Annotated in this window: 98 protein-coding genes and 7 pseudogenes (1 of these 105 running past the window's edge); 55 read left to right on the top strand and 50 right to left on the bottom strand. The window is 64.1% G+C overall.

From position 1 onward, the window contains the following. Positions 1-272: 272 nt before the first annotated feature. The gene (locus OCUBac02_RS07800) at positions 273-1,241 is read right to left on the bottom strand and encodes a sensor histidine kinase (protein WP_173044697.1); all 969 of its coding nucleotides are present in this window, start codon (positions 1,239-1,241) and stop codon (positions 273-275) included. A gap of 286 nt (positions 1,242-1,527) precedes the next feature. Here OCUBac02_RS07800 and OCUBac02_RS07795 point away from each other — a divergent pair, with 286 nt between their 5' ends. Next, a complete protein-coding gene (locus OCUBac02_RS07795) occupies positions 1,528-2,961 on the top strand; it encodes a PAS domain-containing protein (protein WP_210256120.1) in 1,434 nt (477 codons plus the stop codon). Here the strand turns inward: OCUBac02_RS07795 and OCUBac02_RS07790 are convergent. Continuing rightward, positions 2,958-3,314 carry a response regulator gene (locus tag OCUBac02_RS07790; RefSeq protein WP_173044695.1) on the bottom strand — a complete coding sequence of 119 codons (357 nt, stop codon included), beginning with the start codon at positions 3,312-3,314 and terminating at the stop codon, positions 2,958-2,960. The two genes, OCUBac02_RS07795 and OCUBac02_RS07790, sit on opposite strands and share 4 nt — an antisense overlap. Continuing rightward, the gene (locus OCUBac02_RS07785; protein WP_173044693.1) at positions 3,311-3,592 is read right to left on the bottom strand and encodes a DUF6894 family protein; all 282 of its coding nucleotides are present in this window, start codon (positions 3,590-3,592) and stop codon (positions 3,311-3,313) included. Before OCUBac02_RS07785 ends, OCUBac02_RS07790 begins: the two co-directional genes overlap by 4 nt. A gap of 395 nt (positions 3,593-3,987) precedes the next feature. Here OCUBac02_RS07785 and OCUBac02_RS07780 point away from each other — a divergent pair, with 395 nt between their 5' ends. Further along, positions 3,988-4,179, top strand: a complete 192-nt coding sequence (locus OCUBac02_RS07780) for a CsbD family protein (protein WP_173044691.1) — start codon at positions 3,988-3,990, stop codon at positions 4,177-4,179. Between the two features lie 87 nt (positions 4,180-4,266). Here OCUBac02_RS07780 and OCUBac02_RS07775 read toward each other — a convergent pair whose 3' ends face one another. The 6 genes and pseudogenes from OCUBac02_RS07775 to OCUBac02_RS07750 all read right to left on the bottom strand — a co-directional run bounded on the left by OCUBac02_RS07775 (position 4,267) and on the right by OCUBac02_RS07750 (position 11,429). Then, positions 4,267-7,374, bottom strand: coding sequence for a hybrid sensor histidine kinase/response regulator (locus tag OCUBac02_RS07775; RefSeq protein ID WP_173044689.1), 3,108 nt, complete (start codon positions 7,372-7,374; stop codon positions 4,267-4,269). 108 nt (positions 7,375-7,482) lie between these two features. Further along, positions 7,483-8,250 (bottom strand): transglutaminase-like domain-containing protein, encoded by a 768-nt coding sequence (locus tag OCUBac02_RS07770; protein WP_348521650.1) that lies wholly within the window; start codon positions 8,248-8,250, stop codon positions 7,483-7,485. 124 nt (positions 8,251-8,374) lie between these two features. Then, positions 8,375-8,719, bottom strand: coding sequence for a hypothetical protein (locus tag OCUBac02_RS07765; protein WP_173044685.1), 345 nt, complete (start codon positions 8,717-8,719; stop codon positions 8,375-8,377). A gap of 41 nt (positions 8,720-8,760) precedes the next feature. Continuing rightward, positions 8,761-8,913 (bottom strand): annotated as a pseudogene (locus tag OCUBac02_RS07760) (cold-shock protein); the annotation flags it as partial. Between the two features lie 422 nt (positions 8,914-9,335). Then, on the bottom strand, positions 9,336-10,550 hold the full coding sequence (locus tag OCUBac02_RS07755; protein WP_173043472.1) for an IS91 family transposase: 1,215 nt from the start codon (positions 10,548-10,550) through the stop codon (positions 9,336-9,338). A gap of 15 nt (positions 10,551-10,565) precedes the next feature. Continuing rightward, a complete protein-coding gene (locus tag OCUBac02_RS07750) occupies positions 10,566-11,429 on the bottom strand; it encodes a tyrosine-type recombinase/integrase (RefSeq protein WP_173044681.1) in 864 nt (287 codons plus the stop codon). Positions 11,430-11,912: 483 nt separating this feature from the next. Here OCUBac02_RS07750 and OCUBac02_RS07745 point away from each other — a divergent pair, with 483 nt between their 5' ends. Then, entirely contained in the window at positions 11,913-12,218 is a 306-nt protein-coding gene (locus OCUBac02_RS07745) for a YciI-like protein (protein WP_173044679.1), read from the top strand. Between the two features lie 41 nt (positions 12,219-12,259). Here OCUBac02_RS07745 and OCUBac02_RS07740 read toward each other — a convergent pair whose 3' ends face one another. Next, a complete protein-coding gene (locus tag OCUBac02_RS07740) occupies positions 12,260-13,153 on the bottom strand; it encodes a LysR family transcriptional regulator (protein WP_173044677.1) in 894 nt (297 codons plus the stop codon). A 141-nt stretch (positions 13,154-13,294) separates the two neighbouring features. Between OCUBac02_RS07740 and OCUBac02_RS07735 the strand changes: the two genes are divergently transcribed. The 9 genes from OCUBac02_RS07735 to OCUBac02_RS07695 all read left to right on the top strand — a co-directional run bounded on the left by OCUBac02_RS07735 (position 13,295) and on the right by OCUBac02_RS07695 (position 23,301). After that, positions 13,295-14,284 (top strand): aldo/keto reductase, encoded by a 990-nt coding sequence (locus tag OCUBac02_RS07735; RefSeq protein WP_173044675.1) that lies wholly within the window; start codon positions 13,295-13,297, stop codon positions 14,282-14,284. Positions 14,285-14,407: 123 nt separating this feature from the next. Beyond that, positions 14,408-15,322: a LysR family transcriptional regulator gene (locus OCUBac02_RS07730; protein ID WP_173044673.1), complete on the top strand. Its 915-nt coding sequence runs from the start codon at positions 14,408-14,410 to the stop codon at positions 15,320-15,322. A 104-nt stretch (positions 15,323-15,426) separates the two neighbouring features. Further along, positions 15,427-15,933, top strand: coding sequence for a nuclear transport factor 2 family protein (locus OCUBac02_RS07725; RefSeq protein WP_173044671.1), 507 nt, complete (start codon positions 15,427-15,429; stop codon positions 15,931-15,933). Positions 15,934-15,981: 48 nt separating this feature from the next. Continuing rightward, complete coding sequence (locus OCUBac02_RS07720; RefSeq protein WP_465247764.1) at positions 15,982-16,524, top strand: 2Fe-2S iron-sulfur cluster-binding protein; 543 nt, start codon at positions 15,982-15,984, stop codon at positions 16,522-16,524. Next, positions 16,521-17,510 (top strand): FAD binding domain-containing protein, encoded by a 990-nt coding sequence (locus OCUBac02_RS07715; RefSeq protein ID WP_173044669.1) that lies wholly within the window; start codon positions 16,521-16,523, stop codon positions 17,508-17,510. The genes OCUBac02_RS07720 and OCUBac02_RS07715 overlap by 4 nt, the downstream gene beginning before the upstream one ends. Further along, positions 17,507-19,738, top strand: coding sequence for a xanthine dehydrogenase family protein molybdopterin-binding subunit (locus tag OCUBac02_RS07710; protein ID WP_173044667.1), 2,232 nt, complete (start codon positions 17,507-17,509; stop codon positions 19,736-19,738). Before OCUBac02_RS07715 ends, OCUBac02_RS07710 begins: the two co-directional genes overlap by 4 nt. Positions 19,739-19,810: 72 nt before the next feature. Then, the gene (locus OCUBac02_RS07705) at positions 19,811-20,458 is read left to right on the top strand and encodes a DJ-1/PfpI family protein (protein ID WP_173044665.1); all 648 of its coding nucleotides are present in this window, start codon (positions 19,811-19,813) and stop codon (positions 20,456-20,458) included. Positions 20,459-20,527: 69 nt separating this feature from the next. Next, the gene (locus tag OCUBac02_RS07700; RefSeq protein WP_244639126.1) at positions 20,528-22,078 is read left to right on the top strand and encodes a cation:proton antiporter; all 1,551 of its coding nucleotides are present in this window, start codon (positions 20,528-20,530) and stop codon (positions 22,076-22,078) included. Next, a complete protein-coding gene (locus tag OCUBac02_RS07695; RefSeq protein ID WP_173044663.1) occupies positions 22,075-23,301 on the top strand; it encodes a flavin monoamine oxidase family protein in 1,227 nt (408 codons plus the stop codon). Before OCUBac02_RS07700 ends, OCUBac02_RS07695 begins: the two co-directional genes overlap by 4 nt. 216 nt (positions 23,302-23,517) lie before the next feature. On the opposite strand, the gene OCUBac02_RS07690 is transcribed toward OCUBac02_RS07695, so the two are convergent. After that, entirely contained in the window at positions 23,518-24,141 is a 624-nt protein-coding gene (locus OCUBac02_RS07690) for a TetR/AcrR family transcriptional regulator (RefSeq protein WP_173044661.1), read from the bottom strand. Between the two features lie 94 nt (positions 24,142-24,235). Here OCUBac02_RS07690 and OCUBac02_RS07685 point away from each other — a divergent pair, with 94 nt between their 5' ends. The 3 genes from OCUBac02_RS07685 to OCUBac02_RS07675 are packed head-to-tail and all read left to right on the top strand — an operon-like array spanning position 24,236 to position 27,026. Next, positions 24,236-24,892, top strand: coding sequence for an O-methyltransferase (locus OCUBac02_RS07685; RefSeq protein WP_173044659.1), 657 nt, complete (start codon positions 24,236-24,238; stop codon positions 24,890-24,892). A 17-nt stretch (positions 24,893-24,909) separates the two neighbouring features. Beyond that, positions 24,910-25,788: an SDR family oxidoreductase gene (locus OCUBac02_RS07680; RefSeq protein ID WP_173044657.1), complete on the top strand. Its 879-nt coding sequence runs from the start codon at positions 24,910-24,912 to the stop codon at positions 25,786-25,788. 41 nt (positions 25,789-25,829) lie between these two features. Next, complete coding sequence (locus OCUBac02_RS07675; protein ID WP_173044655.1) at positions 25,830-27,026, top strand: MFS transporter; 1,197 nt, start codon at positions 25,830-25,832, stop codon at positions 27,024-27,026. A gap of 364 nt (positions 27,027-27,390) precedes the next feature. Here OCUBac02_RS07675 and OCUBac02_RS07670 read toward each other — a convergent pair whose 3' ends face one another. Beyond that, entirely contained in the window at positions 27,391-28,407 is a 1,017-nt protein-coding gene (locus OCUBac02_RS07670) for a hypothetical protein (RefSeq protein WP_173044653.1), read from the bottom strand. Between the two features lie 980 nt (positions 28,408-29,387). Here OCUBac02_RS07670 and OCUBac02_RS07665 point away from each other — a divergent pair. Both OCUBac02_RS07665 and OCUBac02_RS07660 read left to right on the top strand, forming a co-directional pair. Continuing rightward, entirely contained in the window at positions 29,388-30,014 is a 627-nt protein-coding gene (locus OCUBac02_RS07665) for a hypothetical protein (protein ID WP_173044651.1), read from the top strand. A 4-nt stretch (positions 30,015-30,018) separates the two neighbouring features. Continuing rightward, positions 30,019-31,059, top strand: a complete 1,041-nt coding sequence (locus OCUBac02_RS07660; protein WP_173044649.1) for a hypothetical protein — start codon at positions 30,019-30,021, stop codon at positions 31,057-31,059. Positions 31,060-31,735: 676 nt separating this feature from the next. On the opposite strand, the gene OCUBac02_RS07655 is transcribed toward OCUBac02_RS07660, so the two are convergent. Together OCUBac02_RS07655 and OCUBac02_RS07650 are read right to left on the bottom strand one after the other, a co-directional pair. Continuing rightward, complete coding sequence (locus OCUBac02_RS07655) at positions 31,736-32,515, bottom strand: hypothetical protein (protein ID WP_173044647.1); 780 nt, start codon at positions 32,513-32,515, stop codon at positions 31,736-31,738. 56 nt (positions 32,516-32,571) lie between these two features. Continuing rightward, positions 32,572-33,327 (bottom strand): hypothetical protein, encoded by a 756-nt coding sequence (locus OCUBac02_RS07650; RefSeq protein ID WP_173044645.1) that lies wholly within the window; start codon positions 33,325-33,327, stop codon positions 32,572-32,574. Between the two features lie 267 nt (positions 33,328-33,594). Here OCUBac02_RS07650 and OCUBac02_RS07645 point away from each other — a divergent pair, with 267 nt between their 5' ends. Beyond that, entirely contained in the window at positions 33,595-34,527 is a 933-nt protein-coding gene (locus tag OCUBac02_RS07645; protein ID WP_173044643.1) for a hypothetical protein, read from the top strand. Here the strand turns inward: OCUBac02_RS07645 and OCUBac02_RS07640 are convergent. After that, positions 34,493-34,909: a hypothetical protein gene (locus OCUBac02_RS07640; protein WP_173044641.1), complete on the bottom strand. Its 417-nt coding sequence runs from the start codon at positions 34,907-34,909 to the stop codon at positions 34,493-34,495. The two genes, OCUBac02_RS07645 and OCUBac02_RS07640, sit on opposite strands and share 35 nt — an antisense overlap. Before the next feature lie 79 nt (positions 34,910-34,988). After that, positions 34,989-35,618 (bottom strand): hypothetical protein, encoded by a 630-nt coding sequence (locus OCUBac02_RS07635; RefSeq protein ID WP_173044639.1) that lies wholly within the window; start codon positions 35,616-35,618, stop codon positions 34,989-34,991. 521 nt (positions 35,619-36,139) lie between these two features. Between OCUBac02_RS07635 and OCUBac02_RS27305 the strand changes: the two are divergent. Next, positions 36,140-36,334 (top strand): annotated as a pseudogene (locus OCUBac02_RS27305) (amino acid ABC transporter substrate-binding protein); the annotation flags it as partial. 62 nt (positions 36,335-36,396) lie between these two features. Beyond that, positions 36,397-37,482 (top strand): annotated as a pseudogene (locus OCUBac02_RS07630) (IS3 family transposase). On the opposite strand, the gene OCUBac02_RS07625 reads toward OCUBac02_RS07630, so the two are convergent. Together OCUBac02_RS07625 and OCUBac02_RS07620 are read right to left on the bottom strand one after the other, a co-directional pair. Continuing rightward, positions 37,479-38,120, bottom strand: coding sequence for a Plug domain-containing protein (locus OCUBac02_RS07625; RefSeq protein WP_173044638.1), 642 nt, complete (start codon positions 38,118-38,120; stop codon positions 37,479-37,481). The pseudogene OCUBac02_RS07630 and the gene OCUBac02_RS07625 overlap by 4 nt on opposite strands. Positions 38,121-38,182: 62 nt before the next feature. Beyond that, the gene (locus OCUBac02_RS07620; RefSeq protein WP_173044636.1) at positions 38,183-38,371 is read right to left on the bottom strand and encodes a hypothetical protein; all 189 of its coding nucleotides are present in this window, start codon (positions 38,369-38,371) and stop codon (positions 38,183-38,185) included. A 149-nt stretch (positions 38,372-38,520) separates the two neighbouring features. On the opposite strand from OCUBac02_RS07620, the gene OCUBac02_RS07615 reads away from it, so the two are divergent. Next, positions 38,521-38,925, top strand: coding sequence for a hypothetical protein (locus OCUBac02_RS07615; protein WP_173044635.1), 405 nt, complete (start codon positions 38,521-38,523; stop codon positions 38,923-38,925). 343 nt (positions 38,926-39,268) lie between these two features. Here the strand turns inward: OCUBac02_RS07615 and OCUBac02_RS07610 are convergent, their stop codons facing one another. Then, a complete protein-coding gene (locus tag OCUBac02_RS07610) occupies positions 39,269-39,562 on the bottom strand; it encodes a DUF982 domain-containing protein (RefSeq protein WP_173049411.1) in 294 nt (97 codons plus the stop codon). A gap of 173 nt (positions 39,563-39,735) precedes the next feature. Further along, the gene (locus OCUBac02_RS07605) at positions 39,736-40,005 is read right to left on the bottom strand and encodes an usg protein (protein ID WP_173044633.1); all 270 of its coding nucleotides are present in this window, start codon (positions 40,003-40,005) and stop codon (positions 39,736-39,738) included. Between the two features lie 261 nt (positions 40,006-40,266). On the opposite strand from OCUBac02_RS07605, the gene groES reads away from it, so the two are divergent. From groES to OCUBac02_RS07580, 5 genes are all read left to right on the top strand, one after another. Next, on the top strand, positions 40,267-40,581 hold the full coding sequence (gene groES, locus OCUBac02_RS07600) for a co-chaperone GroES (RefSeq protein WP_112765056.1): 315 nt from the start codon (positions 40,267-40,269) through the stop codon (positions 40,579-40,581). 56 nt (positions 40,582-40,637) lie between these two features. Next, positions 40,638-42,263, top strand: a complete 1,626-nt coding sequence (gene groL / locus OCUBac02_RS07595; RefSeq protein ID WP_173044631.1) for a chaperonin GroEL — start codon at positions 40,638-40,640, stop codon at positions 42,261-42,263. Between the two features lie 91 nt (positions 42,264-42,354). Further along, positions 42,355-42,555, top strand: coding sequence for a hypothetical protein (locus OCUBac02_RS07590; RefSeq protein ID WP_173044629.1), 201 nt, complete (start codon positions 42,355-42,357; stop codon positions 42,553-42,555). A 431-nt stretch (positions 42,556-42,986) separates the two neighbouring features. Beyond that, positions 42,987-44,870 carry a molecular chaperone HtpG gene (gene htpG, locus OCUBac02_RS07585; RefSeq protein ID WP_173044627.1) on the top strand — a complete coding sequence of 628 codons (1,884 nt, stop codon included), beginning with the start codon at positions 42,987-42,989 and terminating at the stop codon, positions 44,868-44,870. A gap of 179 nt (positions 44,871-45,049) precedes the next feature. Next, positions 45,050-45,436 (top strand): response regulator, encoded by a 387-nt coding sequence (locus OCUBac02_RS07580; protein WP_173044625.1) that lies wholly within the window; start codon positions 45,050-45,052, stop codon positions 45,434-45,436. Positions 45,437-45,442: 6 nt separating this feature from the next. On the opposite strand, the gene OCUBac02_RS27480 is transcribed toward OCUBac02_RS07580, so the two are convergent. Next, positions 45,443-46,456, bottom strand: a complete 1,014-nt coding sequence (locus tag OCUBac02_RS27480) for a sensor histidine kinase (protein WP_348521649.1) — start codon at positions 46,454-46,456, stop codon at positions 45,443-45,445. 333 nt (positions 46,457-46,789) lie between these two features. On the opposite strand from OCUBac02_RS27480, the gene OCUBac02_RS07570 reads away from it, so the two are divergent. Further along, positions 46,790-47,892 (top strand): IS3 family transposase gene (locus tag OCUBac02_RS07570; RefSeq protein WP_173044623.1). Its coding sequence is split into 2 segments (ribosomal slippage): positions 46,790-47,051 and positions 47,051-47,892, totalling 1,104 coding nucleotides; the frame shifts between segments, so codons are not numbered across the junction. A gap of 575 nt (positions 47,893-48,467) precedes the next feature. Here OCUBac02_RS07570 and OCUBac02_RS07565 read toward each other — a convergent pair. The 5 genes from OCUBac02_RS07565 to OCUBac02_RS07545 all read right to left on the bottom strand — a co-directional run bounded on the left by OCUBac02_RS07565 (position 48,468) and on the right by OCUBac02_RS07545 (position 56,978). Next, positions 48,468-49,214, bottom strand: a complete 747-nt coding sequence (locus OCUBac02_RS07565; protein WP_173044621.1) for a 3'-5' exonuclease — start codon at positions 49,212-49,214, stop codon at positions 48,468-48,470. A 69-nt stretch (positions 49,215-49,283) separates the two neighbouring features. Beyond that, positions 49,284-52,544 (bottom strand): error-prone DNA polymerase, encoded by a 3,261-nt coding sequence (locus tag OCUBac02_RS07560; RefSeq protein WP_173044619.1) that lies wholly within the window; start codon positions 52,542-52,544, stop codon positions 49,284-49,286. Then, positions 52,541-54,064 (bottom strand): Y-family DNA polymerase, encoded by a 1,524-nt coding sequence (locus OCUBac02_RS07555; RefSeq protein WP_173044617.1) that lies wholly within the window; start codon positions 54,062-54,064, stop codon positions 52,541-52,543. Before OCUBac02_RS07555 ends, OCUBac02_RS07560 begins: the two co-directional genes overlap by 4 nt. Beyond that, complete coding sequence (locus OCUBac02_RS07550) at positions 53,979-54,731, bottom strand: ImuA family protein (RefSeq protein ID WP_173044615.1); 753 nt, start codon at positions 54,729-54,731, stop codon at positions 53,979-53,981. The genes OCUBac02_RS07555 and OCUBac02_RS07550 overlap by 86 nt, the downstream gene beginning before the upstream one ends. Before the next feature lie 165 nt (positions 54,732-54,896). After that, positions 54,897-56,978 (bottom strand): ATP-dependent helicase, encoded by a 2,082-nt coding sequence (locus tag OCUBac02_RS07545; protein ID WP_173044613.1) that lies wholly within the window; start codon positions 56,976-56,978, stop codon positions 54,897-54,899. 129 nt (positions 56,979-57,107) lie between these two features. Between OCUBac02_RS07545 and OCUBac02_RS07540 the strand changes: the two genes are divergently transcribed. From OCUBac02_RS07540 to ku (OCUBac02_RS07530), 3 genes are all read left to right on the top strand, one after another. After that, a complete protein-coding gene (locus tag OCUBac02_RS07540) occupies positions 57,108-57,335 on the top strand; it encodes a hypothetical protein (RefSeq protein ID WP_173044611.1) in 228 nt (75 codons plus the stop codon). A gap of 55 nt (positions 57,336-57,390) precedes the next feature. Next, the gene (gene ligD / locus OCUBac02_RS07535; RefSeq protein ID WP_173044609.1) at positions 57,391-60,009 is read left to right on the top strand and encodes a DNA ligase D; all 2,619 of its coding nucleotides are present in this window, start codon (positions 57,391-57,393) and stop codon (positions 60,007-60,009) included. A gap of 75 nt (positions 60,010-60,084) precedes the next feature. Further along, on the top strand, positions 60,085-60,873 hold the full coding sequence (gene ku / locus OCUBac02_RS07530; RefSeq protein ID WP_173044607.1) for a non-homologous end joining protein Ku: 789 nt from the start codon (positions 60,085-60,087) through the stop codon (positions 60,871-60,873). Here ku (OCUBac02_RS07530) and ku (OCUBac02_RS07525) read toward each other — a convergent pair whose 3' ends face one another. After that, the gene (ku, locus tag OCUBac02_RS07525) at positions 60,874-61,728 is read right to left on the bottom strand and encodes a non-homologous end joining protein Ku (RefSeq protein WP_173044605.1); all 855 of its coding nucleotides are present in this window, start codon (positions 61,726-61,728) and stop codon (positions 60,874-60,876) included. It lies immediately after the preceding gene. Between the two features lie 104 nt (positions 61,729-61,832). Here ku (OCUBac02_RS07525) and OCUBac02_RS07520 point away from each other — a divergent pair, with 104 nt between their 5' ends. Beyond that, positions 61,833-62,201: a hypothetical protein gene (locus tag OCUBac02_RS07520; RefSeq protein ID WP_173044603.1), complete on the top strand. Its 369-nt coding sequence runs from the start codon at positions 61,833-61,835 to the stop codon at positions 62,199-62,201. Positions 62,202-62,312: 111 nt separating this feature from the next. Here OCUBac02_RS07520 and OCUBac02_RS07515 read toward each other — a convergent pair whose 3' ends face one another. Beyond that, entirely contained in the window at positions 62,313-63,884 is a 1,572-nt protein-coding gene (locus tag OCUBac02_RS07515; protein WP_173044601.1) for an MFS transporter, read from the bottom strand. Positions 63,885-63,970: 86 nt separating this feature from the next. Between OCUBac02_RS07515 and OCUBac02_RS07510 the strand changes: the two genes are divergently transcribed. Continuing rightward, complete coding sequence (locus OCUBac02_RS07510; RefSeq protein WP_173044599.1) at positions 63,971-64,762, top strand: helix-turn-helix transcriptional regulator; 792 nt, start codon at positions 63,971-63,973, stop codon at positions 64,760-64,762. A 469-nt stretch (positions 64,763-65,231) separates the two neighbouring features. Here the strand turns inward: OCUBac02_RS07510 and OCUBac02_RS07505 are convergent, their stop codons facing one another. Together OCUBac02_RS07505 and OCUBac02_RS07500 are read right to left on the bottom strand one after the other, a co-directional pair. Continuing rightward, positions 65,232-65,798, bottom strand: a complete 567-nt coding sequence (locus OCUBac02_RS07505) for a hypothetical protein (RefSeq protein ID WP_047577867.1) — start codon at positions 65,796-65,798, stop codon at positions 65,232-65,234. 36 nt (positions 65,799-65,834) lie between these two features. Beyond that, the gene (locus OCUBac02_RS07500; protein ID WP_244639125.1) at positions 65,835-66,146 is read right to left on the bottom strand and encodes a PepSY domain-containing protein; all 312 of its coding nucleotides are present in this window, start codon (positions 66,144-66,146) and stop codon (positions 65,835-65,837) included. Positions 66,147-66,292: 146 nt separating this feature from the next. Between OCUBac02_RS07500 and OCUBac02_RS07495 the strand changes: the two genes are divergently transcribed. Next, the gene (locus tag OCUBac02_RS07495; protein ID WP_173044597.1) at positions 66,293-66,796 is read left to right on the top strand and encodes a YciE/YciF ferroxidase family protein; all 504 of its coding nucleotides are present in this window, start codon (positions 66,293-66,295) and stop codon (positions 66,794-66,796) included. Positions 66,797-66,891: 95 nt separating this feature from the next. Here the strand turns inward: OCUBac02_RS07495 and OCUBac02_RS07490 are convergent, their stop codons facing one another. Both OCUBac02_RS07490 and OCUBac02_RS07485 read right to left on the bottom strand, forming a co-directional pair. Beyond that, on the bottom strand, positions 66,892-67,083 hold the full coding sequence (locus OCUBac02_RS07490; protein WP_173044595.1) for a CsbD family protein: 192 nt from the start codon (positions 67,081-67,083) through the stop codon (positions 66,892-66,894). A 75-nt stretch (positions 67,084-67,158) separates the two neighbouring features. Next, a complete protein-coding gene (locus OCUBac02_RS07485; protein ID WP_173044593.1) occupies positions 67,159-67,992 on the bottom strand; it encodes a transglutaminase-like domain-containing protein in 834 nt (277 codons plus the stop codon). A 508-nt stretch (positions 67,993-68,500) separates the two neighbouring features. On the opposite strand from OCUBac02_RS07485, the gene OCUBac02_RS07480 reads away from it, so the two are divergent. Continuing rightward, positions 68,501-68,908, top strand: a complete 408-nt coding sequence (locus tag OCUBac02_RS07480; protein WP_173044591.1) for a GFA family protein — start codon at positions 68,501-68,503, stop codon at positions 68,906-68,908. On the opposite strand, the gene OCUBac02_RS27615 is transcribed toward OCUBac02_RS07480, so the two are convergent. The 3 genes from OCUBac02_RS27615 to OCUBac02_RS07465 all read right to left on the bottom strand — a co-directional run bounded on the left by OCUBac02_RS27615 (position 68,905) and on the right by OCUBac02_RS07465 (position 70,481). Continuing rightward, complete coding sequence (locus OCUBac02_RS27615) at positions 68,905-69,495, bottom strand: CinA family protein (protein ID WP_374679281.1); 591 nt, start codon at positions 69,493-69,495, stop codon at positions 68,905-68,907. The two genes, OCUBac02_RS07480 and OCUBac02_RS27615, sit on opposite strands and share 4 nt — an antisense overlap. A 264-nt stretch (positions 69,496-69,759) precedes the next feature. Further along, positions 69,760-70,287: a hypothetical protein gene (locus OCUBac02_RS07470; protein ID WP_173044587.1), complete on the bottom strand. Its 528-nt coding sequence runs from the start codon at positions 70,285-70,287 to the stop codon at positions 69,760-69,762. Next, positions 70,284-70,481, bottom strand: coding sequence for a DUF3606 domain-containing protein (locus OCUBac02_RS07465; protein WP_173044585.1), 198 nt, complete (start codon positions 70,479-70,481; stop codon positions 70,284-70,286). Before OCUBac02_RS07465 ends, OCUBac02_RS07470 begins: the two co-directional genes overlap by 4 nt. A 587-nt stretch (positions 70,482-71,068) precedes the next feature. Here OCUBac02_RS07465 and OCUBac02_RS07460 point away from each other — a divergent pair. The 3 genes from OCUBac02_RS07460 to OCUBac02_RS07450 all read left to right on the top strand — a co-directional run bounded on the left by OCUBac02_RS07460 (position 71,069) and on the right by OCUBac02_RS07450 (position 74,228). Further along, a protein-coding gene (locus tag OCUBac02_RS07460; RefSeq protein ID WP_465247763.1) for an IS3 family transposase occupies positions 71,069-72,216 on the top strand; the annotation gives its coding sequence in 2 pieces (ribosomal slippage) (positions 71,069-71,317 and positions 71,320-72,216; 1,146 coding nt in all). 352 nt (positions 72,217-72,568) lie between these two features. Further along, complete coding sequence (locus OCUBac02_RS07455; RefSeq protein ID WP_173044583.1) at positions 72,569-73,918, top strand: sensor histidine kinase; 1,350 nt, start codon at positions 72,569-72,571, stop codon at positions 73,916-73,918. 55 nt (positions 73,919-73,973) lie between these two features. Continuing rightward, a complete protein-coding gene (locus OCUBac02_RS07450) occupies positions 73,974-74,228 on the top strand; it encodes a hypothetical protein (RefSeq protein ID WP_173044581.1) in 255 nt (84 codons plus the stop codon). 268 nt (positions 74,229-74,496) lie between these two features. Here OCUBac02_RS07450 and OCUBac02_RS07445 read toward each other — a convergent pair whose 3' ends face one another. Further along, positions 74,497-74,787, bottom strand: coding sequence for a phosphopantetheine-binding protein (locus OCUBac02_RS07445; protein ID WP_173044579.1), 291 nt, complete (start codon positions 74,785-74,787; stop codon positions 74,497-74,499). 35 nt (positions 74,788-74,822) lie between these two features. Then, complete coding sequence (locus OCUBac02_RS07440; protein WP_173044577.1) at positions 74,823-75,206, bottom strand: DUF3833 family protein; 384 nt, start codon at positions 75,204-75,206, stop codon at positions 74,823-74,825. 1,037 nt (positions 75,207-76,243) lie between these two features. Here OCUBac02_RS07440 and OCUBac02_RS07435 point away from each other — a divergent pair. Further along, entirely contained in the window at positions 76,244-78,715 is a 2,472-nt protein-coding gene (locus OCUBac02_RS07435) for a glycogen/starch/alpha-glucan phosphorylase (protein WP_173044575.1), read from the top strand. A 49-nt stretch (positions 78,716-78,764) separates the two neighbouring features. Beyond that, positions 78,765-80,693 (top strand): glycogen debranching protein GlgX, encoded by a 1,929-nt coding sequence (gene glgX / locus OCUBac02_RS07430; RefSeq protein WP_173044573.1) that lies wholly within the window; start codon positions 78,765-78,767, stop codon positions 80,691-80,693. On the opposite strand, the gene glgX (OCUBac02_RS07425) is transcribed toward glgX (OCUBac02_RS07430), so the two are convergent. Then, positions 80,694-82,766, bottom strand: coding sequence for a glycogen debranching protein GlgX (glgX, locus tag OCUBac02_RS07425; RefSeq protein WP_173044571.1), 2,073 nt, complete (start codon positions 82,764-82,766; stop codon positions 80,694-80,696). It abuts the gene before it with no gap. A gap of 254 nt (positions 82,767-83,020) precedes the next feature. On the opposite strand from glgX (OCUBac02_RS07425), the gene istA reads away from it, so the two are divergent. From istA to OCUBac02_RS07410, 3 genes and pseudogenes are all read left to right on the top strand, one after another. Further along, a complete protein-coding gene (gene istA, locus OCUBac02_RS07420) occupies positions 83,021-84,547 on the top strand; it encodes an IS21 family transposase (RefSeq protein ID WP_173043570.1) in 1,527 nt (508 codons plus the stop codon). Next, on the top strand, positions 84,529-85,257 hold the full coding sequence (istB, locus tag OCUBac02_RS07415; RefSeq protein WP_173043572.1) for an IS21-like element helper ATPase IstB: 729 nt from the start codon (positions 84,529-84,531) through the stop codon (positions 85,255-85,257). Before istA ends, istB begins: the two co-directional genes overlap by 19 nt. A 155-nt stretch (positions 85,258-85,412) precedes the next feature. Further along, positions 85,413-85,910 (top strand): annotated as a pseudogene (locus OCUBac02_RS07410) (DDE-type integrase/transposase/recombinase); the annotation flags it as partial. Between the two features lie 246 nt (positions 85,911-86,156). Here OCUBac02_RS07410 and OCUBac02_RS07405 read toward each other — a convergent pair. Next, a pseudogene (locus tag OCUBac02_RS07405) lies at positions 86,157-87,420 on the bottom strand (IS110 family RNA-guided transposase); the annotation flags it as partial. 143 nt (positions 87,421-87,563) lie between these two features. Here OCUBac02_RS07405 and OCUBac02_RS07400 point away from each other — a divergent pair. Together OCUBac02_RS07400 and OCUBac02_RS07395 are read left to right on the top strand one after the other, a co-directional pair. Next, a pseudogene (locus tag OCUBac02_RS07400) lies at positions 87,564-87,854 on the top strand (integrase core domain-containing protein); the annotation flags it as partial. A 102-nt stretch (positions 87,855-87,956) separates the two neighbouring features. After that, a pseudogene (locus OCUBac02_RS07395) lies at positions 87,957-89,415 on the top strand (NAD-dependent succinate-semialdehyde dehydrogenase). A gap of 827 nt (positions 89,416-90,242) precedes the next feature. Here OCUBac02_RS07395 and OCUBac02_RS07390 read toward each other — a convergent pair. From OCUBac02_RS07390 to OCUBac02_RS07365, 6 genes are all read right to left on the bottom strand, one after another. Continuing rightward, positions 90,243-91,853, bottom strand: a complete 1,611-nt coding sequence (locus OCUBac02_RS07390; protein ID WP_173044566.1) for a recombinase family protein — start codon at positions 91,851-91,853, stop codon at positions 90,243-90,245. A 252-nt stretch (positions 91,854-92,105) separates the two neighbouring features. Then, entirely contained in the window at positions 92,106-93,269 is a 1,164-nt protein-coding gene (locus OCUBac02_RS07385; RefSeq protein WP_173044564.1) for an AAA family ATPase, read from the bottom strand. Between the two features lie 135 nt (positions 93,270-93,404). Next, positions 93,405-94,163 (bottom strand): hypothetical protein, encoded by a 759-nt coding sequence (locus OCUBac02_RS07380; protein ID WP_173044562.1) that lies wholly within the window; start codon positions 94,161-94,163, stop codon positions 93,405-93,407. Positions 94,164-94,594: 431 nt separating this feature from the next. Continuing rightward, on the bottom strand, positions 94,595-96,016 hold the full coding sequence (locus tag OCUBac02_RS07375; protein ID WP_173044560.1) for an exonuclease domain-containing protein: 1,422 nt from the start codon (positions 96,014-96,016) through the stop codon (positions 94,595-94,597). Further along, complete coding sequence (locus OCUBac02_RS07370) at positions 96,013-96,513, bottom strand: hypothetical protein (protein WP_173044559.1); 501 nt, start codon at positions 96,511-96,513, stop codon at positions 96,013-96,015. Before OCUBac02_RS07370 ends, OCUBac02_RS07375 begins: the two co-directional genes overlap by 4 nt. A gap of 161 nt (positions 96,514-96,674) precedes the next feature. Beyond that, positions 96,675-98,639, bottom strand: a complete 1,965-nt coding sequence (locus OCUBac02_RS07365; protein ID WP_173044557.1) for a MobA/MobL family protein — start codon at positions 98,637-98,639, stop codon at positions 96,675-96,677. Positions 98,640-99,049: 410 nt separating this feature from the next. On the opposite strand from OCUBac02_RS07365, the gene OCUBac02_RS07360 reads away from it, so the two are divergent. Beyond that, positions 99,050-100,432 carry a hypothetical protein gene (locus tag OCUBac02_RS07360; RefSeq protein WP_173044555.1) on the top strand — a complete coding sequence of 461 codons (1,383 nt, stop codon included), beginning with the start codon at positions 99,050-99,052 and terminating at the stop codon, positions 100,430-100,432. A 43-nt stretch (positions 100,433-100,475) separates the two neighbouring features. Here OCUBac02_RS07360 and OCUBac02_RS07355 read toward each other — a convergent pair whose 3' ends face one another. Next, positions 100,476-101,291 carry an aspartate dehydrogenase domain-containing protein gene (locus tag OCUBac02_RS07355; RefSeq protein WP_244639123.1) on the bottom strand — a complete coding sequence of 272 codons (816 nt, stop codon included), beginning with the start codon at positions 101,289-101,291 and terminating at the stop codon, positions 100,476-100,478. 81 nt (positions 101,292-101,372) lie between these two features. Then, positions 101,373-102,032 (bottom strand): GntR family transcriptional regulator, encoded by a 660-nt coding sequence (locus OCUBac02_RS07350; protein ID WP_173049403.1) that lies wholly within the window; start codon positions 102,030-102,032, stop codon positions 101,373-101,375. A 210-nt stretch (positions 102,033-102,242) separates the two neighbouring features. Here OCUBac02_RS07350 and OCUBac02_RS07345 point away from each other — a divergent pair, with 210 nt between their 5' ends. From OCUBac02_RS07345 to OCUBac02_RS07310, 8 genes are all read left to right on the top strand, one after another. Continuing rightward, on the top strand, positions 102,243-102,947 hold the full coding sequence (locus OCUBac02_RS07345) for an HAD family hydrolase (protein ID WP_173044553.1): 705 nt from the start codon (positions 102,243-102,245) through the stop codon (positions 102,945-102,947). Positions 102,948-102,986: 39 nt separating this feature from the next. After that, on the top strand, positions 102,987-103,862 hold the full coding sequence (locus OCUBac02_RS07340) for an amino acid ABC transporter substrate-binding protein (RefSeq protein WP_173044551.1): 876 nt from the start codon (positions 102,987-102,989) through the stop codon (positions 103,860-103,862). 43 nt (positions 103,863-103,905) lie between these two features. After that, entirely contained in the window at positions 103,906-104,622 is a 717-nt protein-coding gene (locus OCUBac02_RS07335) for an amino acid ABC transporter permease (protein WP_173044549.1), read from the top strand. A 3-nt stretch (positions 104,623-104,625) separates the two neighbouring features. Continuing rightward, the gene (locus OCUBac02_RS07330) at positions 104,626-105,285 is read left to right on the top strand and encodes an amino acid ABC transporter permease (RefSeq protein WP_173044547.1); all 660 of its coding nucleotides are present in this window, start codon (positions 104,626-104,628) and stop codon (positions 105,283-105,285) included. A 56-nt stretch (positions 105,286-105,341) separates the two neighbouring features. Then, a complete protein-coding gene (locus OCUBac02_RS07325) occupies positions 105,342-106,070 on the top strand; it encodes an amino acid ABC transporter ATP-binding protein (protein ID WP_173049401.1) in 729 nt (242 codons plus the stop codon). A gap of 1 nt (position 106,071) precedes the next feature. Next, positions 106,072-107,049, top strand: a complete 978-nt coding sequence (locus OCUBac02_RS07320) for a threonine/serine dehydratase (protein ID WP_173044545.1) — start codon at positions 106,072-106,074, stop codon at positions 107,047-107,049. Between the two features lie 53 nt (positions 107,050-107,102). Continuing rightward, complete coding sequence (locus OCUBac02_RS07315) at positions 107,103-108,320, top strand: pyridoxal phosphate-dependent aminotransferase (RefSeq protein ID WP_173044543.1); 1,218 nt, start codon at positions 107,103-107,105, stop codon at positions 108,318-108,320. A 735-nt stretch (positions 108,321-109,055) separates the two neighbouring features. After that, positions 109,056-109,799, top strand: a complete 744-nt coding sequence (locus OCUBac02_RS07310) for a creatininase family protein (RefSeq protein WP_173044541.1) — start codon at positions 109,056-109,058, stop codon at positions 109,797-109,799. A 25-nt stretch (positions 109,800-109,824) separates the two neighbouring features. On the opposite strand, the gene OCUBac02_RS27475 is transcribed toward OCUBac02_RS07310, so the two are convergent. The 3 genes from OCUBac02_RS27475 to OCUBac02_RS07295 all read right to left on the bottom strand — a co-directional run bounded on the left by OCUBac02_RS27475 (position 109,825) and on the right by OCUBac02_RS07295 (position 112,182). Next, positions 109,825-110,340, bottom strand: a complete 516-nt coding sequence (locus OCUBac02_RS27475) for a CocE/NonD family hydrolase (protein WP_173044539.1) — start codon at positions 110,338-110,340, stop codon at positions 109,825-109,827. Then, positions 110,331-110,939, bottom strand: coding sequence for a CocE/NonD family hydrolase (locus tag OCUBac02_RS27470; RefSeq protein ID WP_173044537.1), 609 nt, complete (start codon positions 110,937-110,939; stop codon positions 110,331-110,333). The genes OCUBac02_RS27475 and OCUBac02_RS27470 overlap by 10 nt, the downstream gene beginning before the upstream one ends. Before the next feature lie 490 nt (positions 110,940-111,429). Then, a complete protein-coding gene (locus OCUBac02_RS07295) occupies positions 111,430-112,182 on the bottom strand; it encodes an IclR family transcriptional regulator (protein ID WP_173044535.1) in 753 nt (250 codons plus the stop codon). Between the two features lie 195 nt (positions 112,183-112,377). Between OCUBac02_RS07295 and OCUBac02_RS07290 the strand changes: the two genes are divergently transcribed. Both OCUBac02_RS07290 and OCUBac02_RS07285 read left to right on the top strand, forming a co-directional pair. Then, positions 112,378-113,319: an ABC transporter permease gene (locus tag OCUBac02_RS07290; protein WP_173044533.1), complete on the top strand. Its 942-nt coding sequence runs from the start codon at positions 112,378-112,380 to the stop codon at positions 113,317-113,319. Beyond that, positions 113,316-114,131, top strand: partial view of an ABC transporter permease gene (locus OCUBac02_RS07285; RefSeq protein WP_173044531.1) — the 5' portion only. 66 nt of this gene lie beyond the right edge of the window; only the first 816 of its 882 coding nucleotides appear in the window; its start codon is at positions 113,316-113,318; its stop codon lies beyond the right edge, outside the window. Before OCUBac02_RS07290 ends, OCUBac02_RS07285 begins: the two co-directional genes overlap by 4 nt.

Genomic DNA, 114,131 nt, shown 5'->3' with positions numbered 1-114,131 from the left:
AAACATCGCATGAAGCAGCTTCGCCCAAGGCGCAAATCTGGCCCCTAGCCGACTTCTAGAACTTCTGCTTTCGGGCAATTCAATGTGCGCCGCGCCGCAACGAAAAAGGCCGGCCAAAAACGGACGTCCGAAGCTTCTGGTTTTAGATCACTTCAGTTTTGAGATTAGCTGCGCAGCCGCATAAGCGCCGCGTCGTCCGTCGCGCCTCCAAGCCTGTCCGGCCCCGTGGCATCGCTTAGAGCGCGCGTATCGCCTCGATGCTGGGGGCATTTTTATGCTCCGCTCTCGTCGTCTAGGGCGTCGATTGGAGCAACCAGTGTGAACACCAGGCCTTCCGGCCTGTACTCAACGCTGCCCGTGCCACGGAAATAGCTCGCCAACACTCGCTCGATCATGCGTGAGCCGAAGCCCTTCCGGGTCGGTTCTTCGACCTTCGGTCCGCCGGCTTCCGTCCAAGTGAAGCGAAATTCGTCGTCAACCGACCATTCCACGCGGACGCGGCCGTCTGCGCGGAGCGCGCCATACTTGACCGAATTCGTCGCCATCTCATGCAGGGCCAGGGCTAAAGCGACGGCGCATTTCGAAGAGATATCTCGCGGCGGCCCGACGATATCAAACCTGTCCAGACCGTGTGGCGCGACTGCGCGTTCGACGACGCCGCGGATCGGACCGCGCGCCCAGGCTGACGGCATCAGCAGATCCTGGGCTTCGGCAAGAACGCGGAGCCGGTCGTTGAAGGCCTCGCGGGCGGCTAAAGGGATGTCATCACCGCGCAGCGTCTGGCCGGCGATCGCCTGGATCATCGCGATCGTGTTCTTCATCCGGTGCTTCAGTTCCTGCGCGAGCAGCAGCAAGCGATCTTCGGCGGCCTTCAACTCGGTGATATCGCGGGACACGGAGAGGATCCGCTCAGGATTGCCATCGGGGCCGATAATCGGAGAGACCTTCACATCCCAATATCGGGGATTGCCGGCCGCGGTGTTCGCTGCACCCTGGAAGCGATAGCTTCGACCGGCCTGAGCCTCAGCGATCGCGTGCCTGGCTTCGGCGTTCCCGGCATCGGCCCAGAAGTCCGGCCACGGGCAACCCGAAAGCGCGTTGAAGTCGCTGACCTCCATCACGCGCTGGCCGCCCTCGCTCATGAAGGTCAGCTTGCCGTCAAGATCGAGGACCTTGATGCAATCGTCGGACGCAGCAAGGAGACTGCGCAGGAAAGGGGCTTCGCGTTCGGCGGAGTTCATTCTGCTCTGTAATCTGAGTTAGCGTCGCATCCATAAGGATGTACGGCCTGTTTGACGAATCAGCGATTGAACTCGGCGAGGCCGAGAGAGTTGCCATCTCGCTACAGCAATATGCTGCTGCGTCACGCAGCAAATGACATGCCCACCGCAATTGCCTTGCGCTATGAGGCACGTAAGGAGATCAACGACACATGTCCGCCGAGACCGAGCACGACCGGATCGAGAGTGAGATCGAGAAGGTGGGCAAGTCGCGGACCCCTTCGCATCTGCGGTTCGCGCGACGCGGATGCCGATGCTGATCACGGACCCTAACCAGCCCGACAATCCGATCGTATTCGCCAACGATTCCTTCACGCGTTTGACCGGCTACACGCGCGAGGAAGTTTTAGGCCGGAACTGTCGGTTCCTCCAAGGACCGGAGACTGATCCAGAGGACGTCGCCAAGCTGCGGGACGCCATTGCACGCCGTTCGCAGATTGAGATGGACATTATCAATCATCGGAAGGATGGCTCGCGCTTCTACAATCGCGTGCTGATCTCGCCAGTCTTCGACGACGACGGTCACCTGACGTATTTCTTCGCTTCGCAGTTCGACGTCACGCTGGAGCGCGACCGCTTGGTGCGGCTTCAGCGCGAGCATGACAAGCTGGAGAAGGAGGTCGAACGCCGCACCCGGGAGCTCAGGCTTTCCGAGGAACGCCTGAAGTTCACGATCCAGGCCGCCCGCCTCGGCTCATGGACGCTCGACCTCACCGATATGCGGCTGACCTGCTCGGACATCTGCAAGCGCAATTTCGGGCGCGAGCCTAATGAGCCTTTCACCTATCAGGACCTCATTGCGACGATCCTGCCGGGAGAGCGTCCGCGCATGCAGCAATCGGTCAAGGACGCGATTGAGAACCATCACGACTACGAGCACGAGTACAGGATCGAGACGCCCTCCGGCGAGACCCGCTGGATCATGGCACGCGCACGGCCCTATTACTCCGCGGAGGGCAAGCCGCTCAGCATGGCCGGTGTCACCCTCGACATCACCGAAAGTCGCCGCAACGAGGAGCAGCGGCTGCTGCTCACCGCCGAGTTGAAGCATCGCGTCAAGAACTCGATGGCGACCATTCAGTCCATCGCGACGCAGACTTTGCGTAACGCGGGCTCGCTCAAGGAGGCGACGGAGGTCCTCACAGCCCGCATGCAGTCGCTGGCATCGGCTCACGATCTGCTCACCCGTGAGGAATGGCAGAGCGCGACCATTGCAGAGGTCGTCGCGAGTGCTACGGAATCCTTCGACGTCCCTGGCGCTAGGCCCTTCCGGGTCGGCGGTCCAGCTATCAGCCTGCCGCCGCGCGCCGCCATGGCGATGGTGCTGGCCTTGCACGAACTGTCGACCAACGCGGCGAAGTACGGCGCGTTGTCGGTGCCAGACGGGCATGTCGTCATCGATTGGCACGTCGCTGATCACGCCGGCTCGAAGGTGATCGAGTTCCGCTGGCAAGAGGTTGGCGGGCCTGTGGTCGCGAGCAAGCCCAGCCGCCGCGGCTTCGGCACCCGGCTCATCGAGAAGGTGCTGACGGCTGAACTGAAGGGCAAGGGCGCGCTACGCTACCTGCCTTCAGGCGTCGTCTTCACTCTCGAAGCGCCGCTCCCTGATCAGGACAAGATCAGCGGCACGCCGGACGACGAGGAGCTCTTCCGGCGCAATATCAGCACATCCTTCGACTAACCGATGCGCGACAGCGCCTGGTGCATCTGGCGCTCGGAATATGGCTTGGTCAGGAAAGTTACATCGTCTGGCAACTCACCCGGTTGCAACTTGTGGTGACCCGACACGACGATAATCAGGATCGGCGGCCATCGATCGCGCACAGCATTGGCCAGCTTGACCCCATCCATGCTGCCGGGCATCTGGACGTCGGTGATGACGACACGGATATCTTCGCGGCCCTCCAAGATGGCGACCGCCTCGTCCGCGTTGGCCGCCTCCAGAACCTCGAACCCCGCGCTTTCGACGATATCCACCGCGTGGATCATCAGCAAAGGCTCGTCTTCTACGGTCAACGCGATTGGTTTGCTCACTCACGTGGTCCGTTCGGAAGCTGCTGCTCTGGGTCCGTCTCCGGCTCTTCGCCGTCGTAACCGCTGAATTCGAGTTTCGCCCGATAGATCGCGGCGCCTCTGTCGTCGTCTATCTCGACGGCTAAATGAGCCTTGCGTTTTCCAGGGATATGATCACGGGCCATCTCAGTCATTGCGATCTGTGCATCACGGCGGGCGGCCGATGCGTCGGAGAATTCCATCGGCTCTCCCCCGTCGGGCCCTTCGCCGACATCCATGCGTACATTATAGGTAGGCATCGTGTTCCTCTCCGACCCCATGATGCCGAACGGCAGGAGAGGTGGACTGTTCCCGGAATATCCCTTTCTTTTTTGAGATGAAGGACCTGCTGGCTGTCGCGCAGCGAATCTCTCTCTTCATCTCGAACCGGCCAGACTGCAGCGCGGCTTCTGAAGCAGGGACTGATGAGCCTGATCATGCGCTTCCCGCTGCTGCCTCGGCATCGGCTAAGGCCCTGTATCACCTTCGCATCGCCGAGCATGAAGCATAGCAACGGGGACCGTAAGCAGACGCTGATACGACGAGATAACGCGGGCGCGATGCCCCAAAGGCAATGGAACCTGTTCCAAACCTAGTCGTTATGCCCGTCGACGCCGTCATGGAGCGGCTAGCTCAGTCGACAGGGAATATTCCGATGGGCAGCACCATGGACAAGATCAAGGGTTTGGCCAATGAGGCCGCCGGCAATGTCAAGCAGGCTGCCGGCAAGGCGCTGGACAAGCCGAGCCTTCAGGCCGAGGGCATCGCTCAGGAGCGCAGGGGCGAGGCACAGCAGGCTCTCGGCAAAGGCAAGGAAGCGGTGAAGAAGGTCGTCGACAAGGCTTGATCATCAGCGATTGGACGCAAAGCGAGCTACCGAAAGGTAGCTCGCTTTTTTGTGTCGCCACTGCGCACGACAGGCGGCCGATGGCCGCTACGCTTGATCGGCGTCCGTCTTGTTGACCCGCGGGTCAGGTGCTGAGGACGAAGCTGTACCCAGCAGCGACAGCAACGTGTGCTCGGCATAGGGTTTGACAAGAATTGACGCCTGATCATCCTTGCCGACCGTCGAGGCGTCACCGGTCGCGAAGACAACGACGACCTGCGGCCGCAGCTCTCGCGCTCTCGCCGCGAGCTCCGTTCCCGACGCTCCCGGGAGGTTGATGTCGGTCACGAGGATGTCGACCGGAGCAGTCTGGAGCGCCGCCATCGCTTCTTCCGCGCTCCCTGCATCGACGACGATAAACCCACCATCCTCCAGTATTTCAGCGGTGTTCATCCGAATCAGCGCGTCGTCCTCGACCAGCAGCACGGTACGTCGTGCATCGGCAACGGTCGGCGCCGGCACCGCAGCGCTCTCCTGAGGGCGTTGGTGCGCCGCGGCGGCGTTACGTTGCTGCTGGTTTGCAAGCACATGCCTGAACTTCCGCGCCAGCGCTTCGCGCGTGTACGGCTTCGAAAGCAGCTCGACGCCCGTATCGAGCTTTCCCCCATGGACGATCGAGTTCTCGGTGTAGCCCGAGGTGAACAGCACCGCGATGTTCGGAAGGCGCTCGCGCGCCTTTCGCGCCAGCTCGGGGCTCTTCAACGAGCCGGGCATCACCACATCCGTGAAGAGTATGTCGATGGGAATGCCGCTCTCGATCACATTCAGCGCGCTCGCGGCATCGACGGCCTTGAGGACGCGGTAGCCCAGATCGGCCAGCAGCTCGACGACAGTCGCGCGGACCTCCTCGTCGTCCTCGACCACCAGCACCGTCTCGGTTCCGCCCGCCACGGGTCCAGTATCGACCGCGACCTCTACATCCTCGCTCTCCAACGCGCGGGGTAGATAGAGTTTGATCGTCGTGCCATGCCCAACCTCGGAATAGATCTTCACATGGCCGCCCGACTGTTTGACGAAGCCATAGACCATGGAGAGGCCGAGGCCCGAACCCTTGCCCTCGCCCTTCGTCGAGAAGAACGGCTCGAACACCTTGTCGATGATCTCGGGCGCCATGCCGCTGCCCGTGTCGGAGACGGCGAGCATGACATACTGCCCTGCCGTGACCTCGTCGTGGGCGCGGACATAGGCATCGTCCAGCATGGTGTTGGCGAGTTCGATGGTTAGCTTGCCCTGGCCCTCCATCGCGTCACGGGCATTGATTGCGAGATTGAGCAAGGCGTTCTCGATCTGGGCGGGGTCGATGAACGTGTTCCACAAGCCGCCGCCGACCACGGTCTCGATCTCGATCGCCTCGCCGAGCGCGCGGCGCAGCATATCGTCCATGCCGCGCACGAAGCGGCTGACATTGACGACCTTGGGTTCGAGCGCCTGGCGGCGGCCGAAGGCGAGAAGCTGCGAGGCGAGCTTGGAACCGCGGGAAACGCCGGCCATCGCGTTGGTGACGCGTCGCTCGGCGCGCTCGTTGCCGGCGATGTCCTTGGCGAGAAGCTGCAGGTTGCCAGCCACGACCTGAAGCAAGTTGTTGAAGTCGTGCGCGACGCCACCTGTCAGTTTGCCGACCGTCTCCATCTTCTGAGCTTGCGCGAGCTTTGCCTCAGCCTGCCGCCGCTCGTCGATCTCTGCGATGACGCGCGCCTCCAGCGTATCGTAGAGCTGTCGCAGCTGCGCCTCGGCCCGCTCGCGATGCCGGACCTGCCGGGAGAGATCCTCGGCCTGCGCGCGAAGGGCTGCTTCGGCGGCCCGCTGGTGCGTGATGTCGGTATGGACGCCGACCCATTCGACGATCTCGCCGGTCGTATCGAGCATGGGCAAGGCCCGGATGGTGAAGTTGCGCCAGCTGCCATTTCTGTGGCGCACGCGGTGCTCGTGAACGTACATGCTCTTCGCCGCGACCGCTGCGTTCCAGCTTTCGACGGATCCGGACCGGTCATCTGGGTGCACTGCCTCCGCCCAACCGAAGCCCTGGTACTCCTCATAGGCCTGACCGGTGAGCGCGGCCCAGCCCGGCTGCTCGCCCTCCATCCGGCCATCGGGACTGTTGGTCCACAATACCCCGTGCACGGCATCCATCGCCGTCCGAAACCGGCTGTTTCTCCGGGCGAGCGCAGCTTCGCGCAGGGCGCGCTCCTGCACATCGATTCCTAGTACGTATACGCCAGGGATCGAACCGTTCGGCTCGACGCGCGGCACATAGCGAACCTCGAGCCTCCGGGTTACGCCGTCGCGGTGCGGCATCGTCGTTTCAGCGGTGAAGCGCTCACCCGCAAGCCCACGGTCGAGATCAGCTCGGCGATCCTGATAAGGGGTATCGCCGATGACGTCCCTGACGTGCCGCCCGATCATGCCCGCCGGCGACATCCCAAACCAGGTTTCATAGGCGATGTTCGCGAAGCGATAGACATGCTCCCGGTCGACATAGGAGACCAGCATCGGCAGCGCGTCCGTGACTCTAAGCAGTTCTGTTTCGCTGACGGCGACGCGCCGTTCTGCCTCGACCCGTGCGCTGTTGTCGACGATCGTGCACATGACGCCGCCGACGCCGCCATCGGCTTCGTAGACCGGCGTATAGAAGAGGTCGAGATAGAGCGTTTTGGCGCCGTCCGGCCTGTCGAATTCGATGGGCTGGTCGCGATAGGACATGGTTTCGCCGCGCAGGCCGGCTTCCAGAATTGGGCGGTTCCAATCCCAGACCTCAGGAAACGCCGTCGCAACCGGGCTGCCGAGAGCCGAAGGATGACGTTGCCCGGCAATCGTCCTGTAGGCATCGTTGTAGAGCATGATGTGATCGGGCCCCCACATCAGCACCTTCGCCACCGGGGAGTTCACGATATTGGCGATTGTGGCTCGCATTTCGACAGGCCAGGTGTCGACGGCGCCGAGGCTGGTCGTCGCCCAGTCCCGCTCGCGGATCAACGCACCACATTCTCCCCCCGCCACCGGCCACGCCGAGCGTTCCTTCGACGTCCAAGGGCGAGGCTTATCCCGGAGGGCTTTCAAGGCTGCGCGGACGACCGCGCTTGTATCGGCATAATCGCCTGAGGCCACTTGCTCGGATATGAAATCGTCGAGCTCGGGCGTAAGGGAAATGTCGCGCATTTTGACCGGTCATCATGGGGCGGGCATCGGCTGCCGGTTGGCTCATGTCAACAGTTTCTCATTCGGCATCCGTGTGACTGGAACGGCCCTCTGGGTCGCGCGATCCGATCAGTCCACAGCCACCTCTTCAGTGATGACCTCGAAACGGTTCAGCACATGCGGGCCGAAGGTATGGACCATCGGGATGTCGGCTGCGTCGCGCCCTCGCGCCACGAGGATTCGACCGATGCGCGGCACGTTGTGGCGCGCATCGAAAGTCCACCACGTACCGCCGAGATAAGCCTCGAACCAGGCGTTGTAATCCATGGGCGCCGGATCCGGTGGAACCCCGATATCGCCGAGGAAGCCGTTGCAATAGCGCGCCGGAATGTTCATCGCCCGGCATAATGCGATGGCCAGATGCGTGAAGTCGCGGCAGACGCCGACGCGCTCGCTCATAGCCTGGGCGGCTGTTCTCGTGTTGCGCGCGCACTGATAGTCGAAGCGAATCTGCGCGTTCACGTAATTGCAGATCTGCTGAACCCTGTTCCAGCCCGGCGCGAAACTCCCGAACAGATTCCAGGCCGTGGCCGACAGCTCGTCGACCTCGCAATAGCGGCTCGGTAGCATGTATTCGATCACGTCAAAAGGCAGATCGGCGGGCCATATCTCCGCCGCCGCCTGATCGAACTGATCGGGCATGCCGGAATCGCGCACGACCATGTCGTTGGTGAGGATCGCGCCGCCTGCGGGAATGACGAGCCTGCGGCAGAGATTGCCGAAGCCGTCCGTGTATTCCTGCACGGGCACATCGCTTCCGTCGACGAGAGAGGCGGCCCGCGCGTGGGGGCCGGTCACGAAATCCGGCTGTCGGCTCGGATGCGGGTCGAGCAGCAAGATGCCCGGAGTAGCCTGGATCGTACCGATCTCGATCCGGTAGCCGACGCGAATGTCCATGGATGTCCTCTCACCTGAACGGGTGAGACCGCAACACAAGGCCACAGAGCCGAGTTCCGGGCGACTATGCGGAGATTTTAGACACCTTCGCGCGCTTGGCTTTGAGCGGCGGCAACGCGAGAGCCATGGCCTGGTCTTGTGCCTCCTTCGCAAGCCGAAGGCCCCTCAGACGGGCTGTGTTCTCGGCGCGCTGTTGGATGATGCTGTCCATCTCCGATGTCATCCGACCTCTCGTCAGCGACTCGGTCTGAAGTTTAAGGAATTGATTATCGGCCGTCATGCGCTGCTTGGAGTGTTGAAGCATGCCGCTTCTCCTTGCGTTGTCGTCGAGCACTGGATGTTCAGCGCGAGTAGGCTGAAAGCAAAAAAGGCCGAGCATCAGCCCGGCCTTTCCGATGGCTATGGTCAAAGCGCCAGTACATCCGTGGTCGCCGTTGACGCATCGCCTGATTACGCAGCCTGGAGCTGCTCCGCAGTCATCTTCCCGGACTTGTTGTCGCGAGCGACCTCAAACCCGATCTTCTGGCCTTCGCGGAGATCCCGCATGCCAGCCCGCTCGACGGCGGAGACATGGACGAACACGTCCTGACCGCCATCGTCGGGCTAAATGTCCGTACGGGCTGGCAGGTCGCTTGCTTGCGTCCCTATTTCGCTCAGCTTCGAACGTCCGGTTCTTGGCACAGTCTCAATGTCAGAAATTGTGAAGGGTCTCAGATGCGGGCCCTTGCGCAGCATTGATGGCGCGGCTCTTGGGCCCGCGTCTGAGAACCTCCAGTGGAGGAAGCTGCGGCCCGAGGCCGTGGGCTATGGGGATTTCGCTGAGCGGCGTGGTCTGCGGGAGCGCGCGAGGCGCGTAACGGCGGCGCGATGCTCCGACCTTGATGCCCGGGAGCCCGCGCTTGGCTGCCCATCGGACGTATCCGGGCCCACCGCGATCTCCATTTCCGCGACTGGGGCGAACAGGATCGCCCGCTCTCTGGCCGAGATCGGCGGCGCTTCCTCGGGGTGTCGTCCCGGCGCCATCGTCATGAGGTGTCGATTCTGACGGCGAGGATGGTGCGCGGCGCTGTGCCCGGTGCGAAGCGCTCGACGAGGATCATGCGGCCACCGCAGCACGGGCAAGGAGGCCTCCGCTCATCGACCGGATCGGATTGTTCGGCCGAGATCTCTGCTCCACGATCTGCCGTCATGGCGTCCGGTGTTGGCGCCGCGATGATCTGCCTGATGCGGGCGATGGTGCCGGCGCGCCGGCTCGAGGCGAGCAATCCATAATGCCGGATGCGGTGGAATCCGTCGGGCAGGACGTGGAGCAGGAAGCGGCGGATGAACTCGAAGGCCGTCAGCGTCATGGTCTTGCGCCAGGTCTCGCCGGCGGAGCGGGCGCGATAATCCTTCCAGCGGAACGTGACCCCGTGCCGATCCATGGCAATGATGCGGCTGTTGGCGATGGCGACGCGGTGGGTGTAGCGGGCGAGATAGGCCAGCACGGCCTCAGGTCCGCCGAAGGGGCGCTTGGCATAGACGACCCAGTCGGCTCGTCGCAGCGGCGCCAGCACGGTGGCGAAGGCCTCGGCTTCGGCCAGATGGGCGAGATCGCCATGGAAGGCGAGCCGCCCGGAAGCATTGAGAGCGGTGAGCCCTTCGAGGAAGAGCCTGCGGAACAGCCGCGAGAGCACGCGCACGGGCAGGAAGAAGCCAGGCCGGCACGGGATCCAGCGAGCGCTGTCAGGCGACAATCCGCCTCCGGGTGCGATGATGTGGAGATGGGGATGATGGGTCATCGCCGATCCCCAGGTGTGCAGCACCGAGGTGAAGCCGATGCGGGTACCGAGATGCCGGGGATCGCTCGCGATGGTGGCGAGCGTCTCGGCTGCTGCCTTGAACAGAAGGCCGTAGACGGCGGCCTTGTTTTGGAAGGCGATGGCCGCGACCGGTGCCGGCAGGGTGAAGACGAGATGATAGTAGGGCACGGGCAGCAGGTCGGCCTGCCGGTCCGCGAGCCAGTCCTTCGCCGCCGCGCCCTGGCATCGTGGGCAGTGCCGGTTGCGGCAGGAGTTATAGGCGATCGTCGCGTGATCGCAGTCGCCGCAGGCCATGACATGGCCGCCGAGCGCAGCCGTCCGGCAGGCCCGGATTGCACCGATCACCTTGAGCTGGCCACGGCTGAGCCGATGGCGCGCGAGGAAGGCGTCGCCATGTCGGTTCAGGATGTCCGCGACCTCCAGCGAAGGCCGCGCCATGATCGACGCGGAGCGTTACGGCGGCGGCGGCGGCGCCAGCAGCGCGAGCGGGCTGGTCACCTCGCGCAGCGTCTTCCGCGCGACGCGGGTGTAGACGGCGGTGGTGTCGAGCTTCCTGTGGCCGAGCAGGACCTGGATCACCCGGATATCGGTCTTCCGCTCCAGCAGATGCGTGGCGAAGCTGTGCCGCAGCGTGTGCATGGACACCCGCTTGTCGAGCTTGGCCGCAACGGCTGCGGCATGACAGGCCCGATTGAGCTGGCGCGTCGTGATCGGCTGGCCCGGCTGCTGGCCGGGGAAGAGCCAGCCACGCGGGCGCTTCACCCGCCACCATTGCCGCAGGAGGTCGAGCAGGTCGGGCGCGAGCATGACATAGCGGTCCTTGCGGCCCTTGCCCTGCTCGACCCGGATCAGCATGCGCGCGCTGTCGACGTCGGCGACCTTGAGGTTGGCGATCTCCGACACGCGCAGGCCGCAGCCATAGGCGATACTCAGCGCGGCCCGGTCCTTCAGGCTCCGCGCATGGGCCAGCAGCAACGCCACCTCTTGCGTGTCCAGCACGACTGGCAACCGCTCCGGCGTCGGGATCCGCGCCATGCGGTCACCGAAGCCGGTCCGTCCCAGCGTGACATGGAAGAAGAAGCGCAGTGCGGTGCAGGCCAGGTTCATCCGCGCGTAGCTGGCACCGAGCGAGGCCAGGTGGAGCTGGTAGCGCCGCAGATCCTCAGGCTCGGCCCGGTCCGGCGGCAGGCCGAGGAAGGCGGTGAACTCACGGACCTGCCGCACATAATCGCGCTGCGTATGCTCGCCAAACCGGCGGATGGTCATGTCCTCGATCATCCGCTGACGCAGCGGACTGACGGTGACGGCATCGGTCATGGAGGCCTCCAGGGATCAGGGGAAACGACCCCGAAATCCTCGGATGCAGCGCCTCACAGGCGAAATCTCAGCAATGACCGCGCCGCAGCGCCCTGCCGCGAGAGCGGCTTAGTCCGTTGGCGCACGTCCACCGTTTCCTAACGGGGTCAAAAACACGACAACCTCAACGCCTTAAGGGGATGCAAAGCGCCAGCCTTGCTTGGAAAGCTGCGTACTTTCGCTCGGCAAATGAGAGCCGATCAACGGATTTCGGCGCCGTCGCCACGTCTTTATGGTCCCCACTGCACCGACAAATCGGCGTCTGACGCGGGGTTGTGGCCCGTGTCATATTCCAGCGCGCGTTTCCAGCGGGACTTCGGACGAACCTGATCTAACTTGGCTATTTAGAGGCGCGCTGAGGTCCCTTTCAGTCGGGGCGGCAAGCGCTTTCGCGTCCTGAATGCCTCCGCTCAGACTAGACACTGCATAAGGAGCAACAAGGCCGTGAAACACTATGTTCTCTTCCTTGAATTCTCGGTTAGCTACGAGGCCCGCCGGCCGGAGTTTCGGAACGACCATCTGAAGAAGGCTTGGGCCGCCGCTGCGCGCGGAGAGCTGGTGTTGGCAGGAGCGCTGACCGATCCCCTGGATACGGGTGTCATTCTCTTCAAGGGAAATAGCCCGGAGATTGTCGAGCGGTTCGTGAAGGACGATCCCTATATCAACAACGGCCTTGTTCGGGAGTGGCGCATCCGCGAGTGGGCCACCGTGGTGGGTGAGGATGCCTCCTCGAAGATGCGGCCGGACTGACGGACCAATAGGTCGTGCCGGGCGGCCCGCCGTCGTCCGGGCTACGACATATCGGGCAAGCGAAGCTCGCGATTGCGTTGCAGCACCTCATCGCACAGGAAGTCCGCCAGCGCCCGAATGCGCGCTGACGCGGCAAGGTCGGCGTGGGTGACCAGCCAGACCTCCGCACTGAACAATCGCTCCGGCGGGATCACGCGGACGAAGTCGTCCTTCACCGTCAGAAAATCGGGAATGACGGCGAGGCCGAGCCCGGCTCGCACGGCGGCGATTTGCGTCGCCAGACTGCTGGTGATCATGGCGATCCTGCAGCCGGGATGCTCGCGCGCCAACCACGTCGCGGCCGGCAGGTGGGCGTGGGCATCGTCCCAGGTGATGGCATGGCGGCCGCCGAGCGGATCGCCGTCCCGAGCCGGGTGACGCTCGACATACTCTCTGCTGCCATAGACCGAATAGGTCATATGGCCGACCCGCCTGATCTTCAGATTGCCTCGTACGGGCCTGACGACGCGAAGGGCGATATCAGCCTCTCGCCGCTCGAGCTCTGCCGTCGCCGTGCCGGTCAGGATTTCGAGGCGGATGCCCGGGTATCGCTCCCTGAAGGCGGGCATAGCGGGGATGACGAGGTCGACGGCCAGGTTCTCGGAGGTGGCCAACCGCACTGTTCCCACCGGGTTTCGGTCGAGCCCCGCGGCGCCGGTCTCCAGCGCCATGACGCTGTCTTCGACCAACTCGGCACGACGCAGAACCTCTTTCCCCTCATCAGTCAGGAAGTAGCCGGTCTGATGCCTTCGGAAGAGGCTGATGCCGATGCTCTTCTCTAGCTCGCCAATGCGACGGCCGACCGTCGACTGGCTGGCACCGAGGTTGGACGAAGCCAGCGTTAGGCTGCCTGTTCTCGCGACGGCGAGGAAATATCTGAGATCGTTCCAGTCCATGCGTTTTCCAAAAGCGGCGGACCATCTTCCATAATCGCCCGTTGTTTTCCAAGCAGGACGGAACGAGCTTTTGTGCAGTACGGCGCGGGTGCATCGCACTCGGCCCGCCGCGAACCTTCACAGCGAAGATGGGAGAACGTCATGCTGACACGGCGTAAACTCGGCCGACAGGGACTGGAGGTCTCGGCCCTCGGTTTGGGATGCATGGGGATGAGCCATGCCTATGGCCAACCGGACGATGCGGAGTCGATCGCAACCATTCATCGCGCGATCGAACTCGGCTGCACCTTTTTCGACACCGCGGAGGTCTACGGCCCATTCACCAACGAGGAGCTGCTCGGCCGAGCGCTCAAGGGGCGGAGGCAGCAGGTCCAGATCGCGACGAAGTTCGGATTCGTCATCGGCAAGGGTCTGTTCGCGGGAGCCGACAGCAGGCCAGAGCATATCCGCGAGGTTGTCGAAGCCTCGCTGAAGAGGCTCCAGACCGACCGGATCGATCTGCTCTATCAGCACCGTGTCGACCCGGCCACGCCGATCGAAGACGTCGCGGGAACCGTCAAGGACCTGATCGCAGAAGGGAAGGTCCTTCATTTCGGCCTGTCCGAGGCGGGCGCCGACACGATCCGCCGCGCCCATGCGGTGCAGCCGGTCTCGGCTCTGCAGAGCGAGTACTCGATCTGGGAACGCAATCTCGACGATGAGATCATGCCGGTTCTCGAAGAGCTCGGGATCGGCCTCGTTCCCTTCAGCCCACTCGGCCGAGGCTTTCTCACCGGTACGGCCAAGCGGGCCGAAGACTATCCTGCCGAGGATTTTCGCGCCAAGGGCGATCCGCGCCTGCAGGGCGAGAACTTCGACGCCAATATGAGGATTGCCCATCTGGTGCGCGAGATCGCCGCGCCTCATGGCGCCACCGCAGGCCAGGTGGCGCTGGCCTGGTTGCTTCAGAAGCGAAACGACATCGTTCCGATCCCCGGAACGAAGCGGCGAAGCTATCTCGAAGAAAACCTCCGCGCGGACAGCCTCAAGCTCTCCGCCGAGGATGTGGAGCGGCTCGACGGGGCGCTCTCCGCCTTCGCCGTATCCGGAGAGCGCTACGGCGCGGCCGCCCTCGCCATGGTTGACCGCTAGCGATCTGCCGGCCTCGGCGTCGGCATTGCACAGCAAGAAATTGCAATCCTGCAGGCAATGCTGCTGTTTATTCGACTTCCAAACTGCAGCATGCGTCAATGAGAGGCTTTGGGGGCCAAGCCAATGTTGTTCGACGGCAGGATCATTGCCGGCATCACCGTCTTCGTGGCGGTTGCCAACACCGGAAGCTATGCGCGTGCGGCGGACCAGGTGGGGCTGTCGCGCTCCGGGGTGGGGAAGTCGATTGCCCGGCTGGAAGACCGAACCGGCATGCGCCTGTTCGATCGGACCAGCCGGGCGCTCAAGCTGACCGATCAGGGACGGGGCTTCCTCGAAGAGGTCACGCCCCTGCTGGAGCGGCTTGGCGTTATTGCGGCACCGACCTCTCCGGCCGAGATCCGGGGCCGGCTCCGCGTCTCGACAGACGCCGCATTCGGACCGGCTCTGCTGATGCCGGCCTTGCCGGCTCTGCTCGCCGCTCATCCCCGCTTGCGGATCGACCTTCTGGTCCGGGACCGGATCGACAATCTCCTCGTCGAAGGCGTCGATGTGGCCATCCGCTTCGGTGAGCCCGAATCCCATGGGCTGGAGAAGCGGGCTGTCCTGCAGAGCCGCATCGTCACCTGTGCCTCCCCTGCCTATCTCGCCGAGCATGGCGTCCCCGAGACGCCCGGCGATGTGGCGGACGGCCACAACTGCGTGCGCCTTCTGGATGATGTCACGGGCAAGCCTTATCGCTGGCTTTTCCGGAACGATGCCGGCGAGAGCCGGCTGGTCGAGCCTGCCTGCGGGCTCGTCGTCAACGACGCGCCGCTTCTGGTGACGGCTGCGCTCAACCATGTCGGGATTGTCCGGATGCTGGACTTCCTGGTCGTCGACCATCTGCGCGCCGGGCGGCTGGTCGAGGTGCTGCCGGACTGGAACCATCATCTTTGGCCGGCCTTTCTCTATTCGCCAAGGACGGCCCGGCCGACGCCGGCGGTCCAGGCCTTCAAGCGCTTCATTTTCGAGCAGGATTTCGGGCGCCTCTCGGCCTGAGACGTCGATCGCGCGTCCTCGCTGACACGACGTTTAGGAGACGAACCTGGGCAATAGCTCAGGCATTATCGCCCGTATCCGCAGCGACCATGGAGACGGCAGCGATGGCTTTTCGCAGGGCAATGGTTCTTGCCGGCACACTGCTGCTTGCCGCGCCCGAGCACGGCGGAGCCCACGGCACCGGCAGCACGGCATCGCCGGTCGAGGAGAGAAACCGAAAGGTGATCGCAGCAGCCTTCGAGCGTTGGGCCGGCGGGGACGGCGACGTCTTCAGCCTGCTGACGGACGATGCACGTTGGGAGATCATCGGCTCCGACCCAGAGATCGCGCGGACCTATCAAAGCCGGGAAGCGCTACTGGCCGGCGCGGCCCGCCCGCTCGCCGAGAGGCTGACGACGCCGCTGAAGCCCAGCGTCCGCAGGATCTGGGCCGATGGCGCGGATGTGCTGGTCCACTGGGACGGCAGCGCCGAGCTCGTCAACGGCTCGACTTACAAAAACAGCTATCTCTGGATCATGACCGTGAGGGACGACCGGGTGGTCGCGGTCACGGCCTTTCTCGACATTCCGAGCTTCAAGGCGGCGCTGGCGCTGCCCGTACCGGCGCGCTGAGCGCCGACCCGCAAGACCCTTTTCCATCGTCTGCAGAGGAGGCACCTCTTGTCCTGGATCGAAGCGGATTCCGGCGCCGCCCTGACGCTCAGCGTCAACGGCACGCGGCACAATCTAGAACTCGATGCGCGCGTGACGTTGCTCGACGCGCTGCGCGAGCATCTGCAACTCACGGGCACGAAGAAGGGCTGCGACCACGGCCAGTGCGGCGCCTGCACCGTTCTGGTGAATGGCCGGCGCATCAACAGCTGCCTGTCGCTCGCCGTCATGCACCAGGCCGACGAGATCACGACGATCGAGGGGCTGGGGACGCCCGAAAACCTCCATCCGCTTCAGGCGGCCTTCGTGGCGAAGGACGGCTTCCAGTGTGGCTATTGCACCTCGGGCCAGATCTGCTCCGCCATCGGGATGCTGGAAGAGTGGCGTGAAGGGTGGCCGAGCCATCTTGGGGATCGTGCCGAGGTTGCATCCGCGATCGGCGCCGCCGAGATCCGCGAGCGGATGAGTGGCAATCTCTGCCGCTGTGCCGCCTACCCGCGCATCGTCGAAGCGATCGAGCATTACGCCACACATGAAGGAGCGGACACGTGATCGCCTTCGATTATATCCGTCCCTCCGACGAGACGGCGGCACTTCACGCTGCGACCGAGCGGCCAGGAGCGCGCTTTATCGCCGGCGGCACCAACCTGCTGGATCTGATGAAACTCGGCATCGAGCGGCCGCGGCACCTCGTCGATATCGGGGGTCTGGATCTGCGAGAGGTGACGGAGACACCCGAGGGCGGGCTGCGGATCGGCGCGCTGGTCACGAATGCCGTGCTCGCGGCACATCCGCTGGTGCGGCAGCGTTATCCGGTTCTCTCCCAGGCGATCCTGGCGGGTGCATCGGGGCAGTTGCGCAACAAGGCGACGACCGGGGGCAACCTGCTCCAGCGGACGCGGTGCTACTTCTTCTACGACCCGGCCTCCCCCTGCAACAAACGCGAGCCCGGTGCGGGATGCAGCGCGATCGGCGGTTTCAACCGCATCATGGCGATTCTGGGCACCTCGTCGCATTGCATCGCCTCCCATCCCTCCGACATGGCGGTCGCCATGAGGGTCCTCGATGCCAGCCTCGAGACGAGGTTGCCGGATGGCCAAACGAGCTCGCACACGCTTGAAGCACTCTACCGGCTGCCGGGCGAGACACCGCATATCGACCATCGTCTTGCGCCGGACGAATTGATCACCGCGGTGGTGCTGCCGCCTCCCACTCCCGGTCGGCAAAGCTACCGCAAGGTGAGAGACCGCGCGTCCTATGCCTTTGCGCTCGTTTCGGTGGCTGCCGTCGTCTCCGTGCAGGAAGGACGGATCACCGAGGCCGCGCTCGCCTTCGGCGGCGTCGGCACCATGCCGTGGCGCAATCGCGATGCCGAGGCGCTGCTGATCGGTCGGGCGCCATCAGTCGCGGTGTTTGAACGTTGCGCGGATGCCGTGCTCGCCGAAGCGACCGGCCATGGCGGCAACGACTTCAAGATTCCCTTGCTGCGACAAACGCTGGTTTCCTGCCTTACCAAGCTGACCGGAGGCGAGTCATGACGGATGCGAGCGTGAAGATGGACTCGCCCTTCGAGAAGAGCCTGCTCGACCGGGCTGCCGCACCCACGATCGGCAGGGAGATCGCGAGGATCGACGGGCCTCGGAAGGTGTCGGGGGCTGCACGCTATGCTGCCGAGCATTTCCCGGACGAAGTCGTGCATGGTGTGCTGCTGCGTGCGCCGGTCGGGTGCGCACGCATCACCGCGGTCGATGCGACCGCGGCGCTTGCTATGCCGGGGGTTCTCGCGGTGATCCGCGACGAGCGGATGATCCGCAATGCCGGCGATTTCGGTGGCGACGCCGCGCCCGTGCAGGGCGTCGACGAGGTGGCCTATTTCGGCCAGCCGATCGGCCTCGTCGTGGCCGACAGTCTGGAACGAGCGCGTGCCGCGTCGCTATGCGTGCGCATCTCGTTCGAATCCAGGCCTGGCGTCTTCGACATGATGGCAGCCCGCGACAGCGCCATGCCTCCGACGGACGACATCTTCGGCCTGTTCCTGATCCATACCGAGCAGGGCGATGTGGAGCGGGCGGCCGGCGAAGCCGAGGACTTGATCGACACGGTCTGGGAGACGCCGAGCCAGAACCATGCGGCGATGGAGCCCCACGCCTCCGTCGCGATCTGGAAGGAGGGGCGGCTGACGCTCCACGGCTCCTATCAGTCACCGGTCGTCACGCGCGATCAGCTTGCGACGGTGATGGGGCTTGCGCCCTCGCAGGTCAGGGTGCTGTCGCCTTTCGTCGGCGGCGGCTTCGGCGGCAAGCTCGGGGTCATGCCGGAAGCGGTGGCGGCGGCCATCGCCGCGCAGCAGCTCGGCCGCCCGGTCAAGGTCGTGATGACCCGCCAGCAGGTCTTCGAGACCACCGGGCGACGCCCGATGACCCATCAGCGCGTCCGCCTCGGCGCGAAGCGCGACGGGCGGCTTACCCTCGTGCAGCATGAGACCATCACCGACCAGCTTGAAGGCGAGGTCTTCTTCGAGCCGGCGGGCCTCGCCACGCATCTGCTTTATGCGGGCGAGAACCGGGTGGTCGATCACAAGGTCGTCCGTACCAACAAGCAGCTCGCCGTGTCGATGCGGGCACCGGGCGAGGCTGTCGGACTGCTGACGCTCGAATGTGCGATGGACGAACTTGCCGAGAAGCTGGGGCTCGACCCCATCGAGCTGCGGCTGCGCAACGAGCCCGAGAGCCATCCCGAGATGGATGTGCCGTTTTCGAGCCGTGCGCTCGTCGACTGTTTTAGCCAGGGTGCGGCGCGGTTCGGTTGGAACAGGCGCAACACCCGCCCCGGCCACATGCGCGACGGGGATTGGCTCGTCGGCCACGGCGTCGCGGCAGCGGCACGCGGCAATCTGTTCGGCCCGAGCCGCGTTCGCGCGACGATCCAGGGCGACGGTCGGGTCGTGGTCGAAACCGAGATGACCGATATCGGCACCGGCACCTACACCATCCTCGCGCAGATCGCGGCGGACCTGCTGGGCGTGCCGCTGGAGCAGGTCGAGGTTCGTCTGGGGGACACCGACGATCCTCGCAGTGCCGGATCGGGCGGCAGCTGGGGCGCGACGACCAGCGGCTCTGCCCTTTATGCGGCTTGCGCCGAGCTGCGCGCCCACCTCGCGGCAGCCGCCGGCGCGTCTGTGGATGCCGTCACACTCGCCGATGGCATCCTCACGGCTCCCGGCATCAGCTGCCCAATCACGGAACTCGTCGGCAATGGGCTTTCGGTCGAAGGAGCGACCGAGCCCGGCGAGAGCAACCAGCGCTTCAACCAGACATCGTATGGCGCGCATTTCTGTGAGGTGCGAGTGCACGCGATTACGGGCGAGGTGCGTGTTTCGCGCTGGACGAGCGTCTTCGCAGCAGGTCGCATCCTCAATCTCCAAACCGCGATATCGCAGGCGATCGGCGGCGTGGTGTTCGGCATCGGGGGCGCGCTGACCGAGGAACTGGTCCACGATCCGCGAACCGGGAAGATCGTCAATCGCGATCTCGGCGAGTATCACGTGCCGGCCCATGCCGACATCCCGCCCATCGACATCCAGTTCCTGGAAGAACGCGACCTGGTGGCCAATCCGCTGCACGCCAAAGGGGTCGGGGAGCTCGGGGTGTGTGGGGCCGGCGCTGCAGTCGCCAACGCCGTCTACAACGCCACCGGCGTGCGGGTGCGGCAGTTTCCGATCACGCTGGACAAGCTCCTGTCCGGTCTTCCGCCAATCGCCGAGTGACGAGCGGAATGAGCATCGCCACCCTGTCGGATGCGGGTCGCATGTGACAGGGTGGGTCACCACGGAGGCGACATGACCAAGCCCGATATGACGACGACGGCTCCGCCCAAGGCGCGCAAAATCGGCATCGTGCTGTTCAAGCAGTTCGAGACACTCGACGTCTTCGGCCCTGTGCAGATGCTCGGCCGCCTTCCGGACTACCAACTCGTGGCACTCTCGGAGAGCGGAGCAAGCGTCACGTCATCCCAGGGCTTGTCGGCCGGCGTCCATCACAGCTTCGCTACGGCACCAAAACTCGATGGCTTGCTCGTGCCGGGCGGGCAAGGTACGCGCCGAGAGATCGACAACCCGGCCATGCTCGATTTCTTGCGCCTGCAATCAGAGGGTGCCGCCTGGATCGCATCTGTCTGCACGGGCGCCGCTTTACTCGCGAAAGCAGGAATCCTGGACGGCAAGCGAGCGACCACCAATAAGATTGCCTTCGATTGGGTCGCGAAGCAGTCGTCCGAGGTTGACTGGCTGCGCCGGGCGCGCTGGGTGGTCGACGGCAGGTTTTGGACCTCATCGGGCGTTTCGGCAGGCACCGACATGGCGCTCGCGTTAGTGGCGCATCTCTATGACCGACCTACGGCCCAAGAGACAGCCCGGCGGGCGGAGTACGTCTGGAGAGATGACCCTGACGATGACCCCTTCGGCATAGCTTCGGAAAAAGGCTCGTAAGTCGAGCAGTGCGAGCTCCGTTGAACGAGCGACCGATTCATCGACAGCTTGGCAATGAACGATAGAACCATGCCTATTGTATTGTTCGAGTCGATCCTCGCCATCATGTTTGGGGCGGTGATCCTCGCGGCGTGGTCACGACGAGCCGGCATCCCTTATCCGGTTGTTCTCGCCATCGGCGGTACGGCTTTGGCCCTGGTTCCCAATGCGCCTCGCATCGCGTTAGACCCGGAGTTGGTCCTTGCCTTGTTCGTCGCGCCAATCCTGCTTGACGCGGCCTTCGACAGCTCGCCGCGGGACCTGCGCCGAAGTTGGCTGCCAGTCTCCAGCCTAGTCTTCATCGCCATCGGCCTCACGACGGCTGCCGTCGCCATTGCGGCGCGATGGTTCGTGCCTGATATGTCCTGGGCTGCGGCGATTGCGCTTGGGGCGATCGTCGCGCCGCCCGATGCAGTCGCGGCCACGGCAATCCTGCGCAGGGTGCGGCCACCCCACCGCGTCGTCGTCATCCTGGAAGGCGAGAGCCTGCTAAACGATGCGACCGCGCTGTTGATCTACCGCCTGGCGGTCGGGGCGGTCGCGGCCGGCAGCTTCAGCCTGACGAGTGCACTGCCGGCCTTCGCGCTGGTCACTTTCGGCAGCATCGTTCTCGGCGCGCTCCTGGGCTGGGCCACCGTCCGCCAGCTAGCGCTGTTCAAGGACCCGCCCAGCGCCATCATCGTGCAGTTCATCACGACCTTCGGTGTCTGGATCCTGGCGGAAAGGCTGCATCTGTCGGGGATCATCACCGTCGTCGTCTATGGCATCACGCTTGCGCGCACGGCCCCGGCCGTGACCAGCGCGCGGCTGCGCATACCCTCCTATGCCGTCTGGGAAACCACCGTCTTCGTGCTCCAGGTGCTCGCCTTCGTTCTGGTCGGGTTGCAGTTGCGGCCGATCCTGGAAGGGTTGGATGCTGCGCAGCAGGTCAATTACCCCTGGATCGCGCTGGCCGTCCTCGCGACGGTCATTCTCGTGCGGCTGACCTGGATCGCGACCTATAGGGGCCTCGCTTCCGTGTTCTCCGGCCGGCCTTCCGGCCCCGGCGCGAAAGCCGCCTCGCTTGAGAACGCCAAGGGCAGCGTCGTCGTCGGCTGGTGCGGCATGCGTGGCATCGTGACCCTCGCGGCCGCCTTCGCTCTTCCCGCCGGTTTCCCCTATCGCGACCTGATCCTGCTCTGTGCCTTCACGGTCGTGGTCGGCACCTTGCTGATCCAGGGGCTGACGCTGGCGCCGCTGCTGCGTCATCTCGCGATCAGCGACGATAACCCTGTCGATCGCGAGTTCGCCTTCGCGCGAAGGGCGGCGCTGGAGGCCGCGATCGGCTCGCTGGAAGGGGCGGGGGCCTCGGCTGCGGCGGCGATCCGGCAGGAATATCGCGATATGCTGGAGCAGACCGGGCGTGCTGCGCAGCTCGACACGGACCATAACGCCCTACGGCGGACAGCGCTCGCGGTCGCGCGAAAGACCGCACTCGACCTGCGAGGCAGCGGGAACATCGGCGACGACGCCTTCCATCGGCTCGAGGAGGAGCTCGATTGGCTGGAACTCGGCGCCGCCCCGCGGGAGGGCAGCGCGTGAGGCCGCTCGATGTCGCGATCGTTGGAGCCGGAGCGGCCGGCGTCGCGGCCGGCCGGTACCTCGCCGCGTCCGGGCTCGACGTGCTTTTGATCGAAGCGACGGACAGGATCGGCGGGCGGGCGCAGACAGCTTTCCACGACGGCCTGCATTTCGACCTCGGCTGCGGCTGGCTCCATTCGGCGGATCGCAACGGCTGGGCCGCGCTTGCACCGCAGCTCGGCTTCCATATCGACCGCACGGCGCCGCCATGGGGCGTCCAGTTCCGCGATCTCGGTTTCCCTGCTGGCGATCAGCAGGCGGCCCGCACGGCCTTCGCCCGCTTCGAGCAACGCCTGCGCGAGGCGCCTTCCGCAAGCGACCGCGCCTCCGACCTGCTCGACCCCGGGGATCGCTGGACGCCTTATCTGGAAGCGCTCAGCACCTATATCAACGGCACGGAGCTGGAGCAGCTCTCGATCCGCGACTATCTCGCCTATGCCGATGCCGAGACCGGGGTGAACTGGCGCGTGAGCGAGGGCTATGGCAGCCTTGTTGCCGCAGCGGCGAAGGACGTGCCGGTCGCGTTGAATACGGCGATCACCGGCATCGACGCATCGGGGCACGGTTTGCGGCTGACCAGCGCGGGCGGCGGGATCGAGGCAAAGCGCGTCATTGTCACGGTCCCGACCGATGTGCTGGCCTCGGGCGCGATCCGCCTGCCGCCGCGTACCGCGGACCATATCCACGCGGCCGCCGCGCTGCCGCTAGGGCTGGCGGACAAGATCATCTTCAAGCTGTCCGATTGCGACGGCTTCGAGCCTGATACGCAGGTGCTGGGCAATCCTGCCTCGAAACGAACGGCGACCTATCATCTGCGGCCTTTCGGCCGGCCCCTGATCGAGTGCTTCGTCGGCGGCGAGGCCGCGCGCGAGTTGGAAGCCGACGGAGACGCCTTCACCGAATTTGCGAAGGACGAACTGGCCCGGCTGTTCGGCTCCGGGATCACGCGCCGGTTGGAGCCGATCGCGCAATCGCGTTGGGGCCGAGCCTCTTTTGTCCGAGGATCCTACAGCCATGCGCTGCCGGGCCATGCGGAGGCGCGGGCGGTGCTTACCCGGGCTGTCGACGGCCGGCTCTTTTTCGCTGGCGAGGCCTGCTCGATACAGGATTTCTCGACCGCGCATGGTGCTCTTCAAACTGGCCTTGCCGCGGCAAAGGCTGTCCTCAATTCGCTGGAAGAGTAATTATTAGCACATCTCGTTATTCGCAGTATAACGCAATTGTATTATTAGACAGGGGACGGATTTGGCCGGGAGCCGTCAGGAACACCCCTGCCTTAGCAATGTCCACTTCCTGCGAGGCTCGAACGTCCGCAATTGGCGCATTGCGCCCGGAGCGGCTCTAGTGGAAGAGAGGGATTGCTGTTCCGCTGTTCTTCGCTGAACTCTTCTTCTAGGCGTTTAGTTGGCGCCGAGATAGGCGCAGAACATATCGGCGAGGCCGTCAGCATACACCTGAATCTCGGCGTCGGTCCTCGGTAATTCCGAAAATTCCTTGCCGACCGCGCTCATGGTTGTGATGATCAGATTTCCAGCCAGTGCGCGCTCGCTGGCTGAGGCAACCGGCAATGCCTCCTCCATGAACCTCTTGAACAGGCGCGCGCCTGCGGCACGAGCCTCCTTCGCCTCGGGTGCGTCGCGGTAAAGTGGGGCTGCATCATCGAGCGCTCCTCGCACAGCGGCCTCTTCGCACTCGGAACGGATAAAGGCGTGAACCAGGTCGCGAAGCCTGGTGAGCGGAGGCTTCGCAGCATCGCCGAGAATGTTGGTGAGCATCTCGTGCGTCTGCCGCCACTCGTCGCTCTGCAGTCGGAAGAGGATCGCCGCCTTATTGGGGAAGTATTGATAAAGGGAGCCGACGCTGACGCCCGCCTTCTCCGCTACGCGGGCGGTTGTGAAGCGCTGCGCGCCCTCCTGCGCCAGAACGTGAACAGCAGCCTCCAGAATCGCTGAAACAAGCTCCGTCGAGCGGGCTTGCTTCGGCGCTTTTCGTGAGGAAATTCGGGATGTTGGCCGCTCGGCCATGACGCGCTCCGGCAATGCGAATAGAAAACGCGACGAATTATTCGTATTTTCGGCTCCGAGACAAGCAGCAACCCTTTTTCCCTCGGAGCCTTCCATGACGACCCTGACAGATGCGCCGCTGGCGCCTCTTCTCGACCATCTGTTCGCGCAGGCGGATGTAGCTCCGAGCTCGGCATTCGCCGGCTTCTCCCGCGATGAGCGCGAGCGCCTGATGCGCAGCAAGACCGAGTATCTCGATCTCTATGGTCGCCTGAAGGATCTCTGGCTTTCGGTCTCGCGGGAGACCGGCATGCTGCTCTACATGCTCGCCCGGAGCAGCCGGGCCCGGACGATCATCGAATTCGGCACGTCCTTCGGCATCTCGACCCTGCATCTCGCCGCCGCCCTGCGCGACAATGGCGGGGGACGCCTGATCACCACCGAGTTCGAGCCTTCCAAGGTGGCTCAGGCGCGCAAGCATCTTGAAGCCGGCGGCCTCGCCGACCTCGTCGAGATCCGGGAAGGCGATGCGTTGAAGACGCTCGCCGCCAATCTGCCCGAACAGGTCGACCTGCTGCTGCTCGACGGCGCCAAGTCGCTCTATCCCGAGATCCTCGATCTGATCGAAGGCAACCTTCGCCCCGGTTCGCTCATCGTCGCGGACAATGCCGATCACAGCCCGAACTACCTGCAGCGCATGCGAGCGTCAGGCAGAGGCTACCTGTCCGCCCCTTTCGCCGAGGACGTCGAATTGTCGATGCGCATCGGCTAAGCCGCAAGGAAACGACCATGAATGTTTTCGTAACGGGAGCGACCGGCTGGGTCGGCTCCGCCGTCGTCGCCGATCTTCTCGGGGCCGGACACCGCGTGACCGCGCTCGCGCGATCGATCGAGAAAGCGTCGGCGCTCTCTGCCAATGGCGTGGAGATCGTGCCGGGCACGCTCGACGACCTGGATGTTCTCCAGAGCGCGGCGTCACGAGCCGATGCGGTGGTCCATACCGCTTTCAACCATGACTTCCTGAAGGATTTTTCCCTGTTCCCCGTGAATGCCGCCCAGGACGAACGGGCCATCGAGGCGCTGGGACAGGCATTGCTCGGTTCTGATCGCCCGCTCCTGGTAAGTTCCGGTCTCTCGGGACTGCAGCAGGGTGCGACGGAGGCCGATCGCCCGACATCCGGCTCCCCGCGACGATCCGAGACCGCCGCTAGAGCACTTGCCGAGCGCGGCGCAAGAGCGGCGACGATCCGGCTGGCCCCGTCGGTTCATGGTCTCGGCGACTACGGCTTCGTCGCGATGCTCGCTCGTCTGGCGCGCGAAACCGGCGTCTCAGCCTATATCGGCGATAGCTCGAATTGCTGGTCGGGCGTGCATCGGTCCGATGCGGCCAGGGTCTATCGGCTCGCGCTCGAAAGGGGCGCGACCGAGCCCGTCTACCATGCCGTTGCCGACGAGGCCGTGCCGTTCCGGGATATTGCCGCGGCGATCGGTCGTCAGCTCGGGCTCCCGGTCGAAGCCCGGCAACGCGAGCATTTTGGCGGATTTGCCATGATGGTGGCGGCATCGATGGCCGCATCGAGTGAAGTCACCCGCTCACGGCTCGGCTGGGAGCCGTCCGGCCCCAGCCTCATCGCCGAGCTCGACCGTGCGGACTACTACGCCGCCTGAGCCCGGGAAGCGAAATCGACTTCCAAGCAGAGATCAAGAAAATGACCGACACGGATCGGCCCGATCTGGCCTATCGCCGCGTGCTTGCCCTGACGGGCCCACTGTTCCTCTCCTACCTGACCGTCGCGATGTCGCTGCCGGCCGTGCCCGTGCATGTCGTGCAGGGGCTGGGCTTCGACAATACCTATGGCGGCCTAGCGGTCGGCATCGCTTTCCTCTCGACGATCCTGACCCGTGGCCGGGCAGGCGCCTGGGCCGACCGGCTCGGCGGCAAGCAGTGCATGCAGCGCGGCCTGGTCATCTATGCTGCGGCGGGGGTGATCTGCCTGGCAGCCAGCTGGACAGGCTTCTCAACGACGGCAAGCTATGCCGTGCTGATCGCCGGGCGCCTGCTGCTCGGTGTCGGCGAAAGCGTTGCGATGGTCGGTATGATCGGCTGGGCCATCGGCGTGATGGGCCAGGCCCGTTCCGGCCTGGTGATCTCCCTCGTCGGAATGGGCATGTATGGCGCCTTCGCGGCCGGTGGGCCGCTCGGCCTAGCCTTGCTCGACCGTTTCGGCTTCGGCGGGCTGATGCTCGTCTGCTCGCTCCTGCCAATCGCTGGGTTGCTCGCCATTCATCGGCTACCGGCTGTGGGGCCGCACGTTGGGCAGCGGCAGTCGTTCTGGACGATCATCGGCCAGATCTGGCGCCCCGGCCTGGCGGTCGGACTGCAGGGTGTGGGCTTTGCGGCGCTGGGGGCCTTCTTCTCGCTCTATGTGTTGAGCAAGGGATGGGCGCATGCGAGCCTCGGCCTGACCTTCTTCGGCACCGGCTTCGTCGCCATGCGTCTGCTCTGCGGCCATCTCCCGGACCGGATCGGCGGACGGCCCGTCGCGATCGCGTCGCTTTGCGTGGAGGCCTGCGGCCAGTATCTCATCTGGCTCGCGCCCGGCCCTTACGCCGCGCTCGCGGGTGCCCTGCTGACGGGGATCGGCTGCTCGATGGTGTTCCCGGCCATGGGCTCGGAGGTGGTCAAGCGCGTTCAGCCTCATATGCGCGGAACCGCGGTCGGTGGGTTTGCAGCCTTCCAGGACCTCGCCTATGGCGCGACCGGGCCGCTTGCCGGTGCGCTCGCCGACCGAACGGGCTATGCGTCGATCTTCCTGATCGGTGGCTTGGCTGCGACGATGGGGCTGCTGCTGGTCTTGTCTGACCGACAGGCGCCAAAAGGATTAGAAGCACAGCTCGGCAAATAACGCGAGTTGGCTCGGCGAGGCACACGAGTTTGAGTCGGTCTCCGGACAAGCACCGATCGTCCGCTGATGGCGCGCAAGAGACCAAAAGAGCTGAGCGAGGTTAGCTTCAATGGCATTCTGGTTATCTAAGGCAGCGGCCGGCAATCGGCTTCCGCCTTAGGTTCTAGCAGTGCCATCGCGTAGCCAGCGGTGGACCTTCATCTCGGGGCCCGTGTCGCGGAGTTTGTTGGCCGCATGATCCTGCGAGCTCGTTTCGGGCACGACGGCTGTGCTGGCTATGACGGATTCGGTCATGGTGAGACCACGGATCCTGGGCGATCCTTGGGCGGCCCGTTTTCTGCGTGGCACGAGAGAAGGGCTCGTCCTAAGCGACTGGCCACTTCCTCTTCGCCTGCTGCTCGAGGCTTGCCGTCAGGAGGCCCGACATCTTTGCGACGGCTTCGGCGAGAGCGTCTACGCTGCCCGAAACCTGTGCCGAGGCGCTTTCCGTCCGGGTCGTCATGCTCTCGATCAGGCCGAAGGTCGTGGGCGTCGCCGCCAGCCGCGCGGCATCGGCCTCTCGGCTCTTGCGCCAGGCGATCTCCTGCTCGGTCTCGCCGGTCAGGAAAGCGTTGTACGCCTCGAAGGCCGCGATCACGGACTGCCAGTGGTGCTCGACGTCGAGGTCCAGACACAAGTGGTGGGCCTGGCCGAGCGTCAGGTAGATGGCCTCGTGGCAGCCCCCGTCCATCTGGGAGTACGGCAGCGGACCGTCCTCCTTTCTGGTGAGGATCGGCGCGAGCTTCGCAAGGGCGTCTCGGGCGTCCCTGAACGAAAGCCAGACGCTGCGCATGGGAATGTCGACGCGGCGGGCGAAGTGGTCGTAGCGGATGCGGAGCGCATTCCTTGTATCGACGAGGAAGGGCGTGGGATTGTGGATCCCTCTGGCGCGCCTGTCCTGGGCCTCGATCGTGTCGAACTCTGCTTCGTCAGACCATCTTGATTGGGCGGGGACGAAGCGGGCCGGAACGACGGCCGTGCCTGCGGACTTGGCGGGCTCGGAGGTCACGAGGCCGCCGTCGGCGTAGACGAGGCGGCCGTCGCGGATGGCATTCTTCAGGTCGACCATCTTGCGCCGCATGGCCTTGCCCGCCGGCGTGCGGGAGAGCATCAGAAGGATCATCATCTGGTCGGGATTGAGCCAGCATGCCTTCATCGGGATCTCGGCTCCGTTCCCGCCTATGGAGAACACGTCAACTACTAGTTTAAGTGTTCCATATCCTTCTAATTCAACGATATTTTCGTTGATCGTCTTGCCGATCATGTTCTCGACGCGACCGACGCTCCTTGCGTAGGAACGGTCGAAGAAATGGACGACGCCGTCGATCATCGTCGCGATCATGCCTAGGTGCTCGAAGGTCTGGTGACCCTTGATGACGATCTTCGTCGGCTCCTTGGGAGCGCGCTTCTTGCGCACCGGCTTGACGGTCGGTAGACGCTCGGTCTTGGGCTTGCGGGCCATGGTCATCCTCGGATCGCCCGTAGGCGCGAATCAGTGTGTCAAGCGCATTCTGCCTGCCGCGGCGGCCTCGGGCGAATCCTGTCGGGATCGTCCAGATGGCCCCTCGCGGCAGCCTTTTGGGCCTGAAAGGCCGGGAATGGCCCGGCTCCGAGGAGGTTTCGCCTCCGACCTGCCGGGGCATTCCCCTAAACTCTCGACAAACCTGCCACCGCCCTGTCAGGGTGGTGCGGCTCGGAACGAGACGCGCGGGATTGAGGTCCTTGGACCGTCTCGGGAGCCCTTGATCGGCGGCCGCGAAGCGCCCCGATCCGCCGTCTGCAGGACCCCTCGGAGAGCACGGGGAAGTAAGCGGGAGCGCAACTTCCGACGAAGTTGACGCGGTGGAGAAGCCAGTGCTGCAACTTTGTATGTCGTGCCCTCCTTTCCCCTCCTCTGACAGGCTATGAGCGTTGTAGCTCTCTGACTCCTAGCCTGTAATGTAAGTCCTTGAAAAAGCGCGTTGTAGAGCGATGGGCTTGCCCTTTTCAGGACGCACTGGAGGGTTTTTTTCTTAGGCTCGTGGTAGAGCCCCGGACAGCGTGAAACCGCAGTTCGTAGGCCTTTAACGGCCTGTAGTCGGCATACAGCCTGTCGTGGTAGGCAGGCTTTGATCCCCTGTATGCCGGAATCCTGTCATTTTCGACAGAGGTCCCCTTTGTAGGTCCGCTCCGATATTGTTTGCGGCCTACAAGCGCCTCCGAAGGCTGCACAGACTCAGGAGAGGCGATTTTATCCAAAAACGACAATTTTCTTTGTCGCCGGTCTACGGGCCCGTATAGGGCTGCTATACTCCGTGACGAGAATCAAAATCGGAGGCTTCCATGATCGCCGAATTCAAGCTCGTGAAGGATGCGCGCGATCGCCGGCGTGCTGCTTGCTTGGTCGCGCTCGAGCAGAAGTTCGGGAAGATCAAGCCCGACGTCTTCGACTATGCGGCCTCTGTCATGGGCGATCAGGCCGACAGGCGCAAGGCGCGTGAGACGGGCTTGGTCCCGAAGGGCCCCGAGGTGGATGTGATCGCCGACCAGGTGGCGGATGCGATCTGGGAGGTCTTCCTCCTTGTCGGCCGGACCGACGTCTTCCAGAGGCAGGTCGAGGAGACCTTGCGCAAGCGGGTCGCCCACTGGGGGGCGGGCGACGGCAAGGACGACGCCGGGGCCGAGTTGGACGATGAGGACGGCGAGGCCGAGGCCGCGAAGCCGAAGTCCGCGATCTCGGGCGCGGTGCTGGAGCGTCAGATCACCTCGTCGGCGAAGCTGATGGGAGCGATCATGAACCAGCAGTGCGCCTACATCGGGTTCAACCGGTTCCTGGAGCGTCTGCATCTGGCCTATGCCGAGCAGACGGAGCCGAGCCTGACGGCTCCGCTTCCCCTGAAGGTGACGGGGAAGCAGCGCGCCATGATCTTGGCGGCGGTCAAGTACGATCTGGCGCAGCAGGATTTCTGACGCCGTGTCCGCCAACGAGCTCTCGAAGGAAGGCCTGCGCCGTCGGGTGCTGAGGGCGAAGCTCGGCCTGCCGCCTCTTGCGGGGGCGAAGCCCGTGTCGGAGCAGGTCATCGCGATGTCCAGGCTCGAGCCCCATGAGGTGATCGAGTCCCTCGGGTTCGTCGACCCGACGGGGAAGGAGCCGCCGATCCCCCGGATGCTCCCCGTCGACATCGCGCTCGGCCGCCTCGGCATGCCCATCATCCGGGCCCGTCCCGACGGCACGGCCGAGCGTTTGACGAAGGACTTCCCCAAGGCCTGGGCTGCGCGCATCAAGTCCGACCGGGCGATCGCGACCTACGTCGCGAAGACGTACGCCGAGGTCCCGAAGGGCTGGTATCCCGATGCGGAGCGCCTGCAGATGTCGGATGCCGAGGCGGCCGGCGACGAGCTCTCGGCCCTCGGTCCGGCGGGGCGTGCGGCGGTCGCGACGGTCGCGCCCTACTTCCGGTTCGACCTCGTGCCGCGCGAGCTGCGCATCGCCGGTTATCAGATGTGGCAGCGCCGGCGCCTCGCCGGGATTGCGCCATTCGCGTGCGAGGGCTTGGTCCACGGCTTCTGGGACGACGTGATGTCGGGCTACGACGTCGCGGCGCTGTGCTGGCGCGGTCTCGATGCGACAATGCTCGCCGTGCGCCTGGCCGCCGCCCGGGACCTCTGCCTCGCGGCGGCCGCGGCCGGTGCCTCCGGCGCCGAGCCCTGGTCGGTCCAGTCCGGCCTCTATGGCGGGATCAACCTCCGGCTGGTGGACGTAGTGTCCCGGGATGATCCGGGGGAGCCCGATCCAGACAAGCGCGCCCTGGGGCCGGGGTTCGCCGAGCTCTACCGGCGCCTGAAGGCCGGTCCTGGGGCGGTCTGGTCGGATCGTCCCGTGAGGGAGCGGCCAGAGCGGACCATCGGCGTCACGTTCGGCATGAGGGTCCTGGAGAACCGGGATCGCGCCGATCCTGGGGATCTCGTCGTCGAGCAGGGCTTCGACTGGGTCCCCGCATTCGCCTCGGCTTGAGCGGCCGAGGGGCGCAGCATGGCGCCCGGGATGGATCGTCCCCTTGGACGGCCTCCCTCACGTTGACGCCTCCCTGGTGCCGGTCCCTCGTGGCCGGCATCTTCGTTTATGGGAGGCTGGCATCTTGGGCCGGCCCTCTTGGACGGCGCCCTCTGGCGAGCCCTCTGTCTTCCGAGCTTTGCGAGGTGGGCGAGCCGGGGACGGAGCTCCTCCGTTTCGTCTGACGCGAACAGTCGTCGCTGTCTTCTTGGGACGGTCTCCCGATGGGAAGGCGCGAGGGCAGGACGGCTTCCGGTCGGTCTGCCCAGTCCAACGCCATTCGCCGCCTAGCAGGCGATGCAGGCGATCCTCCTCCGGCCGGTGGTGGCAGAGGCCTACCCTGAGGCGGTCTCGGGGATCTGCGAGGCGATAACATTGGCGCGGTCGTGCACGCGCAAGGCCGAGGCTCTAAAAGTTGAGCTTGTCCATGGCCTCGACAACGTAGGCGATCCGCAGGAGGACGGCGCCGTAGCTGGCGGTGAGGATCATACGTCTGGCGGTTCCGGGATCGTCAGGGGCGGATGCCCGAGCAGCCACTAGATATCGGATGCCTCCGAGGTGAGGCGTCCGATATCCAGTGGCTGACCTGGTCTTGCTCAGGGTCACCGGCGTGGGCCGCCGGCCACCACGGAACCGCTTAGAGCCGATGAGCGACGGATGTGTAGCCTTCCTGGATCAGCCACTGGATCAACAGCTCGGGTGGCTGGGGCGGGTCCGTCAGGATGATCGCCCTGACGACCGCGCTGCCGGGCAGGACCACCTCGCAGGTGGGACCAGCAAAGGGATGATATTCCGGCAGCGCCGTCCCACCTGCGAACGGTATGCGGGTGCGCAGGCTAAGAAGACGCAGTGCGTCGCGGAGCGCGGCATTTTCGAACTGATGCCGGATTTCCCTGCCGTCCCGGTTGATCAGGAGGCATGCCCCAACATCATTGAGCCCCTTCCGCGCGTGGCAGAACCAGAAGCCGATCCGCATCGGGTGAAGAGCACGGGCGGCCTCCCTACAGACCGGGTCAATCAGCGCGCCGCTCGCCAGAAGGGCCCGCAGCTCAGAATGCTGAATCGGTAAGAGGCTAGCGCCTCGCTGATCCTTGATCCGCTCGGGCACATCGAAGCGAATGCGCCAGCCTTCCGGCGCCGAGGACTTTTGCACATCTGAGGCTGTGATAGTCAGACCAAGTGCACCGAGCGACGCGGATACCCCCTGAGCCTGGCAAAGCGCCCGCACGGCAAGTGAGTAGATGTCGAAGCAGAGCTGTTCGGCATTGGCGGCGGAAGTTGCTTTCCCGCTCCACTGGAAGAGCTGCGTGTTGTGATCTCCGTAGAGCGTGGCGCGGAAGCCGTGCAGCTTGAGCGCTTTCTCCGCATTCTTCTTGATAAGCGCGCGCCCATGCGTGGCAGACATCGTTGTCATCATCCGATCTTTCTATGGCTGAGGAGCCGGCAGGCGCCCTGCCCGCCGGCTGGTCGCTTTCAGGCCGCGTGCGGTGCGCGGTGCGCCGTGAACTGGCGCTGCGTCATCTGAATGCCGACGAGCATTGCGATCAGGCCTGCGTGCAGCGCGCGAGGCGACATCGTTTCGGAGAAGTCGAGGAGGTCTTCACCCTGCAGCGGCGCGAGAAGCTGGAAGCGCGCGATCGTGGCGTCGTGAAGCAGACCTTTCGCATCCGTGACCCGGGCGACCGGGGTTGCGATGGTGCGCCGGTACCAGCGGGCGATAGCCGGGAATTCCCGCTCGAAGGCCTTGCCGGTGATCGCGACGATCGCCTCGGCATCCTGACGGCTGCCAGTCACCGCGCAGTCGAAGTCGCGGTAGAGGTCGGCCGCCTGCATCTCGGGGAAGGTGATGGCGATCAGCGAGACGACCTTGTCCCTGGTTTCCTTGGACTGGTCGACCAGCGTCGCCGCGATCAGGTCTGCGCCGATGAGAAGCGTTGCCCCCTTCGTGGCCTCGCCGAATTCGTGACTCATCGGCCCACCGCGGCGCGCCTCCAGCGCTTCGGAGAGCGCCCCGAGCCGCTTCCAAGCCCGGCCGAGGTAGCGGCCGGCATTGGCCTTCGAGCCGAAGTTTCGCAGATAGAGGCGGCGCGCGATTGCGCCGGTAGGCGCGCGATCGATGAGATCGCTGAGCGCGTCGGCGACGCGGGGAGCGTCGTCGAAGCTGACGTGGCCGTAGCAGGTATTCACGGTATGCGAGAGCGTGATGTACATCGTGCAATCCTTATTCATCAGGGGTCTTCTGCAATTGCTTGCAAGAGCAATCTTCCCTTGAATTCTGAGGATCGCGCCGCGTAGCGGCGCGCAGGAAAATTAGGTAGTATTTTAACTACCTCCTCGCGCAAATCTGACTTCTCAGTGCTCCTTATCGGCATTACGCCATTGGCAAAGCTACGTTATTCGCCTGAAAAATATTGTCGTTCATCGGCTACATGCAGCTAAAGCTTATCCTAAGCGAAGAACACGGTCTTAAACTGTTGGCGGTAAAGCAGTTGGCTGATGAAGGACGTTGTCACCCCACCGCCGAAACGCAGCCAGGGCCGGCCTCGCATGGTACTGGCCGAGGCCTGCCCAGTGCGGCCGGCTCCGCGTGATCCAGAAGTCCACGCAACAATCCTAAAGTGGGCAGAGCGCGATTACCTCCAGCGCAAGGAGATCGAACTGCGCTTTACCAACCAGCACTACGAGATCATGCGCGAACAGCGGGCGCGCGCGAATCTCGGCGAGCTGGAGCCGTCAGTCGTGCAATACGAGCACATTCAGGCCTACAGGCGCATGGAGCTCTCGAAGCGCGGTCAGGCAGCTTTCGACCGGCTATGGCCATTGGCGCGCAGCCATTACTTCGTCCATCTCGTCTTGAACGTGAAATCGAGCCGCTGCCGCCTTCATCACGCCCAGAGGCTGCAAGGGGTGAGGCTTTACATGTGGCGGCGGCTTTCGAAGCTGGTGACCGGCTATGTCAGGTCCCTTCACGTCGACAAGCAGAAGTATCCGCACTGGGACTATGTCCTGGCCGTGCCTCGTGACCGGCAAGGTGAATTCGACTATGCGTTGAGGCAGCTCAATCGCGAGATCTACGGTGCCGGCGGACCGGAAGACGTTCGAATCTGGTCGAAGCCCATCCTCCCAATCCGACGCCACTTGGAGCGGACGATCGACTATTGCCTGCGGGTCCGGAGGTTCGACCCGGACCCGACGCATCCCTGGTTTGCAGAGAGCTTCAGATCCGACGCCTGCGGACTGCGGCTGGGCATAACGCGACGGCGGATCGTGCGTTGCCGCGAATACACGCCATCGGAGCCGTCGCTTGAAACGGTTCGGGCGCCCGGGAAACCCGGGCGCCCTCGCAAGTCGGATGGGAAGGCCTATCGTCAGCGAAGGCGCCGACATAGCGAACCTAGTCGTGACGCGGGTTCTTATGCGCCTGACTGAGGACGGCGCCAAAAAAGCTCATCGGCTGTAGCCCCATATCTTCCTCGGCCCGCTTGATCTGCCTGATGGCATCAAATCGCGCACGTCTCGCGACCGGTCCCCGGCATTCCAGCATAATGAAGAAGACATGCGCCTCGTTGAGCCAGTAGGTTTGGGCCCATCTGGCTTTCCCACGCCCCGTCGCCACGACCACATCGACGGAGCGCGGCACACCGAACGAGGCCATCTTGTCGGCGTGGCCGCCGATCCATCGGTGAAGGCGTTGCGGATCGCGGAAACCGATTTCGCGGGCGAGTTCCTTTGAGGTGACACAGAGTTCACCGCCCAGCGGACGAAAATCGAGGCGATCGAAAATCACCGGTCGATCAGGCTCCCGAACCATTAGTCACCTCCCTGCTCATTGGAGCAGTCTCTGCCGAGACCGTCGTCTCCGGAACGTCATGTCGGACACCCCGCATCGCTCAGCTCCCCTTCTTGAGCCAACGGCTCAAGAAGCCGGTGGAGACGCGCGCGGCGTGGGGAGCAGCCGACAGCTCGGCGATGTCCGCCAAGATCCGTTCGTGCAGCTGGTCATGGGTTTCGTTTCCGACATCGAAGTCCTCGGTGCACTGGGAGTGCCACCACGTCGCACGCACGGCGATGTCGTCCAACGTTTTGCCCGGCCGATTGGAGAGGATATCCTCCAGGATCAGCTCCCTAGCGCCGACGCCCTGGGACATCTCCCAGCCGCAGACCTGATACCGCGCCGCTCGGAGATCCTGCCAATCCTGATATTCCTGAAGCACGCCCCGCAGCTCGACCGGGATCGGATACGCAGCAGAAACCGCGTCGATGATGTGAGGCTTCAGGTCCGCGAAGCTGCCTGGATAGGTCTCGAGGCCGTGGTAGGTGATCAGGCGGATTTCCTCTTTTGTCCGAGGGTCGATGCGCTTGGTTACGCTCTTCCAGCGAGCCAGGGCCTGATCGATCAGCATCTCATGCTCGGTTTCCGCCTCGATGGCGGCCTTTGATCCGAACTGCTCGAGATAGTGCTCCTCCCAGTCGGTCTCGTGCGGGTCGAAATCATCACTCTGCTGGGGAGAGTCCGTCATCGCCGACCTCCCGACGAATTCGTGACAGAGCAATCCATCGAGACCGCATAGGCGATCCAGACGTGACAGTGACGCGCGGTGTTGCGCATGATGCGTTCTCCAGTCGGAAGGGCTGAGATCTCGGCCGAAGCCGTCGGACGTTCTTGCGCGGGTTAGCACCCATTAAGCGGCCTCAAGAGCCGCACGCTCACCGTAGGATCGACCCCGCCCCCGATCTCAACTGGGAACGTCGCTTCAAGCCGCGGCCCGGCCTGAACTGTCAGCATTGGGGGCGGCTGCCGGCCCCGAATCAACGCTACTTAAATGATGCCAATGCACAGGTTGCGCCGCAAGCGCGCTCAAACGGTGTCGCGAATAAGCCCAGCGGGACCTCCAGAACCCTCTCGCGCTGCTAAGGTCGATCATCTGGCCTGAGCAGAGCCATCGCGGAGAAGGTCACCGACAGAGGCCTGCCCCAGCTGCATCAGCGCGACGCAGCGCATCAAAAGGCCTAGTACCCCAGCACTCGCATCTGCACGCACGTATATACGACCGACGTCTCCGCGCTGTTGGCCAACCTTCTGAAGTTCAAGGCCCCTGGCGAGCATGTCGTGTTGCCCGAGGTCATTTCCAAGGAACCGCTCGGCCCCTGGGTGCGCAGCGGCGACACTACCTGGTTCAATCTCGTCCGTTGGACCCTGTTCGCGCTGATCAATGCCGAGGAGCTCGGGGTGACTGATCCACCCCCGTTGAATTGGTCCACCCTGAAGTATGTCTTTTGGCAGACAGGAGGACCGCCATGCCGAAGAAGCGCCACAAGCCCGAAGAGATCGTCGCGAAGCTGCGGCAGGGGTCGATGTGTTGGTCTCGCAGGGACAGTCCGTTGCCGACGCGATCCGCTCGATCGGCGTGACGGAGGTTAGCTATTACCGCTGGCGCCGGGAGTTCGGTGGGCTGAAGACGGATCAGGTCAGGCGGATGAAGGAGCACCAGGCCGAGAATGCCCGGCTCCGTCGCGCCGTCGCGGACCTGACGCTCGACAAGCTGATCCTGAAGGAAGCCGCGTCGGGAAACTGGTAAGCAGCGCCGGATCCCGCGCGGCCGCGACGATGAGGAGCAACTCATCGCCGACCTCGTCGAACTGGCCCGCTGCTACGGCCGCTACGGCTATCGCAAGATTGCCGCGCTGCTGCGTTCGACGGCAGGCTGGGTGATCAACGACAAGCGGGTCGAGCGGATCTGGCGACGCGAGGGGCTGAAGGTTCCAGCCCGACAACCCAAACGCGGCCGTCTCTGGCTCGCGGACGGATCCTGCATCCGCCTGCGCGCCGAGCGCCCGAACCATGTCTGGTCCTACGACTTTGTCGAGGACCGCACCCATGACGGGAGAAAATACCGGATGCTGAACATCATCGATGAGTTCACCCACGAATGCCTGGCGATCCGCATCGATCGCCGGCTGAAGGCGACTGACGTCATCGACGTGCTCTCGGACCTGTTCATCCTGCGCGGCGTGCCGGAGCATGTTCGTTCAGATAACGGACCTGAATTCGTCGCCAAGGCCGTGCAGGCCTGGATCGGCGCGGTTGGCGCGAAGACCGCCTACATCGCGCCCGGCAGCCCATGGGAGAACGGCTTCATCGAGCCGTTCAACGCCAGGCTCCGCGACGAGCTTCTCGACGGCGAGATCTTCTATACCCTCGCTGAAGCGAAGATCGTCATCGAAAGCTGGCGGCGCCACTTCAACACGGTGCGCCCGCACGGCTCGCTCGGCTACAAACCGCCGGCTCCGGAAGTCTTCGTGCCCGCCATGACCGCGCGGGCGGCTGCGCTATCCCGACCGGCTACGCCGCCCGCGCTGGCGCCGAGGCCAACAAGCCACTAACATTCAACCCGGACCTCTCGGCAGGGGCGGATCATGACGCCGGCGACGGCGCCTTGCGTCCTGAGCGCTCCGAAGCTGCCAGCATCGACACGGAGCTCCGCGCGCGGCGCGTCGTAGCCGGTCGGCATCACAAAGTTGATCGCGCTACCCAACGCATTGGCGCCGAAGCGCAGCGCATTTGAGCCCCTGAACACCTCGACATAGCGATAGAAGCTCGGTTCGATCTCCTGAAAATCGCCGTAACCATCGGCCGTGTTGAGCGGGATGATCCCGTCCATCAGCAGTTGGGTGCCGCGCAGGTGGAAATTGCGCGAGAGCCCCGAGCCACGGATCGATAGCCGCGTGTCATCACCCCATTTGGGCTGTGCGAAGACGCCGGGCACATAGTCGACGATGTCCTTGATGGTGGAAGCGGGCGAATCCTTGAAGGCACTCCCCGGCACCACCGCCACGGCTCCGGGCGTCCTCTGGATAATCTCCCGGGCGCCGTCGATCGTCGGAACGGTGAGCGAGCCCCCGCCCTGGACGTTGATCTCAGGAAGCGCGATCTGCGTCGGCTGAGCCAGTGCCGGGGCACCGAAGCCGGCGAGGAGCGCGAACAAGGAGACCGAGAGCGGTCGTGTGAAGGCGGTAGGCATGTCCTGTCCTGTTTTCGATGCAGTCGCGCGCAGGCACGTGCCCACGGCCTTGCGACGAGATTTCAGAAGCGCGCGATCGCCGGCAGTGCGAAGCCAAGCGCGACAGCGCCGTTGCCGCCGAGCCAGAGCCAGGCGACCTTCAGCGGGAAGGCGAGCGGGGCGGCCTGATCGAGGCCGATGAGTGCGACAGCGGCTGCGAGCGCGCCGGTCGCGAAGCAGCCCGCTAGGCGAACCAAGGGATGAGATGGCATTACACCGGATTCCGCACCGGCACGGTGTCGGATCGGGTCAGAATGCCCTCAGGACGACCGGCGGCAGGCTGAAGACAGCCGTCGCGGACGCCATGGCGCCGGACGGCGGCTCAGGCGAGGACGGGCGGTGCGCGCGGACTGCCGGGAGGATGGTCGGACAAGAATCCGACGGGCCGGTCGAGCCGGCGAACAAAAGCGACCTGATCGACCGGTCGTTGAACCAGGAGCTGGAATTGGGGCTGGACCGGATCGGCGCCGACGAGCATCGGGCAGCCGGCGGTGCAGCAGCTCATGCCGGCATGGTTCTGCGACTTGTCATGGTCGCTTCCGGCTTGGACGTCCCCGCTGGGGGCGCAGTGCGTCAGCGCGAGCGTCCTATCAAGAGACATCGCATTCGCATAAGTGCCCGCGGCGAAACCTGCGAACAGAGTCTGGACCACGAGCAGATAGGCCGCGAAAATTGCGACCCAGCTCCTGACCACAGATCCGTTGCGATGGCACACAGCATCGACCTCCGATTCCTCGATATCACTGTAGCCGTCGTTATCAAATAGCTTTGCTGCCGCACTTTTCAGGTGGCAGGCCGGTTTATCGCTTCCCCGGGGGCGAGACCAGCCACCAGATCGCTCCCCCTCTCAATAACGTTCGCGCATCACAGGCCCATCCGAGGGCCGTGGCATCACAGGCCCATCCGAGGGCCGTGGCAGCTCGACCGCTCCCGCTCGGAGAGTTCTGTGCGAGCGCCCGCACGAATCTCTTCTCGCATTTGCTGACCTCCAGGCGGATGCGAGGCAAGCGAAACAACGGCACTTTCTCGCTCCGGAACATTCATATCCTTTGAATGGCACCTTCGTCTCAAAGACGCCCGGCGCCGCTGGCGCGGCGCCGGGCTTTAGGTCAGGCGTGACCGCGCGAGCCCTCCTTGCGGCTGCTGGCGAACGCAGCAACGTCGGGCGCAAGGAGATCATGCTTTTCGGCCCATGACGCGAACAGGCCGCGCGCCGTGTCTGGCTCTATCTCGCCGCGGATCGCCGCCAGGCAGGCTTTCAGCGCAAAACCGTGGACCGGATCGCGCCTGCTCTCCGGCCAGTCGGCCAGGAACATGTAGGCCTCCATTGCGGACGCGATCGCCGCCGGATGCCCGAGCCCGGTGAGGATCACGACCGGCCTCTCGAAGTCGTCTGATGTCATCATGCAGTCCTCCCTTGGCGGGGAGCGATTGCCAACGTTGCCATAGCCATATCCTCCTGGAAGCAACATGGATCCGGTTTGGTTGATCGCCGCGTCGAGCGCGCTGTCGCTGTCGGCGGCTGCGATGATTTGGGATATGTTTTCCTCGGATCAAGCCCTCCGAAGCATCGACGTCACTGGAGCCGGAACTCGCCGCTGACCGCGCAGAGGTCAGCCGGGCCGATCAGGTCCTTGTGGGCCACGGTGATGCGAAACAGCTTGCCGTCGAGCTTGGCCTGCCAGAAGGCGAGGAACTTGTTGAGCTCGGGGAAGCGCGGGGCGAGGTCGTAGTCCTGCCAGACATATTCCTGGAGGATCGAAGGGTGGTCGGGCAGGCGGTAGAGGATGCCGGCAGTGGTCAATCCGTAGCCGGCGATCTGGCGGGCGATGTCCGTTGAAGCCATTCCTTTCAGCTCCCTAGTTCACTGTGCCGATGGCAGCGGATTTTCAACGCCCTGGCAAGCTGAAAGGTTGCGGTTGTGCCGCCTTTTCAGCCTGTTAGCACTCGATCAAAAAAAGTGCTGCCGGCCTCTTGAAGGCAAAAATCGGGCAACCCAAATCATCGCGCGGGCACGGCGCCTCAGGGGCGCGCGGAACGTCGCCGCGAACCCCGCGCAGGGCCGGCCCGCTTTGACATGTGACCGACATGGAAACTGGAGGAACTCATGAAGTTTCGGCCACTGCATGACCGCGTCGTCGTGAAGCGCATCGACGCCGAGGAGAAGACCAAGGGCGGGATCATCATTCCTGACACCGCCAAGGAAAAGCCGCAGGAGGGCGAGGTCGTCGCCGTCGGCGCCGGCGCGCGCGACGAGACCGGCAAGCTCGTGCCGCCGGACGTAAAGGTCGGCGACCGCGTGCTCTTCGGCAAATGGAGCGGCACCGAGGTCAAGATCGATGGCCAGGATCTCCTGATCATGAAGGAATCCGACATCATGGGCGTCGTCGAGACGACGGCTGCCCTCAAGAAGGCCGCCTGACGGGGCCTCATCCATATCTTCAACCTGAAACCTCAAGTCTGAAGGAGTGAGGAATCATGGCTGCGAAGGACGTGAAGTTTTCGCAGGACGCGCGCGAGCGGATGCTGCGCGGCGTCGACACGCTTGCCAACGCCGTGAAGGTCACGCTGGGTCCGAAGGGCCGCAACGTCGTGATCGAGAAGTCGTTCGGCGCTCCGCGCATCACCAAGGACGGCGTCACCGTCGCCAAGGAGATCGAACTTTCCGACAAGTTCGAGAACATGGGCGCCCAGATGGTTCGCGAGGTGGCGTCGAAGCAGAATGATGCCGCCGGCGACGGCACCACGACCGCGACCGTGCTCGCCCAGGCGATCGTCCGCGAGGGCGCCAAGGCAGTGGCTGCCGGCATCAATCCGATGGATCTCAAGCGCGGCATCGATCTCGCAGTCGAAGCGGTGACGAAGTCGCTCGGCGAGCATTCGAAGACCATCACCGGTTCGGAGGAGGTCGCGCAGGTCGGCACCATCTCCGCCAATGGCGACCGGACGATCGGCGAGATGATCGCCGAGGCGATGAAGAAGGTCGGCAACGAGGGCGTCATCACCGTCGAGGAAGCCAAGACGGCCGAGACCGAGCTCGACGTCGTCGAAGGCATGCAGTTCGATCGCGGCTATCTCTCGCCCTATTTCGTGACCAACACCGAGAAGATGGTTGCGGAGCTCGAAGACCCCTACATCCTGATCCACGAGAAGAAGCTTTCGGGTCTCCAGACGATGCTGCCGCTGCTGGAAGCGGTCGTCCAGACCGGCAAGCCGCTGCTGGTCGTGGCGGAGGATGTCGAGGGCGAGGCTCTCGCCACCCTCGTCGTCAACAAGCTCCGCGGCGGCCTCAAGATCGCCGCCGTCAAGGCTCCGGGCTTCGGCGACCGCCGCAAGGCGATGCTGGAGGATATCGCAATCCTGACCGGAGGGACCGCGATCAGCGAGGATCTCGGCATCAAGCTGGAGACCGTCACGCTCGACATGCTCGGCCGCGCCAAGAAGGTCCGCATCGAGAAGGAGAACACCACCATCGTCGATGGCGCTGGCGCGAAGGCCGAGATCGACGCCCGGGTCGCACAGATCAAGGCGCAGATCGAGGAAACCTCCTCGGACTACGACCGTGAGAAGCTGCAGGAACGCCTGGCCAAGCTCGCCGGCGGCGTCGCGGTGATCCGCGTCGGTGGGGCGACGGAGGTCGAGGTCAAGGAGAAGAAGGACCGCGTTGACGATGCCCTCAACGCCACCCGCGCTGCGGTCGAGGAGGGCATCCTGCCGGGCGGCGGCGTCGCCCTGCTGCGCGCGGTCAACGCGCTCGAAGGGCTCGTGCCCGGCAATGATGAGCAGCGTACTGGCATCGAGATCGTCCGCAAGGCGATCACGGCCCCGGCCCGCCAGATCGTCGAGAATGCCGGCGGCGATGGCGCGGTCGTGGTCGGCAAGCTGCTGGAGTCTTCCGATTACGCCTGGGGCTATGATGCCCAGACCGGCGAGTACGGCGATCTGGTCAAGGCCGGCATCATCGACCCGACCAAGGTCGTGCGCACGGCAATCCAGGACGCGGCGTCGGTCGCGGGCCTGCTGATCACCACCGAGGCGATGATCGCCGAGGCGCCGAAGAAAGACCCGGCCCCGGCCATGCCCGCCGGCGGAATGGACTATTGAGCATCGGGGGCGCCGCAGCTTCCGCGGCGCCCCCTCTCAGGATCCCAGCCGCACAAGCTATGCCGAGGGGAAGGCTATGCCCTTTTCATCATTGACCGATCCCATCGATCTGGCCCGTGCCGAAGCTGCTCTTGAAAAGGCATGGGCGGAACTCAAGCCGTCGCTTCCGGCTGAATCCGACGAGCTGGAGCGAAACAACCTCGCCTATATCGTGGCTTCGCTGGTTCCGCTGGCGCTCGACGAGGATGATCTCGCACAGCGTGCGATCGACCGGTTTCGCGAGAAGGCCTAGGCGAAAGGCTCCGTGAAAGCCCCTGCATTCTCTCAATCGCGTCAGACCGACATGACCGACGGCACACAGGAACCTAAGGACATCTCACCGTCCGACCGCTGCAAGGCCCTCATCACCAACGCCGAGAGCGCAACATATGGCCTCAAGGATAATCTCCTGGCGGTCATGACGCGGGATGGATCGGCAACGTGGCAGACTGTCGCCGCTCACATCGAGGCTCAGTTGCCCGGCGCCGGTGAGTTCGCGACCGCGCGGTTGAACGCCATACTTGCTCTAATCAGGACGCTATCCAACCGACAAACGTCCGGGAGCGGGTGAGCGTGGCTCTCTATAGTCCCCGGCCGTCAGCAAACAGGCTGGCTCGCCGCGGTCCCGCGCGATATCGCTCTCTGTCAGCGTCTCCCCGCTGCCAATCTATTCGAGAAAGCCGAATGACCACGACCGCCACGCCCGAGCATCGCAGCTTCGAAGCCGACGTCTCCCGCCTGCTCCACATGATGGTGCATTCAGTTTACTCGGACAGGGACGTTTTCCTGCGCGAGCTGATCTCGAACGCAGCCGACGCGTGCGAGAAGCTGCGCTACGAAGCGATCGCCAAGCCCGAGCTTCTGGGCGACGACCCGAAGCTCGCGATCACCATCTCGGCCGATCCGGAGGGCGGCAAGCTGACTATTGCCGACAACGGCATCGGCATGAGTCATGACGATATGATAGAGGCTCTCGGCACGATCGCCCGCTCCGGCACGCGCAGCTTCATGGAGCGGGTCGCGACGGCCGATGGCAAGGACGGCGCCCAGCTCATCGGCCAGTTCGGCGTTGGCTTCTATTCCGCCTTCATGGTGGCCGAGAAGGTCGAGGTTGTCAGCCGCCGTGCCAGCAGCGCCGAAGCTTGGATCTGGTCTTCGGACGGCAAGGGCGAGTTCACCGTGGCGCCTGCGGCGCTGGACGAGGCTCCGTCCCGCGGGACGCGCGTGACGCTTCACCTGATTGAGGAGGCCAAGCCCTATGCCGAGCGCTGGACGCTGGAGCGCATCGTCAAGGAACAGTCCGGCCATGTACCGGTCCCGATCTCGCTGATCACGGAGCCGGGCGCCGATGCAGTCGCCCTCTCCGAGGGAGCCGCGCTTTGGACCAGGCCGAAAAGCGAGATCACGAAGGACGAATACGCCGATTTCTACCGCAGCGTTGCGGGACAATATGACGAGCCGGCGGCCACGATCCATTTTCGCGCCGAAGGCCTGCACGAATATACCGCGCTCGCCTTCGTCCCGGGAGCGCGTCCGTTCGATCTCTTCGACGCCGATCGGAAGGGCCGGATCAAGCTTTATGTGAAGCGCGTCTTCATTACGGACGAAGCCGAACTCCTTCCGCGCTACCTGCGCTTCGTTCGCGGCATCGTCGACACCGCCGACCTGCCGCTCAACGTCTCTCGCGAGATGATCCAGGACAGCCCAATGCTCGGGGCGATCAAGAAGGGGGTCACCAATCGTATCCTGGCCGATTTTGCGAAACTGGCCGAACAGGATCCGGACACCTTCCGACTGATCTGGGACAATTTCGGCGTCGTCATCAAGGAAGGACTGTACGAGGATTTCGCGCGCCGGGAGCAACTGCTCGGCCTCGCTCGCTTCCGGACCACGGCCTCCGGCGAAGGGTGGCGTAGCCTCAAGGACTATGTCGGCGCGCTCAAGGACAACCAGACCGCGATCTACTACATCGCCGGCGACGATGCCTCCCGGATCGCCAACTCCCCGCAGCTCGAAGGTTTTCGGGCGCGCGGCATCGAGGTGCTGTTGCTGTCGGATCCGATCGACAGCTTCTGGGCATCGGCAGCCCCGGATTTCGAAGGCAAGCCGTTCAAATCCGTGACCCAAGGTGCGGCCGATCTCGGTCTCATCCCGCTGCTTGACGGCGCAACGCCCCCGTCGGCTGAAGCGAGTGAGAAGGTCGGCGCTCTGATCGCAACGATGAAGGAGATTCTGGCCGAAGAGGTTGCGGATGTCCGCTCCTCCGATCGACTGACGGAGAGCGCGGTCTGCCTTGTTGCGTCAGACAAAGGGCCGGATCGCCAGTTCGAACGCCTGCTCAGCGCCGCGGGGCGCGTCGAAAGTGCTGCCAAGCCGATCCTCGAGGTCAACCCTGGCCATGCGATGGTTTCGGCCCTGGCGTCTGTTGAGGATGGCGTGCTGCGTAGCGACATTGCCCACCTACTCCTGGATACCGCCCGCGTCCTGGACGGCGAACGCCCGACAAACGCAAACGCATTCGCTGAGAGGCTCAACCGGCTGATGACGCGAAACTTCGGCGATGGCTGAACGGCGAAGCGAACGAACGCGTGGCAGAGCGGTCCGGCAATTCGATTAGAAGCTGCGCCTTTTCACTCAGCCTCAATCGGAGCCGACGCGTGGACGAGCTATCGCATTAAATATTGCAACCTTTGGAACGTTCATTGCCCTCCACAATTATATGGGGCTGATAGGAGCTCGTTCTTTTGATGCCTGCCAAAATCCTCATCGTTGAAGACGAGATAATCATCGGGATGGAGACTGAGGCCGCGATTGAGGATCTCGGTCACACCTCGCTCGGCATCGCAGCGACTGAGGCTGAGGCTCTCCAGATGGCGGCTGCACAGCTTCCAGACATCGCATTTGTGGACGTGAATTTAGCGGACGGACCGACGGGTCCTCGTGTCGGCGCCGCATTGGCAGAGCGCGGCGTTGCGGTCGTATTTCTTACCGCCAATCCCCGGACCATCGCGAAGCAGGTCGCCAAAGCTGTCGGCGTTCTCGATAAGCCTGTGGCGGAAACCGAGCTTGGAAAGGTGATTGCGTTCCTGACGGCGCAGACAACGCAGCCACCTCCCCGGCTTCGGCTTTTTTGACCGCGATTATCTAGCGAGCCGTCGCTCCGCGATTGTCGCGGTTGCACGGAGGCCTAAAATATCCCATTCGCGCTTGAAACTGCCGCCCAGCTGACGCTCGACACTCATCACCGCGAGTTTGCTCCCGAAGCCAGCATGTGACGGTTCGCCTGTAATCTCCGGACCACCACGCTCGACCCAATCGATGACGATATTGGCCTTTTGGCGATAAATTTTGATCGCGACTGTCCCAGTGTCATTTGAAAGCGCGCCATACTTGATCGCGTTGGTGACAAGCTCGTGAAATAAAAGCGCGAGGGGGGTAGCCCCACGATCATCGACCATCGGGTCATCGCCGGAGATCGCGATGCGGCCAATATCGAACGCAGGATAGGGTTCGAACAACGACGCAAGTAGTCCCTGTAGCGTTGTTATCTCCACCGCGGGGCGCGACGACTCGCTGTGCAATCGAACGAATTCATGCGCCCGACCCAACGAAGCAACCCTTTCCCGAAACTGTGTCGCGAACGCTTTAGCTTGTGGGAACTCCCGGGCCGTCAAAGCGATCAGGCTTCCTACCACCGAAAAGATGTTCTTGATGCGATGACTGAGTTCATGGCTCAGTAGCTCGTTGGCCTCGGCGACGAGTTTCGCCTCGTGAATATCAGTGCAGGTGCCGATCCACCGCACGATCTTCCCGTTTTGATCTCGGACGGCCTGCGCTCGGCCGATCGTCCAACGATACTGACCGGTATGGTGACGGAGGCGGTACTCGACCTCGTATGGCTCACCGGTGTCCAGCGAATGGCGCCAGCGACGCCATGCCTCCGGCTGGTCGTCCTCGTGGAACATCCCCGCCCAGCCTTCACCATCGGTGGACCCACGCGGAACACCTGTGAATTCGTACCAGCGCTCGTTGTAGTAGTCGTGGAAGCCATCTGGCAGCGTGGACCAGACCATCTGCGGCATGGCATCGGTCAGGATCTTGAAGGTTGCTTCCGTAACCGGCAGCCCGCTTTCATAAAGTTTGGTTGCGGGCAATGTGTCATCCTCGTTAGTGATCGCGCGTGCGATAACCTCCGTCGCAGAAAATGGTTTCAGAGCCAATGGTACAAAGCTGATTGGCTCGGCTTCTCATTGAAAGTTGACTTCGTATGACACGGTCGGTCGACGGGCGGCCGCCATCTCCGACATCCCGGAGCGCTCGCCCGAAGGCAGCTGGCAATGTCCGCTTCCGGGCACTCGTCCAATGTCCGCACCTGTGAATGGGCTCAGATGCGGGTTTGATCTGAGTGATCTGAGCCCTTAAAACTGGACCGCTTTGAGTTAGAGTTGTCCGCGTCGTTTCCCTTGGGCGGGGAGGAGCGGAAGACGATGAAGGATTCGAAGTTCTCGGACGCGCAGAAGGCGTTCATCCTGAAGCAGGGTGCGGACGGGATTCCGGTGGCGGAGATCTGCCGGCGGGCCGGGATCAGCCAGGCGACCTATTTCAACTGGAAGAAGAAGTACGACGGGCTGCTGCCGGCCGAGATGCGCCGGCTGAAGCAGCTCGAGGACGAGAACACGAAGTTGCGCAAGCTCGTCGCCGACCTCGCGCTGGACCGTGAGATGCTGCAGGACGTCATCCGCCGAAAAATCTAAGGCCTGGTCGCAAGCGCGAGCTCGTCGGCCTGGTCTGTGGAGAGTGGCAGGTGTCGATCCGGCGGGCCTGTGCGGTCCTGGAGTTCGACACGTCGAGCTACCACTACAAATCGTGCCGGCCCGATCAGGCCTCCTTGGCAGCGCGGATCAAGGCGATCTGCGAAACCCGCGTTCGCTATGGCTATCGCCGTGTCGACGTCCTGCTGCGGCGCGAGGGTTGGCACGTCAATCAGAAGCGGATTCGAAGGATCTACAATGAGTTAGGCTTACAACTCCGGAACAAGACGCCCAAGCGCCGGGTCAAGGCGAAGCTGCGCGAGGATCGCGCGCCGGCGACGCGGCCGAACGATGTCTGGGCAATGGATTTCGTCCATGACCAACTCGCCACAGGGCGCAAGATCCGGGTTCTGACGGTGGTCGACACCTTCTCCCGCTTCTCGCCGGCGGCCGATCCACGCTTCAGCTACCGGGCCGAAGACGTCGTTGCCACGCTGGAAAGGGTCTGTGCGAAACTGGGCTATCCGAAGACGATCCGGGTCGATCAGGGCTCCGAGTTCGTCAGCCGCGACCTCGACCTGTGGGCCTATGCCAAGGGCGTCACGCTGGACTTCTCCCGCCCGGGGAAGCCGACCGACAACGCCTTCATCGAGGCGTTCAACGGGCGCTTCCGCAGCGAGTGTCTGAACACGCACTGGTTCCTGACCCTTGCGGATGCGGTGGAAAAGATGGAGGCTTGGCTCAGATACTACAATGAGGATCGGCCGCACGGGGCCATCGGCAACAAGCCACCGATCCTGCTGCAAAATCCCGGCGGAGCGCCCAGCCCACCGCCGTGATCGAAGGCCGGAAACTCCAACCTCCGGCGCTCCAGCAAATGGTCTCGGATCAATGAAACCCAGGACTCTCCCTCAGAACGGAGGAGAAAAGGGTCTCAGGTCATCATTTACGACGTGGCTATGCAGCTCGTCCATACGCCCTCCCGACGCCAAGTGCGAGCAGCTTTTGCTGCGTGGCTCCAGCATAATGGCGCTCCTCTACTATCGACTGCAAGTCATTTGGGCGTGAGCCGATGTTCACTCCAGCGTCACCTTGCCATGATGGGCACGAGTTACAGCGAAATTGTCGCTGAGATAAGCCTTGAGATGGCGTGCCACCTGCTCACCGAAGCCAAGGAGAGCATTTCGCGCATAGCCTCCTGGCTCCGATGCGAGCGACGTCTTGCGCCTATCCAAGCCGTTCTCTCAGACCGAACTGAAGCGAACGACTGGCGCAGTCATGTCTAATCGGAGGGGCAAGGGAATCTGAAGCACTGCCAGCGATTAGCGGGTATCTCTCTTGCGGGACCTCCGCCAGGCGTTCGCAGGACCTTAGCCTCGGTCGAGCGCAACAATCGTACCATGGCGGGGACGGGTCAGAGCAAGCGTGCCTGTGGTGGTTCGCGGTCGACTTCGTTCCTGCCATTTCGCCGCTTAAGTTCAGTCTTAGCACTGAACCGAAGATCGACATCACGACTGGCGGCGAGTTCTGACAGCGCCGACGCGCTCAACTGATTCCATGTCTTGCCGCGATCAGGCCCCGTTGGCACGCGAGGGAGCAAGCCGGGCTCTATGCTCCACGCAAGTAATTGGTCGATCGAAGCTTCATTCAACATGTCACGGAGATGGTGCGCAGTTACGTACGCATCGGGCATCGCGCGATGAGCGGGCAAGCCAATCTCGTGCACGAGGCCCGCCGGCTTCCGCTGATACCGAAGCATCTGATTTGAGAACCGGGGCAGCTCCGGCCAGAGGCGCAAGGCGCATTTCCAGGTGCAGATCCATTGAGCACCCGCGCTCAGCCGCGGTCGGCAGTATCGCTGTTCGAACGCCGCTCGGTGCGCCGCCAAAGCCAATACTCCGCGCTCAGGCTTCAGGATAGACGGCGCTATATCCTTCCAGTACGGCGCGCCAGCAACGTCCTCATCCCGAATATGGTGCACTGCCATCGTATCGGCGGAGATGGCGCGTCCGGGATTGACGAGAAGCGCGCCGCGTTCCTCGGTGACTTCCCAGCGTCCATCGGCTCCTAGCGAGACGTCCTGCCAACCGATTTCACAGACGTCGTGGGGGCCGTCGCCGGCCGTCTCAAGGTCGATGACCCGAACGCGATTACTGAGCATGGATTGTAGATCAGCATTTCCGTTGGTCCATACAAGGCAGGAGCCTTTCCATCCCCGCTGGCAGGTGGATCAACGAAAATCCCGCGTCTTCACCTTGATCGCGTCGATATGCAGATCGGGGATATAAATGTCCCGGGCTCGTAGTCCCTTGGGCGGAAGATTGCGCGGATCAGGCGTTGCAGAGCCATGATGAAACTCGTCACCTCGTCCATGAGGCAGCGGGAAAGGCTGCCCGCGCTTCCCAACACCGGCGATGACGGCAGATAGATCAGTGAGCCTCTGCGCCACGAGGTGGACAACCTCGCCCTCGCGCTGGATGCGTCCGCGGACCGAGATCATCCCTGCGGAAAGGATCGTCCGCCTGAACAGCTCGAACACCTTGGGCCAAACCACGAGGTTCGCGATCCCGCTTTCATCCTCGAGGGTAATGAACATGACACCCTTGGCCGAGCCAGGCCGCTGCCGTACCAAGACGATGCCGGCGGCTTCGAGCCAACGTCCATCGCGCGCTTCCATTGCGGCCTGACAGCTGACAATGCCCCTGCGCCGAAGATCCTGCCGCAGGAATGAGACCGGATGATCGCGAAGCGACAGCCCGACATGGCGATAGTCCTCGACCACATCTCCACCGGGCGTCATCGGCCGGAGCGCGATGGCAGGCTCGGGCGTCTCATCGGCCTGCCTATCCGCAGCCGCGGAGAACAGCGGCAGCGGTTCGTCGCGCAGGACGCGGATCGCCCAGAGCGCCTCTCTCCGCGCTAACCCGAGGCTCGGCCGAAAGCCATCAGCCTCGGCGACTTGCGCCAACGCTGCCACCGGCACCCGAGCCCGGCGCCAGAGATCCTCGATCGACTCGAACGGCAGACAGGCTCGGGCCGTGACGATCGCGGCAGCGTGGGCGTTGGACAACCCCTTCACAATCCTCAGCCCCAAGCGAACGGCAAAGCGCCTCCCGTCGCTGGTCGGCTCCAGCGTGCAGTCCCAGCAAGACGCGTTCGCGCAGACCGGCCGGACCTCGACGCCGTGGTCGCGAGCATCCCGAACGATCTGCGCCGGCGCATAGAAACCCATGGGCTGGCTGTTCAGGAGCGCGGCGCAGAACACCTCTGGATGCCAGCACTTCAGCCAGGCGGAGGCGTAGGCGATCAGGGCGAAGGATGCCGCGTGGCTTTCCGGAAAGCCGTAAGAGCCGAAGCCTTCGAGCTGCCGGAAGGTCTGTTCAGCGAACTCGGCCTCGTACCCGTTGGCGACCATGCCGGCGACGAGCTTCTCCTTGAACTTCGACACGCCGCCCGTGAACTTGAAGGTGGCCATGCTCTTGCGCAGCATGTCGGCCTCGCCTGGCGTGAAGCCGGCGCATTCGATTGCGACGCGCATCGCCTGCTCCTGGAAGAGCGGCACGCCGAGCGTCTTGCCCAGGACCTTCTCCAGCTCGGGCTTGGGATAGTGCACCGGCTCGCGCCCCTCGCGCCGCCGGAGATAGGGGTGGACCATGTCGCCCTGGATCGGGCCGGGCCGAACGATCGCGACCTGCACAACGAGGTCATAGTAGGTGCGAGGTTTGAGGCGGGGCAGCATCGACATCTGCGCGCGGCTCTCGATCTGGAAGGTGCCGAGCGTGTCGGCTTTGCGGATCATCGCGTAGGTCCGTGGATCCTCGGCCGGGATGGAGGCTAAGTCGAGCGCGATACCCTTGTGATCGGCGAGCATGTCCAGGCCTCGCTTCATGCAGGTCAGCATGCCCAGTGCGAGAACGTCGACCTTCATGAACTTCAGTGCGTCGATATCGTCCTTGTCCCATTCGATGACCTGACGATCGGCCATCGCCGCCGGCTCGATCGGGACGAGGTCGTCGAGACGATCATGAGTGAGGACGAAGCCGCCGGGATGCTGCGAGAGGTGGCGCGGGGCGCCGTGGAGCTGGCGGGTGAGATCGAGTGCGAGACGCAGCCGTCTATCGGCCAGGTTGAGGTTGAGTTCCTCGACGTGCCGCTTCTCGACGCCCACTTCCGACCATGCCCAGACCTGCGACGACAACGTCCCGATCAGGTCCTCGGGCAGGCCCAGCGCCTTTCCCACATCGCGAAGGGCGCCCTTGGTCCTGTAGCGGATGACTGTCGAGCACAAGGCCGCGCGATCGCGGCCATAGGTGTCGAACACCCACTGCATCACGATCTCGCGCCGCTCATGCTCGAAGTCGACATCGATGTCCGGCGGCTCCCGGCGCTCCTCCGAAACGAAGCGCTCGAACAGCAGGTCGTTGCGGCCCGGGTCAATCGAGGTGATGCCGAGGACGAAGCAGACGGCCGAGTTCGCCGCCGAGCCGCGACCTTGGCAGAGGATATCACGCGAGCGGGCGAAGCGGACGATGGCGTTCACCGTCAGGAAGTATGGCGCGTAACCGAGCCTTTCGATCAGCGTCAGCTCATGGTTCAGGCTAGCCCGAACGCTTTCGGACAGACCCTCGGGATAGCGTTGCGCAGCGCCCTGCCAGGTCAGCTTGGCCAAAGTCTCCTGCGGCGTCAGCGTGGGATCGTCGCGCTCCTCCGGGTATTGGTAAGCGAGCTCGTCGAGCGAGAACCTGCATCGATCGGCGATCTGCAGCGTCCGTGCCAGGGCCTCGGGGTAACGCGCGAACAGCCGGTGCATCTCTTCGGGCGGCTTCAGGTAACGGTCGGCATGGCGCTCGCGCCGGTCGCCGAGCGCGTCGATCGTCACGTTGTGGCGAATGCAGGTGACGACGTCCTGCAGGATTCGCCGCGCAGGCTCATGAAAGAGCACGTCGTTGGTGACGATCGTGGCTACGCGCATCCGGGTCGCGAGATTCGACAGCTCGTGCAGCCGGAGGTGGTCGTTCGGCCGGCGCCGCAGCGTGAGGGCGAGATAGGCGCGATCGCCAAATCCTTCCCGAAGCCGGCGCAGGCGAAAGGCGCAGTCCTCGTCGGCCAGTTCCGGCACGAGCACCGCGACCAGCCCTTCCGCATATTCGGCGACATCCGACCATTCCAGCTGACATCGCCCCTTGCCGCCGCGCCTCTTGCCGATCGAGAGCAGTCGGCAGAGCCGCGAGTAGGCGGGTCGGTCGGTCGGGTAGACCAGCAGGGACATGCCGTCCGCGAGATCGAGGCGGCATCCGACGATCAGCCTCACGCCCGTGGTCTTCGCCGCCTCGTGGGCCCGGACGATGCCGGCGAGCGAGTTTCGGTCCACGACGGCGAGCGCCTCGACGCCGAGCAGCGCCGCTTGGGCGAACAGTTCCTCGGCCGAGGACGCGCCGCGCAGGAAGCTGAAATGGCTGGTGACCTGTAGCTCCGCATACCGGGCGCTCATCCGAACACACCGTGCAGGAACCAGCGATGCGATCCGGTGGCGACGTCCTCGCCGTCGCCGGCGCGGTAAAGCCAATAGCGCTCCCCCGCATCGTCCTCGACCCGAAAGTAGTCGCGAACGGCCGCCATCTCCGCCTCGCGCTTCCACCACTCGCCGAACACGCGCTCGGGGCCATCCGCCCGACGGACCCGTCGGCGGACTCCGCGCCAGTTGAACCAGGCCGGTGGATGATCCGGCAGCAGCGCCATGGTCTCGACCGGCTCCGGCCGCGGCAGCAGGCGCGCCGGGCGTGGCCAGTGACCGGGCCAGATCGCTCCCGTCTCCTCGGTCAACGCCGCGACACGCCGGACGGATCGCTCGGGCACGTCGCTGGCCACCGGGGCCATGCGATAGACAGCCCGCTCACCGACGCGATTGGCGAGGATGTCGACGAGGCCGGACACGTCCGCACTGGTCTCCTCTACCAGGGAGGTGGCCGCCTGCTTTCGTTCGAGGGGCTCAGCCAAGGTCGCTGCCAGAGTCATGATCTCGATGCCGAAGCCAGGCTCGATCGCCTCGATCTTCTCGCACAGCAGACGTGTCAGCCGCCTAGTCTCGCAGACGGGCCTGGCGAGCCCAACCCGAACCGTTTGAAGACCGCGATCGACGCGGTGGCAGACGAGATCGAGGCGCCGAGCGCCAAGACCCCGCGCCTCGAGGCGATCGCAAAGCTGCGCCACCAGCTTGCCGATGTAACGAGCGATCGTCTCCGGCGCACCGATCGGCTCGGCGAAGGCGCGGCGAACCTCGATGAGATCAGGCGGGCGGATGGCGATGATGGGCTCGGATATCTCACCTAGAGCTTGGGCCAATCGGCGGGCGATCTCCGGCCCGAAGCGGAGGGTCAGCGGCGAGCGCGGCTGGGCGATGATGTCGCCGGCGGTCTCGAAGCCGAGAACGCGCAGGTCAGCGGATATCTTCCCAGGCAGTCGCAGGCATTCCAGCGGCAGCGGAAGCAGCGGATCCGCTTCGTGTCCGACCGCAGTGACCACTGTCGATCGAGAGAGATATCGGGCAAGTGCATGGGCTGCCCCCCAGCTGTCGGCGATCGCGGCCCTGGCCTCGACGCCCGACATCGCCAGCCGACCGACGATGGCCTCTAGCATGTCGGCCTCGCCGCCATGGAGATGGTCGGCGCCGGTCGTGTCGATGACGATGCCGTCAGGCGGGTCCGGCGCAACGATGGGAGCGACGCGCTGGTGCAACCAGATCGCCAACCGCTCCAGCTCTCGGCCGTCGAGTGCGAGATCAGCCTCCTCGACCAGCAGGCCCGGCAAGAGCGCCTGCGCCTTGGTGGCGGGCATGCCCACGCGAAGCCCGGCGGCGAGCGCTGCCGCGTTCGCAGCCTGCACCAACCTCCGGTTTCCGTCGCGGACTATGAGGACGAGCGGTATCTCAGGCTGAGGCGCCGCGTCGCCAGCCATCCGCCGAAACCGATCGATCGACCAGTTCGGCAGGAAGACCGAGACGACCCGTGTCATCGCATGCCTCCAACTCGAAATCCGCGCTGTCCCCCGCCCGGGCCCTGATCAGTTCGACGAGCCAGCGCGGTCGCCCCACACCGGGCACCGGCAGCGCCGTCGAGGGAAGGACCGACACTCGCCATCGGGTCATCGCCGCGGTCGGCTGCCCGAAATCCGAGGCGTCGACCTCGCGTCGCCATCGTCGTAAAGCGATGCCGATCGCCCCCGTTCCTTCGGCGGCCAGCTGCAAACGTCGGGACGCCGTCATTGACAGACGAGCAACTTCGCCGACGACCGAGCCCAGCCCGCCGTGACGCAGGCCCTCTTCCATGCATGCCAGCACGGTCTTGTCATCTCCGGCCTCGACATAGATCACGCGGTCGGGGATTAGACCCGCTTGCGCGATCGCCGGCGCAAAAAGGTCGGCGCGCGTGAGGCACCAAAGCACCTTGCCACGGCTTCTCGAGGCCACCCCTGCGCTGAACAAGGCCGCGGCAGCTCCGTCGATCGCCCCGTTGCCGCCGCCGGCGATCTCATGGAGCGCTCCAAGGGCCAAGCCGCCTCCCGGCAAGCGGGAATCGACCACGCCTAGGCCGAACGGCAGGACGGTTCGACCGCGGGGTCCCCGCCCCTCGATCCGTTCGATTTGGTCGCGCAATGATCGAAGGGCGAGCTGTGGCCGCAATCGGATGATCCGTCGAGAAGGATTCGTTCTCTATTTGTTCGCTTAACTCAAGCGGGAGAGTCAAGCTGGATTTCATCGCGCCTCCCATGACCTCGGCCAATCTTTCGGCATCCGATCTGAGTGCAACTGACGGGAGCCGCGAAAGGCGGGCCTGCAAGTCAGGACCTAGCGCCACAAGCCGCGCATTTGTGCTCGGATGTCGATGCGGGGACCGCTCGCCGGAAGGGGGCGTTGCACGTCGGAGGCGTGGGGCCAAAAGCACCTTTCGAAACGCGAGAGCAAGTCGTTCGGGATGAAGCGCGTCCTGTTGGCATAGACATGCCGATCTCCCGTCGCGGCCTGTCCGTGGGTAAAGAAGCGCTGTGGGATGACGAGATGAAGATCGTCCTTCGCCCGCGTCAACGCGACGTAGAGCAACCGGCGCTCCTCCTCGATCTCTTCGGATGTGCCCACTCCCAGGTCGGAGGGGATGCAGCCGTCGACGACGTTCATCACGAAGACCGATTTCCACTCTTGCCCCTTCGCGGAATGGATCGTCGAGAGGATCAGGTAATCCTCGTCGAGCAACGGCACGCCCGCCTGGTCGCTGGTCGCGTCAGGCGGATCGAGCGTCAACTCCGTCAGGAAGCGCTCGCGTGAAGGGTAGCCTGCGGCGATCAGCTCTAGTTGGACCAGATCCGCCTGCCGGATCGAGGCATCCTCGTGGATGCGTTCGAGATGCGGCTCGTACCAGCGTCGCGCCCGCTCGATCTCGGCCGGCCAGCCAGCCCGGCCGGAACGCAGCTCGGACACCGCCGCGAGGAAGTTCGGCCAGTCATCGCCGGCACGCGGCGGTGCCGGAGCCTCTCCCAGCGCGGCGATGGCGTCGGAGGCTTGGGCCATATGATCCAGCACGCGCTGCGCCGATGTCGGCCCGACGCCCGGCAGCAGTTGCAGGAGCCGAAACCCGGCGACGCGGTCGCGCGGGTTCTCGACGAACCGCAGCAGCGCCAGCAGGTCCTTGACATGGGCGGCGTCGAGGAACTTGAGCCCGCCGAACTTGGCGAAGGGGATGTTGCGCCGGGTGAGTTCGATCTCGAGCGGGCCGGAATGATGCGAGGCGCGAAACAATACGGCCTGCTGCTTCAGCGTCGCGCCCTCCTCGCGGTTGGCCAGCACGCGCTCGGCGATGAAGCTGGCCTGGTCGGCTTCGTCGCGGACATGGACCAACTCGGGCCGGGCACCCGTCGCACGATCGGTCCAAAGGTTCTTGGTGAAACGCTCGCTGGCGAGATCGATGACGCCGTTCGCTGCGGCCAAGATCGCGCTGGTCGAGCGATAGTTCTGGTCGAGCGTGATGATCTCGGCGGCCGGCGAGAAGGCCTTCGGGAAATCGAGGATGTTTCGGACGGTCGCGGCGCGGAACGAGTAGATCGACTGGGCGTCGTCGCCGACCACGGTCAGGCCGGCGCCATCCGGCTTCAGCGCCAGGAGGATCGAGGATTGCAGCCGGTTGGTGTCCTGGTACTCGTCCACCATGACATGGTCGAAGCGCCCGCCGATCTCGGCGGCGAGATCGGGATCGGCCATGACCTGCGCCCAGTAGAGCAGCAGATCGTCGTAATCGAGCACGTTCTGGTTCTGCTTGGCCTCGACGTAAGTCCCGAAGAGCTGGCGCAATTCGTCCGCCCAGGCGACGCACCAAGGGAAGGCCCGGCCCAGCACGTCCTCGATCGCAGTCTCCGCATTGACGCAGCGCGAGTAGATCGCGAGGCAGGTGCCTTTCGCCGGAAAGCGCGCCTCGGTCTTCGAGAAACCGAGTTCGTGCCGGACCAAATTCATCAGGTCGGCGGCATCCTCCCGGTCATGGATCGTGAAAGCCGGGTCGAGCCCGATCTGCTCGGCGCAGTCGCGCAGCAGCCTGGCGCCGATGCCATGGAAGGTGCCGGCCCAGCTCAGCGCGTCCGAGAGCACGCCAGCGCCGTCGCCCAAAACCTTGCGCGTGATGCGCTCGACCCGGCTCTTCATTTCGGCAGCGGCGCGGCGCGAGAACGTCATCAGAAGGATGCGTCGCGGATCAGCTCCATTGACGATGAGGTGGGCGACGCGATGTGCCAACGTGTTGGTTTTGCCCGAGCCGGCTCCGGCGATGACCAGCAGCGGCGAGGCTGCGGTTGCGCCGACGCCATGCGTGACCGCGCGGCGCTGGGCCGCGTTCAGGCCATCGAGATAGGTCGCGGCAAGCGGAGGCGAATCGAAGGCGCGCATCGCCGGATTCGAACAGTTTCCGGTTTTGTTCGCAATCACCAATCGCGCGGCCGATCAGCTGGCGGGGCACCTTCAGGGGGCGGAACAGATCTCGTTCGTCCCTGTTCTGCTATCAGCAGGGAGAATGTCATGCGTAACGATCCCAGAGACCGGCTGATCAGGGCGCTCGCAGCCCAACTTGGCGCCGAGCGTGAGACACGGGCAGCGATCGCCGAGGTCGTGGCCAATGGCCAGATGGACCGGGAGGTCCTCCTGGCATTGCTCGAAGACCCCATCCCGGCCCGATCGCAGGAGGACTTGAACCGCGCGAATAGATTGGCCGCATCGGCCGCGCGGTTCCCCGCGATCGCGGCCTGACCGGACCGCGAGTCACTATGGAGCCGAGGGCGAGGCGCCGCAGGGGGATCGATCGATGGCCGGCAAGCTCCAATCCTATCGCGCCAAACGCGACTTCAAGAAGACGAAGGAGCCGAGCGACGACGTGGCCGTGTCGTCGTCCAACCGATTGCGCTTCGTCGTCCAGAAGCACGACGCCACGCGTCTTCACTACGACTTGCGCCTTGAACTCGACGGCGTCTTCAAGTCATGGGCCGTGACCAAGGGGCCTTCGCTCGATCCGCAGGACAAGCGTCTCGCGGTCGAGGTGGAGGACCATCCGCTGGCCTACGGCGACTTCGAGGGCACGATCCCTAAAGGTGAATACGGCGGCGGGACCGTACAGCTCTGGGATCGCGGCTATTGGGAGCCGGAGGGAAAACTCAGCCCGGAGCGCCAACTCGAAAAGGGCGATCTCAAGTTCACGCTCGAAGGCGAAAGGCTCAAGGGCAGTTTCGTTCTCGTACGGATGCGTCGCGATCGGGACGGCGGCGAAAGGACGAATTGGCTCCTCATCAAGCATCGGGACGCGCACGCGACCGAGGGGAATGGCGAGGCCGTGCTGAAAACCGATACATCCGTCGCCTCCGGGCGGAAGATGGCGGCTATCGCAGCAGGCGAGGGCCGCTCACCCAAGCCCTTCCTGCTGGCCAAGGATGTGCTGGCGCCTGATGCGGAGTGGTACAGCAGCGAGGGCCTCGCCGCTCGGCGCCGCAAGTCGCCCGCGACAGAGCGTCCAGTTCGCACGACCAAGCCTGGCAAGATCCCCGCGTTTATCGAGCCCCAACTCTGCCGGTCGGTGGACAGGCCCGCCAATGGGTCCGGCTGGGTGCATGAGATCAAGTTCGACGGCTACCGGGTCCAGCTCCGCGTCGAGGCTGGCAAGGTCACCCTCAAGACCCGGAAGGGGCTGGATTGGACATCCAAGTTCACGGCGATCCAGAAGGCTGCTGCAAGCCTCCCGAATCTGATCATCGACGGCGAGATCGTCGCGCTCGATGAGAACGGGTCCCCCGATTTCGCCGCGCTTCAGGCAGCGATTTCGGAAGGAAGGACCGACGATCTCGTTTTCTTCGCCTTCGACATGCTTTTCGACTCCGACAGGGACTTGCGTGAAGAGACGTTGCTGACCCGCAAGGAGCAGCTCAGGGCCTGTCTCGACGACAACGGCGACGGCGTCATTCTTCGCTATGTCGAGCATTTCGAGACGGGCGGCGACGCGATATTGCAATCCGCCTGCAAGCTGTCGCTGGAGGGCATCGTCTCCAAGGCCGTCGACGCGCCTTACACGTCGGGGCGCAGCGACAGCTGGACGAAGGCGAAGTGTCGCGCCGGGCATGAGGTTGTGATCGGCGGCTGGGCAACGACGGCGGGCAAGTTCAGATCGTTGCTGGTGGGCGTCAACCGGGGCTCGCACTTCATCTACATCGGCCGCGTTGGGACCGGTTACAGCGCGTCGAAGGTCGAGGCCCTGATGCCGCGCCTGAAGGCGGCGGCTGCGAAAACGTCGCCTTTCACCGGCGCTGGTGCGCCGAAGCGAGAGACAGGCGTGACCTGGCTCAAACCGGAACTCGTCGCCGAAATCGAGTTCGCTGGCTGGACCGGCGACGGCATGGTGCGCCAGGCAGCTTTCAAGGGCCTGCGCGAGGACAAGCCGGCCGACGAGGTCGAAACCGACCTGCCTGCCGACCCCGCTAACACGGAAGCGCCGACATCGCGCCCGTCACGCTCGCGCCGCGGCAGAGCCGATGTGATGGGCGTCGGCATCAGTCACCCCGAAAAAGCGCTCTGGCCGGACGCCGAGGACGGCAAGCCCGTGTCCAAGCAGGATCTCGCCGAGTATTTCGCTGCCGTCGGTGCGTGGATGGTTCCCCATATCAAGGGGCGGCCTTGCTCCCTGGTGCGTGCGCCAGACGGGGTCGGTGGCGAGACGTTCTTCCAGCGCCATGCGGGAATGGGAACGTCGAACCTTTTCGAGCTTGTCCGCGTGTTCGGGGATAAGAAGCCCTATCTGCAGATCGACCGCGTCGAGGCCTTGGCGGCCGCCGCCCAGATCGGCAGCATCGAGTTGCATCCGTGGAACTGTGCGCCGGGTGACCCGGAGACGCCCGGCCGCCTCGTCTTCGATCTCGATCCAGGGCCGGGCGTCGAGTTTGCCGACGTCATCGATGCCGCCAAGAAGATGCGGGAACGATTGGAGGCGCTGGGCCTGACCAGCTTCTGCAAGACGACTGGCGGCAAGGGCCTGCATGTCGTCACCCCCTTGGCGACAGGCAAGCGCGCGTCCGTCGATTGGCCGGCAGCAAAGGAATTCGCCCGTGCGCTTTGCGCAGAGCTCGCTGCCGACGAGCCCTCGCGGTACGTCGTCAACATGGCGAAGCGCGTGCGGAAGGGACGCATCTTCCTCGACTATCTGCGCAACGATCGGATGGCGACGGCAGTGGCGCCCCTGTCTCCGCGCGCGCGGCCGGGCGCCCATGCCTCGATGCCGCTGACCTGGGCCCAGGTGAAGGCCGGTCTGGATCCGGTGCGCTTCACCGTCAGGACCGTGCCGGCCCTGCTGAGAAAGACCACGGCGTGGGAAGGATACGACGACGCCTCGGGGTCGATACGCGATGCGATCAAGAAGCTGGGAAAGCGCGCCAGGGCCGCCTAACGAATCTCGCGCCGCCGTGCCGAGGAACGATGTCGGTCACCCCCGCGTTGAGCCGAATGGATCGGGAGAGCGGACATGGCGCCACGGACGTTCTGGAAGGGATATCTCAAGCTGTCGCTCGTCACCTGTCCCGTCGCGATGATGCCAGCCCGTTCCGAGAGCGAGAAGGTCCGATTTCATACCCTCAATCGAAAGACAGGCCACCGGATCATGAGCCGCTTCGTCGATGCGGTTACGGGGAAGCCCGTCGCCGAGGATGACGAGGTCAAAGGCTACCCGAAGGGCGACGACGACTATGTGATGCTGGAAGACGACGAGCTAAATGCCGTCGCTCTGGAAAGCACACGGACGATCGACATCGAGACCTTCGCCCCCCGGTCATCCGTCGGGTGGATCTGGTATGACACGCCGCATTACCTGGTGCCGGACGGGAAGGTCGGTGAAGAAGCCTTCTCTGTCATTCGCGAGGCGATGAAGCGCACGAAGACGGTCGGTATATCGCGGGTGGTGCTCTATCGCCGCGAACGCGCTGTGCTGCTCGATGCACGCGACAACGGAATCGTACTCTGGACCTTGCGCTATGGCGACGAGGTCCGGCCGGAGAATGACTATTTCTCTGGCATCAAGAAGGCCGAGCCGGAGGCCGACTTGCGGCCGTTGATGGACAAGCTGATCACCAGCCGCACCAAGGATTGGTCACCTGTCCTCGCGCAGGACCCGGTTCAGGACGAGCTGCTTTCCATTATCAAGGCGAAGCAGAAGGGCAAGAAGCCGGCCAAGCAGTCGAAGCCTCAGGCCAGCGAGAGCAACGTCGTGAGCATCATGGATGCGCTCAAGAAGAGCCTTGAGCCGCGCCGGAAATAGTCAGCTTGCTTTTTTCCGCGGAGCGGCCGCCTTCTTGGATGCGGCCGCTTTCGCCGATGGCCTGCTAGCCTTCTTGCCGCTGCTTGCCCCCGCACTCTCGCGCAGTGCATCAAGGAGGCTGACCACCTTGGTGGGCTCAGGTCGCTTCTGCGGCTTGATCTTGCGGCCTTCGATCTTGGCCTGCACGACTTCGGCGAGAGCTGTCTCGTAGCGATCGTCAAAGCCCTTGGGATCGAACTTTCCGGCCTTCGTCTTGATGATGTGCTGGGCGAGTTCGAGCATCTCCTCGTCGATCTTCAGCTTTGGGACATCGCTGAAGGCATCATCGGCGGATCGCACTTCGTAGTCGAAATTGAGGGTCGTCGCGATCAGCCCCTTGTCATGGGGTCTGATGAGGATGGATCGCATCCGCCGGAAGATCACTGTTCGGGCAAGGGCTGCGGACTGCTTACCCTTCATGCCTTCGCGGATCAGCGCGAACGCCTCGGCTGCCAAGGGCGTGCTGGGCGCGACGTAATATGGCTTGTCGAAGAATATGTCGTCGATTTCGTCGCAGGGTAGGAATGTCTCGACGGTGAGCGTCTTATCGCTCTCGGGGATGGCGGCTGCGATCTCATCCGGCTCAAGAATGACGTAGTCACCGTCGCCCTTGTCGTAGCCCTTGACCTGATCTTCGGTCTCGACCGGCTTTCCCGAGACCTCGTCGACGAACTGGCGATGAACGCGGTTTCCGGTCTTACGGTTCAAGGTGTGGAAGGAAATCCGGTCCGAGGTCGAGGCCGCGGTGTAGAGCGAGACCGGACAGGTCACCTCGGCGATCTTGAGGACACCTTTCCAGACCGCGCGCGGTGCCATGGCTGCTTTCCTGAACTGATACTGTGAATCAACGCAGCCGAGGAACTTGCGGGAGGCGACGCTGGTTCCGCTTCTCAGCCCTTCCTGCTGTCGAAAAGATGCCCATGCCCAAGGACGACATCATCATCGCCAAAGCCATGACGGCGGGCATGCGGAGGCTGATCCTTGCAGCCTTCGTCCACCAGAAGGAGGCATCGCCAGAAGCGGCTGATATCGACTCATTGAACGAGGCATTCCGACGGGAGGTCGGGCGCCTTGCTGTTCGCGGCGAGACTGACGACGGAGAGGACGTCGAGCTGATTCCTGCAGTTCGCAACGACCTGCTGCTCTTCGTAGATGCCGCTTTTCGAGAGGCAGCGGAGCGCCATGAGCGCCAACAGATCTCATTTGCAAATTCGCTTGAGATCAAAATGTCCGCAGCTCGTGCCCGGACTCACAGGCTGCGGTATCAGGCAAGGGCCAAAAGGAGATGATTCAGTTGTCAGAGCGCAGACATTTGAAGCGACTGATCGGTGTATGGAGCGACCGCCGGTCCTCCCACCAGACGCCCGACTGGCCCGGCGGGGGACGATGGATATGGTGCCCTACTTGCCGCCCTTTATGACATCAATGCGCCGCAATGAAACGCCGGCCAGGACGGCGAGAATGGCGACACTCGCGGCACTGAACATCGCCGCGCTGCTGAACCCCGCGATGAATGCCTCCCGCGCCGTTTCCAGAAGCCCGGGAGGTAGCTGCGAAGCGACCGACGTCGCCGACCACAAGCTCTCTTTGACAGCCTCGCGCACCCTCGGGCCAAGACCTTCCGGCATGTGGCTGTGCATCGTCTGGCGGTAGACGGCAGTCGAGAGGCTGCCAAGTATGGCGATACCCAGCGATATGCCGAGATCTTGGACCGTCTCGGACATCGCCGAAGCTGAGCCTGCCTTGTCTGCGGGGGCCGATCCGACCACGAGATCCGTTCCCAGCGCGGCTATCGTGCCAAGCCCGAAATAGGCCAGCGAGAAGCCGGTGACGACGACGGCGGTGCCGGAGGCGCTGCTGTCGAGCAAGGCCAGCATCACATAGCCCGTCACCGACAAGCCAAGTGCGCCCGCCACCACGAATCCCGGCCGAATATGCCGAGAAATCAATGGCGCGGTTACGCCCGCAGCGACCATCGCGAGTGCCGGCGGCCCCATCCAGAGACCCGCAACGAGCGGGGAAAAACCGGCGACGAGCTGCAGATACTGAGTGACCAGCAACATCGTCCCGCCGACCGCGACGAGCCCGAACAGCAGCACGACGAGTGCAACGCTAAAGGCTCTATTGGCGAACAGCGCAACATCGAGCAACGGGTCGGCAAGCCGCCGCTGCCGGCGCACGAAAAGCGTGGCAAAAACGAGCCCCAGCGCAAGCGCACCGATCGGCTGAAACCCGAAATCGTCCTTGGCGATCTGCTTTATGCCATAGACCACGGGCAGCATGGCGGCGAGCGAAAGGCCGACGCTTGCCAGGTCAAGCCTGCCGGCGTGCGCCGCGCGGTATTCCGGCAGAAGGACGGGAGCCAACAGTACCAGGAGGACGACAAGAGGCACGGCGATAAGAAAGGCCGCGCCCCACCAGAAGCGTTCCAGGAGCGCGCCTCCGACGACCGGCCCCAGCGCCATGCCGAGCGCGAACGTGGTCGCCCATATGCCAAAGCCGAGAGCGCGCTGCTTCGGATCGACGAACATGTTCGTGATGAGCGCCAGGGTCGATGGCATCAGGGTTGCGCCGGCCATCCCGAGCAGCGCACGGGCGGCGATCAACATTACAGCACTCGTGGAGAAGGCCGCGAGCGTCGAGGCAACGGCAAAGGCCGCGGCGCCGATCATCAGGAGCTTGCGGCGCCCGATCCGGTCGCCAAGCGTGCCCATCGTGATCAGGAAGCCCGCAATCAGGAAGCCGTAGGCGTCCATGATCCAGAGGGCTTGCGTGCTTGTCGGCTGCAGATCGGCGGCCAGCGCGGGAAGCATCAGATGAAGAAGCGTCAGATCGAGGCCGAGCAATATGGTCGGCAGCGCCAAAAGCGCGAGCCCCATCCATTCGCGTGCGCCTGCTTTCGGGGCGGGCGAAGAAGGCACTTCGTTCGGTTTCTTGGAAAAGGAAAGGTCGGGTTCGCTCTGGAAAGCCATGTTGACTCCTCGTCGTACATGGACTTTCAAGGCGGAATTATCCTGTTACAATATGAGGAATTATCCTGTTACTTGAGGCAATAGCCTTGCCTGATCGCACGTTGGCGCGCACCCGAACCGAGCTCTCTGATTTCCTGATGCGGCGCCGGAAAAGGTTGGTAGCGGCCGAGGCAGGATTGCCCTCGGCCGGTCAGCGCCGCACGCCCGGTCTCCGGCGCGAGGAGGTTGCCGCGCTCGCAGGGGTCGGGCTGACCTGGTACACATGGTTCGAGCAGGGGCGCGATATTCAGGTTTCCGAGAGCTTTCTGCTCAGGGTGGCGAAAGCGTTGAAGCTGGACGACGCCGAGTGCGGGCATCTCTTCCTGCTTGCGCATAGGCGGCCGCCGCCGCCGGAAACCTATCAATGGCCATCCGTCGGTCCGCTCATTCAGAATCTGCTGGACGACCTCACCATGCGGCCGGCCTATGTCGTCAACCTGCGCTGGGATGTCGTCGCCTGGAACAAGGCTGCAGACGACTTGTTCGGCTTCGCGGGCCGGGAGCGGACTGAGCGCAACATCATGCGCCTCGTTTTCGCAGATCCGGAGTTTCGCCACCGCCTTCCCGAATGGCGTCACGAGGCGCCGAAGCTGCTCGCGCAGTTTCGCTATGATCTGGCGGGCCACCCAGACGATCCGGCCATGCTGGCGCTGGTGAGTGAATTGAAGCGGCTCTCCCCAGATTTCCGCAGGTGGTTCGAGCAACCGGGCCTGGAAGGCTACGCCCGTGGAATCGGCGCTATACTGGATTTGGGCGGAACCTCATCGTGCTTCCTGCACGAAATGCTGATCGTGGACGAGTATCGGCATCTCAGGATGGTCGTCTATTTTCGGCAGTAACGCCGGCCCGGTCGGTTCCCGTCATCACGGTTGTGAAGCAGAGCCCCAATGGCAGCCCGGGCATCGCCCTCGAATTCCGCCAGAACGGAATCGATTTGTTGCTCCATAGGATTCGGAGCAGGCGCCTGTTTCAGCACGATTGGCGGCATGGTTGCGCTCTCAGCCAACGGTAAAGATTCCCACCTACCTCCTCTTGCCTCCGCGCTTGGATGCCACCGAAAACGCGCTCCTCGCGCAGCTGTCCAGGAGTACGCGCCTACTGACGAGCATGCCTCCAAAACAGTCCGGATCTTATCTTGGCGTTAAACAAGCTATCCAGAGATCGGCTTCGTTGCGGATTTGCACGCCTCTTGTGCTGGATCAAAACGGATCCTCGGTAGTAGCCGCATCAACTCCATGGTCACCGACGCCCTTCAACGGAAAGGCCCCGGCATCACCGGGGCCGTCCATCGATACGCCGGCGGCTCGATCAAATGACCGCTGGGGGCACGCGCCCGGCCGCCGTGGCGTCGCGCACATACGGATCGGCGTTCTCATCGAAACGCGACCAGCCGCCAGCGCGGTAGTCGGCCTCGCGGGTCGAGCGGTCAATCGGCGTGGCGCCGTCGAGGATCGCCTGGACGGTGGCCTCGTGCTCCGGCTTGGTTCGGACGGAAACCACGGAGCCGCCGCGGCGAACCGTCTCGGCGTAATAGTTGGCCTCGTCCTCGTCGTGACCTTCCTTCACGAAGGATCCGACCAGTCCGCCGGCGGCGGCACCGGCGACGGCGCCCGCCGCCGTGGACGCCAGCCAACCGGCCGCGACGACGGGACCAACGCCGGGAATCGCGAGAAGTCCGAGACCGGTCAGCAGACCAGCGGCGCCGCCGACGCCCGCGCCGATGCCGGCGCCCTCTGCGGCATTGGTCTCACCGGTCTCGCCATCTCGGCCGACGATGCTGATGTCGCTGCTCGAAACGCCGGCTGCCTCCAGCTGTTCGACGACCGAACGGGCCGTGGCGTGGCTATCGTAGGATCGGGTCAGGGTGCGGGTCATGTCGTTCTCCAAAGTTCGGGGTGCGAGCGGTATGGATCAGTTGCGGGTGATATTGCCGCGATAGTCGACGGACACATTGACCTGCGCACCGGAATGAGTGGCCGTTCCTTTCCAGACGCCGTTGTCGTCCTTCTTGAGGGCGCCGACGTTGGAATAGCCGTTTGACTCCAGGCGGCTCTTGGCCTGGCCCTCGGTGAAGCTGTTGGCACCCGGCAGCGGGGCGTTCTTGTCGGCATCGGCCTTGGGCGCCGGCATGGGCGATGTCGTCGACGTCTGGGCCAGGGCGGCGAAGGACGTCGCGGAGGCGATCAACGTTGCGATAAGCAGCTTTTTCATGATGGTCTCCATTAGGCAGGCGGCGGCGTTTGCCGCGATGCACAACCAAACGGCAAGTTGACCACCAAAGTTCCAAGCCCCTGCCTTCAAATGGGAAGGAACACGGGGGCCTGGCGCCCGTTTGGCCTCCACCACCCACTCATCACCGGAGAACGACCATGGCCACGACCCCGAAGCCGCTCGACGACCTGTTCCACGACATGCTCAAGGACGTCTATTACGCCGAGAAGCAGATCCTGAAGACCCTGCCCAAGATGGCGAAAGCGGCGCAGTCCGCAGAGCTCAAGAAGGCTTTCGAAACCCATCGCGATGAGACCGAGGGCCATGTCGAGCGCCTCGCGGAGGTCTTCGAACTGATTGGCAAGGCCCCGCGCGGCAAGACCTGCGACGCAATCCTCGGGATCATAGAGGAAGGTAAGGCGGTCATCGAGGATTACGGCGACAGCCCCGCGATCGACGCTGGCCTGGTGGCGTCCGCGCAGGCTGTCGAGCACTACGAGATGGCCCGCTACGGCACGCTCAAAGCGTGGGCGCAGCAGCTTGGCCACAAGGACGCGGTGAAGCTGCTGGACGCCACGCTCGCCGAGGAGACGAAAACCGACAAGACGCTGACGCAGCTCGGCGGTCCGGCCAACAGCGCTGCCGTGGCGAAGGCCGCCTGATGCTGCGAAGCCTCGGCGATGCTCTCGCCGAGGCTTCAAAAGAAAAAAGGGCGGGCGCCCTTCGGCGACCGCCCCACCTGCGAAAACGCAGACGTTCAGGCTTTGTCGACGATGTTCTTCACGGCTTCCTTGCCCTTGCCGAGCGCCTGCTGGGCCTCGCCCTTACGCTCCTGCGCCACGCCTTCTGCATGCAGCCCGGGCTTGTCCATCGCCTTGCCGGCGGCCTGCTTGACGTTACCGGCGGCCTCGTTGGCCATGCCCTTGATCTTGTCGGTCGTGCTACCCATCGGAGCATCTCCTATAACCTTACCGCCCATGCGGCGTCGTGGGCTCCAACGCCACCTTGTTTGGGATGTTCCGGATCACACCGCGGCGGCGACGACCTCCTCGGTTAGGATCTCGAAGCGCTGGAGCATGTGAGGCCCGAAAGTGTGGATCATGGGGATGTCGGCAGCGTCCCGTCCTCGTGCCACCAGTATGCGACCGATCCGCGGGACGTTGTGGCGCGCATCGAAAACGTACCACTGGCCGCCGAGATAGGCCTCGAACCAAGCGTTGTAGTCCATCGGCGCGGGGTCCGGCGGAACGCCGATATCGCCGAGGAATCCGTTGCAGTAGCGGGCGGGGATATTCATGGCCCGGCATAGCGCGATGGCGAGGTGTGTGAAGTCACGGCAGACGCCGACACGCTCATTCATCGCCTGCGCAGCGGTCCGCGTGTTTCTGGCGAACTGGTAGTCGAACCCAATCTGCGCGTTGACGTAGTTGCAGATCTGCTGGACGCGATTCCAGCCAGGGGCGAAGTTGCCGAACAGGCTCCATGCCGTGGCCGACAACTCGTCGACCTCGCAGTACCGACTCGACAGCAAGAATTCGAGTATCTCGGACGGCAGGTCGTCCGAGGGGACCTCCGGCGCGTCCTTGTCCCACTGGTCGAGGACGCCAGCATCACGGACGATCATGTCGTTTGTGAAGAGTGCGCCGCCCGTGGGCACGATGAGCCGCCGGCACCTGTTCCCGAACCCGTCGATGTATTCGCGGACCGGAACGTCAGTGCCGTCGCCAAGCGACGTGACTCGAGGCGTCGGGGCGCCGACCACATCGCCCCTGCGGCTGAGGTGCGGGTCGAGCAGCGTCATGCACGACAGAGGCTGCGTCGTGGTGATCTCTATGCGGTAGCCGACGCGGATTTCCATGCTGCGATCCCGAGGGTGACGGTGAGATCGCAACACCTCGGGGATGCCTGCTGTTCCTTCACGCCCTTGGCGAGATGTCAGGCATCTGAGCGGGTCCAATTTCTTGACTTGCCGCAGCTGCCTGACGTTTCGCCCGATCCCGAGGGCGAAACGCTGTTCGGTCTTGAAATGGCGGAGGCATGCGATGCTCCGATCTTGCCGCCGAAAGAGTTCACGAGGCAGGAAGCCGTCCTAGCCCTCCTGTTTTTCGCGGAACCAAACAACGCGTTCGCAATTCTTCGCGGAGAACACGTGGAGGAAGCGCAATGTCCAACCCCAAGGACGACACAGTCGGCCAACCTCGACGAGCGACGGACAGCAGGCCTCGGCCCGGCTCGGGCACGCCTGCGGCGGGGCAGCCCAAACCCGCTCAACAAACTCCTCCCGCGACGGAGGACGGCGATCGGAAGCCCTCCGCCTCTTGGAGCCCGATCGACCCGGGCCGCCCGGTCGTGAAGAAGTAGCGCCGATGGCGTTGGTAAGGAGCGGCGGCTGTAATTGCGGCGCGGTGCGCTACCGGGCGGCCGGGAACCCGACCAGGACTGGCCTCTGTCACTGCCAGACGTGCCGGCGCGAGACGGGGTCGGCTTTTATGACCTTCGCGGTATGGCCAAGCGACGCGGTTCGAGTGACGGGCGAGACCAGTCAGTGGACAAGCTCGACCGATCACCGGACGTTTTGCTTAAGTTGCGGGTCGACGCTCTTCTCGTCCAGCGATGGCAGCAACGAGATCGAGATCCGCATCGGTTCGCTCGACGACGCTCCGAGCACGCTTACCCCGCAGTACGAGCTGTGGGTGCTACGACGGGAGCACTGGCTGTCGGCCCTGCAGGGCACGGACCAATTCGAGGGCAACCGCGACGGCGCGAAGGTTTAGAAGGCTGGAGAGACACTCTCATCTCCGAGTTGGCGCAGGGCGAATGCCAGCGCGGCAGCGACCGCCAACTGATTGAGCGCGGACGGAGTCAGTCGTCCGAACTCGCAGTGGATTGTCTGCGTCCCTGCTGCGGTCGCGCAACCTACAATCACGCGACCGATTGGGTTGCCGTCCTCGTCTGGAGCGTCGCCGGTAACCCCGGTAACCGACAGAGAGACCGTGCCGGGACTCCGTGCGAGCGCCCCCTCGGCCATCGAGACTGCGACGCGGCGGTGAACCGCGGTGCAGCCCCTAAGCAAATCCCTCGGTACACCCAGCATCTGCGACTTGGCTTCCTTGGTATAAGTCAGGAAACCGCCCTCGAAGGCAGTCGCAGCGCCGAAACAGCATGAGAGCGTCTGGCCGAGCAAGCCGGCGGTGCACGATTCCGCCACCACAACGCGCTCCTTTCTCGCAAGGCAGAGCGAGATGAGGCGCTCAGCCAATATCCCAGCGCTTTCAAGCCTATCTACGCTTAGTCCGCTGACGCGCGCCTCGTCAGAGCTATGGTTTGGCCCGGAGGGGTACGGGGGGTCTGGCGATGGCATTCCGGCTACGGCGAGTTCGCTGGCTTCTGACAGTAGGCTGACAATCGATCGAGTGTGCACCGCGATCGGATCTTTTGAGCTGCCAGTGCGGCCGCGACCCTGTCTTCGAAGCTCCTGAGGCGCGCGGACACACTCCGCAGCTCGCTAGCCGCGGGAGACCCTTCGGCGGCTCCGAACAGCTCCTCGAAGCGCTTCAAGGCCAGCGCAAGTTCCTCGAAGGTCCGAATTGGATCCGTCGTCATGTGAGATGGCCGTTCGCTCGTGCTATGTCGACCTGATGTTTCCGCTCGGGCGATTGGCGGGCGCCGCCGACTCCTGGTGATCGGATGCCCCCGCGGCATGCTTTTCCGCCGCCGCGCCCTCCTGATCGTTGACGTCGTATGGCGGATGGGGACCGCTGGAGTGGGCTGAGCGGGGATTGGGGCCTTGCCTCTCTTCACGCTCATTGCCTGGCTGGCCCGGCCGCGCGGGCGTTTTGTAATTTCCGGGAGCTGGCGTTGCCCCAGCGCCCTGCCCGCGCTCCTCCCAATTCTTCACCGCCGCGACCAAAGCAGCCAACTCGGCCGCCTCCGGCGACCCTTCTCTGGCATCAGCAAGCTGGTGGATTTTGGCCGCCGCCGCTTCGTAGGCCGCGATCGAATCGATATTCACAGGCTTCGTCTCCTCTGCGTTCCAGTCGGCCACGATGTGCTCCACCACGCCGCTGCCGGGCGAAACAATGCGGGTGCGCGAGCCGGGTTCGCAAATGAGCCAGTCGTCACCCAGTCTGCGGATCGTGAGAGTCTCGTTCACGGACCGGCCGCCAGGGTCTTCCTGCGAAGTTCGGTTTCCACGGCTTCCGCCGTGGGGCCGACCTCTCGGACTGCTTCCTCAAGCTGCGATTTGGAAACGCCGAGCCTGTCGGTCCAGTAGCGGACTTCAAAGTCTTCACTCACATCGATGCGAGAGCGGTCCCGGTAGCCGCGGTTGGTCCTGTCGTCTGCCATTCGATCCTCCCTTGAGCGGATCAATGGATCGCGAGGCTACTAGTTCCGAGGTGCCATTTCTGCTGGCAGCGGCGCCTGGGTGGCGTCCCCAATCATATCGCGACGGTCTCTGGCTGACCTTACACACAGGTCGACGTGTTCGGGGAACAACAGTGTCGAGTCCGGTGCTAATGCACCGACGGCGGCAGGTTGGGCTGGCCCTCAGGCGTGCCGTTTGGGGAAGTACCTTGAGCTCCCGATGCTCGCTCCTCGACGTACTTCAAGCGTGAGGCGGCGGTATTCGGCAGCCCCTGCGCGTCGGGCCACGAGAGGAACTCGTCCGGCTTTAGCCTAACGATCTCAAGCCCCCTTCCACGAGCCAGCCATTCGTTGATGACCCTCGTCGCAGCAGCGTGCCAGAAGTCGTAACCCTTCGGCATCTCCGCCTTTCATGCGCGAGATACCAGTGAAGCAGCCCCGAATTCCCCGGACAGGTCTCACCCTTAAAATAAGGGTTGGGAGTAATGTCGTGTCTATGACTGGTTCTTATCCGAAGGCCGAGATCCTGACCGGCCCGTCGCCGGTGGTCAGTCGCAGAGAAGCTTGAGATGGTGGCACAGACGCGCGAGGCGGGCGTCACGGTCAGCCTTGTCGCCCGTCGGTGCGGGGTGTCGCCGAACCAGCTTTTCACCCGGCGGCGGCTTGCCGAGCAAGGTGCGCTGACCGCGACGGCGGCCGAGGAGGAGGTTGTACCGGCGTCGGCCTTCCGGACGCAGCAGGAGCAGATACGTGAATTGCAGCGCCTCCTGGGCAAGAAGACGCTTGAGGTGGAAATCCTGAAGGACGCTCTCGAACTGGCGGAGGATATGAAAAAACGGAGGTTGCGGTCACTGTCGCTGCCCAAGGGCATTTTGCCATGAGCGCCGTCGCCGCCACGCTGGGCGTGGCCCGTTCGCATCTCGCCGTGCGGGTGGCGCAGCGGACGGCCGGGCGCTCGCCACAGCGCAGAGGCCGTCCGCCCCTGCCGGAAGAGGCGCTACTCGCCGAGATCGAGGCGGTCATCGACGACATGCCGACCTACGGCTATGCCCGCATCTGGGCCCGATTGCGCCGCAAGGCTCTGGCCGAGGGCCGTTCGCCCGCCAATCGCAAACGGGTCTATCGGGTGATGAAGGTCCATGGTCTTGTGCTCGACCGTCATGCTGGCGGGGTCGAGCGCCGTCACGACGGCCGCATCAGCGTCGATCAGTCCAACCTGCGCTGGTGCTCCGATGGCTTCGAGATCGGCTGCGACAACGGCGAGAAGGTCCGTGTCGCCTTCGCGCTCGATTGTTGCGACCGGGAAGCCATGGGCCATGTCGCCACCACCGAAGGCATCAAGGGGGAGGATGTCTGCGACCTGATGGTCACTGCCGTCGAGCACCGCTTCGGCAGGGTCAACCGCCTGCCGCAGACCATCGAATGGCTGACCGATAACGGCTCCTGCTTCATCGCGGGACCGACCCGCCGCTTTGCCCGCGAGATCGGCCTGGAGCCGCTGACCACCCCGGTCCAGAGCCCGCAGAGCAACGGCATGGCCGAAGCCTCCGTGCGCACCTTCAAGCGCGATTACGTCGCGGTGAATCCCGTCCCAGATGCCAAAACCGTCATGCTCGCCCTGCCGGAATGGTTCGCCCATTACAACGAGCTTCACCCTCATCGGGCGCTCGGATATCGTTCACCCCGCGAGTTCATCGCGGCCCATGCAGCATCGTGAGAAATGTCCGGGCTTTTGGGGTCTGCAACAACCAGAGCTGCTCCAAGTCCTCGGGCTCGTACCAAGGCAGAGCGACCGTGAACCCGTCGACTGTCGGTTTCACTTTCTCCGCCGCACTTGTCCAAGGCGCGCCCATAGCAATCCGAAACGAGGACGAGGTTTTTTCTCGGCGGCCCGTCCGGAGTCAAACCCCTTGGAACATGTCGAGGAGCGAAGCGCCTCGTCTGCCTCTGCGCTGAGGACGACATGGCTACCAGCCCGCGCAGCCATGTGCTGCGCCAATTCCATGGTGGAATGCAGTTCAGAAGAATGCCCGTAGAACGCTCCGGTCACATCACGGAATGCCCACTGCGTGCCCACCCGACACACGACCAACGCTTGCGCCATTTTGCAGAAAGCCCTGTCCAAACGGCGAAGAACTCAGCCGCACTTCTTTGGTTCCTCCGCGAGCGAACGAGGTTCACCGCATGCGCTCGCTGCATCTGCCGAGGCGATGCGCCGCAGTAGAGTTTTCGTCTACGGCAAGCTCCGGGCGCCAAATCACAGCCGGCGCCTGGAAGGTCTCCGCGAAAGATCGAGTGTAGGATCTGCAAGCCGGTTATCGGTCGCCGATCGCAAGAAAACGGTAGCGAACGGCAACAGCGACGGTTACCGAGGTGAATATCAGTTTGAGCAGGGGCGCAAATTGCCGCTAGACGAGGCCCTCAGACAATTGCGCTCGCGAGAGGCCGAGCTTGCGCGCGTCCAGCGTATCGGCCAGATCGGTGGCCTCGAGGTCGACCTCCGAGAAGGTGCGTTTCGCAATAAGCGCTCGCCGGAGTATCTCGCGGTTCACGGCCTGCCGCCCGAGGCGGCCGACGAAACGCACGAGGCGTGGGTCGCGCGGATTCATCCGGAAGACCGCGAGCGTGTCGTCAGCCACTTCCATCGCAGCGTTTTCGGTTCCGATAGCGAGTACGAGGCCGAATACAGGATTATTCGGCCCGCGGACGGGGAGTTGCGATGGATTCTCGCCAAGGCCGAAATCCAGCGTGACGATGCCGGCAAGCCAATGAAGCTCATTGGAGCCCATATCGACATCACGGCCCGCCGCACTGCGGAGGAGCAGCGCGAGTTGATTGCCCGCGAACTCCAGCATCGCATCGGCAACATCTTCACCGTGATCGGCAGCCTGATATCGATGGCTGCGCGGGAGGAGCCAGCAGCGGCTGACTTCGCCCAGGAGATTGTCGGAAGGATTTCGGCCCTCAGCCGTGCCCATAGCATCGTCCTCAAAAAAGTGGGCGACCATGCACCTGACATTCTCTCTGAACTGATCGGCCGTCTGGTCGCGCCGTACAACGGCGGCGGGAAGAGCCGTATCGAAGTTCATGGCGACAAAGTTGAAGTGGGCCAGTCGTCGTCGACCGCCATTGCCCTCGTGTTCCACGAACTCGCCACGAACGCCGTCAAGCACGGAGCTCTTTCTACCAATGCCGGCAAGGTGCGGGTAACCGTCCGGGCTGCCGGCGAACGCGTTCTACTGCGATGGGAGGAGCAAGGGGGGCCTACGATCGTAAGCAATCCCCAACGGCAGGGGTTCGGCAGCCTGCTCGTCGACCGCGCGGCCAAATCGCAGCTCGGCGCCCGCATGGAATTCGACTGGCGCGCTTCCGGCCTCGTCGCAGAAATCGAAATGGCCGCCGCCAAGCTGGCCGCGTAACCGGGAACGGGTGCGTCGACGGTGCCCTAGTATTCCCAGCGCTCTCCGGCTGGATATGCACGAGCTCACCGAACAGGTTGAGCGTTTAGTCATGATGGCGCTTTTTCTGCTCCAGGTAGGGGCGTTGGTGAGCGAGTTGCTGGCCCCTCTCGAATGGCTGAAAGTCACGACGTTGCTTGTGATTCTCATCGTGGCCCGCCCGGTCGCTGGATTGATCGGGCTCTGGGGCCACAAAGCGAGCAGGGGGGAGAAAGCGACCATCGCCTTCTTCGGTATCCGACGTGTCGGCTCCGTGGACAATCTCGCCTAAGGCCTCAACCACATGGGCGAGGTCGACAGCGGCGCTCGCCGGTGGTCGATCGTCGGACTGACGATTTTCATGTCGGTGGTGATGCACGGAATAACGGTCACTCCGCTTACGCGAGTGTTGGACGGGCGCCATGGCAGGAACGCAGACGCCGAATAGCGCTGGAAGAATGCGCTCGCAGCTCGCCTAAGCGCCGCCGGTCAGCAGATTGTGTAACGCGGAGCTTGGTCCAGAAGATGGGCGAAAGCCGGTTTAAACTGCCGAGACTTCGTCATGGCCCCGTTTTCGATTGATCCGCGGCTCGCACCTGCAGCCTACGGCCAATCAGTGCTACGAGTTGCCGAACCGTCGTGCAGGCCTGCATCTCCTCGTCCGGTAGCATGTCGCAGTCGAACTCGCGTTCGATCGCGTTCCCGATGAGGGTCAGATCATCCAGTTCAAGCCCGATCTCCTCTACCTCTGCGCTAAGGTCCAGCTTGTCGCGGTTCACCAATCCTTCGCTCGCGATGATTTCGAGGAGGCGCGCAACGAGCGCGGCATCGTTTTCGGTAAGGTCCGCCATTCACCCCTCTTCGGAAAAGCGCTGCTTGAATACAATCATCGCAGCCAGTCGTCGAAGTTCAGCTTCGTGGTTTCGCCTTCTCTGCCGGGAACGTTGCGGATGTAGACACAGTTGAAAGCGCAGCCGGACGCGCACCCCTTTGCCGGGCCGTCCAAAGATGGGTCCGAGCCTTCGAATTTGCCGCCGCCAACCAGCTTTATCAGCCACCGCAGCTCATCGACCTGGCCCTCGTCGAACGTCCACGTTTCCGAGAACGCGAATGCCCCGTCGGGCAGCTCCCGACCGGCTGCCGTCAGTGGCACTCGTCGTTTCAAACCACCCAACGGGCCTTCGAGCATCGCCCAGCGGGCCATCCGACCGGTGAAGAAATCCCGTAGTTGGAAAGCGGGCAGCATCCCCGAAAAGTCGTCGGCCTTCATCCGCTTAGTCCTCCGTGTGAACGCAACCCGCTCGCGCGTCGATGGTTCGGTCGGTCAGCGGCCGATTATGGGAAGTGGGGAGTGAACGGGGATGAGAGTACTGCCAAGAAGGTCGCTCCATTCCGAAAACAGGGTGTTGGGGCGGGATCCTCTGAGGGGAAGGCGCGCAGAGCATGCCCTCGAGGTTGTCCGAGCGGAAGCCAGCCTCCGGGAGCTTTCATCCGACTGCGGTGCGAGAGCAACGACCGGCAGGGTCCCCCTATGTGGGCGCACGCCGATATTGACCCGCAGCCCCTCTTCACGGCTGAATGTGGCGTTCCGCTAAAATCGGCCAGTGGCGTCGTAAAAGCATGCAGAGTTCTTGGATTTTCTCACCCCGTACCCGCGCCGTCTGGCTGAGAACGCTTGTCGTCATCGTGCTCGCCGCCGGGTTGGTCACGCCGGCCGTCCTTTTCCGTTAATCGATTGCGCCTCGGCGTGTGGTCCGAGGGGGCTCCGAGTTGCCGCGACTTAGAGCAGCCTCGCCTGCGCCGGGGCTGCGGGTTCGAGGAGATCTGCCTCGCGCCGTCTGAGCTCAGTCAGGGCACTGGAGCGGAGATCGGCGTCGCGGCTGGCGGCCAGCTCCCACAACGAGGCTGCGCTCACCAGATTCCAGCTCTTGTCGCGGTCTGGACCAGCCGGGACGCGGGGTAGGAGGCCGGGCTCGCTGCTCCAAACGAGCAACTGGGCAAGCGAGGTCTCGTTCAGCATGTCGCACAGGTGGTGCGCCGTGACGTACGACGCGCCAATCTGTGCTTGAGAACGCTTCAATCGCTGAATGATTGCCTAGGCGATGGTCGGACGGGCCGAGGATTGGCAGAAGCCAGATGCCCACATTTTTCCAAACGGCAGGCTAGGCCTGCAGAAATGCGCTGACTCGACCCAGATCGCAGATTCGATATCGGACCGCTCACCTGCTTAGGATTTGCTGACAGATTGAGTCTTCATGAGACCATGGCATTCTGCGAACGTACCGACGCCATTTCCAAATCGGGGCCATGATTTTGCCAACCGCCTTTCCTGACGCCTCGATTCCTTATGAGCCCGACGAGCAGGTCGAGCGCATCAAGGCGGAGGTGATACGCAAGCTCTCCTATTCGCTTGGCAAGGACCCGGCCGTAGCGCAAGCGCATGATTGGCTGACGGCGGCTATTCTCGCCGCGCGCGACCACGCTATCGACGTCTGGCAGAAATCGACCCGGGAGAGCTACGCGACCGGCATGAAGCGCGTCTATTACCTGTCCCTGGAGTTCCTGATCGGCCGCTCGCTTGCCGACACGCTCAATAATCTCGGGCTGACCGGCCCTATGGCCCAGGCATTGCGCGAACTCGGCGTCGACCTCGCCGAGATCGAGAGCCTGGAGCCGGACGCAGCGCTTGGCAATGGCGGCTTGGGCCGGCTCGCCGCATGCTACATGGAAGCCATGGCATCGACGGGCGTCCCAGCGCTCGGATACGGCATCCGCTACGATCATGGATTGTTCAAGCAGCGGATCGATGGCGGGCGTCAGCTCGAGGTGCCGGAGGACTGGCTTTCCTTCCGCAACCCGTGGGAGTTCGAACGGCGGGAGAGCGCCTATAAGATCGGGTTTGGCGGGACGGTCAGCACGACCGACGAGCATGGTCGGGTGTTCTGGAGGCCGGAGGAGACGATCTTTGCCGTCGCGTACGATACGCCCGTCGTCGGCTGGCGGGGTCGCGACGCGAACACTTTGCGGCTATGGCGCGCCAGAGCGATGCATCCGCTGTCGCTCGACGCCTTCAATCAAGGGGACCTGGTCGGCGCCGTCGCCGAACGCAATCGCGCGGAAGCGATCTCGAAGGTGCTATATCCCAACGACTCGACGCCGGTCGGGCAAGAACTGCGCTTGCGCCAAGAATTCTTCTTCACCTCAGCGTCGCTGCAGGATCTGGTGCGGCGACATTACCGCCAGTTCGGCACGCTCGATAACCTGTCCGACAAGGCCTCGGTGCAACTGAACGATACACACCCATCGCTCGCGGTCGCGGAATTGATGCGGCTGCTGATCGATGCGCATGACCTCGAGTGGGAGCGGGCCTGGGAGATCACGACCGCGACGATCTCCTACACCAATCACACGCTTCTGCCGGAAGCCCTGGAGACCTGGCCCGTTGCGCTGATGGAACGGCTTTTGCCGCGCCATATGCAGATCATCTTCGGCATCAATGCGCGCTTCCTCGATAGAGTACGACGGGATGCGCCGGATGCCGATCTCTCGGCGCTGTCATTGATCGACGAGCATCACGGCAGGCGGGTGCGCATGGCCCATCTCGCCTTCATCGGATCGCACAAGGTCAACGGCGTCTCGGCCCTGCACTCCAATCTGATGAAGGAGACCGTTTTCGCGCCGCTGCACCGGGTTTTCCCGGACAGGATCACGAACGTCACCAACGGCATTACGCCTCGACGCTGGCTTTTGAGCGCCAATCCGGGCCTGACGAGCCTGCTCAAGGAGACCTGCGGCGAGAAGGTCGCCAACGATATCGACCTTATACGCCAATTCGGAAAATATGCCGACGATCCTGCCGTCCATGACCGGCTCGCCGCGATCCGGCGCGAGAACAAGCTCAGGCTCGCGAGGATCATCCGCCAGGATTGCGGCGTGGTCGTCGATCCCGCCGCTCTTTTCGATGTGCAGATCAAGCGCATCCACGAATACAAACGCCAGTTGCTGAACATCCTCGAGACGATCGCGCTCTACGACGCCATCCGATCCGAGCCCTATCGCGACTGGGCGCCGCGCGTGAAAATCTTCGCGGGCAAGGCTGCGTCGAACTACGCGACCGCCAAATCGATCATCAACCTCATCAACGACGTCGCAGTCGTCGTGAACAACGACATCACCACCCGGGACAGGCTCAAAGTGGTCTTCCTTCCGAACTACAATGTCAGCCTCGCCGAATCCATCATTCCTGCGGCCGATCTTTCCGAGCAGATTTCGACGGCCGGCATGGAGGCGTCCGGCACCGGAAATATGAAATTTGCCCTGAACGGTGCGATCACGATCGGAACGCTCGACGGCGCCAACATCGAGATCGGCGAACGCGTCGGCGCTGATAATATCGCGATCTTCGGCATGACCGCTGAAGAGGTCGAGGCTGCGAGGCGTGATCCGCGACCCATCGCCGACATCATCCATGGCTCGGCCCATCTGGAAGGTGTTCTCGATGCGGTGGCTGGCGGAGCCTATTCCTCGCGTGATCGCGATCGCTATGTCGGCCTGGTCGACGGGCTTCTCGCCAATGACTGGTTCATGGTGCTCAACGATTTCGAGAGCTATCGCCTAACCCAGCGGCGGATCGACAGCCTTTGGGCGGACCAGTCGCGATGGTGGCGCATGTCGGTGAACAATACGGCGCATTGTGCCTGGTTCAGCGCCGACCGCGCCATCGGCGAATATGCGCAGCGCATCTGGAACCTGCCGGCCGTGGCGCAGGCGGAAAGCTGACGCATTGGCTTCGCCGCTACGGATCCTGTCCTGCGCGCGCCCATCCCGCATGGGAGCGTCCATTGTCGAGGATGGTGTCAGCTTCGCCGTCTTCTCGCGTCATGGCACCCGCGTCCTGGTTTCGGTCTTCGACGCGGACGGCGAAACGGAAGTTGCCTCTTTGCCGCTGCCCGGCCGGGACGGCGATATCCATTACGGGCTCTTGCAAGGCGTCGGGACAGGCCTTCGCTACGGGCTGCGCGTCGAAGGGCCGTGGCAGCCCGAGCTTGGCCATCGATTCGACCCCGCGAAGCTGCTCGTCGATCCCTATGCCACAATGATCGACCGGCCGTTCCGCTGGGATCCGGAACTGGCCCGCCATGGCGCGCAGACATCGGCGCTGGTGCCGCGCTGCATCGTGCAGCCTCATCCTGCCGCTCTGCCAGCCCTGGGCGAGACGCAGGCGCGCCCCGGTCCTCCCAGCCTCATCTACGAACTCGGCGTTCGGTCGTTCAGCATGCGCCACCCGGCCGTGCCGAAAGCGCTACGCGGAACGCTCGCCGCCCTGCGCGAGCCCTCCATCATCGCCCACCTTCGGGACCTAGGTGTCAGCCATGTCGAGTTGATGCCGGTTGCGGCCTGGATGGACGAGCGCCACCTGCCGCCGCTGGGGCTGGCCAATGCCTGGGGCTACAACCCCGTCAACTTCTTCGCCCTCGATCCGCGGCTCGCTCCCACCGGCCCCGCGGAGCTTGCGGCACTCTGCACTGCCTATGCCGAGGCAGGCATCGGCGTGACCCTCGACGTCGTCCTGAACCACACCGCCGAGAGCGACGAATCCGGTGCCACGATCAGCCTCCGCGGCCTCGACAATGCAGTCTATTATCGCCATGCCGCCGACGATCCCGGACGCCTCGTCAACGATACCGGATGCGGCCATACGCTGGCACTCGATCGCGCCCCGGTTGTCCGCCTGGCGATGGATGCCTTGCGCTACTGGCTGCGGCTCGGCGTCGCCGGCTTTCGTTTCGATCTCGCTACGGTGATGGGGCGCACCGATCAGGGCTTTACGCCCGATGCACCGCTCTTCGGTTCCATTCTGCAGGATCCCGAGCTTTCGCGCGCGATACTGATCGCCGAACCCTGGGATATCGGCCCCGGCGGTTATCGGGCAGGAGCATTTCCCGCTCCTTTCGCCGAATGGAACGGACGCTTTCGCGACGATGTCCGCCGCTTCTGGCGCGGCGATGCCGGTGTGGCCGGGGCGTTCGCGACAAGGCTTGCCGGCTCGTCAGACCTGTTTGCCGGCGCCCATCGCCGCCCGCGCTCCAGCATCAATTTCGTCGCGGCCCATGATGGCTTCACCCTGCGCGATCTCGTTTCCCACGAGCGCAAGCATAACGAGACCAATGGCGAGCAGAACCGCGACGGCGACAACGACAATCATAGCTGGAACTGCGGGAGCGAAGGTCCGACGCGGGATCCTGCCATCGAGCAAGCCCGCCATCGCGACATCCGCGCTCTGTTGGCCACGCTCTTCCTGGCACGCGGCGTGCCGATGCTGACGGCGGGTGACGAGTTCGGGCGAACCCAAAACGGCAACAACAATGCCTATGCGCAGGACAATCCGACATCATGGCTGGACTGGGAGCGGGCGGATCGCGGGCTGGTCGATTACACGGCCGCGCTTGCCGCTCTGCGTCGCCGCCACCCATTACTGTCGGCCGGGACCTTCCTGACCGGACACGGAAATCCGCCCGACGCGACCTGGTTGAAACCAGACGGCTCAGCGATCGCGGATCATGAATGGCCCGGACTCGATGCCTTCTGCCTTGTTCTGAACGGCAGCGACGAAAGCCTGCTGATCGCGGTCAACCGTAGCGGGGAAGCGGCGGACATGACGCTTCCGGCCGGTCGATGGACGCGGCTTTTTGCGTCGGACGATGGGCCGAAGGGTCTGCTCTCCGCCCGCAGCGTCGCGCTCTGGCAGAGGGGCTGATCACATCAGCACGATCAGGGACCGCGGCGAAAGCGAGATTTCCTGATCTGCCTTGAGGCCTTTGCGGCCTTCGTCCGAATTCAGGCCGGTCTCCGTATCCAGCACGACCGACCACGAACCGGACTTCACCCGCGACGGGATCTTGAACACGACCTCACCGTCGAAGGCGTTGAACAGGATCAGCGCCTCGTCGCCGCCGGCCTCGACATCCGGTATGTGCATCAGCAGGCCGATCGCGAGCACGCCGGGATCGTCCCAGTGCTCTTCCTGCTGATCGCCTCCCGCCGGATTCACCCAGCGCAGCAGGCAGCCGTCGCGGAAGGAGGCCCGCCTGAAGATCGGATGCTCGGTTCGCAAGGCGATGACGCGCCGGACGAAATCAGCGAGGTGCTGATCACGCCGGGTGATTTCATCCCAGCGCATCCAGGCGGTCTCGTTGTCCTGGGCATAGACGTTGTTGTTGCCGCGATTGGAATGGCCGTGTTCGTCGCCGGAGAGCAGCATCGGCGTGCCATGGGACAAGAGCAGCGTCGCCAGCAGGTTGCGCTTCTGGCGCTCGCGAACCGCGATGATGCCTTCGTCTTCGGTCGGTCCCTCGACACCGTGGTTGAAGGACAGGTTATGGCCGTGGCCGTCCTGGTTGTCCTCGCCGTTCGCCTCGTTGTGCTTGTCGTTATAGGAGACGAGGTCCGCCAGGGTGAAGCCGTCATGGGCGGTGATGAAGTTCGTGCTGGCCCATGGCCGCCGGCCGCGCTGGTCGTAGACGTCGCCGGAGCCGGTGACGCGGGCGGCGAGATCGCGGATGATCCCTTCCTCGCCTTTCCAATAGCCTCGGATGGTGTCGCGATATTTGTCGTTCCACTCGGCCCAGCCCGGTGGAAAGCCGCCGACCTGATAGCCGCCGGGCCCGATGTCCCAGGGCTCGCCCACGAGTTTGACATTGCGCAGGACCGGGTCCTGCCCCATCGCGTCGAAAAAGCCGCCGCGCTGATCGAAGCCGTGCGGCTCGCGGCCGAGAATGGTGCCAAGGTCGAAGCGGAAGCCGTCAACCTCCATGACCTCGACCCAGTAGCGCAGCGAATCCATCACCATCTGCAACACGCGCGGATGGGAGGTGTTGACCGTGTTCCCCGTGCCGGTGTCGTTGATGTAGTAGCGCGGCTCTCCGGGCATCGTCCGGTAGTAGGAGAAGTTGTCGATGCCCTTGAAGGACAGCGTCGGGCCGAGTTCATTGCCTTCGGCGGTGTGATTATAGACGACATCCAGGATCACCTCGAGCCCGGCATCGTGGAAGCGGCGGACCATATCCCGGAACGAGGAGAGGCCGGCCCGCCCGAGATAGCGCTGCATCGGCGCGAAGAAGCCGATCGAGTTGTAGCCCCAATAGTTGGACAGGTCCTTGGCGACGAGGTGGTGGTCGTCGAGATAGGCATGCACCGGCAAAAGCTCGACCGAGGTGACGCCGAGGCTCTTGATGTAGTCGATCACCGCGGGCTCGGCGAGGCCGTCGAACGTGCCGCGCCGGTCCTCCGGCACCCCCGGATGCAGCTTGGTGAAGCCGCGCACATGCGTCTCGTAGAAGATCGTCCGGTCCCAGCCGATATCGGGCGGGAGCGGCCGCTGCGGATCGGCCTTCCAATCCACCACCACGCATTTCAGCGTATAGGGCGCGCTGTCGCGTTCGCTGAAGCTGAGATCGCGGTCGGTCCCGGCGCCGATATCGTATCCGTAATGCGCATCGTTCCAGTCGAGCGCTCCCGAAAACTCCCGCGCATAGGGGTCGAGCAGGAGCTTATTGGCGTTGAAGCGGTGCCCCTCCTCCGGAGCGAAGCGGCCATGCACGCGGTAGCCGTAGCGCTGGCCCGGCCCCACACCCGGCAGGTAGGCATGGAAGACCTCGTTGGTGTATTCCGGCAAGGTGATGCGCGCGGCTTCGGTCCGTCCGCTCTCGTCGAACAGACAGAGTTCGACCCGCTCGGCATGGGCTGAGAACAAGGCGAAATTTGTTCCCTCGCCATCGAACACGGCGCCGAGCTCGGAAGCCCGGCCGGGCCGAATATCAAAACCCGTCATATCGTGCTCCCGGCATGTCACGGCACCGTCGCGCCCAAGGTGTAGAGTGGGATTAATGCCTTGCAGGCATGTGGTGTTTTCGTCGCGATGGCAGCAACGCCCTGCAGGAACAGCAGTTCCGGGGCGCTGGCCTCAATCTTGCGTGTGAGATCGCCTGCAATGTTGGCCCCGTGAGGGGCGGTTATCGCTTTGAAGGTTAGCCCCCCTGTTATCGGCTGCGGCTGATCCTTCCGTCTTTTCGGAAGGGTCCGGGGATGACGGGTGTGGAGACGATCGGTCGGATCCGGTTCGAGCATTTCCAGAACGGCAAGGGGATCAAGCGGATCGCGCGGGAACTCGGCCTCGCGCGCGACACGGTTCGCAAAGTGCTCCGCTCCGGCGCGACCGAGTTCATCTACAAGCGCGAGGTCCAGCCGCGGCGGAAGCTTGGAGCCTGGGTCGATACGCTGACGGCGATCCTCGAGGCCGAAGACCGGCTGCCGCGGCGCGAGCGACGCTCAACGATCCGGCTGTTCGAGGAGCTGCGCGGGCGCGGCTACGACGGAGCCCATGACAGCGTCCATCGGTTCGTGAAGGCCTGGCGTGCCGATCGCGCCCGGCTGCCGGCGCAGGCCTTCATTCCGCTGCGCTTCGATCCCGGCGAGGCCTATCAGTTTGACTGGAGCCACGAGGCGATCGAACTCCACGGGCTGCCCGTGGTGGTGAAGGTCGCCCAGATGCGACTGGCCTATAGCCGGATGCCGATCGTGCGCGCCTATTTCCGCGAGACGCAGGAGATGGTCTTCGACGCGCATGACAAGGCCTTCGCCTTCTATGGCGGGGTCTGTCGGCGCGGCATCTACGACAACATGAAGACCGCGGTGGAGACCGTCTTCGTCGGCCGCGCCCGGGAGTACAACCGGCGCTTCCTTCAGCTCTGCTCGCATCACCTCGTCGAGCCGGTGGCCTGCACGCCGGCGGCCGGCTGGGAGAAGGGCCAGGTCGAGAACCAGGTCGGCACGATCCGCGATTTGCTGTTCCGCCCGCGACCGAAGGTGAAGACGCTCGACGAGTTGAACGCCTGGCTCGCCGACCAATGTGTCGCCTACGCTCGGCGGGCCAAGCATCCCGAGTTCCGCGATCGGTCTGTCATTGAGGTCTTCGAGGAGGAGAAGGCGCGGCTGATGCCGTATCTGGGCCCCTTCGCCGGCTTCGTCGAGAAGCCGATGCGGGCGACCACGACCTGCCTGATCACGCATGATCGCAACAAGTACAGCGTCGATGCCCGAGCCGCCGGCCGCGCCGTGCTAGTGCGCGCCTATGCCGACCGGATCGTTGTGTTGCTCGATGGCGAGACGGTCGCCGACCATCCCCGCAGCTTCAAGCGCGATCAGGTCGTCTATGATCCCTGGCACTATCTGCCGGTGCTGATGCGCAAGCCGGGTGCTCTACGCAATGGCGCGCCGTTCAAGGACTGGGATTTGCCGGCGCCGCTCACCGTGGTGCGTGAGAAGCTGCGGCGTCATGTCGATGGTGACCGTCAGTTTGTGAAGATCCTCGGCCGCGTCCCCGAGGACGGCATTGCCGCTGTGGCGGAGGCCTGCACCGAGGCGCTCGCGGCCGGCATCGCCAGCGGCGACGTCGTCATCGCGATCCTGGCGCGCCGTCGCCAGCCGCCTGTTCCAGCCAGCATCACCACACCCAACGCCCTCAGGCTCAAGACCGAGCCGGTCGCCGACTGCGCCCGATACGACAACCTGCGCAAGAGAAGGGAAGCCTCGCCATGGAACGCCACCAACTGATCGAGGCGATGACCAGCCTCAAGCTCTACGGCATGCGCGCCAGCTTCGACGAGATCGCCGGCAAAGGCCTGAACCGCCGCGAGGAGATCTATCCCCTGCTGGCGAGCCTGATCCGCGCGGAGCTGACCCATCGCCAGTCGCGTTCAATCAACTATCGCATCAGCGGCGCCAGATTCCCGGTTCTGAAGGATCTCGATGCCTTCATCTTCGACGACACGCCGGTGGACGAGGGACACATCCGCGAGCTCGCCACCGGCGAGTTCATCGACGCCAGGCGCAATCTCATCCTGATCGGCGGCACCGGAACGGGAAAGACCCATCTCGCCATCGCGATCGCCGCCGCCGTCATCCGGGCGCGCGCCCGCGGCCGCTTCTTCAACCTCGTCGACCTGGTCAATCAGCTCGAACAGGAGAAGGCCGCCGGCAAGAGCGGACGCATCGTCGAAGCCCTGCTGCGCCAGGATCTCGTCGTCATCGACGAGCTCGGCTATCTGCCCTTCAGTCAGGCCGGCGCGCAGTTGCTCTTCCACCTGATCAGCAAGCTCTACGAGAACACCTCGATCATCATCACCACCAATCTCGCCTTCGCCGACTGGCCCCAGATTTTCACCGACGCCAAGATGACGACTGCGATGTTGGATCGGCTCACGCATCACTGCGACATCATTGAGACCGGCAACGAGAGTTGGCGCTTCAAGAACCGCGCCTGAACGCTCCCGAGACCTTCGCGAGCTGGACGCCGAAATCGCCCCGGCCCAGCAACCCTGACCAGCTCAGCCGGGGCGATCCCGGCACGTCCGACCAGGCTTGCAGGGGGGCTAGCCTTCAATGCGATAAGGGGGCTGCCCTTCAACGCGATTTGACACGGCGGGTCTGCCGGGTGCTCGGACAACATCGCTCGACCCAGCGCCGGATCCCGCGCGGCCGCGACGATGAGGAGCAACTCATCGCCGACCTCGTCGAACTGGCCCGCTGCTACGGCCGCTACGGCTATCGCAAGATTGCCGCGCTGCTGCGTTCGACGGCAGGCTGGGTCGTCAACGACAAACGGGTCGAGCGGATCTGGCGACGCGAGGGGCTGAAGGTTCCAGCCCGACAACCCAAACGCGGCCGTCTCTGGCTCGCGGACGGATCCTGCATCCGCCTGCGCGCCGAGCGCCCGAACCATGTCTGGTCCTATGACTTTGTCGAGGACCGCACCCATGACGGGAGAAAATACCGGATGCTGAACATCATCGATGAGTTCACCCACGAATGCCTGGCGATCCGCATCGATCGCCGGCTGAAGGCGACCGACGTCATCGACGTGCTCTCGGACCTGTTCATCCTGCGCGGCGTGCCGGAGCATATTCGTTCAGACAACGTCCTATGTCGGGAAGGAGCTTTGGGCTTTGGCCAACAGGTCTCGTCGCGCCGGCAGATCGCCGACGTTGGCAGTAAGCTGATCCAGATGGTTTCCACCGTCAACGGGATCGCTCCCAGCCATAGCAAACACAGGATCCAGCGGCATTGACGCGGCCGTGGTCCTCACCGTCCTCAAGACGAGATACGCACCCAGGTGGAAGGCCCGAACATTATCTACAGGGTCGCCTTTGGCGCCCTCACGGCACTTGCAGAGAGGGGTCCTTCCACCTGGCATCCGACCGTTCGAGGAACGGCCGGTATTCTGTCCCCGTCTTGACGACGGCATGCGCTACCCGCGCCATCTTGGCGGTGAGCGCGGTCATCGCCTTGCGACGGCGATCGGCATCATCCGCGTGACCGGCCACATAGCGGCCGAGCTTGTCGCGGAAGCTGTTGTCACATTGGCGCGCGGCGACCTGCGCCGCCATCCAGAACGTCCGGCGCAGCCGGGCATTGCCGTACTTCGACAGCTTGGTCCGACCGCGGAAGGTGCCGGATTGGCAGGTAGCGAGGTCGAGGCCCCAGAACTTCAGGAACTGGCGGTGATGGCCGAACCGCCGCAGGTCTCCGGCCTCGGCCAGGATGGTCAGGGCATTGATCGGTCCGATTCCCGGAATCCGCCGCAGCAACCGGTAATCGTGATGATCGGCCAGGGTAACCTGCGCGATCTCCTCGATCCGGTTGCGCTCCCGGATCAGGCCCCGCGCTTGGGCAATGATCATCCGGAACATCGTGATCGCCATGCTCTCCTCCGGCACGGGCAATGCGATCGATGTGCATGCAGTCTCGTAGATGTCGTTGATCAGCCGAGCCTTGGAGACCTTGCGGCCGACCAGAGGCCAGGCCTCGGCCACGAACGCTTCCCGCTCCAGTGCGATGATGCTGCCGGGCGTCGGGAAGCGCTCGATCAGTGCCAGGAACCAATCCGAGCGGCTATTGCCGGCGAAGCGGCCGATCTCCGGAAAGTACAGCGGCAGGTAATGCGTCAAGATACGGTGCCAGGTCTGCGTCTTGGCCTTCGAAATCGTCTCGTGCGTCTTCGACAACTCCTGGAGATCGTTGATGCCGGCGGCCAACGGGTCGACATAGGCCTGCGTGGCGCCGATCCGCAGCATGTGCAGGATGACCTGGGCGTCCTTGGGATCGTTCTTGTCCCAACCGTTGTGCAGCGCCTCTCGCGTCCGGGCGAGCGCGACCGAGGAGATCAGCCGCAGCTCGAAGCCTGCCGTCAGAAGCCGATAGGCGAGCGTGCGATGGTAGTTGCCGGTCGCCTCGAAGCCGACAAGGATCGGCCGCCCGATCGCGGCAAGGTCCGCAGCCAGGCGGTCGTAGTCCTGCTTGGTCGCCATCACGGTCATCCGCCGGCGTCGACCGCCTTCCGGTCGCTCGATCAAGACCTCCTGGCGGTGCTTGGACATGTCGATCGCTACCAGCACGGCAACGGTCGGAGTAGAAAAGCGCTTGGTCATGGTCGGCCTCGCTCCAAAGTGTTGTCTCGACAACCTCACTTTAGAGACCTGTTGGCCGGCCATGACCGCCGTGACGGCGCGCTGCGCTACGCAAGGCTTCGCGCGCCGTCAGCCAACGGTCGAGCCTCTTCCCAATGTGCTACGGCACCGAGTTCACCTCGATGGCGATCCTGCGCTGGTGCCAGGAGACCGGCGTCGCGTGGCATTACATCGCTCCCGGCAAGCCGACGCAGAACGCTTTCGTCGAGAGCTTCAACGGGCGCTTCCGGGACGAGTGCCTCAACGACATGCTGTTCTCGACGCTCGCCGAGGCCCGCAGCGCCATCACCTCATGGAAGGAGGACTACAACCGCCACAGACCCCACTCGGCTCTCGGCAACATGGCGCCTGCCGAGTTCGCGCTCAAATCCACGCTGGAAAAACAGGCCGCCTGAGGCCAGAAATAAAACCCAGGACTCTCCCTCAGACGGGAATAGAAAAGGGTCTCAGGTCAGCTGTACTCTCGGCCCTTGGCTGACGGAAACCACATCGTGACCGTGGAATTCCTTCGCGATCCCGCCTTGCCGCGGCAGTCCTGCCTGGTCGGCGGCAACTGGCGGGCCGCCGCCTCAGGCCGTACGCTCGACGTGGTCGATCCAGCGACGCAAGCTGCCATCGGCTCCGTGCCGGATGCCGACGGCTCCGACACGCGCGCCGCGGTTGAGGCCGCCACAGCCGCCGCCGGAGCGTGGCGTGCGAAGCCGAATACCGAGCGCGCCGCATTGCTGGAAACCTGGCATGCCCAGATGCTGGAGCATGTCGAGGATCTCGCGCTGATCCTGACGCATGAACAGGGAAAGCCGCTGGCGGAGGCGCGCGGCGAAATCCGATATGGCGCTTCCTTCGTCAAATGGTTCGCTGAGGAAGCCCGCCGGATCAACGGCTCGACGATCCCTGCCCCGTCGGCCGACATACGCATCCTCGTGATGAAGGAGCCGGTCGGCGTCTGTGGCATCGTCACGCCCTGGAACTTCCCGAATGCGATGATCACCCGCAAGGTCGCGCCGGCTCTGGCGGCGGGCTGCACAGTGGTGATCAAGCCGTCCGAGCTAACGCCATTCTCGGCGCTGGCGCTCGGTGTGCTGGCAGAACGGGCTGGCATCCCAGCCGGCGTTATAAACATTGTAACCGGCATGCCCGCTGCAATCGGGGCCGAGCTTACCGGCAACCCTGCCGTGCGCAAAATCTCGTTCACGGGCTCGACGCGGGTGGGGGCGCTGCTGATGCGGCAGGCTTCGGACGGCATCAAGCGGCTAAGTCTGGAACTCGGCGGCAACGCCCCCTTCATCGTCTTCGACGATGCTGATATCGACTTGGCCATCGAGGGCGTTCTGGTCTCCAAATTCCGCAATGGCGGCCAGACCTGCGTCTGCGCCAACCGCATTCTGGTACAGGACGGCATCTATGATCGCTTCGCCGACAAGCTTGCGGCCCGCGTCTCGGCGATGAGGGTCGGCCCCGGGCACCGCTGCCGGCATTGATATCGGCCCGATGATCAACGGCGCCTCGATCGAGAAAATCGCGCGCCATATCGACGACGCCTTGTCTAAGGGGGCCCGGCGCCTCGCCGAGGCGGCCGACATGCCGAGGGGCGCGCAATATGCGGCGCCTCTCGTCCTCGGTGATGCGACCGTAGAGATGCAGCTTGCCGGCGAGGAGACCTTCGGCCCGGTCGCACCGCTGTTTCGCTTCGGCTCCGAGGACGAGGCGATCCGAGTCGCCAATGGCAAGCCCTTCGGCCTTGCCGCCTTTTTCTTTACCCAGGACATGCGGCGCTTTTGGCGTGTCGGCGAAGCGCTCGAATTCGGGATGGTTGGGCTCAACACAGGCGCAATCTCGATGGAGATCGCCCCCTTCGGAGGCGTTAAGCAGTCCGGCCTCGGTCGCGAGGGCTCGCGGCTCGGCATAGAGGAATATCTCGAGGTCAAAGCCTTTCACATTGGCGGCCTCGGGTAAAAGGCATATCGGGAACCGTGATATTATAGTGTCCTCTATCCTTTTTATTATTTAACGATAAATCGATATCAGCGCGAATTATTCTCCAATGCAAAACTGATCCAATATCAGTTTCATCTTCATAAATTCATATACATCCATCTTGTGGATCTATAAAATGAAAAGTAATCACCTAAAATTATATTTGTTTCTATTTAGCATTGTGTTCAACATTTATTATAAATAGACAAATAAACTGAATCGTTACAAATCTTGTTTTGTTGCATATATCTATCGATATTTATTATATTTTGCGAATATTCAGAACTTTTATTATCATTCACATCGAAGATCGGGCAAACATTTTGATCCGAACGGCTGACGCCCTCGATACTCTCAAACCGGAAACTTGCGCTCCCGAACGTGCAGAGGTCGCGCACCATTTGGCATGCAACTCTCCCCGCAATTTCGCCTTTGTGTGTTGGGCTCCTATGCTATTAGGTCTCCTCGCGCTTACACACTAAGCATTCACACCAACCCAAAACGGATGCCGTAAAAAGTCTTTATTTTCAACGAAATAGCCCATGATCTGGAGGTTCGAGTCCCCTCCAGGGCTGATTCAAAGTCCACGCGCAATCCTCATGCGAGACGTCGCATTTTATCAATGAATGCCCTTTCTCTCGCCTGCCGCCTGAACCGAGTTTGACATCAAATAAGTGACAACGCCGGCTCACGTTGTCACATAAGGCAAAGCGCTCGCGATTGCGGCATCATTCCTTGCGCGATGCGACACGTAGAGGTAGGTTACAGACATCTGCAGGTGTGAGACTTCGTACCGAAGATTGAATTTATTTCAAAAGGTTGGAATGGGTCAGGGTAGCAAGTCCCTCTCCCGCTACCATTCGACCCCCCACAGCCTTGCTGGTGGGGAAATGGTCGCCTCCAATCAAATTTGTCAGATGTCCGGTGACCTCGATTTCCGGCATGACCCCGGCAGGCGCCTTGTAAACCGTGACCGTGCTGATCAGATCGCGGAGGGCCTTCTTCGACTCCGCCCCATAGGCTTCGCCCTCGCGCACGGTCCGCTCCAGGCTTTCGATCGATGCGAGGTATCGAGACACAGTTGCCGGATGTAGCGAGACGACATTGGGCGGTTCGTCACACAGAGCGAGTTCGGCCCGAAGCGCTTCGCATTCGGCTTTCCGAGGAGGAAGCTCGCGCTTGACCTGGTCCTCCTCGATAAGCCCCATGACGAAGGCCTTGTAGACCCGATCCTGTTCGCGTTCGGCCTGCGCAAGACGCTTCTCGATCCGGGCGCGTCGGTTGACACTGTCCGCCGCAAGAGCCTGCCGCTCCTCATTGTAGACGCGCACATAAAGCGCGATGCCGTCGCGATCGACCATCCGCTCGCTCAGTCCGCCCACCACGGCAGTCTCGATGACGTTGAGCTGGTAAGCTCGGATATTGTCGCAGCTCCCGGACTCGGTCGCCTTCGTGCAACGAATGCGTGTTCGTCCTCGGTGGTGATCCTTGACCGACATGCCGGCACCGCAGGAGCCGCACCGGAGCAGCCCGGACAGCAGATGCCGGGGCGTCGATCGGTCGCGTGGCGCCATCGCAGCTCGCCCTCCGCGCTTGGCGAGCGCCGCAGCGAACATTTCATTCTCCACGATCGCCAATGCCGGAACGGCTTGTTCCTGCCACTCCGCCTCGGGATTGACCCGCGAGATGCGGTTTCCGGTCTCGGGGTCCTTGACCATCCGCACGCGATTCCACACGAGGCGGCCCACATAAAGCGGATTGAGCAGAATTCCATGGCCTCGCTTGCGATTGCCGTTCAGCGTGATCGCCGCCCAGTAAGTACCGCGTGGTGGAGGAATGCCTTCGGCATTGAGTTCGCCAGCAATGGCGCGCGGCGACTTGCCCGCGACATAGTCGGCAAAGATGCGCCGAACGATCTCGGCTTCAGAATCGACGATCGTCAGTTCGCCAGGTGCTCCCGGGATGGCCTTGTAGCCGTACGCTCGGCCACCGGCGTGCCGACCTTGCCGTATGACGCCGGCCATCCCGCGTCTCGTCTTCTGCGCCAACCCTTTGAGGAAAACGGCGGATTGGGTTCCCTTGAATCCGATACGCACCGGCAGGAGCAGGAGCGTCAGGTTAGCCGCGTTCGCCAGGATGGTCAGCGCATTGATGACGTCGATCCAGGCTTCGACCTGATCCGGCTCTCGCGCGATCATCGAGATCATGCTCCGGACCTCGCCGGCATGGGCATCGGCACGGCCACGAACGGACAACAGGCCGGGGAGCTGGTTGCGGAAGACGGCGAGGCCTTCGATCTCGCTCGGCGCCTGAGGCACGAGGCGCTCGAGACCGGCGAGGTCGTCGATGACAGGAAGCAGGCTCGGTTCGACGGCGATCGTGCTGAGCATGAGGTCGCGGCGGTTGGTCGTATTCATGATATTTCCTTGAATTCATGAGGGGTGACGGTGTCGTTCCGTCGAATTTCTCCTTTCTCCCTGTTCCCCGGCCCGGTCCCTGCCGGGCCTGGAATGCGAACAGGCAGCGCCGGTGAAGGCGCTGCCTGTTCATGGTGGCTGGATTGGCGGGCGCCCCTCGAGCGCATCGGCCGGTTCGAACCAACGCGTCGCGCATAGCGCGGCGCCTGCATCAGACCGACAAGCCGCCGGAGACCTCCCCGCTCCAGTGTTCTAGCTGGTCGGCCATCGGCCTCTTCCCGAAGTCAGGAACCCGATCCGATCAGGCTTGAAGTGGCTCGTGGCAACGGCCTCTGCGGCCTCGATATCGGCGAGCGTCATCCGGCCCCGACCTGCGGCAGCGGCAAAGCCGTACGCTAGTTTGGCGACCTTTTTGATCCCGCGGGGATTCGTCCGCGCGAGACGCCAAAGAATAGCTTCGTCGGGCAGCGCGACCCCGCCGCGCAGGGTGTCGACGACGTCGCCGACGATGTTTCGCGCGATCACGACGAGGGCGTCGCCCGAGGGCGGTGCGATGTGGAACGCGAGCACCCGATCCATGATGAAGTCGGGTATTTGGCCTGCGTCGTTGGCGGTCAGGATGAACAGAGCGTTGGCAACGTTGAAGGACACCTGAAGATACTCGTCGCGCATGGCGCAGGCGTTTTCAGGCTCGAGGGCCGACAGGAGGACGGCGTAGGGCTGCTCGGTATGGTGGGTCATGAACTTGTCGACTTCGTCGAACAGCACGGCCGGCTGAGCGCTGACGGACGCGATCATGGCTTCGGTCAAGATTCCGGTACGAGCTCCTCTCCAGCTGGGCGGATGGCCGACCAGGAGCGCCTGGGCATCGCTGGACGTCGCGCAGGAGAAGGCATGGATATCGACGCCCAGGGCCTTGGCGATCGCTTTCGACGCATGCGTCTTCCCGATCCCAGGCTCGCCGAGCAGCAGCACCGGAGGTACCGACACCGGGGCGCCCGTCATCGCCGATAGAGCGACGGCGCGCTCATACAGCGCAACGACCTCGGTGAATGCCGGACATTGCGCGTGAACCTGCGACAGTGTGTTCTGAAGTCTCGGCGTCCCGAACAGCAGAGAACGATCGGGGCCTCGCGGATCATTGAGAATGGCGAGAAGCTTTTCGACCCGTGGCCCCTCATCGGGACCGAGTGCTGGAGGAGGCCCGTAGAATTCCTCGAGCCGAGGCTCGAACCCCCACGCAAGCGTGATCTGACGCTCGACCTCGTCGCGATCGTAGACGGCGACCATCTTATCCGATGAGACGCCCGACGCCTCGGCATTCTTGTCGACGCCGGCCGTCTCTGACTCAGAGAGGCCGGACTTGGGCTTGCTTCGGCGATCGGGTTTACCGAGCGAGGTATCGATATCTGGCATCCGCCGGTCTCGTCGTTTCGATGTTTCGGGGGCCGCCGTCGTGGCTGCCGACCGCACTCATCGAACGGCGAAAAGGGGCGAACCCTGCGGCCCGCCCCTTTCCGATGACCCTATGAAGTTGAGCTGTCCGCCAGGTCATCCCTGACCGGGAAACCTCTCGTTGGCGTGTTGCGGCTCGACCTTGAACCGATCGCTCTGCCCGGCCACTCCGTTGCCGAGATCGTAGGCCATCGCCGCGACGGCTCTCGCGCTGGCGGGATCAGCGACACGATTGCGAAGGATCGTCCTGCAGGTCGCCTTGGCGTGGAGATCGCGCTCCGTGCGCGCCGGCCACAGGCCGACCCGGGCGATCGCAGCGTATGCGAGGGTCAGGGCCGACTTTGCGGCCTGCTCGAGGACCCGGTCGTTTTCGCCGACGGACTGCGTCCTGGTATCCGCTTTCGCCAGCAGATCCATGGCCTCCTCGGCGAGAGACGTGAGATCAGGCGCGGCGGCGAAGAACGCCTCGAGCGACGGCGCCTCTTCCAGCCGGTAGCATCCGGCGCGGGCGAGTTCATCGGCGGAAGTGTCTGCCGCGGGGGGCCGGATCAGTCCCATTCTCCGAACCGTCTCATGGATCCACGCGGTCATTTCGCCGACGTCCGCGACACTAGATTTTTTCCGGGCTTTCGGCGCCAGGCCGAAGGCAGTGCGAAGAAGCGCAGCGCGGGCGGGATCACCCTGCCGCTTCGCAGCCGAGGCGAGGCACTCGCCGATGTACTCCTTGGCCCAACGGTCGTCATCGGAGTTCGGCTCGATCAGCGCCGCGGCGAGGTACGAGCTCTGACGAAGCAGATTGAGGGCGTTGAAGGTGTCGACCCGCTCCTCGGTCAACGTCTCGTCCTTGGCCATCATTTTGACGAACCGGCCGAGTTGGTCGTCGTGGAAGGCTGCGCGCGCGATGAAGACGGTGCAGGTCGGCGTCGCGTTCCGCAGGCCAGCCAGCCGTTCCGCCTCGGCTGGTGCTTCCGCCAGCCGATCTGCGAGAACGGCGAGATCCTCACAGATCGGCCGGATCGTCGTTGCGAGGACCAGCGAGGCGATGCCGACAGGCTTGCGCGATGCGGTCTTTGCGATGGTTTTCTTGGTCATGGTCTCTGCTCTTTTCCCCAGGGGTGACTGCCACGCGGCAGCACGAATTCTCCTCTCCCTCTCGCCGTTTCGGCGCTTTTCGACCTGTCCTTCCCGGACGATGGCTGCGCCCTCGAACCTGTCGCTTGTCGGAGCAGCTACGAAAAGGTCGACGCCCCCGGAGGGCGCCGACCTTCGACGTCATCTGTCCCGTCTCAGCTTCGATCGGCCATCGCGTCGAGCGATGCCGATTTGGCGTCGAGCCAAGCGGAGATCTCGGCGATGTTCCTCAGGCGGTCGACGTCGTTCGGATCGCTGGCCTCAGCGAGGGCCGCAAGACGTCGCCGCGCTGCCGGGATCGTCGTCCAAGGACGTTTGACGTCGGTGAGAAGGCGATCCACGAGCCAGGTCGTCATCGCCTTGCGATCCGTCGGCGTCATCGTGGCCGGAGCCGCCTCGAAGACCATGCGCCGCGAAAACGCCTGGAGCCGTGAATCGCCGATCACGGCCTGGCCGAAGCGGTCGCGCTGCTCCCAAGCGATTTCGTGCCATCGACGGGAATGGGCCTGATCCAGCTTCGCGACGAAGCGATCGTAGATCTGTTCCTCAGGCTCCGAGGCGATAGCGCGATCGCTGAACTGCCGCCCGAGCGCGGCGGTGAGCCGTGCGACAAATCCGTGATTGGCGCGGACACGCTGGGCTCGCGCCCGGTAGTCCTCGATCGAAAGAGGGGCGACGATGCCGACTTCGCCATGCTCGAATGGAAAGAGCATCGGCTGGGCGTTCGCGGCGATCGTGAAGATCGGGCGCGGTCCCCGGATCGCCAGCAGCCCCGCCAGCTCGGCCTCGCTGGTCTCGAGATAGGTGCCCGGATCGACCGTAAGGTCGGCGACGGCGAAAGCGTTGCCGTTCGTGGGGCTGGCGACGATCGGTGCGACCGGAAGTGTCCTCGGGGCTCCGAAATGCTGGGTCAAGGCCAGCATTTCGGCGCCACGCAGCATGTCGAGGACGTGTCGACGATCCGAGTTCGCCATCATCGTCGCGAAGGTAGCGGGAGCTGCCTCCCGGAGATGTCGGAAGATCGCGAGCGTGGCACGCGCATCGGCGAGCGCGTCATGAGCCTGGTTATCGGGAAGGACGATGCCGTTGGCGGCGCAGAGAGGCCCGAGCCGAAATGTCGGCTTGCCGATCTCGTTCAGAGACACGGCCAATGCACTTGGCTCGTGAGCCGCGATAGCCTGCGCCATCACCATGACGTCGGCCCTCGTACAGCCCGGCGCTTGAGTCGCGTAGACGGGGTGGAGGGTCTGGAAGAAGCCCTGCCGTAAGACCGTCTCGTCGAACTTCAGGCTGTTGTATCCGACCCAGCGTGCCGGGCCGACCCTTGAGACGACCGAAGCGATGGCCTGCATAAGGTCGAGATGCGAAAGTGGAGCGCCGTCCAACATCGCCGGCGCGATCCTCGTCGTCAGGAGCGCGTCCGGCGACGGAATGATGTGTTGCGGCGGCCGACCGCGCAGCACGATTTCGCGTTGTAGGACGAGGTCGTCGTCGCAGACGATGAAGGCGGCTTGGAGCGGGACGTCGTAGTGGCGCGAGAGGCCGGTGGTCTCGGTATCATAGATGACCGTGGTCATTGGCCCGACCTCAGTGCTTGAGGGCGGACGGCGCGGCGCGCGACCATGGCGATGTCGATGTTCAGGCGCTCGGCGTCGCGGATCAGCGATGCCTGAAGCAGGCGCAGTACGTAGGACCTCCGAACCTCGTCCTCGTCCCGCTCGATGGCTTCGGCGATCTCCGCCTTCAGGGCCACGATGGTGGCGTCATGCGCCGGCACCTCCGCGATCAGCAGAGCATAGCGCCGCGCGGCGATCCGAGCGCCTTCGCCGAGCTGTCTGCCGGAGAGGCCGCCATATCCCTCGAATATCTTTCCTGGCTCCGCCTCCAGTCGTACGGCATGGGCCATGTGAATGTCCCAGCGCAGGAAGTGGTCGGCGCTGTCGTTCTGGGCGCGGTAGAGCGCACGATAGTGCGCGAGTTCGCGGTCGCCGATGTCGTCGGCGACGTCGGGCGTCTTTTCGGTCATGTTTAGTCTACCAAGGTCGGAGCGTCTCGCCCGCGAGCGCCGGGTCACCGACTTGCTCTTTTTACGGGGGTTCCCTGATTAGGGTTCCATGGATCGATGTCCCCAATGGCACTGTCGACGGCCCGCCCTATTCTATGCAAACCTGGACAGGCCCGGACGCGCAGACATCGCATGACCACGCCTTCGACGACTGAGCCGCGGCCGCCCCTTCACTCTCCATACCCCTTCCCGCCACGTCGACCCGGGTTGGACAGGATCGCCTTTCTTCGTTCCTGTTGCCTACGCTCTTCAGCACTCGGACCGTCGGCTTCCTGCCTGCGGCGCACCGCCAACGCTTCCTGCAAAATTTTCTCGGCGTAAGATCGATCGGATCGAGACGCCGGCGGGGGAGCGATCGACGGAGCGGCTGTCGCCGCTTCGACTTCCCTGGGCTCCAATTCGCGGGCCCAAGCTTCGAGGGCGAACCTTACCGCCCGGTCTGCGCGATCGCGTGCCTCTTGGGCGGCCTTCGCATGAGCCGCGCGCTCTTCCCTTGCCGCTTCATGCACGTCGTTCGCGACTTCCGCAGTCGGCAATTCGTCGAGAGCGTGTACCGACCGGTGCCGGGTCTCCGTGGTGCGTGTCTTGAGCTCCCGCTGGAGACGATCGCGATGCCTCCCTGAGGAATCTTGCCTCGTCGAGGCGATCAGCGCGTCCAGGGTCGCCGCCTCGCCTGCCTGCGCAACTCGGAGATGAAGCGCTGCCTTCTGGCGTTCTGCTGCCTCGATCGCGAGTTGCCGAGAAGCGGATGACGTCGCGCGAGACCAGTCGATCCGCGCATCCGCGCGTGAGAACGTCGGCACCGACCGCATGATGCGAACGAATTCGTCCGGCGCGTTTCGAGCGGACGTGATCAGATGGTCCAGAGCACCGAGCGCCTTGGTCTGATCTTTACGAGAGGAACGAACGGCGGCGCCACCGATCTCGTCCGCAACGTCGTGAAGCGACAGGTCGCGATCGCGACGAACGATCTTCCTGGCGTATCCCGCTTTCCTCTCGGGCTCGACATCCAGGATGCCCGCCTCGGCATAGCTGCGATGATCGTACCGGATCGCTTTGCCCGCCTTCTCCATCTCGGCATTGACTAGACCTGCGAAACGCTCGCGCTCGCGCTGAACGAACCGCCCCCGCAGTAGCTTCGGCACGTCTTGTCGCATCGGGAACTGATCGCGGTAGTTGCGGTGCTTCGTGCGGATGCGCCTGACAGCCGCGAAATCCCAGGTGGGGACGAGCCTGCGGTCCGTCGAACCGTCGTCGCCCCCTTCAGGCCAGGGGATCATTTTGGTCGGGCGATTGAAGACGATGACGTGCGCGTGGAAGTTCCGGGGATCGTTGTCCGCCGTCGGTGCATGCAGGGCGGCCCAGTACGGGATTTTCCGATCATCATCGACACCGAACGGGGCGTCGAACGGAGCGACGAAGGCTTTGACGATCGCGAGCCGCTCGGTTGCCGACGCCTCCTTCGGCAATTGAAGAATGAAGCGGTGTTGGATGATCCCGTTGGCGCGCTCGGGATATTTGTGAGCCAGGCGCCAGAATTCCAGCCGCTCGGCCTCGGTCTTGCCGGTCGTCCCGAACGAGAACTCCGTCGGGCCGATGTCAGCTTCGCGGTTGCCGCCGACCTTTTCGGGGTCTTCGATATAGGCCTGCATCCTGCCGGGCTCCTCGCCCTCCAAGACTCGCTCCACGGCCGAGCGCCGTTCGATGTACAACTGATGGGCACCGGGCTGAGACGTGTAGTTGATGTCCTTGCCGAGGTAGGCATGGCCGAACCCGTTGCGGCACCAATGTGTCTGCCCAGGCTTCAAAGCCGTGGATCGCTCGGTTACGGAGGTATGTCCGAAATGGAAGCTCATGCCGCCGGTATCGGGCATGGGTCGACGCTTCGTGGGCGTAAGCCCGATGGTCGGAAACTCGGTACGGACGGCACGCGCGATCGCGGCCGACATCCTGTCTGCGGCGAATCCGGCGTCGCGGATCGGGTTGTGGGCGATGGCCTGCTCTACGTTCCGTCGAGCCCGCTCCTCTGCCCGAGCGAGCGCCTTGGCCAGGACGCGATCAAGGGCATGCCGCGACGGAGCCAAAAGGCCCCGTGTCCTTCCATCGACATCCTCCAGCATCACCTCGCGAGCCATCGCGAATCACTCTCATTTTTCCAGTCAAGGAAATTCTGCCATCGATCCACGAGATAGATAGTGGGGTTCGAGCACTAAAACCTTCAGTCCCGCAGCCGCTCAGAGAGCGGCGCGGCATCTGCGATGCCGCGCGGGACACAACAGATCCAACGAGTGCCTCCGAGCATCGCAACTCGATTGGAACGCACAGCCGCCGCGCAGCGCGGGGACGAAAATGCCGCACCGCCCCACGGGCGGTGCGGCATTTTTGTCTTTCGCGCCATTGTATTACTTAAACGCTATTTAGGCCGTACAGTCTGCCTTTCGACCATGCCGTTCTCGACCGCACACGCCTTTTGACCAGTATGCGTGAATGCGCACTTAGTTCATACATAGCATGTAGGTGTTTTTCGCAGGAAAGGACATACAGCATGGATGTCGCGCCGATAGGCCTCATCGGTCGAATGGATTTCATCCGACAGCGTCGGCTGCTCGTGGGTCTCGTCGCGAAGGCCATGGACGAAGGCAATCTGCCTGTCGGCAGCGTCGATCTCGTCCTCCTGCTATTCGGGGATGAGCCGACATGGGCCGGCACGTGCAGGCATGCCAAAATCGTGCGAGAGATCTTGGAGGAAGCGCAGCGGTCAGGCCGGATCGCACCAGGCAAGGCCCCTCTCGGCGCCGCCGGCCTCGCGAAACAGGCCGTGCTCAACGCGATCGTGGACGAGCTGGATCTCACAGAGGCCGCACTTCGTCATGGACGCGGGTCGGAGACTGACGATGTGACCTATAGAGAGGTGCGGACCAGGCTCGACGATTATGTCGGTTACCTCGCAGAGCTCACAGAGTATCACCGCCTCGCCCTCGATATCCGTGCCAGATATGCCCTTAGGACCGAAAATGACGTCGATCGTAGCGGTTCGTCTGCAGCGCGCCTGAGGGAATTTCAGAAGGCCTCGGCATGGGTCGCCGAACTCAAGCGGACGTTCGATCAGGCTTCCGCTGTCGCGGCCGAGAAGACGGCATCGCGTATCCGCGGCAACCCGTTGATCGACAAGCTCGGGCGAGCCCGATGGCCTACAGGCGGATCGCGCCGGCGCGCGAGGCCAAGGGCCGAGCTTCGCGATCGCGCTGTGCTCCTCGCCCGGCTGGGGTTGAACCTCGACGAAGCGCATCAAGCCGCCCTTCCGGACGGGTGGGAAAACGTGACGTTGAGCCAGCGGCGGATCGCGCACCTTCTGCCTTATCCACGTTCTGCACATGTGAATGAGGCCCTCGCGGCTTTCGGACACGCGCCGTGGCGAAGCCAGGAAGGCCTGCCGCAACAACTGATATCCCTATTGGAGACGAGCGCCCGGCCCTGTCGCCAGGCATTGCTGGATGACGCGAACGGCAGCGCGCCGACACGGCAACTAGGAAATTGGACCGTCTCGGATCGTTGGTGGCGCGCATTGGGATTCTACAGGCAAGCCCGTTGGCTGGCGGGAGAAATCAGGTCCGGACCGATATGGCCGGAGCCTTTCGAGTATCTTTGCGCGGCGCGGCCCGAGGTCTATTCGGAGGCTGGGCTGCGGCTCGTCCGGCAGTTGGACGCGATATGCGACATTGCAGACGCGCTCGCCGAGAACTCGCAACCGCATTGGAAGGCCGTAGTGCAACAGCTCCAGGACCGCAGTCCTGCCTATTCGACGATCGTCAGCATCGCTCTCCGGCAATCCGGTCCGGACGATCTCGTGCGGAAGCTGGTAACGATATGGGCCGGCACTATCGATGATGCTGACCTCGACAACCTGCTCCCTGGCTTCGCCGAGTAAGCTTGGCTTTCGGCCCGCACCATTGCGCGTGGCGCATGTTTCTTTAGCAGGCAGCGATAGGATGGAAACCGAAAATGCGCTGGATCGATCCCACTGCCGACTTTGGCGTATAGGCTCCCGAAACGCCGCCGAGGGTGGTTGAGCGGACCGAGATATCCCACTCGAAGCCTTGACCGAACACCTGGGCCCGGTGGCTCATCTGCCGCGTGTCGGGATCGGCCACGACGATGCTGCGCGTGCGGTCGAAGCCGATACCGGCGATCGCGAGAGCCGCATGCACGTTTACATTGCGCGGAAACCGGGCGCAGGCTTCTCGCGTCGAGCCCTCGAAAAGCACTCCCCGGGCGCTGGCGTCCGTGCCTAGGCTCGCCCCGTTCTTCGTCGTGGTCACGATCACCTGGTCGATCGCGTCGCGGCCGTCACTCAGTCCGTCGAGGGCGAGCACAGCTCCGTGCGGCACCAGCAGGTGGGTCCCGGCGGTCGCAGCAGCTCGCCTGACGGCGATCTCGACCGTCTCATCGGCCAACGCCGACGAACTGAAGGCGCAGAGATCGCCTTTTGCGAGCAACTCCGCGCCCAGCCCGGCGATGACGTCAGGATGGGCCGCCTCGATCACCAGATCCGTGGGAGCTGCTAGTGCGCGCCGGACATCGGTGGTGAGGTGTTCGCGCAGACGCGTCGCGTCGGCACGCGGCGCGAAGCGCTCGTCGACCAGCACGTAGTCCACCACGGCGAGATTTTGGGCGACGATAGCGTCGAAGATCGCGTTTCCGATGACGCCGGCTCCGATGATGCCGACCCGTTGATAGTTCATGTGCCCATCCCATTTCGGTTCACACGCACAGTTAAGGCGCGGCAATTCATTTTAGCGATTAACGATAATTTTGAAAGTTGAGAGCGCCCGTTGTGAGCGTTACTCCCTGTGGGTGGCTAGCTAGGCCTACGGCGTGAGGCTATCGACGAGAAGGTCGCCCGTCGCGAGAACATGTTTCCGCAGGAGGTCGCACGCTCGCTCGACGTCGCGCATCTCGCAGAGCGTCAGAATGCTGCGATGCTCGGCCTGGGACTGCTCGAGATGATGCGTTTGCTCCCAAGTGTAGCGCAGATAGCGCTCGAAATTCATCCGTAGCGTCTCGATCATCTCCAGCGTGCGCGTGCGTCTGGCCGGCGCGTAGAGGATCTGGTGGAAGCGGCCGTTCAGCAGGATCTTCGCGTCGACCGCGGCGGCCGCATCGAGTTCGTCGAGCACTTCGGCAGCGGACAGAAAATCGGCGCGCACCATGTTGGGGATCGCCCAGCGCAGGGCCTGGCATTCCAGGATCGCGCGCAACTGGCTGATCTCCCAGGCCTCGTCGCGACTCATGACGGCGACAGCGACGCCGCGGCGCGGCTCTGCGGTGAGGAAACCCTCGCCGACGAGCTGCTTGAAGGCCTCTCGCACGATCATCTGGCTGACGCCGAACTGCATCGCGATCGCATCCTGCCGCAGCCGCTCGCCGCCCGGCAGCCGGTTGCGGAGGATGGCGGCGCGCAGATCTTCGGCGACGACCTCGGCGGCCGACCGGCTGTCCCGGCGCGATGCCGGATCCACGATGTTCACATGATTCAAGCGACGTCCGCCCTTCCGAGATTAGCGATTTAAAGAGCCAACTGCCTCCCTTTTCGTCGAGGCACCCCAATAAGTCAATCGAAGCTACAGGGCGGCATTACGCGTTGCCGGTCGTCGGCGGGCATCGGAATTGCGAAGGGTTGACGGCACTCAAATTAGCGATTATCGCTAATTTATTCCAGCTGAACGAACGGGTCCCCAATGCTTCGCTTGTCCGACTTCGACGCCGTCACCTTCGACGTCTACGGCACCCTGATCGACTGGGAGCCGTCGATCGTGGGCTTCCTCCAGGCCTGGGCGCAGGAACAGCGCGTAACCGCGACCGGCGACGAACTGATCATGTCCTTCGACCGGGCTCGCGCCACGATCCAGAAAGAGCGTCCGGCCCATCTCTATCCCGAGGTGCTGCGCCTTTGCTTCGACAGGATCTCGGCCGACTACGGCGTCGCGGTCGATCCTGTCCGGCGCGAAGCGTTCTCGCGGACGCCACATGACTGGCCAGCCTACACCGATACGGAGACTGGGCTGAAGGCGCTGCAGGCGCGCGCCAGGATTGGGGCATTGTCGAACATCGACAACGCCTCGCTCACCTCGTCCTGCGCCAAGATGAACATCCGCTTCGACATCGTCGTCACGGCCGAACGTGTCGGCGCCTACAAGCCCAGTGACGAGCATTTCGCTACCGCGCTCGCCGATCTCGACGCGGTCGGCATCCCGCGACAGCGCGTCCTGCATGTCGGCCAGAGCCTTCGTGCCGACATCACGCCTGCCAACAGGCTCGGGCTGAAATCGGCCTGGATCAACCGGCCCGACCGGCTTCTCGGCCTGTCCGGCGAAGGCGCCGCCGAGGCCCGGCCCGACCTGACAGTGTCGAGCCTTGCAGAGTTGCTCGACGCCATCGCCTGAGCCTTCCAGCAGCAACCGCCAACGATAAGGGAACGGAACATGAAGCGCAGGATTTTAGAACTGGCCGCCATTGCCGTCGGCCTGGCATTGGGAACGGCGTCAGCGGTACAGGCGCAGGCGACGGATGCCGTGATCGACCGGATCAAGGCGAAGAAGTCGATCTCGATCGGCTATCGCGAAGCTTCGATCCCGTTCTCTTATATCGACGCGCAGGGCAAGCCGACCGGCTACTCGACCGAGCTCTGCGCCCGGGTCGCGGCGACCGTGAAGACGGCGCTCGGCCTGCCGGAGCTCGAGATCAAATGGGTGCCGGTCAATCTGCAGAATCGCATCCCCCTGGTCGCCAACGGCACCGTCGACATCTCCTGCGAGTCGGCGGTCAACACGATCGGGCGGCAGGCACAGGTCGATTTTTCGAGCCCGTTCTTCATCTCCTCGACGCGGCTCCTGGTGAAGTCGAAGTCCGGCATCGCCGAACTCGCTGACCTCAAGGGCAAGTCGATCGCGCTGCCGATCAACTCGGTCCCCGAGCGTCTAATCAAAGCCATCGTCGAGCGCGACAAGCTGAACGTCAGGATTGTGCCGGTGCGGGATAATTCGGAGGGCTTCCTCGCCTTGTCGACCGACCGCGTCGACGCATTCTCGACCGACGACATCCTGCTGTTCGGGCTTCGCAGCAAGGCGCCGACGCCCGCCGATTACGAGGTCGTCGGCAAGCCGCTCTCCTACGACAGCTATGGCTTCCTCGTTCAGAAGAACAGCACGGTGTTCCTGTCGCTGGTGAACGCGACGCTCGCTCGGTTGGCGCGCGAAGGCGAGCTCGCCAAGGTCTACGGAACCTGGTTCGAGCCGCTGGGCGTACCGCTCTCGGCATCACTCGCGACCATCTTCCAGGTCATCGGGATCCCGGAGTGAGGCGGATCGGTGGCTTCGAAGAGCGGGCGGGGAAGAGCACGCCATGAACTACGCTTGGAACTGGGCCGTCCTCTTCCAGTCCCCCTATCTGGAATGGCTCGGCCAAGGCATCGCCATGACGCTCGCGGTCTCCACCGCCGCCTGGATCATCGCGCTCGGCCTAGGGACCCTGATCGGCATCATCCACAGCAGCACCTCCGGGCCGGTGCGCTTCGTCACCGGATCCTACATCAACCTGTTCCGGAACGTGCCGCTGCTCCTGCAGATGTTCCTCTGGTTCTTCGTCGTGCCCGAGCTGCTGCCGAAAGCGGCGGGAACGTGGCTTAAGCGGGATCTGCCCTATCCCGAAGTCGTGACGGCGATCGTGGCGCTCGGGTTGTTCACAGCCTCGCGCGTCGCGGTCCAGGTCGCCGCCGGCATCGCCGCCGTTCCGCGCGGCCAGTCGATGGCAGCACGTGCCTCCGGTCTGTCTACGGCACAGGCCTATCGGTTTGTCCTGCTGCCGCAGGCTTTCCGCATCGTCGTCCCGCCGCTGACCTCGGAATTCCTGACGATCTTCAAGAACTCCTCGATCGCGCTGACCATCGGCGTCTACGAGCTGACAGCGCAGACCCAACAGATCCAGAGCTTCACCTATCAGGGCTTCGAGGCCTTCACCGCCGCGACCGTCGTCTACATGACGATCGCCCTGACGGTGACGACGCTGATGACGATCATCGAGCGTCGGATCGCGATCCCCGGCCCGACCGCGAGGGGATGAGCAATGTCCGGCTTCGACATCTCCGTCATTCTCGACGCGCTGCCCTTCCTGGCGCAGGCGCTCGGCCTCAGCCTCGGGCTGACCGCCATCGCCCTGATCGGGGGCCTGACACTCGGCCTGGTCCTCGCTATCGCCCGGCTATCGCGCTACCGCGCCCTGGCGACGTTCGCCGCGCTCTATGTGAACGGGTTCCGAGCGGTGCCGCTGATCCTGGTGATCTTCTGGTTCTACTTCCTGGTGCCGCTCCTGCTCGGCCGGCCGGTCGGGGCGCTCTATTCGGTGCTGATCGCTTTCGTCATGTTCGAAGGCGCCTATTACTCCGAGATCATCCGGGCCGGGTTGAAAAGCGTGCGGCCGGGGCAATGGCAGGCCGCACAGGCCTCGGGCATGAGCTATCTCCAGACGATCCGCCTCGTGGTGCTGCCGCAGGCACTGCGCAAAATGGCGCCACTGATGGTCACGCAGGGCGTCGTGCTCTTCCAGGATACGTCGCTGGTCTACGTGGTGTCGCTCCACGACTTCATGACCTCGGCCAGCATCGTCGCGAACACCCAGAACCGCATCGTCGAACTCTATGTGTTCGCCGCGCTCGTCTACTTCGCCCTCTGCACCGCCGGCAGCACGCTGGCGCAGCGCCTCAGCGACCGGCAACGCGCGCATTAGCGGCGCCGGCGCCCCCTCCCTCGCAACTGCGGGACAGCATGAACGACATGGTCGAGATGATACGGATCGAAGGATTGTCCAAGAGCTATGGCGATGTCCCGGTTCTGCGCGACTGCAGCCTCGAGGTGGCGCGCGGCGAGGTCGTGGTGATTTGCGGGCCCTCGGGCTCGGGCAAGAGCACCTTCGTCAAATGCATCAACGGAATCGAGCCGGTCCAGGCGGGTCGCATCGCGATCGATGGCGAGGACCTACCGTCGAAGCCCGCAGCAGCCGCCAGGGTCCGTGCGCGGGTGGGCATGGTGTTCCAGCATTTCGAACTCTATCCGCACCTCACGGTGATGGAGAATATCTGCCTGGCGCAGATCCATGTGCTGAAGCGCGGCCGTGACGAAGCTCAAGACAAGGCCCGCGGCCTGCTTCGGCGTGTCGGTCTCGCCGACAAGGAGGCGGCCTACCCGTCGCAGCTCTCGGGCGGTCAGCAACAGCGCATCGCCATCGTGCGGGCGCTCGCCATGGACCCGATCGCGATGCTGTTCGACGAGCCGACCTCGGCGCTCGACCCGGAGATGATCGGCGAGGTGCTGGCGGTGATGCTTGAACTCGCCCGCGAGGGCATGACCATGGTCGTCGTCACCCACGAGATGGGCTTCGCGAAGGCCGCCGCCGACCGGGTCGTCTTCATGGACCAGGGCGAGATCGTCGAGGTCGCAGAGACCGCCCGCTTCTTCGCCGAGCCAAACTCCGACCGCGCCCGCCTCTTCCTCTCCCGCATCCTGGCCCATTGACATGACCGAGCTGCTCCGACCGACCCCCGACGACGTCCTCGACGCTGCGCGCGTTCTCACGCCTGTGGCCGTGCGCACGCCGCTGCTCCGCTCGCCCGCCCTCGACCGGCTGACCGGCGGCGAGATCCTGCTGAAATGCGAGAACCTGCAGCGGTCCGGCGCATTCAAGTTCCGGGGCGCCTACAATCGGCTCCATCGTCTCGACCGCACGGCCCATCTCGGTGGCGTCGTCGCTTATTCCACCGGCAATCACGGCCAGGCGGTGGCGACGGTGGGCCGGATGCTCGACATCCGCGCGACCATCGTCATGCCGGGCGACGCTCCCGCCAACAAGATCGCCAAGGTGCGCGAGAACGAGGGCGAGGTCGTGCTCTACGACCGCGCCACGCAATCGCGCGAGGAGATCGCGGCGCAAATTGCAGCGCGCGCACCGGTCGCCGTCGTGCCGCCAGGCGACGACCGCTTCGTCATCGCCGGCCAGGGCACGGCTTTCCTCGAAGCGGCCGAGCAGGCGGACGGCGCGGTCGATCTCGTCGTCGTCCCTTGCGGCGGCGGCGGGCTCGCTGCCGGAACCGGCCTCGCCTTGGAGGCCGTCGGTTCTCGAGCCGAGCTCTGGGCTGCCGAGCCCGAAGGCTTCGACGACACGCGGCGCTCGCTCGAAAGCGGCCGGCGCGAGGTCAACGAACACCTCTCCGGCTCGCTCTGCGACGCGCTGCTCGCGCAGACCCCGGCCGAACTGCCCTTTGCCTTCAATCGCCACAAGCTGTCGCGGGTGCTGACGGCCTCGGACGACGAGGTGCTCTCTGCCATCCGTTTCGCCTTCGAGCATCTGCGGCTTGTCGTCGAGCCTGGTGGCGCCGTCGCCCTGGCGGCGCTGCTGGCACGGCCCGAGGCGCTGCGCGGACGCCGCGCCGTGGTGATGCTCTCAGGCGGCAATGTCGAGCCGGAGATCTTCCGCAGCGCGATCGCGCCCCGATAAGCGCGCCCGGCCGCGCACGACCGCCTCTCCCATCGAGCTCCATAGGAACCGCCATGTCTTCGCTCGCCAACAAATTCGCCGCCCTTTCGACCGACAACGCCCCCGGCCAAGAGGTGCGGCGCTCGGACGCCGACATCCGCGCCCTGATGATCGGCGAGCCCCTACCCGGGCGCGCCGTCGATTTCTCCCATGGCGACGTCGACGCCTTCCCGCCGCCGCCCGACGCGATGGAGCGCTTTGCGGAGGCCGTGCGGATCGGCGGGCGACAGGCCTATACCGAGTATCGCGGCTCGGCCGACATCCGCGCCGAGTTGGCGAGGCAGCTAGAAGCCTTCACAGGCGCGCCGGTCTCGGCCGTTTCCGGCATCATCCTCACACCTGGTACACAGGGCGCGCTGTTCCTGGCCATGGCCGCGACCGTCGCGGCCGGCGACAAGGTCGCGATCGTCCAGCCGGACTATTTCGCCAACCGCAAGCTGGTGCAGTTCCTCGGCGGCGAAGTCGTGCCGGTCGCTATGGACTATCTCTGTGCCGACGAGGGAGCGGGTCTCGATCTCTCGGCGTTGGAGGCGGCCTTCGCTTCGGGCGCGAAGGTCTTCGTCTTCTCCAACCCCAACAACCCGACCGGCGCGGTCTACTCGCAGCATGAGATCGGCCGGATCGCGGAGCTGGCGACACGCTACGGCGTCACGGTCGTCGCCGATCAGCTCTATTCCCGCCTGCGCTATGACGGCGAAACCTACTCCCATATCCGCGCCAGCGGCCTGCCTGAGGCGCAGTGTGTGACGATCATGGGCCCGTCCAAGACCGAGTCGCTCAGCGGCTACCGCCTCGGCGTCGCCTTCGGCGCACCGTCGATCATCGACCGCATGGAGAAGCTGCAGGCGATCGTCTCTCTCAGGGCTGCCGGCTACAATCAGGCAGTTCTGCGCTGCTGGTTCGCCGAGCCTGCAGACTGGATGGCCCAGCGGATGAGCGAGCATCAGCGCATCCGCGACGATTTGCTCGCGATCTTCGCCGAAGCCGGATTTCCGACTCGGCGCCCGCAGGCGGGAAGTTACGTCTTCCCGACGCTGCCGGCATTGCGCGTCGCGCCGCTTGACTTTGTTCGGCTGCTTCGCCAGCAGGCAAACGTGATCGTGACGCCGGGGACAGAGTTTGGTCCCCATCCCCATAGCATCCGCCTCAACTTCTCGCAGGACCGAAGCGCGGCGCTCGACGCCGCCCGGCGGATCGTCGAGATGGTCGAGCAATACAAAACTAGAGAATAGCATGTCGCTAGGCGTCTGCCTTATCAGAGCCTTCGCCCGCTGATAAGCTGCATATTGGTCAGCGCCTCCTGGCTGTGGAACTGGTAGGATAGAAGCCTTGCGCCCTCGGCGGAGACTGCACCCCGCTTGGCTCAGGTCGGCTCGCGTGACTTCTTTGCGTCCGGCCATGCAGGCGAAACCGAACATATCCGAGCCCACCAAGGCCCTGACGGGAGGCGCCAGCGATAGCTACCGGTCCAACCTTTCTCGAAACCGGCGCTATACTCGCTGCGTCGGCTACCTTTCCGCGAACGGCATTAAAGAGTGCGTCCGCCACTACAAGTGCCTAGGCGCAACGGCTTCCTGATCGAGGCGGTTGCTAAACCGAAACTTTATGGTCTGGTCGCGGTGGGGGAGCGGCATGAGTCCCTCTCCCGCTACCACTTCACCCCCCGGTGTCGACAGCGACGGACCAGCCGCGGGCCCCCTCGCGCAAACGATCACGTCTGAAACGACCGTGTGGAATCCGCGGCGCTCCCGCTCGCCATGATCGCTTGGTATTGCTCCGATCCGCTATGGCGGCGCGTAGGAGGCATCGCGATCGTCTCCCAGCGCAGCGTGATCCAACGCGACGGCTTCGCCCCCGCTCATGCATGGCCGCTAGGTATGTGGAGGTGGTTGACCCTCGACTCTCTCGCTTCCTAGTTTTGAACCCACACAGGCGGGATCACTCCGCGGCGTTGGAGGAATTGGGGCATGCAACTGGCTCTCGCCACCTGGCACGAAGTCGAAGAATATCTCCAGACATCGCGCGGCATTATCATCCCCGTTGGCTCGACCGAACAACACGGCCCCAACGGCCTGATCGGGACGGATCATCTCGACGCCGAGTTCATCGCCAAGGGCGTGGGCGACAAGATCGGCGCGATGGTCGCGCCGACGCTCGCCTATGGCATGTCGCAGCATCACCTGGGCTTTGCCGGCTCGGTCACGCTGCGCCCGTCCACGATGATCGCCATGGTGGGCGATATCGTGCGCTCCCTGGCCCGCAACGGATTTGAGCGCTTCTTCTTCATCAACGGCCACGGCGGCAATATCGCGACCGTGACGGCTGCGTTCGACGAGGTCTATGCGTCGCTCTCGCTCCAGCCGAACGGCGAGCCCTCCCCGATCCGCTGCCGCATGGTGATGTGGTCGGGCGGGAACCGCGCGACTGCCATCGCGGACGAACTCTATCCCGGCGTCAACGGCTCGCATGCGACCGCCGCCGAAGTTTCGCTGGCGCAATTCTACCATCCGGAAGCGATCAAGCAGGCCCGGATGTCGCCCAAGGTCGCGCCCGCCAGCACGTCCTTCTTCGACTGCTTCGACTATCGCGGGCGCTACCCGGACGGCCGGATCGGCTCCGATCCGTCGCTATCGACACCGCAGCACGGCGAAAGGCTTTTTGCCGCCGCCGTCGATGACATGGTCGACGCTTATCGCGCTTTCATGGCTTAAGTTCCGAGTGGCCGGCGGCGCTCGATCAGCCTGCGCAGCGCGTCAGGTCCGACAGCGAGGCCAGCGGCACAACCGGAATGACGATGCGTGAGGCGCGCGCGCCGTCGCAGAATACCGTATTGCGGGCGATCCGCCGCCGGCGCCCCTGCCCTTCCGGATCGAAGGTATTGGGGTTCACGTCGAATTTCGGGAAGTTCGACGAGGAGATGTCGAGCCTGATCCGATGCCCGGCCTTGAACAGCGTCGCCGTCGCGAAAGGCTCGATCGTGATCCGGAACGGAACCTCCAGCTCGATCGGCTCCGGCTCTTCCCAGGAATGGCGATAGCGGCAGCGGAAGATGCCGTCCGTCAGGTTGAGCGCGAAGCCGGTCGGATAAGCCGCGGATGGCGGGTGCATATCGACCAGCTTGGCGGTGAAGTCGGTATCGGGCGCGTCGGAAGCGACCCAGAGCTCGACCGTGATCGGCCCGATCACCGCCATGTCCTCCTCCAGCGGCAGGCTTTCGAAGGAGAGCACGTCGCGGCGCGCGATCAGCGGCATGCCGGCATCGCGCGAACCGAAGAAGCGCGGCCCCTCGCGCTGGTCGAAGCCGCCGCCTCGAAGATCGGCTGGCCGCTGATCAGCGCGCCGCCGATCGTCGGCACGGGATCGGCCGGGTCGAAATCATAGATCAGCGGCGCAGCGTCCGGAGCCGGCGCGTCGCGCGAGAGCCGGCCGTTGCCATGGATGTACCAGTGCTGCTGGTCGGTGTCTGGCAGCGGCCAGTGCGACCTCTCGATCCAGCGTCCGCCCTGGGCGAGGCGCCCGTCGGCATCCCGCTTTCCCGAGCCGCCACCCACCAGGAACAGCCGCAGTGTCGGATCGGCCTCCATCCCGTTCGGCTCGTCCCGGAGCCAGCGATCGAACCAGCGCTTGCGGAAATCGAGCCAGTTCGTGCCGACATTGCCGTCGAAGGGCGCGGCCTCGCCGAAGGAGACATCGCCGGCGAAGGTCGACTGGCGGTTGCCGTGGAGGCCCGCCCCCATGATGACGTTGAGATGCCGGCGGCCCGATGCGCTCAAGCCCGCGAAGTTGTCGAAGGTGGTCTTCACATAGACGTCGTACCAGCTCGACATCAGCAGGACCGGGATATCGGGCACCGCGTCGTAGAAGCGCTCCAGCCACAGGCCCGGCCGTTTCCATTCCGGGCCGAAGGTGATAGCGGGCCTGGACGAAATGCGCCGCGACGTCGGTGCGGGCCATCGGCCTGGCCTCGCCGCGGCCGATCTCCGAGCAAGAACGCTCGGCCCTGCCATAAGGCGTGCGCTCCATAACGACCGGAAAGGGACCGGGAAGCGCCTGCCCATCCCGCGCCGGGAGATAGGATATCGGTGGCGAGCCGGACGCCGTCCCGCATCGTCACTATGACGTCCTTCAGCTTAACGGCCGATTGCGACAGGCCGAGCGCGGCGGCGCCGGCGGTCGTGGAGCCGCCGGCCATGACGGCGCGGAAGATTTCGATCTGCCGGATCTTCATCGGTCGGGCTGCTCGCGCTGGTCGGTGCCGGGGCTCCCGGCCGATGGCCTGATCCAATATCGGATCGCCCTTCCCCGCCAGCACTTCCTTTCCGAGCGACAGGGTTGCCCGGCTCAGGGCAGGCAGTCCCGCAAGGTCCGGATCTGGCTCTCGACCCAGTCGTCGGTCATCATCTCCAGCGGCGCATTGAACGACACGGCCATGTTGACGTCGTGCGGGGCCTGGCTCGGCCGGGGCAGGCCGATCCCGCCCTGCCCGGGGAAGTAGTACCCCATGTTGAGCGCATAGCCGCGGCGCCGGGCATCGGCGACCTGCCCGAGGATGACGTCGCCATCGACATGGCGCCCCGAGGGATGCTTCAGGTAGCGCTCGGCATTGGCCGCGAGGATCTGCTCGATCGCGGCCTCCGGCAGCAGCGACATCAGGGCGAGGCTGCCGGCGCCGACGCCCATCGGCACGCGATAGCCAACGCCCATCGAGAACTGGCGCCGTGTCGAGCGGCTGATCATCTCGGCGCAGACCGCGTCGACCCCGGACTGCACGATCAGATAGACGGTGAAGCCGGTCAGGCGCGCGAACTCCGTCATGCCGGGACGGACCTTCTGCACCTGCGGCTCGAGCCGCTCCTGCCGCCGCGCCAGCATCGGCACGGCCGAGCCGAGACGGTAATGGCCATAGCGTCCCGTCGGCTCCGCAAACCCCTTCTGCAGCAGGGCGCCGAGGCTGCGATGCGCCACCGACTTGGCGCAGCCCATGCGCTCGGCGATCTCCGCCAGGCTCAGGCCCTCCGGCCCGACCTCGCCGAGCGCCAGGACGATATCCAGCGCGCGCTCGGCATTGGAGGAGGAGCTCACGGGCTTTGTCACCGCAACAATTCCGATTGTCAGAACAAATTCATCATTATCATACCGAATACAGGAATTTGTTGACAAGGCCCGATTTCTTCAGTCCGCTAGGGCTGCTGCCGGATCGTCGAGACGTCTAGGAGCGCCTCGTCCTCAGGCAGCCAACAGGCAGCCGCTCCAGCCCCATCGTGGGCGGACAATGCGGGGGCGAACCGGATGGTGTCATTCCTGGCGAGGCGTCTCGGCTTCGCCGTCGTCACGTTGTTCAGCGTCCTGACGCTGGTCTTTCTGATCGTCCGGATCCTGCCGGGCGATCCCGTTCTGGTGATCCTCGGTGACCAGGCGAGCCCGGCCAGCATCATCGCACTGCGGCAGCGCCTCGGGCTCGACCAGCCGCTCCCCGTCCAGTACGGGCACTTCCTGCTCCAGGCCCTGCGCGGCGACCTCGGCACCTCGATGATCTCGGGCCGCCCGGTGACGGAAGAGATCCTCGCCGTCCTGCCCTATACGCTGGAACTGACCATAGCGGCCCTCATCCTGGGCGCCGCGCTCGGCATCCCCGCCGGCGTCTGGGCCGCGGTCCGCCGCAACCGGCTGCCCGACTACGTCCTGCGCCTGCTCTCGCTGCTCGGCCTCTCGCTGCCCGCCTTCGTCGCCGCCATCGTCCTGCTGATGGTCTTTGCCATCCAGTTCCGCTGGTTCCCGGTGATCAGCGCCGGCGGCGCCGATACGCTTGCCGAGCGGCTGCGGCAGATGGCGCTGCCGACGCTGGCGCTCGCACTGATCATGATGGCCTACATCACCCGCGTGACCCGCTCGGCGATGCTGGAGGTGCTGAGCCAGGATTTCGTGCGGACGGCGCGGGCCAAGGGCGCCTCCGCCTCGGCGGTGATCTGGTCGCATGCGCTCGGCAACTGCCTGATCCCGATCACCACCGTCATCGGCCTCTATCTCGGCATCCTGATCGGCAATTCGGTGCTGACCGAGATCGTGTTCTCGCGCCCCGGCCTCGGCAAGCTGATCCTGACTGCGCTCAGCCAGCGCGACTACACGCTGCTGCAGGGGATGATCGTGGTCTACACGCTGATGGTCGTCGTCGTGAACCTGCTGACCGACCTGACCTACGGCTTTCTCGATCCGAGGGTGCAGTACAAATGAGCGAGACCGCCGCGGAAGCTGCCCGTCCCGCCGCCCGCGAGAGCGCCTTTCGCGGCGTGCTGGGCCGGCTCAACCTCTCGACCTGGGCCGGCGTCGCCATCGTCGTCCTGCTCGTGCTCGCCGCGATCTTCGCGCCCTATCTCGCGACGCATCCGCCGGCGAAGCAGAGCATCATGGACCAGCTCGCCCCGCCCAGTAGCGGCTATCTGCTCGGCGCCGACCAGTTCGGCCGCGACATCTGGTCGAGGCTGCTCGTCGGCGCCCGCTACTCGCTGACCATCGGCCTCTTCGCCATCCTGACGGCGATGGTGATCGGGTCGCTGCTCGGGATGATCGCCGGCTATCGCGGCGGACGCACCGATATCCTGCTCATGCAGGTGATGGACGTCATCCTCGCCTTTCCCTCGCTGATCCTGGGCCTGGCGCTGGTCGCCCTGATGGGCGCGACGATGACGAACATCATCATCGCGATCGCCTTCACCGCGACGCCCGCCTTCGCCCGGATCGCGCGCGCCGCCGTCATCGCCCAGCGCGACCGCGAATATGTCCAGGCCTGCCGCGCCATGGGCTTCTCGGGCGGGCGCATCCTGTTCCGCCACATCCTGCCGGCGATCCTGCCGGAGGTGATGGTGATGACGTCGCTCTGGATGGCGACCGCGGTGCGCACCGAGGCCTCGCTGGCCTTCATCGGGCTCGGCCTCGCGCCGCCGACGCCGACCTGGGGCGGCATGGTGCGTGAAGGCTTCGAGAACATCCTGAGCTCGTTCCATCTCGCACTCTTCCCGAGCCTTGCGATCCTGATCCTGGTGCTC

It is taken from the genome of Bosea sp. ANAM02 (genome assembly GCF_011764485.1).
Lineage (GTDB): Bacteria > Pseudomonadota > Alphaproteobacteria > Rhizobiales > Beijerinckiaceae > Allobosea.
This window is presented reverse-complemented; position numbering and strand designations above follow the sequence as displayed.

Bases quoted from the DNA above. Each gene is read 5' to 3' on its own strand.
- OCUBac02_RS27615 (WP_374679281.1), bottom strand. From the start codon at position 69,495: ATGCCATCGCCAGACCCCCCGTACCCCTCCGGGCCAAACCATAGCTCT.
- OCUBac02_RS07605 (WP_173044633.1), bottom strand. From the start codon at position 40,005: ATGGCTTCAACGGACATCGCCCGCCAGATCGCCGGCTACGGATTGACC.
- OCUBac02_RS07565 (WP_173044621.1), bottom strand. From the start codon at position 49,214: ATGCTCAGTAATCGCGTTCGGGTCATCGACCTTGAGACGGCCGGCGAC.
- OCUBac02_RS07705 (WP_173044665.1), top strand. From the start codon at position 19,811: ATGACCAAGCCCGATATGACGACGACGGCTCCGCCCAAGGCGCGCAAA.
- glgX (WP_173044573.1), top strand. From the start codon at position 78,765: ATGGGAGCGTCCATTGTCGAGGATGGTGTCAGCTTCGCCGTCTTCTCG.
- OCUBac02_RS07335 (WP_173044549.1), top strand. From the start codon at position 103,906: ATGAACTACGCTTGGAACTGGGCCGTCCTCTTCCAGTCCCCCTATCTG.
- OCUBac02_RS07560 (WP_173044619.1), bottom strand. From the start codon at position 52,544: ATGAGCGCCCGGTATGCGGAGCTACAGGTCACCAGCCATTTCAGCTTC.
- ku (WP_173044605.1), bottom strand. From the start codon at position 61,728: ATGGCACCGCGCGCGGTCTGGAAAGGTGTCCTCAAGATCGCCGAGGTG.
- OCUBac02_RS07315 (WP_173044543.1), top strand. From the start codon at position 107,103: ATGTCTTCGCTCGCCAACAAATTCGCCGCCCTTTCGACCGACAACGCC.
- groES (WP_112765056.1), top strand. From the start codon at position 40,267: ATGAAGTTTCGGCCACTGCATGACCGCGTCGTCGTGAAGCGCATCGAC.
- ligD (WP_173044609.1), top strand. From the start codon at position 57,391: ATGGCCGGCAAGCTCCAATCCTATCGCGCCAAACGCGACTTCAAGAAG.
- OCUBac02_RS07445 (WP_173044579.1), bottom strand. From the start codon at position 74,787: ATGGCGGACCTTACCGAAAACGATGCCGCGCTCGTTGCGCGCCTCCTC.
- OCUBac02_RS07690 (WP_173044661.1), bottom strand. From the start codon at position 24,141: ATGGCCGAGCGGCCAACATCCCGAATTTCCTCACGAAAAGCGCCGAAG.
- OCUBac02_RS07390 (WP_173044566.1), bottom strand. From the start codon at position 91,853: ATGAATACGACCAACCGCCGCGACCTCATGCTCAGCACGATCGCCGTC.
- OCUBac02_RS07785 (WP_173044693.1), bottom strand. From the start codon at position 3,592: ATGCCTACCTATAATGTACGCATGGATGTCGGCGAAGGGCCCGACGGG.
- istB (WP_173043572.1), top strand. From the start codon at position 84,529: ATGGAACGCCACCAACTGATCGAGGCGATGACCAGCCTCAAGCTCTAC.
- OCUBac02_RS07520 (WP_173044603.1), top strand. From the start codon at position 61,833: ATGCCCAAGGACGACATCATCATCGCCAAAGCCATGACGGCGGGCATG.
- OCUBac02_RS07440 (WP_173044577.1), bottom strand. From the start codon at position 75,206: ATGAAGGCCGACGACTTTTCGGGGATGCTGCCCGCTTTCCAACTACGG.
- OCUBac02_RS07555 (WP_173044617.1), bottom strand. From the start codon at position 54,064: ATGACACGGGTCGTCTCGGTCTTCCTGCCGAACTGGTCGATCGATCGG.
- istA (WP_173043570.1), top strand. From the start codon at position 83,021: ATGACGGGTGTGGAGACGATCGGTCGGATCCGGTTCGAGCATTTCCAG.
- htpG (WP_173044627.1), top strand. From the start codon at position 42,987: ATGACCACGACCGCCACGCCCGAGCATCGCAGCTTCGAAGCCGACGTC.
- OCUBac02_RS07625 (WP_173044638.1), bottom strand. From the start codon at position 38,120: ATGCCTACCGCCTTCACACGACCGCTCTCGGTCTCCTTGTTCGCGCTC.
- OCUBac02_RS07730 (WP_173044673.1), top strand. From the start codon at position 14,408: ATGTTGTTCGACGGCAGGATCATTGCCGGCATCACCGTCTTCGTGGCG.
- OCUBac02_RS07735 (WP_173044675.1), top strand. From the start codon at position 13,295: ATGCTGACACGGCGTAAACTCGGCCGACAGGGACTGGAGGTCTCGGCC.
- OCUBac02_RS07680 (WP_173044657.1), top strand. From the start codon at position 24,910: ATGAATGTTTTCGTAACGGGAGCGACCGGCTGGGTCGGCTCCGCCGTC.
- OCUBac02_RS07485 (WP_173044593.1), bottom strand. From the start codon at position 67,992: ATGGAAATCCGCGTCGGCTACCGCATAGAGATCACCACGACGCAGCCT.
- OCUBac02_RS07750 (WP_173044681.1), bottom strand. From the start codon at position 11,429: ATGACCGATGCCGTCACCGTCAGTCCGCTGCGTCAGCGGATGATCGAG.
- OCUBac02_RS07635 (WP_173044639.1), bottom strand. From the start codon at position 35,618: ATGACGGACTCTCCCCAGCAGAGTGATGATTTCGACCCGCACGAGACC.
- OCUBac02_RS07780 (WP_173044691.1), top strand. From the start codon at position 3,988: ATGGGCAGCACCATGGACAAGATCAAGGGTTTGGCCAATGAGGCCGCC.
- OCUBac02_RS07320 (WP_173044545.1), top strand. From the start codon at position 106,072: ATGACCGAGCTGCTCCGACCGACCCCCGACGACGTCCTCGACGCTGCG.
- OCUBac02_RS07620 (WP_173044636.1), bottom strand. From the start codon at position 38,371: ATGCCATCTCATCCCTTGGTTCGCCTAGCGGGCTGCTTCGCGACCGGC.
- OCUBac02_RS07505 (WP_047577867.1), bottom strand. From the start codon at position 65,798: ATGACCCGCACCCTGACCCGATCCTACGATAGCCACGCCACGGCCCGT.
- OCUBac02_RS07650 (WP_173044645.1), bottom strand. From the start codon at position 33,327: ATGAATAAGGATTGCACGATGTACATCACGCTCTCGCATACCGTGAAT.
- OCUBac02_RS07665 (WP_173044651.1), top strand. From the start codon at position 29,388: ATGATCGCCGAATTCAAGCTCGTGAAGGATGCGCGCGATCGCCGGCGT.
- OCUBac02_RS07330 (WP_173044547.1), top strand. From the start codon at position 104,626: ATGTCCGGCTTCGACATCTCCGTCATTCTCGACGCGCTGCCCTTCCTG.
- OCUBac02_RS07670 (WP_173044653.1), bottom strand. From the start codon at position 28,407: ATGATCGCGACGATGATCGACGGCGTCGTCCATTTCTTCGACCGTTCC.
- OCUBac02_RS27475 (WP_173044539.1), bottom strand. From the start codon at position 110,340: ATGCCGCTGATCGCGCGCCGCGACGTGCTCTCCTTCGAAAGCCTGCCG.
- OCUBac02_RS07740 (WP_173044677.1), bottom strand. From the start codon at position 13,153: ATGGACTGGAACGATCTCAGATATTTCCTCGCCGTCGCGAGAACAGGC.
- OCUBac02_RS07345 (WP_173044553.1), top strand. From the start codon at position 102,243: ATGCTTCGCTTGTCCGACTTCGACGCCGTCACCTTCGACGTCTACGGC.
- OCUBac02_RS07755 (WP_173043472.1), bottom strand. From the start codon at position 10,550: ATGGCGCGGCCTTCGCTGGAGGTCGCGGACATCCTGAACCGACATGGC.
- OCUBac02_RS07340 (WP_173044551.1), top strand. From the start codon at position 102,987: ATGAAGCGCAGGATTTTAGAACTGGCCGCCATTGCCGTCGGCCTGGCA.
- OCUBac02_RS07515 (WP_173044601.1), bottom strand. From the start codon at position 63,884: ATGGCTTTCCAGAGCGAACCCGACCTTTCCTTTTCCAAGAAACCGAAC.
- OCUBac02_RS07725 (WP_173044671.1), top strand. From the start codon at position 15,427: ATGGCTTTTCGCAGGGCAATGGTTCTTGCCGGCACACTGCTGCTTGCC.
- OCUBac02_RS07375 (WP_173044560.1), bottom strand. From the start codon at position 96,016: ATGACCACGGTCATCTATGATACCGAGACCACCGGCCTCTCGCGCCAC.
- glgX (WP_173044571.1), bottom strand. From the start codon at position 82,766: ATGACGGGTTTTGATATTCGGCCCGGCCGGGCTTCCGAGCTCGGCGCC.
- OCUBac02_RS07645 (WP_173044643.1), top strand. From the start codon at position 33,595: ATGAAGGACGTTGTCACCCCACCGCCGAAACGCAGCCAGGGCCGGCCT.
- OCUBac02_RS07540 (WP_173044611.1), top strand. From the start codon at position 57,108: ATGCGTAACGATCCCAGAGACCGGCTGATCAGGGCGCTCGCAGCCCAA.
- OCUBac02_RS07380 (WP_173044562.1), bottom strand. From the start codon at position 94,163: ATGATGGCCAAGGACGAGACGTTGACCGAGGAGCGGGTCGACACCTTC.
- groL (WP_173044631.1), top strand. From the start codon at position 40,638: ATGGCTGCGAAGGACGTGAAGTTTTCGCAGGACGCGCGCGAGCGGATG.
- OCUBac02_RS07610 (WP_173049411.1), bottom strand. From the start codon at position 39,562: ATGACATCAGACGACTTCGAGAGGCCGGTCGTGATCCTCACCGGGCTC.
- ku (WP_173044607.1), top strand. From the start codon at position 60,085: ATGGCGCCACGGACGTTCTGGAAGGGATATCTCAAGCTGTCGCTCGTC.
- OCUBac02_RS07500 (WP_244639125.1), bottom strand. From the start codon at position 66,146: ATGGAGACCATCATGAAAAAGCTGCTTATCGCAACGTTGATCGCCTCC.
- OCUBac02_RS07710 (WP_173044667.1), top strand. From the start codon at position 17,507: ATGACGGATGCGAGCGTGAAGATGGACTCGCCCTTCGAGAAGAGCCTG.
- OCUBac02_RS07385 (WP_173044564.1), bottom strand. From the start codon at position 93,269: ATGCCAGATATCGATACCTCGCTCGGTAAACCCGATCGCCGAAGCAAG.
- OCUBac02_RS07580 (WP_173044625.1), top strand. From the start codon at position 45,050: ATGCCTGCCAAAATCCTCATCGTTGAAGACGAGATAATCATCGGGATG.
- OCUBac02_RS07795 (WP_210256120.1), top strand. From the start codon at position 1,528: ATGCCGATGCTGATCACGGACCCTAACCAGCCCGACAATCCGATCGTA.
- OCUBac02_RS07435 (WP_173044575.1), top strand. From the start codon at position 76,244: ATGATTTTGCCAACCGCCTTTCCTGACGCCTCGATTCCTTATGAGCCC.
- OCUBac02_RS07495 (WP_173044597.1), top strand. From the start codon at position 66,293: ATGGCCACGACCCCGAAGCCGCTCGACGACCTGTTCCACGACATGCTC.
- OCUBac02_RS07490 (WP_173044595.1), bottom strand. From the start codon at position 67,083: ATGGGTAGCACGACCGACAAGATCAAGGGCATGGCCAACGAGGCCGCC.
- OCUBac02_RS07675 (WP_173044655.1), top strand. From the start codon at position 25,830: ATGACCGACACGGATCGGCCCGATCTGGCCTATCGCCGCGTGCTTGCC.
- OCUBac02_RS07465 (WP_173044585.1), bottom strand. From the start codon at position 70,481: ATGGCAGACGACAGGACCAACCGCGGCTACCGGGACCGCTCTCGCATC.
- OCUBac02_RS07365 (WP_173044557.1), bottom strand. From the start codon at position 98,639: ATGGCTCGCGAGGTGATGCTGGAGGATGTCGATGGAAGGACACGGGGC.
- OCUBac02_RS07615 (WP_173044635.1), top strand. From the start codon at position 38,521: ATGGTCGGACAAGAATCCGACGGGCCGGTCGAGCCGGCGAACAAAAGC.
- OCUBac02_RS07325 (WP_173049401.1), top strand. From the start codon at position 105,342: ATGATACGGATCGAAGGATTGTCCAAGAGCTATGGCGATGTCCCGGTT.
- OCUBac02_RS07655 (WP_173044647.1), bottom strand. From the start codon at position 32,515: ATGATGACAACGATGTCTGCCACGCATGGGCGCGCGCTTATCAAGAAG.
- OCUBac02_RS07290 (WP_173044533.1), top strand. From the start codon at position 112,378: ATGGTGTCATTCCTGGCGAGGCGTCTCGGCTTCGCCGTCGTCACGTTG.
- OCUBac02_RS07310 (WP_173044541.1), top strand. From the start codon at position 109,056: ATGCAACTGGCTCTCGCCACCTGGCACGAAGTCGAAGAATATCTCCAG.
- OCUBac02_RS07775 (WP_173044689.1), bottom strand. From the start codon at position 7,374: ATGCGCGACATTTCCCTTACGCCCGAGCTCGACGATTTCATATCCGAG.
- OCUBac02_RS07360 (WP_173044555.1), top strand. From the start codon at position 99,050: ATGGATGTCGCGCCGATAGGCCTCATCGGTCGAATGGATTTCATCCGA.
- OCUBac02_RS07450 (WP_173044581.1), top strand. From the start codon at position 73,974: ATGCACGAGCTCACCGAACAGGTTGAGCGTTTAGTCATGATGGCGCTT.
- OCUBac02_RS07545 (WP_173044613.1), bottom strand. From the start codon at position 56,978: ATGCGCGCCTTCGATTCGCCTCCGCTTGCCGCGACCTATCTCGATGGC.
- OCUBac02_RS07800 (WP_173044697.1), bottom strand. From the start codon at position 1,241: ATGAACTCCGCCGAACGCGAAGCCCCTTTCCTGCGCAGTCTCCTTGCT.
- OCUBac02_RS07685 (WP_173044659.1), top strand. From the start codon at position 24,236: ATGACGACCCTGACAGATGCGCCGCTGGCGCCTCTTCTCGACCATCTG.
- OCUBac02_RS07480 (WP_173044591.1), top strand. From the start codon at position 68,501: ATGGCGTTGGTAAGGAGCGGCGGCTGTAATTGCGGCGCGGTGCGCTAC.
- OCUBac02_RS07700 (WP_244639126.1), top strand. From the start codon at position 20,528: ATGCCTATTGTATTGTTCGAGTCGATCCTCGCCATCATGTTTGGGGCG.
- OCUBac02_RS07640 (WP_173044641.1), bottom strand. From the start codon at position 34,909: ATGGTTCGGGAGCCTGATCGACCGGTGATTTTCGATCGCCTCGATTTT.